Annotated in this window: 109 protein-coding genes, 4 tRNA genes, 2 rRNA genes and 1 other RNA gene; 65 read left to right on the plus strand and 51 right to left on the minus strand. The window is 55.2% G+C overall.

Annotated features, from left to right (window positions below):
- Positions 1-4 precede the first annotated feature (4 nt).
- From rrf (ACFQW4_RS16180) to rrf (ACFQW4_RS16190), 3 genes are all read left to right on the plus strand, one after another.
- Positions 5-120, plus strand: a 5S ribosomal RNA gene (gene rrf / locus ACFQW4_RS16180).
- 15 nt (positions 121-135) lie between these two features.
- Positions 136-211: transfer RNA gene (locus ACFQW4_RS16185), tRNA-Thr, on the plus strand.
- Positions 212-247: 36 nt separating this feature from the next.
- Positions 248-363: ribosomal RNA gene (rrf, locus tag ACFQW4_RS16190) — 5S ribosomal RNA — on the plus strand.
- 156 nt (positions 364-519) lie between these two features.
- On the opposite strand, the gene ACFQW4_RS16195 is transcribed toward rrf (ACFQW4_RS16190), so the two are convergent.
- From ACFQW4_RS16195 to msrP, 15 genes are all read right to left on the minus strand, one after another.
- Entirely contained in the window at positions 520-1281 is a 762-nt protein-coding gene (locus ACFQW4_RS16195) for an amino acid ABC transporter ATP-binding protein (RefSeq protein WP_061720213.1), read from the minus strand.
- A gap of 8 nt (positions 1282-1289) precedes the next feature.
- On the minus strand, positions 1290-2390 hold the full coding sequence (locus ACFQW4_RS16200; protein ID WP_377726205.1) for an amino acid ABC transporter permease: 1101 nt from the start codon (positions 2388-2390) through the stop codon (positions 1290-1292).
- A gap of 15 nt (positions 2391-2405) precedes the next feature.
- Entirely contained in the window at positions 2406-3584 is a 1179-nt protein-coding gene (locus ACFQW4_RS16205; RefSeq protein ID WP_101762827.1) for an amino acid ABC transporter permease, read from the minus strand.
- 66 nt (positions 3585-3650) lie between these two features.
- Positions 3651-4676 (minus strand): amino acid ABC transporter substrate-binding protein, encoded by a 1026-nt coding sequence (locus ACFQW4_RS16210; protein WP_101762828.1) that lies wholly within the window; start codon positions 4674-4676, stop codon positions 3651-3653.
- A gap of 542 nt (positions 4677-5218) precedes the next feature.
- Positions 5219-5515, minus strand: coding sequence for a DNA-binding transcriptional regulator Fis (gene fis, locus ACFQW4_RS16215; RefSeq protein WP_007891954.1), 297 nt, complete (start codon positions 5513-5515; stop codon positions 5219-5221).
- 24 nt (positions 5516-5539) lie between these two features.
- Positions 5540-6505 carry a tRNA dihydrouridine synthase DusB gene (gene dusB, locus ACFQW4_RS16220; protein ID WP_101762829.1) on the minus strand — a complete coding sequence of 322 codons (966 nt, stop codon included), beginning with the start codon at positions 6503-6505 and terminating at the stop codon, positions 5540-5542.
- A gap of 364 nt (positions 6506-6869) precedes the next feature.
- A complete protein-coding gene (locus ACFQW4_RS16225) occupies positions 6870-7559 on the minus strand; it encodes a carbonic anhydrase (RefSeq protein ID WP_377726208.1) in 690 nt (229 codons plus the stop codon).
- A 241-nt stretch (positions 7560-7800) separates the two neighbouring features.
- Positions 7801-8682, minus strand: coding sequence for a 50S ribosomal protein L11 methyltransferase (gene prmA / locus ACFQW4_RS16230; protein ID WP_110867451.1), 882 nt, complete (start codon positions 8680-8682; stop codon positions 7801-7803).
- Between the two features lie 11 nt (positions 8683-8693).
- Positions 8694-10139, minus strand: a complete 1446-nt coding sequence (gene panF, locus ACFQW4_RS16235; protein ID WP_101762832.1) for a sodium/pantothenate symporter — start codon at positions 10137-10139, stop codon at positions 8694-8696.
- Positions 10129-10371: a YhdT family protein gene (locus ACFQW4_RS16240; protein ID WP_101762833.1), complete on the minus strand. Its 243-nt coding sequence runs from the start codon at positions 10369-10371 to the stop codon at positions 10129-10131. Before ACFQW4_RS16240 ends, panF begins: the two co-directional genes overlap by 11 nt.
- Positions 10372-10443: 72 nt before the next feature.
- Positions 10444-11793 (minus strand): acetyl-CoA carboxylase biotin carboxylase subunit, encoded by a 1350-nt coding sequence (accC, locus tag ACFQW4_RS16245; RefSeq protein WP_271461329.1) that lies wholly within the window; start codon positions 11791-11793, stop codon positions 10444-10446.
- 11 nt (positions 11794-11804) lie between these two features.
- Positions 11805-12275, minus strand: coding sequence for an acetyl-CoA carboxylase biotin carboxyl carrier protein (gene accB / locus ACFQW4_RS16250; protein WP_101762834.1), 471 nt, complete (start codon positions 12273-12275; stop codon positions 11805-11807).
- 21 nt (positions 12276-12296) lie between these two features.
- Complete coding sequence (gene aroQ, locus ACFQW4_RS16255) at positions 12297-12749, minus strand: type II 3-dehydroquinate dehydratase (RefSeq protein ID WP_377726212.1); 453 nt, start codon at positions 12747-12749, stop codon at positions 12297-12299.
- 232 nt (positions 12750-12981) lie between these two features.
- A complete protein-coding gene (msrQ, locus tag ACFQW4_RS16260) occupies positions 12982-13584 on the minus strand; it encodes a protein-methionine-sulfoxide reductase heme-binding subunit MsrQ (RefSeq protein WP_101762836.1) in 603 nt (200 codons plus the stop codon).
- Complete coding sequence (gene msrP, locus ACFQW4_RS16265) at positions 13585-14589, minus strand: protein-methionine-sulfoxide reductase catalytic subunit MsrP (protein ID WP_377726214.1); 1005 nt, start codon at positions 14587-14589, stop codon at positions 13585-13587.
- A gap of 324 nt (positions 14590-14913) precedes the next feature.
- Between msrP and csrD the strand changes: the two genes are divergently transcribed.
- The 8 genes from csrD (at position 14914) to tldD (ending at position 27326) form a co-directional block, all read left to right on the plus strand.
- Positions 14914-16860, plus strand: a complete 1947-nt coding sequence (gene csrD / locus ACFQW4_RS16270; protein ID WP_377726216.1) for an RNase E specificity factor CsrD — start codon at positions 14914-14916, stop codon at positions 16858-16860.
- A gap of 310 nt (positions 16861-17170) precedes the next feature.
- Positions 17171-18214, plus strand: a complete 1044-nt coding sequence (gene mreB, locus ACFQW4_RS16275) for a rod shape-determining protein MreB (RefSeq protein ID WP_007891976.1) — start codon at positions 17171-17173, stop codon at positions 18212-18214.
- A 156-nt stretch (positions 18215-18370) separates the two neighbouring features.
- Positions 18371-19405, plus strand: coding sequence for a rod shape-determining protein MreC (mreC, locus tag ACFQW4_RS16280; RefSeq protein ID WP_008101989.1), 1035 nt, complete (start codon positions 18371-18373; stop codon positions 19403-19405).
- Positions 19402-19890, plus strand: coding sequence for a rod shape-determining protein MreD (mreD, locus tag ACFQW4_RS16285; protein ID WP_101762839.1), 489 nt, complete (start codon positions 19402-19404; stop codon positions 19888-19890). Before mreC ends, mreD begins: the two co-directional genes overlap by 4 nt.
- 8 nt (positions 19891-19898) lie before the next feature.
- Entirely contained in the window at positions 19899-20492 is a 594-nt protein-coding gene (locus tag ACFQW4_RS16290) for a nucleoside triphosphate pyrophosphatase (RefSeq protein ID WP_101762840.1), read from the plus strand.
- Positions 20482-21951, plus strand: a complete 1470-nt coding sequence (gene rng, locus ACFQW4_RS16295; RefSeq protein ID WP_101762841.1) for a ribonuclease G — start codon at positions 20482-20484, stop codon at positions 21949-21951. The genes ACFQW4_RS16290 and rng overlap by 11 nt, the downstream gene beginning before the upstream one ends.
- Positions 21952-21997: 46 nt before the next feature.
- Positions 21998-25816 carry an AsmA2 domain-containing protein YhdP gene (gene yhdP, locus ACFQW4_RS16300; RefSeq protein ID WP_377726220.1) on the plus strand — a complete coding sequence of 1273 codons (3819 nt, stop codon included), beginning with the start codon at positions 21998-22000 and terminating at the stop codon, positions 25814-25816.
- A 64-nt stretch (positions 25817-25880) separates the two neighbouring features.
- Entirely contained in the window at positions 25881-27326 is a 1446-nt protein-coding gene (tldD, locus tag ACFQW4_RS16305; RefSeq protein ID WP_110867445.1) for a metalloprotease TldD, read from the plus strand.
- A gap of 41 nt (positions 27327-27367) precedes the next feature.
- On the opposite strand, the gene aaeR is transcribed toward tldD, so the two are convergent.
- Positions 27368-28285, minus strand: coding sequence for an HTH-type transcriptional activator AaeR (gene aaeR, locus ACFQW4_RS16310; protein WP_101762846.1), 918 nt, complete (start codon positions 28283-28285; stop codon positions 27368-27370).
- A 258-nt stretch (positions 28286-28543) separates the two neighbouring features.
- On the opposite strand from aaeR, the gene aaeX reads away from it, so the two are divergent.
- The 5 genes from aaeX to ACFQW4_RS16335 all read left to right on the plus strand — a co-directional run bounded on the left by aaeX (position 28544) and on the right by ACFQW4_RS16335 (position 33512).
- Positions 28544-28747: a p-hydroxybenzoic acid efflux pump operon protein AaeX gene (gene aaeX / locus ACFQW4_RS16315; protein ID WP_021508145.1), complete on the plus strand. Its 204-nt coding sequence runs from the start codon at positions 28544-28546 to the stop codon at positions 28745-28747.
- Between the two features lie 10 nt (positions 28748-28757).
- On the plus strand, positions 28758-29687 hold the full coding sequence (gene aaeA / locus ACFQW4_RS16320) for a p-hydroxybenzoic acid efflux pump subunit AaeA (RefSeq protein ID WP_101762847.1): 930 nt from the start codon (positions 28758-28760) through the stop codon (positions 29685-29687).
- An 11-nt stretch (positions 29688-29698) separates the two neighbouring features.
- The gene (gene aaeB / locus ACFQW4_RS16325; protein ID WP_377726224.1) at positions 29699-31651 is read left to right on the plus strand and encodes a p-hydroxybenzoic acid efflux pump subunit AaeB; all 1953 of its coding nucleotides are present in this window, start codon (positions 29699-29701) and stop codon (positions 31649-31651) included.
- 111 nt (positions 31652-31762) lie between these two features.
- Positions 31763-33217: an NAD-dependent succinate-semialdehyde dehydrogenase gene (locus ACFQW4_RS16330; RefSeq protein WP_377726226.1), complete on the plus strand. Its 1455-nt coding sequence runs from the start codon at positions 31763-31765 to the stop codon at positions 33215-33217.
- A 25-nt stretch (positions 33218-33242) separates the two neighbouring features.
- Positions 33243-33512: a hypothetical protein gene (locus ACFQW4_RS16335; RefSeq protein ID WP_217549797.1), complete on the plus strand. Its 270-nt coding sequence runs from the start codon at positions 33243-33245 to the stop codon at positions 33510-33512.
- Between the two features lie 50 nt (positions 33513-33562).
- On the opposite strand, the gene yhcN (ACFQW4_RS16340) is transcribed toward ACFQW4_RS16335, so the two are convergent.
- The 4 genes from yhcN (ACFQW4_RS16340) to argR form a co-directional block, all read right to left on the minus strand.
- Complete coding sequence (gene yhcN, locus ACFQW4_RS16340; protein WP_008101968.1) at positions 33563-33829, minus strand: peroxide/acid stress response protein YhcN; 267 nt, start codon at positions 33827-33829, stop codon at positions 33563-33565.
- Between the two features lie 101 nt (positions 33830-33930).
- Positions 33931-34197, minus strand: coding sequence for a YdgH/BhsA/McbA-like domain containing protein (locus tag ACFQW4_RS16345; protein ID WP_007891990.1), 267 nt, complete (start codon positions 34195-34197; stop codon positions 33931-33933).
- A gap of 90 nt (positions 34198-34287) precedes the next feature.
- Positions 34288-34551, minus strand: coding sequence for a peroxide/acid stress response protein YhcN (gene yhcN / locus ACFQW4_RS16350; RefSeq protein WP_101762851.1), 264 nt, complete (start codon positions 34549-34551; stop codon positions 34288-34290).
- 490 nt (positions 34552-35041) lie between these two features.
- Positions 35042-35512: a transcriptional regulator ArgR gene (argR, locus tag ACFQW4_RS16355; protein ID WP_008101964.1), complete on the minus strand. Its 471-nt coding sequence runs from the start codon at positions 35510-35512 to the stop codon at positions 35042-35044.
- Positions 35513-35936: 424 nt separating this feature from the next.
- Here argR and mdh point away from each other — a divergent pair, with 424 nt between their 5' ends.
- Positions 35937-36872, plus strand: a complete 936-nt coding sequence (gene mdh / locus ACFQW4_RS16360; RefSeq protein WP_101762852.1) for a malate dehydrogenase — start codon at positions 35937-35939, stop codon at positions 36870-36872.
- A gap of 52 nt (positions 36873-36924) precedes the next feature.
- Here the strand turns inward: mdh and mscM are convergent, their stop codons facing one another.
- The 3 genes from mscM to rsgA form a co-directional block, all read right to left on the minus strand.
- Positions 36925-40260 (minus strand): miniconductance mechanosensitive channel MscM, encoded by a 3336-nt coding sequence (gene mscM, locus ACFQW4_RS16365; protein ID WP_377726228.1) that lies wholly within the window; start codon positions 40258-40260, stop codon positions 36925-36927.
- Positions 40261-40275: 15 nt separating this feature from the next.
- Positions 40276-41172, minus strand: coding sequence for an archaetidylserine decarboxylase (gene asd, locus ACFQW4_RS16370; RefSeq protein ID WP_377726230.1), 897 nt, complete (start codon positions 41170-41172; stop codon positions 40276-40278).
- A gap of 93 nt (positions 41173-41265) precedes the next feature.
- On the minus strand, positions 41266-42309 hold the full coding sequence (gene rsgA / locus ACFQW4_RS16375) for a small ribosomal subunit biogenesis GTPase RsgA (RefSeq protein WP_101762855.1): 1044 nt from the start codon (positions 42307-42309) through the stop codon (positions 41266-41268).
- Positions 42310-42412: 103 nt separating this feature from the next.
- Here rsgA and orn point away from each other — a divergent pair, with 103 nt between their 5' ends.
- The 4 genes from orn to ACFQW4_RS16395 all read left to right on the plus strand — a co-directional run bounded on the left by orn (position 42413) and on the right by ACFQW4_RS16395 (position 43713).
- On the plus strand, positions 42413-42961 hold the full coding sequence (gene orn / locus ACFQW4_RS16380; protein WP_101762856.1) for an oligoribonuclease: 549 nt from the start codon (positions 42413-42415) through the stop codon (positions 42959-42961).
- 299 nt (positions 42962-43260) lie between these two features.
- A tRNA-Gly gene (locus tag ACFQW4_RS16385) sits at positions 43261-43336 on the plus strand.
- 28 nt (positions 43337-43364) lie between these two features.
- A tRNA-Gly gene (locus ACFQW4_RS16390) sits at positions 43365-43440 on the plus strand.
- Between the two features lie 197 nt (positions 43441-43637).
- A tRNA-Gly gene (locus ACFQW4_RS16395) sits at positions 43638-43713 on the plus strand.
- 477 nt (positions 43714-44190) lie between these two features.
- Here ACFQW4_RS16395 and queG read toward each other — a convergent pair.
- Entirely contained in the window at positions 44191-45330 is a 1140-nt protein-coding gene (gene queG / locus ACFQW4_RS16400) for a tRNA epoxyqueuosine(34) reductase QueG (protein WP_377726233.1), read from the minus strand.
- On the opposite strand from queG, the gene nnr reads away from it, so the two are divergent.
- The 15 genes from nnr to ACFQW4_RS16475 all read left to right on the plus strand — a co-directional run bounded on the left by nnr (position 45329) and on the right by ACFQW4_RS16475 (position 63463).
- Complete coding sequence (gene nnr, locus ACFQW4_RS16405; RefSeq protein WP_377726235.1) at positions 45329-46846, plus strand: bifunctional ADP-dependent NAD(P)H-hydrate dehydratase/NAD(P)H-hydrate epimerase; 1518 nt, start codon at positions 45329-45331, stop codon at positions 46844-46846. The genes queG and nnr overlap by 2 nt on opposite strands.
- A 3-nt stretch (positions 46847-46849) precedes the next feature.
- Positions 46850-47326, plus strand: a complete 477-nt coding sequence (gene tsaE, locus ACFQW4_RS16410) for a tRNA (adenosine(37)-N6)-threonylcarbamoyltransferase complex ATPase subunit type 1 TsaE (protein WP_377726237.1) — start codon at positions 46850-46852, stop codon at positions 47324-47326.
- The gene (gene amiB, locus ACFQW4_RS16415) at positions 47323-48981 is read left to right on the plus strand and encodes an N-acetylmuramoyl-L-alanine amidase AmiB (RefSeq protein WP_137386609.1); all 1659 of its coding nucleotides are present in this window, start codon (positions 47323-47325) and stop codon (positions 48979-48981) included. Before tsaE ends, amiB begins: the two co-directional genes overlap by 4 nt.
- A gap of 43 nt (positions 48982-49024) precedes the next feature.
- Positions 49025-50878 (plus strand): DNA mismatch repair endonuclease MutL, encoded by a 1854-nt coding sequence (gene mutL, locus ACFQW4_RS16420; RefSeq protein ID WP_377726239.1) that lies wholly within the window; start codon positions 49025-49027, stop codon positions 50876-50878.
- Positions 50871-51812: a tRNA (adenosine(37)-N6)-dimethylallyltransferase MiaA gene (miaA, locus tag ACFQW4_RS16425; RefSeq protein WP_350261191.1), complete on the plus strand. Its 942-nt coding sequence runs from the start codon at positions 50871-50873 to the stop codon at positions 51810-51812. Before mutL ends, miaA begins: the two co-directional genes overlap by 8 nt.
- A 110-nt stretch (positions 51813-51922) precedes the next feature.
- Entirely contained in the window at positions 51923-52240 is a 318-nt protein-coding gene (gene hfq / locus ACFQW4_RS16430; RefSeq protein ID WP_101762863.1) for an RNA chaperone Hfq, read from the plus strand.
- Between the two features lie 80 nt (positions 52241-52320).
- Positions 52321-53601 (plus strand): ribosome rescue GTPase HflX, encoded by a 1281-nt coding sequence (gene hflX, locus ACFQW4_RS16435; RefSeq protein ID WP_007892011.1) that lies wholly within the window; start codon positions 52321-52323, stop codon positions 53599-53601.
- Positions 53602-53828: 227 nt separating this feature from the next.
- Positions 53829-55064, plus strand: a complete 1236-nt coding sequence (hflK, locus tag ACFQW4_RS16440) for an FtsH protease activity modulator HflK (protein WP_101762864.1) — start codon at positions 53829-53831, stop codon at positions 55062-55064.
- 3 nt (positions 55065-55067) lie between these two features.
- The gene (gene hflC / locus ACFQW4_RS16445; protein ID WP_101762865.1) at positions 55068-56072 is read left to right on the plus strand and encodes a protease modulator HflC; all 1005 of its coding nucleotides are present in this window, start codon (positions 55068-55070) and stop codon (positions 56070-56072) included.
- Positions 56073-56129: 57 nt separating this feature from the next.
- Complete coding sequence (locus tag ACFQW4_RS16450) at positions 56130-56327, plus strand: DUF2065 family protein (RefSeq protein ID WP_101762866.1); 198 nt, start codon at positions 56130-56132, stop codon at positions 56325-56327.
- Positions 56328-56507: 180 nt separating this feature from the next.
- Positions 56508-57806: an adenylosuccinate synthase gene (locus ACFQW4_RS16455; protein WP_008103611.1), complete on the plus strand. Its 1299-nt coding sequence runs from the start codon at positions 56508-56510 to the stop codon at positions 57804-57806.
- Positions 57807-57997: 191 nt separating this feature from the next.
- Entirely contained in the window at positions 57998-58441 is a 444-nt protein-coding gene (gene nsrR / locus ACFQW4_RS16460) for a nitric oxide-sensing transcriptional repressor NsrR (RefSeq protein ID WP_008103609.1), read from the plus strand.
- 16 nt (positions 58442-58457) lie between these two features.
- Positions 58458-60908, plus strand: a complete 2451-nt coding sequence (gene rnr, locus ACFQW4_RS16465; protein ID WP_377726244.1) for a ribonuclease R — start codon at positions 58458-58460, stop codon at positions 60906-60908.
- A 108-nt stretch (positions 60909-61016) separates the two neighbouring features.
- Positions 61017-61751, plus strand: a complete 735-nt coding sequence (gene rlmB, locus ACFQW4_RS16470) for a 23S rRNA (guanosine(2251)-2'-O)-methyltransferase RlmB (RefSeq protein ID WP_350261190.1) — start codon at positions 61017-61019, stop codon at positions 61749-61751.
- Between the two features lie 83 nt (positions 61752-61834).
- Positions 61835-63463 (plus strand): isovaleryl-CoA dehydrogenase, encoded by a 1629-nt coding sequence (locus ACFQW4_RS16475; protein WP_377726247.1) that lies wholly within the window; start codon positions 61835-61837, stop codon positions 63461-63463.
- Here ACFQW4_RS16475 and bsmA read toward each other — a convergent pair.
- Both bsmA and ACFQW4_RS16485 read right to left on the minus strand, forming a co-directional pair.
- Complete coding sequence (gene bsmA / locus ACFQW4_RS16480; protein ID WP_101762870.1) at positions 63437-63763, minus strand: biofilm peroxide resistance protein BsmA; 327 nt, start codon at positions 63761-63763, stop codon at positions 63437-63439. The two genes, ACFQW4_RS16475 and bsmA, sit on opposite strands and share 27 nt — an antisense overlap.
- 54 nt (positions 63764-63817) lie before the next feature.
- On the minus strand, positions 63818-65749 hold the full coding sequence (locus tag ACFQW4_RS16485; RefSeq protein WP_377726249.1) for a methyl-accepting chemotaxis protein: 1932 nt from the start codon (positions 65747-65749) through the stop codon (positions 63818-63820).
- 158 nt (positions 65750-65907) lie between these two features.
- On the opposite strand from ACFQW4_RS16485, the gene yjfP reads away from it, so the two are divergent.
- Positions 65908-66657 carry an esterase gene (yjfP, locus tag ACFQW4_RS16490; RefSeq protein WP_110867431.1) on the plus strand — a complete coding sequence of 250 codons (750 nt, stop codon included), beginning with the start codon at positions 65908-65910 and terminating at the stop codon, positions 66655-66657.
- Between the two features lie 46 nt (positions 66658-66703).
- On the opposite strand, the gene ACFQW4_RS16495 is transcribed toward yjfP, so the two are convergent.
- Positions 66704-66913, minus strand: a complete 210-nt coding sequence (locus tag ACFQW4_RS16495) for a hypothetical protein (RefSeq protein WP_192412255.1) — start codon at positions 66911-66913, stop codon at positions 66704-66706.
- 386 nt (positions 66914-67299) lie between these two features.
- Here ACFQW4_RS16495 and rpsF point away from each other — a divergent pair, with 386 nt between their 5' ends.
- From rpsF to rplI, 4 genes are read left to right on the plus strand one after another with little or no spacing between them, the layout of a single operon-like run.
- The gene (rpsF, locus tag ACFQW4_RS16500) at positions 67300-67695 is read left to right on the plus strand and encodes a 30S ribosomal protein S6 (protein WP_101762874.1); all 396 of its coding nucleotides are present in this window, start codon (positions 67300-67302) and stop codon (positions 67693-67695) included.
- A gap of 6 nt (positions 67696-67701) precedes the next feature.
- Positions 67702-68019, plus strand: coding sequence for a primosomal replication protein N (priB, locus tag ACFQW4_RS16505; RefSeq protein ID WP_007892027.1), 318 nt, complete (start codon positions 67702-67704; stop codon positions 68017-68019).
- 4 nt (positions 68020-68023) lie between these two features.
- Entirely contained in the window at positions 68024-68251 is a 228-nt protein-coding gene (gene rpsR, locus ACFQW4_RS16510) for a 30S ribosomal protein S18 (RefSeq protein WP_002210155.1), read from the plus strand.
- Positions 68252-68290: 39 nt separating this feature from the next.
- Positions 68291-68740, plus strand: a complete 450-nt coding sequence (gene rplI / locus ACFQW4_RS16515; protein WP_377726253.1) for a 50S ribosomal protein L9 — start codon at positions 68291-68293, stop codon at positions 68738-68740.
- Positions 68741-68796: 56 nt separating this feature from the next.
- Here rplI and ACFQW4_RS16520 read toward each other — a convergent pair whose 3' ends face one another.
- Positions 68797-69450, minus strand: coding sequence for a LysM-like peptidoglycan-binding domain-containing protein (locus tag ACFQW4_RS16520; protein ID WP_158238609.1), 654 nt, complete (start codon positions 69448-69450; stop codon positions 68797-68799).
- Positions 69451-69666: 216 nt separating this feature from the next.
- Between ACFQW4_RS16520 and fklB the strand changes: the two genes are divergently transcribed.
- Positions 69667-70287, plus strand: a complete 621-nt coding sequence (fklB, locus tag ACFQW4_RS16525; RefSeq protein WP_008103590.1) for an FKBP-type peptidyl-prolyl cis-trans isomerase — start codon at positions 69667-69669, stop codon at positions 70285-70287.
- A gap of 34 nt (positions 70288-70321) precedes the next feature.
- Here fklB and ACFQW4_RS16530 read toward each other — a convergent pair whose 3' ends face one another.
- The gene (locus ACFQW4_RS16530) at positions 70322-72268 is read right to left on the minus strand and encodes a bifunctional 2',3'-cyclic-nucleotide 2'-phosphodiesterase/3'-nucleotidase (RefSeq protein ID WP_377726256.1); all 1947 of its coding nucleotides are present in this window, start codon (positions 72266-72268) and stop codon (positions 70322-70324) included.
- Positions 72269-72561: 293 nt separating this feature from the next.
- Here ACFQW4_RS16530 and cysQ point away from each other — a divergent pair, with 293 nt between their 5' ends.
- Positions 72562-73308: a 3'(2'),5'-bisphosphate nucleotidase CysQ gene (gene cysQ / locus ACFQW4_RS16535; protein ID WP_377726258.1), complete on the plus strand. Its 747-nt coding sequence runs from the start codon at positions 72562-72564 to the stop codon at positions 73306-73308.
- Positions 73309-73344: 36 nt separating this feature from the next.
- Here the strand turns inward: cysQ and ACFQW4_RS16540 are convergent, their stop codons facing one another.
- Entirely contained in the window at positions 73345-73908 is a 564-nt protein-coding gene (locus ACFQW4_RS16540; RefSeq protein ID WP_377726260.1) for a YtfJ family protein, read from the minus strand.
- A 313-nt stretch (positions 73909-74221) separates the two neighbouring features.
- Here ACFQW4_RS16540 and ACFQW4_RS16545 point away from each other — a divergent pair, with 313 nt between their 5' ends.
- A complete protein-coding gene (locus tag ACFQW4_RS16545) occupies positions 74222-74428 on the plus strand; it encodes a DUF1107 domain-containing protein (protein WP_007892150.1) in 207 nt (68 codons plus the stop codon).
- Positions 74429-74492: 64 nt separating this feature from the next.
- On the opposite strand, the gene ACFQW4_RS16550 is transcribed toward ACFQW4_RS16545, so the two are convergent.
- On the minus strand, positions 74493-75842 hold the full coding sequence (locus ACFQW4_RS16550) for a hemolysin family protein (protein WP_110867426.1): 1350 nt from the start codon (positions 75840-75842) through the stop codon (positions 74493-74495).
- A gap of 451 nt (positions 75843-76293) precedes the next feature.
- On the opposite strand from ACFQW4_RS16550, the gene ACFQW4_RS16555 reads away from it, so the two are divergent.
- From ACFQW4_RS16555 to ACFQW4_RS16565, 3 genes are read left to right on the plus strand one after another with little or no spacing between them, the layout of a single operon-like run.
- Complete coding sequence (locus tag ACFQW4_RS16555) at positions 76294-78033, plus strand: autotransporter assembly complex family protein (RefSeq protein WP_101762881.1); 1740 nt, start codon at positions 76294-76296, stop codon at positions 78031-78033.
- The gene (locus ACFQW4_RS16560; RefSeq protein WP_377726263.1) at positions 78030-81800 is read left to right on the plus strand and encodes a translocation/assembly module TamB domain-containing protein; all 3771 of its coding nucleotides are present in this window, start codon (positions 78030-78032) and stop codon (positions 81798-81800) included. The genes ACFQW4_RS16555 and ACFQW4_RS16560 overlap by 4 nt, the downstream gene beginning before the upstream one ends.
- A 2-nt stretch (positions 81801-81802) precedes the next feature.
- Entirely contained in the window at positions 81803-82156 is a 354-nt protein-coding gene (locus tag ACFQW4_RS16565) for a gamma-glutamylcyclotransferase (RefSeq protein WP_101762883.1), read from the plus strand.
- 53 nt (positions 82157-82209) lie between these two features.
- Here ACFQW4_RS16565 and ppa read toward each other — a convergent pair whose 3' ends face one another.
- The 3 genes from ppa to ACFQW4_RS16580 all read right to left on the minus strand — a co-directional run bounded on the left by ppa (position 82210) and on the right by ACFQW4_RS16580 (position 83774).
- Positions 82210-82740: an inorganic diphosphatase gene (ppa, locus tag ACFQW4_RS16570; protein ID WP_007892166.1), complete on the minus strand. Its 531-nt coding sequence runs from the start codon at positions 82738-82740 to the stop codon at positions 82210-82212.
- Between the two features lie 100 nt (positions 82741-82840).
- Positions 82841-83290 carry a DUF441 domain-containing protein gene (locus tag ACFQW4_RS16575; protein ID WP_008103576.1) on the minus strand — a complete coding sequence of 150 codons (450 nt, stop codon included), beginning with the start codon at positions 83288-83290 and terminating at the stop codon, positions 82841-82843.
- A 70-nt stretch (positions 83291-83360) separates the two neighbouring features.
- Positions 83361-83774 (minus strand): lysozyme inhibitor LprI family protein, encoded by a 414-nt coding sequence (locus tag ACFQW4_RS16580; protein WP_101762885.1) that lies wholly within the window; start codon positions 83772-83774, stop codon positions 83361-83363.
- Positions 83775-83943: 169 nt separating this feature from the next.
- On the opposite strand from ACFQW4_RS16580, the gene ACFQW4_RS16585 reads away from it, so the two are divergent.
- A complete protein-coding gene (locus tag ACFQW4_RS16585; RefSeq protein ID WP_377726266.1) occupies positions 83944-85515 on the plus strand; it encodes a methyl-accepting chemotaxis protein in 1572 nt (523 codons plus the stop codon).
- Between the two features lie 51 nt (positions 85516-85566).
- On the opposite strand, the gene fbp is transcribed toward ACFQW4_RS16585, so the two are convergent.
- Positions 85567-86574: a class 1 fructose-bisphosphatase gene (gene fbp / locus ACFQW4_RS16590; protein WP_008103565.1), complete on the minus strand. Its 1008-nt coding sequence runs from the start codon at positions 86572-86574 to the stop codon at positions 85567-85569.
- Positions 86575-86740: 166 nt separating this feature from the next.
- Between fbp and mpl the strand changes: the two genes are divergently transcribed.
- Positions 86741-88096 carry a UDP-N-acetylmuramate:L-alanyl-gamma-D-glutamyl-meso-diaminopimelate ligase gene (gene mpl / locus ACFQW4_RS16595; RefSeq protein WP_101762887.1) on the plus strand — a complete coding sequence of 452 codons (1356 nt, stop codon included), beginning with the start codon at positions 86741-86743 and terminating at the stop codon, positions 88094-88096.
- Between the two features lie 128 nt (positions 88097-88224).
- Here the strand turns inward: mpl and yjgA are convergent, their stop codons facing one another.
- A complete protein-coding gene (yjgA, locus tag ACFQW4_RS16600) occupies positions 88225-88767 on the minus strand; it encodes a ribosome biogenesis factor YjgA (protein WP_101762888.1) in 543 nt (180 codons plus the stop codon).
- A gap of 115 nt (positions 88768-88882) precedes the next feature.
- On the opposite strand from yjgA, the gene pmbA reads away from it, so the two are divergent.
- The 11 genes from pmbA (at position 88883) to ACFQW4_RS16655 (ending at position 98425) form a co-directional block, all read left to right on the plus strand.
- Positions 88883-90223, plus strand: a complete 1341-nt coding sequence (gene pmbA, locus ACFQW4_RS16605) for a metalloprotease PmbA (protein WP_110867418.1) — start codon at positions 88883-88885, stop codon at positions 90221-90223.
- Between the two features lie 72 nt (positions 90224-90295).
- A complete protein-coding gene (cybC, locus tag ACFQW4_RS16610) occupies positions 90296-90685 on the plus strand; it encodes a cytochrome b562 (RefSeq protein WP_110867416.1) in 390 nt (129 codons plus the stop codon).
- Positions 90686-90938: 253 nt separating this feature from the next.
- A complete protein-coding gene (locus ACFQW4_RS16615; RefSeq protein ID WP_007892186.1) occupies positions 90939-91277 on the plus strand; it encodes a glycine dehydrogenase in 339 nt (112 codons plus the stop codon).
- Between the two features lie 17 nt (positions 91278-91294).
- On the plus strand, positions 91295-91651 hold the full coding sequence (locus ACFQW4_RS16620; RefSeq protein ID WP_008103553.1) for an SFCGS family glycine-rich protein: 357 nt from the start codon (positions 91295-91297) through the stop codon (positions 91649-91651).
- 2 nt (positions 91652-91653) lie between these two features.
- Positions 91654-91950, plus strand: a complete 297-nt coding sequence (locus tag ACFQW4_RS16625) for a DUF4312 family protein (RefSeq protein ID WP_137386587.1) — start codon at positions 91654-91656, stop codon at positions 91948-91950.
- 27 nt (positions 91951-91977) lie between these two features.
- The gene (locus ACFQW4_RS16630) at positions 91978-92754 is read left to right on the plus strand and encodes a DUF4311 domain-containing protein (RefSeq protein ID WP_101762892.1); all 777 of its coding nucleotides are present in this window, start codon (positions 91978-91980) and stop codon (positions 92752-92754) included.
- Positions 92755-92766: 12 nt separating this feature from the next.
- Positions 92767-93414 (plus strand): DUF4310 family protein, encoded by a 648-nt coding sequence (locus tag ACFQW4_RS16635; RefSeq protein WP_064738408.1) that lies wholly within the window; start codon positions 92767-92769, stop codon positions 93412-93414.
- A gap of 103 nt (positions 93415-93517) precedes the next feature.
- Positions 93518-94651 carry an amidohydrolase/deacetylase family metallohydrolase gene (locus tag ACFQW4_RS16640; protein WP_137386586.1) on the plus strand — a complete coding sequence of 378 codons (1134 nt, stop codon included), beginning with the start codon at positions 93518-93520 and terminating at the stop codon, positions 94649-94651.
- On the plus strand, positions 94635-95756 hold the full coding sequence (locus ACFQW4_RS16645) for a DgaE family pyridoxal phosphate-dependent ammonia lyase (RefSeq protein WP_101762894.1): 1122 nt from the start codon (positions 94635-94637) through the stop codon (positions 95754-95756). Before ACFQW4_RS16640 ends, ACFQW4_RS16645 begins: the two co-directional genes overlap by 17 nt.
- The gene (locus ACFQW4_RS16650; protein ID WP_377726272.1) at positions 95753-96490 is read left to right on the plus strand and encodes a KDGP aldolase family protein; all 738 of its coding nucleotides are present in this window, start codon (positions 95753-95755) and stop codon (positions 96488-96490) included. The genes ACFQW4_RS16645 and ACFQW4_RS16650 overlap by 4 nt, the downstream gene beginning before the upstream one ends.
- Positions 96491-96514: 24 nt before the next feature.
- A complete protein-coding gene (locus tag ACFQW4_RS16655; protein WP_377726274.1) occupies positions 96515-98425 on the plus strand; it encodes a BglG family transcription antiterminator in 1911 nt (636 codons plus the stop codon).
- Positions 98426-98562: 137 nt separating this feature from the next.
- On the opposite strand, the gene ACFQW4_RS16660 is transcribed toward ACFQW4_RS16655, so the two are convergent.
- Positions 98563-99462 carry a LysR family transcriptional regulator gene (locus ACFQW4_RS16660; protein WP_101762897.1) on the minus strand — a complete coding sequence of 300 codons (900 nt, stop codon included), beginning with the start codon at positions 99460-99462 and terminating at the stop codon, positions 98563-98565.
- Positions 99463-99591: 129 nt separating this feature from the next.
- Between ACFQW4_RS16660 and ACFQW4_RS16665 the strand changes: the two genes are divergently transcribed.
- Positions 99592-100293: a pirin family protein gene (locus ACFQW4_RS16665; RefSeq protein ID WP_110867406.1), complete on the plus strand. Its 702-nt coding sequence runs from the start codon at positions 99592-99594 to the stop codon at positions 100291-100293.
- Between the two features lie 54 nt (positions 100294-100347).
- Here the strand turns inward: ACFQW4_RS16665 and dolP are convergent, their stop codons facing one another.
- Genes dolP through ACFQW4_RS16685 form a run of 4 tightly spaced genes read right to left on the minus strand, consistent with a single transcriptional unit; the run spans position 100348 to position 103908 of the window.
- Positions 100348-100920, minus strand: coding sequence for a division/outer membrane stress-associated lipid-binding lipoprotein (gene dolP / locus ACFQW4_RS16670; protein ID WP_101762899.1), 573 nt, complete (start codon positions 100918-100920; stop codon positions 100348-100350).
- A 14-nt stretch (positions 100921-100934) separates the two neighbouring features.
- On the minus strand, positions 100935-101522 hold the full coding sequence (gene diaA, locus ACFQW4_RS16675; RefSeq protein WP_007890352.1) for a DnaA initiator-associating protein DiaA: 588 nt from the start codon (positions 101520-101522) through the stop codon (positions 100935-100937).
- A gap of 14 nt (positions 101523-101536) precedes the next feature.
- Positions 101537-101932, minus strand: coding sequence for a YraN family protein (locus ACFQW4_RS16680; protein ID WP_377726277.1), 396 nt, complete (start codon positions 101930-101932; stop codon positions 101537-101539).
- Entirely contained in the window at positions 101890-103908 is a 2019-nt protein-coding gene (locus ACFQW4_RS16685) for a penicillin-binding protein activator (protein WP_377726279.1), read from the minus strand. Before ACFQW4_RS16685 ends, ACFQW4_RS16680 begins: the two co-directional genes overlap by 43 nt.
- A 62-nt stretch (positions 103909-103970) precedes the next feature.
- Here ACFQW4_RS16685 and rsmI point away from each other — a divergent pair, with 62 nt between their 5' ends.
- The 4 genes from rsmI (at position 103971) to mdtI (ending at position 106431) form a co-directional block, all read left to right on the plus strand.
- Positions 103971-104834 (plus strand): 16S rRNA (cytidine(1402)-2'-O)-methyltransferase, encoded by an 864-nt coding sequence (gene rsmI, locus ACFQW4_RS16690; RefSeq protein WP_101762901.1) that lies wholly within the window; start codon positions 103971-103973, stop codon positions 104832-104834.
- Positions 104835-104867: 33 nt separating this feature from the next.
- Positions 104868-105246: RNase P RNA component class A (gene rnpB, locus ACFQW4_RS16695), an RNA gene on the plus strand.
- A 518-nt stretch (positions 105247-105764) separates the two neighbouring features.
- Positions 105765-106115, plus strand: a complete 351-nt coding sequence (mdtJ, locus tag ACFQW4_RS16700; protein ID WP_377726281.1) for a multidrug/spermidine efflux SMR transporter subunit MdtJ — start codon at positions 105765-105767, stop codon at positions 106113-106115.
- Positions 106102-106431, plus strand: coding sequence for a multidrug/spermidine efflux SMR transporter subunit MdtI (gene mdtI, locus ACFQW4_RS16705; protein WP_222185357.1), 330 nt, complete (start codon positions 106102-106104; stop codon positions 106429-106431). Before mdtJ ends, mdtI begins: the two co-directional genes overlap by 14 nt.
- Positions 106432-106465: 34 nt before the next feature.
- Here the strand turns inward: mdtI and ACFQW4_RS16710 are convergent, their stop codons facing one another.
- The 10 genes from ACFQW4_RS16710 to ACFQW4_RS16755 all read right to left on the minus strand — a co-directional run bounded on the left by ACFQW4_RS16710 (position 106466) and on the right by ACFQW4_RS16755 (position 113248).
- A complete protein-coding gene (locus tag ACFQW4_RS16710) occupies positions 106466-107440 on the minus strand; it encodes a glutathione S-transferase family protein (RefSeq protein WP_137386581.1) in 975 nt (324 codons plus the stop codon).
- Between the two features lie 80 nt (positions 107441-107520).
- Positions 107521-107931: a DoxX family protein gene (locus tag ACFQW4_RS16715; RefSeq protein WP_008103518.1), complete on the minus strand. Its 411-nt coding sequence runs from the start codon at positions 107929-107931 to the stop codon at positions 107521-107523.
- A 207-nt stretch (positions 107932-108138) separates the two neighbouring features.
- A complete protein-coding gene (locus ACFQW4_RS16720; protein WP_008103516.1) occupies positions 108139-108423 on the minus strand; it encodes a YqjK-like family protein in 285 nt (94 codons plus the stop codon).
- Positions 108420-108818 (minus strand): phage holin family protein, encoded by a 399-nt coding sequence (locus ACFQW4_RS16725; protein ID WP_192236531.1) that lies wholly within the window; start codon positions 108816-108818, stop codon positions 108420-108422. Before ACFQW4_RS16725 ends, ACFQW4_RS16720 begins: the two co-directional genes overlap by 4 nt.
- Before the next feature lie 2 nt (positions 108819-108820).
- Positions 108821-109126: a YqjD family protein gene (locus ACFQW4_RS16730; RefSeq protein ID WP_007890363.1), complete on the minus strand. Its 306-nt coding sequence runs from the start codon at positions 109124-109126 to the stop codon at positions 108821-108823.
- Positions 109127-109161: 35 nt separating this feature from the next.
- Positions 109162-109533 (minus strand): DUF1090 domain-containing protein, encoded by a 372-nt coding sequence (locus ACFQW4_RS16735; protein ID WP_146001298.1) that lies wholly within the window; start codon positions 109531-109533, stop codon positions 109162-109164.
- A 174-nt stretch (positions 109534-109707) separates the two neighbouring features.
- Positions 109708-110076, minus strand: a complete 369-nt coding sequence (gene mzrA, locus ACFQW4_RS16740) for an EnvZ/OmpR regulon moderator MzrA (RefSeq protein WP_377726284.1) — start codon at positions 110074-110076, stop codon at positions 109708-109710.
- On the minus strand, positions 110073-110750 hold the full coding sequence (locus tag ACFQW4_RS16745) for a DedA family protein (RefSeq protein ID WP_137386579.1): 678 nt from the start codon (positions 110748-110750) through the stop codon (positions 110073-110075). Before ACFQW4_RS16745 ends, mzrA begins: the two co-directional genes overlap by 4 nt.
- Before the next feature lie 334 nt (positions 110751-111084).
- Positions 111085-111858 (minus strand): transcriptional regulator ExuR, encoded by a 774-nt coding sequence (gene exuR, locus ACFQW4_RS16750; protein WP_008103503.1) that lies wholly within the window; start codon positions 111856-111858, stop codon positions 111085-111087.
- Between the two features lie 88 nt (positions 111859-111946).
- Entirely contained in the window at positions 111947-113248 is a 1302-nt protein-coding gene (locus ACFQW4_RS16755; RefSeq protein WP_101762910.1) for an MFS transporter, read from the minus strand.
- Positions 113249-113561: the final 313 nt, after the last annotated feature.

Here is a 113561-nt window from a genome sequence, read left to right on the forward strand (position 1 = left end):
TTTGCCTGGCGGCTTTAGCGCGGTGGTCCCACCTGACCCCATGCCGAACTCAGAAGTGAAACGCCGTAGCGCCGATGGTAGTGTGGGGCCTCCCCATGCGAGAGTAGGGAACTGCCAGGCATCAAATTAAAGTGTGCTGATATGGCTCAGTTGGTAGAGCGCACCCTTGGTAAGGGTGAGGTCCCCAGTTCGACTCTGGGTATCAGCACCAGTTTTAAAGCGTGAGTTCGGTAAATTACAGAATTTGCCTGGCGGCTTTAGCGCGGTGGTCCCACCTGACCCCATGCCGAACTCAGAAGTGAAACGCCGTAGCGCCGATGGTAGTGTGGGGTCTCCCCATGCGAGAGTAGGGAACTGCCAGGCATCAAACACAGAAGCCCTGAACGAAAGTTCAGGGCTTTTTTGTATGCATCAGAAACCTTCCGCTGTCACTCACAAACCTAACCCAATTCAAATTGCAGTTATAAAAAAAGCCCCTGCTTTTCAGCAGAGGCGTTTCTTAATCTTACTCACTGGATATCAATGAATAACCTGTGACAGAAACGCACGTGTACGTTCTGATTTCGGATTGGCAAAGAACTCCTGAGGCGGAGCTTCTTCGACAATTTCACCCCGATCCATGAAGATCACACGATCCGCCACCGTACGCGCAAATCCCATCTCATGGGTAACGCACAACATGGTCATGCCATCTTCTGCCAGGCCAATCATCGTATCGAGTACTTCTTTAACCATCTCGGGATCGAGCGCGGAGGTTGGCTCATCAAACAGCATAATTTTCGGCTTCATACAGAGTGAACGGGCGATCGCCACACGCTGTTGCTGACCACCTGAAAGCTGGCCAGGAAATTTATGCGCATGCTCAGCAATGCGTACACGCTGAAGGTAATGCATGGCCAGCTCTTCTGCTTCTTTCTTCGGCATTTTGCGTACCCAAATCGGTGCCAGCGTACAGTTTTGCAAAACGGTAAGATGCGGGAAAAGATTAAAGTGCTGGAAAACCATGCCTACTTCGGTTCGAACTCGTTCAATATTACGCACATCGTGATTGAGATGGATGCCATCCACCACGATGCGTCCTTGCTGATGTTCTTCGAGGTGATTGATACAACGAATAGTGGTCGATTTACCCGAACCGGACGGTCCGCACAGTACGATACGCTCGCGTGGTTTTACTTTTAAATTGATGTCTTTCAATACATGGAACTGACCGTACCATTTGTTAACGTTTTCGAGTGTAATCATCATGGCATCAGCCGCATTAGTCATAGTTTGTGTCATGTTAAACCTCAGTGCGATGCACGCCCGGTGTGAAAACGCTTCTCCAGATACTGGCTATAGCGCGACATGCTAAAACAGAAAATCCAGTAAACCATGGCAGCAAATACATAGCCTTCCGTCGACATACCCAACCAGGTTGGATCAACGGTGGCTTGCTGCACGCTACTGAAGAGATCGAATAAGCCGATGATGATCACCAGGCTGGTATCTTTAAACAGCGCAATGATGGTATTCACCAGGCCGGGAATGGTCATCTTGAGCGCCTGCGGTAAAATCACCAGCATCTGGGTTTTCCAGTAGCCCAGCGACAGAGATTCAGCGGCTTCATATTGGCCTTTTGGTAGCGCCTGCAAACCGCCGCGCACCACTTCCGCGACATACGCAGACTGGAACAAAATCACGCCAACCAACGCACGCACCAGTTTGTCGATGGTGGTACCTTCCGCCATAAACAGCGGCAGCATCACCGACGACATAAACAGTACGGTGATCAGCGGTACACCACGCCAGAACTCAATGAAGATGATCGAAAGTGTACGCACCACCGGCATTTCAGAGCGGCGTCCCAGCGCCAGTAAAATCCCCAACGGCAGCGCGCCGGCAATCCCCACTGAAGCGATGATCAGCGTTAATGTCAGGCCGCCCCACTGGCGAGTCTCTACGCGCTCTAAACCGAAATAGCCACCGTACATCAGGAACCAAACCACAACCGGATAGACTACCGCCCAACAAGCGATGTAGCGACCGCGACGCGGCATTGATTTGATGAACATCGGAATAATCGAGAGCAAGCCGATGAGCAGCGACAGGTTGATGCGCCAGCGCAGTTCATGCGGATAGAGTCCATACATAAACTGGCCAAAGCGTGCATGGATAAACACCCAACATGCACCTTCTTTGGTACAGTCTGCGCGTATCTCACCAATCCAGTTAGCCTGAAATACCAGCCAGTTCAGTGCCGGAGGAATCACGTTCCAGATAAGCCAGATGCTGAACAACGTCAGCAATGTATTCAGCCAGCTGGAGAACAGATTTTTGCGTGCCCAGAGCCAAGCCTTGCTAAGTGGATTGGTCGGAATCGGCGGTGTTTCATGTGTAGTAACAGACATAATGATCCCGTTCTCTTAACGCTCAACCAGCGCAATTTTGCGATTGTAGAGGTTCATCAGCAGTGAAATGATCAGGCTGATAATCAGGTAAACCGCCATGGTAATCGCGATGGTTTCTATCGCCTGACCGGTTTGGTTCAGCACGGTACCGGCAAACAGCGAAACCATATCTGGATAGCCGATAGCGGCCGCCAGCGATGAGTTTTTCACGATGTTGAGGTACTGGCTGGTGAGTGGCGGGATAATCACACGCATTGCCTGCGGAATGATCACCTGTCGCATGGTCACTGGATTAGGTAAACCGAGCGAACGTGCGGCTTCACTTTGACCATGTGGCACCGACTGAATACCGGAACGAATCACTTCGGCGATGAACGACGAGGTATAAACCGACAGCGCGAGAGTCAACGCGGCGAGCTCAGGGATCATCACGAAACCGCCGCGGAAGTTAAATCCACGCAGTTCCGGCACATCCCAATGCATGGCAACGCCAAACAAGGTATGAGCAATCAGCGGCAGCAGAATCAGTAACCCAACCGCAGCCGGCCAGGTGCGACGCAGTTGGCCGGTTTTTAACTGATGCTTACGGTTGTAGCGGAACAGCGCCACGCAACCCAGCACCGCTAACGCCAGCGCGATCAGGAATGGCCATGTGCCAGGTGCGTACTCTGGCCACGGAATATACAAACCGCGATTGCTGACGAATGCCAAATCAAAAGCGTTGAGTGCCTGACGTGGGCCGGGCAGGTTACGCAGTACCGCGAAGTACCAGAAAAAGATCTGCAGCAGCGGCGGGATATTACGGAAGGTCTCGATATAAATGGTTGAAAGCTTGCGCAGCAGCCAGTTCTCAGACAAGCGAGCCAGGCCCACGGCAAAGCCAAGGATCGAAGCGAAAACAATACAGAGCGCAGAAACCAGCAGGGTGTTGGTCAACCCCACCATAAACACGCGCGCGTAAGTGTCGCCTTCGGTGTAATCGATCAGGTGCTGGACAATGCCGAAGCCGGCACTGCGATCCAGAAACCCGAATCCGGAAGTGATGCCACGATTTGCCAGATTGATTACGGTGTTGTGGATTAAATATCCCACCACAGCAAGCACGGCAACAATCGCGACGATCTGGTAAAGCCAGGCGCGAACCGTAGGATTACCGAACGAAAAATCCCTTTTTACGGTTGGGCGTTGCGACATGTTAAAACCTCAGTGAAGATTACGCGTGGGCACCGCAGGATGCGGTGCCCGACTGGCAGAATGGAATTAACGAACTGGCGGAGCGTACTGGATGCCGCCCGCATTCCACAGCGCATTCTGGCCGCGCTTAATTTTCAGTGCGCTGTCTTTACCGACGTTACGGTCGAACACTTCCTGATAGTTACCCACTTGTTTGATGATGTTGTAAGCCCACTTGTTATCGAGCTTCAGGTCTTTACCGAAGTCACCTTCCGCGCCCAGCAGATGTGCCATATCCGGCGTAGTCGGTTTCGCTACCATGTCATCGACATTTTTAGAGCTGATACCCATCTCTTCCGCGTTCAGCATGGCATACAGCGACCATTTGACGATGGTGAACCAATCGTCATCACCGCGACGTACCACGGGCCCCAGCGGCTCTTTCGAGATCACTTCTGGCAGTACAATGAACTCGTCTGGCTTGCCAAGTTTGATACGCAGCGCATACAGCTGAGATTGGTCAGACGCGAGGGTGTCGCAACGGCCGCTGTCGAGCGCTTTAGCGGATTCGTCAGAGCGGTCGAAGGTCACTGGGGTGTACTGCATTTTATGGGTTTTGAAGTAGTCAGCCACGTTCAGCTCGGTATCAGTACCGGCCTGGATACACACGGTGGCGCCATCCAACTCTTTAGCACTTTTCAGACCGGCTTTCTGGTGCGTCAGGAAGCCGATACCGTCGTAATAGTTCACGCCTGCAAACAGGAAGCCCATGCCGCCATCGCGTGATGAGGTCCATGTGGTGTTACGAGATAAGATGTCTACTTCGCCAGACTGCAGCGCGGTGAAGCGTTCTTTTGCGGTCAGCGGGGTGTATTTCACTTTAGTTGCGTCGCCAAATACTGCGGCAGCGGCTGCACGGCATACATCCACGTCAATACCGGTGAATTTGCCGTTAGAGTCAGCATAAGAGAAGCCTGGCAGGCCGTCACTGATGCCGCACTGTATAAAACCTTTCTTCTTAATGGCATCCAGCGTGGTGCCAGCGTGCGCTTGTTGAGCAACAGCTAACAGCGAGGCTGCAGCGACCAGAGTGGAAAGCATCATCTTTTTCATAAAGCATCCTGTGTGGCGATATCGTGTGTTGTTATGTTTGCGCGCACTTTAATGTGCGCTGTTTTCTGTCTGTGGTGGTTAGCCATCCACAACTCTGCAAACCTGATGCCAGGTTTGCAGAATCCTGAATTCTCTGGAAAGATCTTTTAATAAACTGAAGCACTCAGAAGATTCTGGCTAATATGGCGCACCAAAAGGCAGCATGACGAGACGACACGATCACAAATAGTGCAAAAAGTTTCACTATATGGAAGCAGTGTGAGCTAACGCTCAGGAGTGGATGTATGAGTTTGCACACTTACGGCCGAAGCGGTTGAGGATCACAGAGAAAGCGGGCTGAAGGGTGATGAAAGGATAAATGAGCGCGTAATAAAGTGAGGGTAAATGCGTTGCTAAGAAGGATGGGATATCACTGCTGCAATTGCAACTATCGTTACCATTATCGCGCCAATTGTTTCATGCGTTTTTAACCTCAGGAAATTACCGGCAGCAGAAACAAAAACGCCAGCCGCAAGGCTGGCGTTATCGCAGCAACGAACAGATTAGTTCATGCCGTATTTTTTCAGCTTCTTACGCAGGGTACCGCGGTTGATACCCATCATCAGAGCTGCACGGGTCTGGTTGCCACGGGTGTACTGCATCACCATGTCCAACAGAGGCTGCTCGACTTCTGCCAATACCAGCTCATACAGATCACTCACATCCTGACCGTTCAGTTGAGCAAAATAGTTCTTCAGTGACTGTTTAACCGAATCACGCAGTGGCTTTTGGGTCACCTGATCCTGAGAGTTAACGGTAGAAACGGTGAGTACGTCAGAATTTACGCGTTGTTCGAACATAGTTCTTTCAGCTCTTTATTTCGTTTACGCAAGATTTTCGAAGTATGCCTCCAACGCCTCCAGCTGTTCGCTGGCATCCTCTATGGCGTTGAATGTGCGCCGAAACTGGTCATCAGGAGCACTTTCCTGCAAATACCAGGAAACGTGTTTTCGGGCAATACGGTATCCTTTGCGCTGACCGTAAAAGTCGTGCAGCTCCCGTATATGTCCAATCAGCATTTGCTTCACTTCAGCCAGCGGCTTCGGTGCCAGCAGCTCCCCTGTGTCCAGATAATGCTGGATTTCCCGGAAGATCCACGGTCTTCCCTGAGCGGCACGGCCAACCATAAGAGCATCGGCTCCGGTATAGTCGAGCACCGCTCTGGCTTTATGCGGGTCAGTAATGTCGCCATTCGCAATAATCGGAATGGAAACGCTCTGCTTAACTGTCCGAATGCTGTCGTATTCAGCAAATCCCTCAAACAAACAGGCGCGCGTGCGGCCATGAATGGTGAGAGCCTGAATGCCACAGCGTTCAGCCAATTGGGCAATCTCTACACAATTACGATTTTCTTTGTCCCAGCCGGTACGAATTTTCAGCGTAACCGGTACATCCACTGCATTAACCACCGCGGTGAGAATCGACTCCACCAGTTGCGGATGTTGCAGCAGCGCTGAACCTGCCATCTTACGATTCACTTTTTTGGCCGGGCAGCCCATGTTGATATCGATAATCTGCGCGCCAGACGCCACATTAATGCGCGCGGCAGCAGCCATCTCATCAGGATCGCAACCGGCAATTTGCACGGCGCGGATACCAGGCTCGTCACTATGCACCATACGCAAACGGGATTTGTCACTGGCCCAAACTTCCGGGTTCGACGACAGCATCTCGGAGACAGTCATACCGGCGCCGTTCTCGTAACACAGGGTGCGAAATGGCTTATCGGATACTCCGGCCATAGGCGCAGCAATGAGTCGATTACGTAGCTGATGTTGTCCAATGCGCATGAAAAAAGAAGTGACCCTAACTGTTCGCAAGGCGGCGTATATTACGCATTTTTTAAAGAAGATGAAAGGCCAAACTTTGAACAATTCGCTCTCACAGAGCACGGAAATAGCGTTATCCAGTAAGGGATGAGTTATTAATCTTTATAATTCATGAGATTAAAAAAATATGCTGAAATTGTGTACAAAAATTTTTCTCAAAACATCACCTAAATCACAACATAAAAACCGCTTCTTCCGGTAATTAGCGAAAGAAATGACGCCATTATGATTATTAATTGAACTACTTAGTCACGTAGGGTTAGCGTCACTCCCCAAAAACCTACGTCGTGGAGGAGTGACAGATATAACCTCAGACATCAGGCAACTATTCAATAACCACGCGACCATTCAGCGGCTGTATTGGGCGACTGTTGCCATGCTCACCTAACCGTTTGGCGAACGTTTTAAGCTGTTCAGTTGATGCCGAAACAGTTTGCTTCATCACTAACCAGCGCACACCTTCAGTACAAGGTGGCGTCGTCAACGAACCGCTAAAGCGATAGTAGTTCTTTTGACCCGGAATCAAAGCGCTGAGATTAAGTGGCTGTTGCAGCGCCGCCTCTTTGTTAACTTCAGGTGGCAGCTCACGCAGGATCTCTGCCAGCGCAGGGTTTTCTGCCCCGGCTTCAAACATCACGCCAACCACCGCCAGATGTCCCTCTTCGCTGGCATGGACGAAATGCGCGGCCAGCGGAAAGCGTTTGCCATCAATCAGATTTTCGCTCGGCGTATGGAAGTGGAACTGACGCAGCGTATAAGCTTCGCCATCCAGCGCGAGCGCATCGCCATCTTTGACGTTGATCTGGATGGTGTGACCGTTATTGATGATGGATTTTTGTTTGGCTTGATAGCTCAACGTTAGCGGCGGCAATTGTCCATTCACCACCTTGCGGATATCGACAGGCGACTGGTTCACACCGCTTTTACAGGTGTAATAATCGGCGTGCAGATTGCCCCATTCATCCGGCGCTTCATAAGACCAGTTTGAGCTGTGTGCGTGCGCATACGATGCCATGCTTGTCAGCAGAGCGAATAAACAAAGTTTCTTTTTCATCATCCATTACTTTCAGCGATTTATCGAAGTGAAATGCCATCAAAGGCATTGCCAGCAGGGATAGCGCTATCGCCTGGAGCAGGATTGTAATGACTGAAATGTAAAGAAACGGCAAGGGTTGAGAAGGGCTGGCGCTTTGAGACGGGTCTCAGAAAAATAGTACGGCTTGCCAGTCAGTTAGCCCGACTGGCAAGCGGGCAGGTTAGCGGCGTACGCCGGTGATGCGGCACCACTCTTCTTTCTCTGCAACCGCGTCGAGCTCAAAACGCTCGGCGTAGGCTTCACACACGCTTTCAGCCTGGCTCGCTAACACGCCGGACAATCCAAGATGACCGCCGGCTTTCGGCAGCACGCTAATCAGCGGTGCCAGCTCACGCAGCGGACCCGCGAGGATGTTGGCGACCACCACGTCAGCCTGCAAGTTTTCCGGCTGCTGGTGGGGCAGATAGAGCGCCAGACGCTCAGAGACGCCATTACGCTCGGCGTTATCACGGCTGGCCTGAATCGCCTGCGGATCGATATCAATGCCGATCGCCTGCGCCGCGCCCAATTTTAGTGCAGCGATAGCGAGAATGCCGGAGCCACAGCCAAAGTCGATCACCGTTTTGCCCTGCAGATCCAGGCCATCAAGCCAGGTCAAACACATCGATGTGGTAGGATGCGTGCCGGTACCAAAGGCGAGGCCCGGATCCAGCATCACATTGACGGCATTTGGATCCGGCACATCGCGCCAGCTTGGGCAGATCCACAGACGCTCACCGAAACGCATCGGGTGGAAGTTATCCATCCATTCGCGCTCCCAGTCTTTATCTTCGATCTGCTCGATCTTATGGCGAAACGCGGATCCCAGCAGCGGATGCTGGCTTAACTCGGCCACCACATCGCTCATCTCGGTTTCAGCGTCGAACAGGCCGATGACATCGGTATCGCCCCACAGCAGCGTTTCGCCCGGCAGCGGCTCGTACACTGGATTGTCGTGCGTGTCCTGGAAAGTGACCGACACCGCGCCAACCTCCATCAGCGCATCGCTCAGGGTTTCGGCGTTTTCGCCGGTGCTGTTAATTTTGATTTGAATCCAAGGCATAGCGTTTCTCTTTATTCCAGTGCCGCGGCATGCGTTGCAGGCGTGCGGCCAAACAGATTGCCCACCAGGAAGGCCAGCAGGCTTAAGGTCAATGACGGAACGATGGGGTGGAAGCCCCACCACTCAATATTCAGGCTGGCAAGCAGCGTATAGCATCCCGCGCCGACCAGCATGCCGCTGATCGCACCGGTGGAGTTGGCGCGCTCCCAGTACAAACCCAGCACCAGCGGCCATAGAAATACCGCTTCAAGGCCACCAAATGCCAGCAGATTCAGCCAGATAATCATATCGGGCGGATTCCACGCTGCCAGCAATAGCAGCACACCGAGCACAAAAGTGATGGTGCCTGACAGCATGCGCAGGCGCGCTTCATTTTCACTGTGCTGCGGGGCAATACGCAGGTAGAGATCTTTGATCAGCGTAGCGGAGGATTGCAGCAGCTGCGCGTTGATGGTCGACATAATGGCCGCCATCGGCGCCGCAAGAAATACGCCCGCCGCCATGGGCGGTAATACGGTAATCATCAGCGTGGGAATCACGCGATCGGGGATGGTGAGATCGGGCAAAATCACGCGTCCCAGCGCACCGGCCAGATGCATACCAAGCATCAGGATCACCACTACAATGGTGCCGAGCACAATGCCACGATGCATGGCTTTGCTGTCTTTATAGGAAATACAGCGCACCGCGGTGTGGGGCAGGCCAATCACCCCGAAACACACCAGCACGGCAAACGAGCTGAGGAAGGTTGGGTTGATGACATTGCCCACGCCTTCCGGTGAGGTCAGCTGCGGATCGATATCATGCAGTTTGGTCACTGCGGAGGCTAATCCGCCAGCGTGGTGAATCACTGCAAACAGCAGCAGGAAGGTGCCGATCAGCATTACCAAACCTTGCATCGCATCGTTCAGCACGCTGGCGCGGAAGCCACCGAAAGCGGTGTAGAGCGCGATGGTGCCGCCGAAGATCAGCAGGCCGGTGTCATAAGGAATGCCGGCCGCTGTTTCCAGCAGGCGCGCACCGCCGATGAACTGCACGGTCATCGCGCCGATAAATGCCACCAACAAACTGATGCTGGAGAGCCAAATCAGCAGCGTGCTGCCGTAGCGGCCATACAACATGTCGTTGAGCGTCACGGCGTTGTAGCGACGCGCCAGAATGGCGAATTTCTTGCCTAACACGCCAAGCGAAAGCCAGACGGCAGGCACCTGAATCATCGCCAGCAGCACCCAGCCAAGGCCATATTTATAGGCTGCGCCGGGGCCGCCAATGAACGAGCTGGCGCTGATATATGTGGTGGTGATGGTCATGGCCAGCACAAAGCCGCCCATCGAACGGCTGCCGAGGAAGTATTCGCTCAGGAAGTTGCCCTGACGCTGCTTGCGCATGGCAAACACCGACAGCGCGGCGATCAGCACCAGATAGGCCAGCAGCGGAAGAATGATTTCAGAGTCCATCGTTATCCTCCAGCGACATGTCGCGGAACAGCACGCGCACCATCAGCCAGCACAACACAATAAACAGCAGCGGAGCGAACAGACACGAAAGCTCGAACCACCTTGGTAAGCCAAACAAGCCGATCTCATTGCCGCCCAGCCAGGCAGAAAGTCCCCAAACGGCAAGGTAGGCCAGCGTCAGATAAAGTGACCAGCGCGCCTCTTTGTTTGCTTGTAAAAAACGCCAATCCATTATGTAACCTCAAAGGCGACAAAAATGAAAAAGGCCGGAGTTAACCGGCCTCTGCTTTGCTCTGCGCTGCAATTACTTCTCTTGCAGGCCGAGTTTTTTCTCCAGATAGTGGATGTTGGTGCCACCCTGCTGGAAGTTTTCGTCGGACATGATTTTCATCTGCAGCTCAATGTTGGTCTTGATGCCGTCGATGATCAGTTCCGCCAGCGCATTCTTCATGCGCGAGATTGCCACGTCACGGTTTTCACCGTAGGTAATCAGCTTACCAATCATGGAATCGTAGTACGGTGGCACGCTGTAACCGGCATAGATATGCGATTCCCAACGTACACCAAAGCCGCCCGGCGCGTGGAAACGGGCGATCTTGCCTGGGCTTGGCAGGAAGGTGTTGGGATCTTCGGCGTTGATACGGCATTCAACCGCATGACCGCGAATCACCACGTCTTCCTGTTTGATCGACAGCGGCTGACCAGCAGCAATACGCAGCTGCTCTTTGATCAGATCGACGCCGGTGATCATCTCAGTCACCGGATGCTCCACCTGAATACGGGTGTTCATCTCGATGAAGTAGAACTCACCGTTTTCGTACAGGAACTCGAAGGTACCTGCACCGCGATAGCCGATATCGATACAGGCTTTAGAGCAGCGCTCACCGATGTAGCGACGCAGTTCCGGCGTGATGCCTGGCGCTGGCGCTTCTTCGACGACTTTCTGGTGACGACGCTGCATTGAGCAGTCACGTTCCGCCAGATAGATAGCGTTACCCTGGCCATCGGCCAGCACCTGAATCTCAATGTGGCGTGGATTCTCGAGGTACTTCTCCATGTACACCATGTCGTTGTTGAAAGCCGCTTTGGCTTCCGCTTTCGTCATGTTGATGGATTGCTCAAGATCCTTGTCGCTGCGCACTACGCGCATACCGCGACCGCCGCCGCCGCCGGAGGCTTTGATGATCACCGGATAACCGATGCGCTTAGCGAAGGCACGGTTTTTTTCCATGTCGTCGGTCAGCGAGCCATCAGAACCTGGCACGGTGGGCACGCCCGCTTTCTTCATGGCGGTGATGGCAGACACTTTGTCGCCCATCAGGCGAATGGTGTCGGCTTTCGGGCCAATGAAGATAAAGCCTGAACGCTCAACCTGCTCGGCGAAATCGGCGTTCTCAGAGAGGAAGCCGTAACCCGGGTGGATCGCGACCGCGCCGGTAATTTCAGCGGCGGAGATCAGTGCCGGGATGTTCAGGTAGCTTTTGACTGAAGGTGGCGGGCCGATGCAGACGGTTTCGTCTGCCAGCAGCACGTGCTTCAGGTCACGGTCCGCGGTGGAGTGCACGGCAACGGTCTTAATGCCCAGCTCTTTGCAGGCACGCAGAATGCGCAGCGCGATCTCACCACGGTTAGCAATGACAATTTTATCCAGCATGCTTCGCCTCGTTATTCGATGATGACCAGCGGCTCGTCAAATTCAACCGGTTGGCCGCTTTCGACCAGAATCGCCTTCACAACGCCGGATTTGTCGGCTTCGATCTGGTTCATCATTTTCATCGCTTCAACGATGCACAGGGTGTCGCCGGCATTCACTTTCTGGCCAACTTCAACGAAAGCTTTCGCGTCTGGGCTTGGCGTGCGATAGAAAGTGCCGACCATTGGTGAACGCACGATGTGGCCACTGATTTCTGGTTTAGCGGCTTCTGCTGCAACCGGTGCGGCAGGCGCCACCGCGGTAGACAACGCAGGCTGCTGCTGCATCATTGGCGCAGCATAAGCCTGCTGCATCATTGGGTAGCCGGCATTTGCAGGTGAACGGCTGATACGAACGGACTCTTCGCCCTCGGAGATTTCCAGCTCGGAGATGCCAGACTCTTCAACCAGTTCGATCAGTTTCTTAATTTTACGAATATCCATGAGTGTGGTTCCGTACTCTGTTTAATTGGAATGTGACAGGCGTTTTACTGCCGTTTGTAAAGCCCACGCGTATCCATCAGCGCCAAGTCCACAGATGACGCCGGCAGATACATCGGAAAGATAGGAGTGATGTCGGAACGGTTCGCGTGCATGCACGTTCGAGAGATGCACCTCAATAAAAGGAATGCTAACCGCCAACAGGGCATCACGCAGTGCAACGCTGGTATGCGTGAACGCAGCAGGATTGATGATGATGTAGTCCACGTTGCCGCGGGCTTCGTGAATACGGTCAATCAACTGAAACTCTGCGTTCGATTGCAAATGACTCAATTTCACATGGTGCTGATCGGCCTGTTGCGTCAGATCGCCGACGATTTGCGCCAACGTAGTGCGACCATACTTATCAGGCTCGCGGGTTCCCAATAAATTCAGGTTGGGACCGTTCAAAAGCAGTATGTGAAATTTGTGCGCCATCTTGCTGCTATCTCCTGCAATCAGTAAGGCATCGCGTAAAATACCGCGACATCTCGCGTTTGTCACCCTTGCGGATGAAAAACCAGACTTCGCTTGCAATAAAGCCGGGCATTATATCCGTTTCGTCGACATTCGCAGCAAAATACTGGTCTTATCTGCGAAGTTGATCGAATGCGGCCCGAAGGCCACACTTTTTAACAGATCTCGCGGGAGGAACACAACCGTGCGGGGATTATCTGGGGAGAAGTTTACGCAACTTATTGTAACGCCACGCTAACAGCGCAATGGCCAGCACGGCGTAGATCACCGGCTGCGGGGAGAGCACTTTCACTGACCAGATATAGTGAATCGGCACGAGGATCGCGACCAGATAGACGCCGTTATGCAGCGTTTGCCAGCGACGACCCAGTTTGCGCTGCATGCGCTGGAATGAGGTGATGGCGAGGGCGAAGAGAATAATCCAGCTGATCATCCCCAGTAACAAATAAGGACGCGAAACCAGCTCGCTGCCGAGTAAACGCAGATGATCGTAGCCAAGTTCCAGCAAGTAGTAGCTGGTAAGGTGCAAACTGGCCCAGGCGAAACACCACACGCCGAGCAGGCGGCGAGTGCGAATCAGCAGCGGCTGTTTCAGGTAGCGTGTCAGCGGGCTAACCAGCAGCGTGGCGAGCAGCAACTTAAGCGCCATTCTGCCAGTAAAATGCTGGATATCTTTGGCCGGATCAGCGCTCAGCCAGCCCTGACTCGCTGCCATAAACAGATACACAAACGGCAGAAAAGCCGCCAGATGCAGCACGACTTTCAACGCAGTGATGTGACGTAAAGAGAGGCGCACTCAATAGTTCTCCCGTAAATCCAGGCCGCGATACAGCGACGCCACCTCTTTCGCGTAGCCGTTGAACAGCAGCGTAGGTTGGCGATCAACCTTCAGAATGCCGCCCGCACCGATAAAGCGCTCGGTTGCCTGCGACCAGCGCGGATGATTCACATGCGGGTTCACATTGGCGTAGAAACCATACTCATTGGCGGCGATCTGGCTCCAGGTCGTTGGCGGGCGATCGTGCGTCAGCGTAATCTTCACAATCGATTTAATCCCTTTAAAGCCATATTTCCACGGCACCGTCAGGCGAATCGGTGCGCCATTCTGCGGCGGCAGCGCTTTGCCATACACGCCGGTACTCAGCAGCGTCAGCGGATGCATCGCTTCATCAAGACGCAAGCCTTCCACATAGGGATAATCCAGCCCGCCGCCGATAAAGCGATCTTTCTGACCCGGCATTTGGTCAGGTGCGTACAGCGTTTCAAACGCCACAAAGCGCGCATTGCTGGTGGGTTCAGCCAGTTTGAGCAGCTTGTTGAGTTCAAAACCGACCCACGGAATTACCATCGACCAGGCTTCGACACAGCGCATGCGGTAGATGCGCTGCTCCATGGCAAAACGCTTGAAGATGCCATCCATATCCAGCGTGATCGGTTTGGCAACTTCGCCTTCGATACGCAGCTTCCACGGATCGGTTTTCAGCGTGCCAGCGTTGGCAGCAGGATCGGCTTTATCAAGGCCAAATTCATAGAAGTTGTTATAACCTGACACCTTATCAAACGGCGTGAGCGGCAAATCGGCTTGCCATTCAGCCGGTTTAGTAAAATCTAAATCACGGCCAGCGGGCGCGGGCGGACGATCATTGCCTTTAAACCAGCTCAGCACATCGGCTTGCGCGGTGCCGGGTAAACTGGCTGCTGCTGCGCCTAATCCCAACGCTTTCAGCACCTGACGGCGGCGCATATTAAAGACGCTTTCTGGCGTGACGTCGGCTTCTGTGAGCAAGTGCTTCAGGTTCATGACGCTCTCCTGTGAATAGTAAATTATGACCAGCATGCTCAACTTCAGTGTCGGGCGCGAACTTGCGGGGAAAAATGTGAAATTTCCTGGCGCATCGCCCTCTTTGAGAATAGGACGAAAAAGCCCGTAGCAAAGTCAGGCCATCACGGTTTAACGCTATACTCGCGCCGTAGCGCTTATCATGCTGTGTTATGTGCGATTTTGATGCCAGTCTGGCGCTGAATCACACCTTGATTTGTGCTATTTTGCACAGGTTTGCGCCAGGGGTAAGCGTGGCGCCGACGGATTAACACCGTTCATAACCGCAGTGATGCAGGCACAGGGATGCGATTAACAACTAAATTTTCTGCGTTTATCACCTTATTAAGTTTACTGGCGATGATATTGATGCTGGTGGGCTGCGCTTTTAGTTTTATCTGGCTATCGCAGCAGCGCGTGGAAACGCGGATGCAAACGCTGGCGACTGAAGTGGATAAAGCACTGGCTTCACAATCGCCGCAGGAAATCACGCAGTGGCTGACGCGCATGATGCCGGTGGTCAATGCCGAACAGGTGCAACTGCTGAACGGCGATACGTTAGTGTTCAGTTTAGCCCGCCATGAAAATCCGATGTTAGAAGATGAGCCTAATCGCTTTGTGCAGTTCGATTTGCCCCTGACGCATTCGCCGGGCCTCGAACTGCGCGTGGTGGTGCTGGACCCGGCCAAAACCCTGTTTCGCTCCTTTACCGGCACTTATACGCTGGTGGTCCTGTTTACGGTCGTCGCCATCATGTGCGTGCTGCTGGTCATGACCAACCGCTGGCTCAAGCGGCGCTGGCGGGATATGGAACAGTTAGAAGCGCGCGCCGATCGCATTCTGACCGGTGAACGTCATTCGCAGGGTGACCATGCGGCGGAATGGCCGCCGAAAGCCAGTCGCGCCATCGATGCGCTGCTGGGCGATTTGCAGGAAGCGGGCGAGCAGCGTTTACGCATCGATACCTTAATTCGCACCTTTGCGGCGCAAGATCCGCGTACCGGCCTGAACAATCGTTTGTTCTTTGATAACCAATTGGCGACGTTGCTGGAAGATCAGGAAGATGTCGGCACGCACGGCGTGGTGATGATGGTGCGTCTGCCGGACCTCGATATGCTGCACGAAACCCTCGGCCCAACGCTGGTGGAAGAGTATCTGTTTGATTTGATTAATATGCTGTCGACCTTTGTGCTGCGCTATCCGGGCGCGCTGCTGGCGCGATATTTCCGCAGTGATTTCGCCGTCTTGCTGCCGCATCGCACTTTAAAAGAAGCCAACAGCATTGCCGATCAACTGATTAATGCCGTCGATTCACTGCCGCCGATGCGCATGGTCGATCGTGATGATTTGATCCACATCGGCATCAGCGCGTGGCGCAGCGGTCAGAGCGTGTCGCAGGTGATGGAAAATGTGGAGATGGCTACGCGGCGTGCGGCATTGCAGGGCGGTAATAGCTGGTCGGTTGGCGAAGGCAATACGCTGGATATGGGGCGCGGCAGTGTGCGCTGGCGGACCTTGCTGGAGAACACGCTCAATCGTGGTGGTCCGCGACTGTACCAAAAGCCGGCGGTGTTGCTGGATGGAAAAGTCCATCATCGTGAATTACTGACGCGTGTGTTTGATGGCGACAAAGAAGTGGTGTCGGCTGAGTTTATGCCGCTGGTATTGCAGCTGGGTATGACTGACAGCTGGGATCGTCAACTGGTGACGCGCATCGCGGCGCTTTCGGAAGTGTGGCCGGACGAAACTCTGGCACTTCCCGTGAATATTGATTCGCTGTTGCAGCGGCCTTTTCAGCGCTGGCTGCAAAAACTGCTGCTACAGTGCAGCAAATCGCAAAGAAAACGTTTTTTATTTGAACTTGCTGAGGCCGACGTTTGTCAACACATCAGCCGTTTAGTGCCGGTTTTTCACATGTTAACCGCATTTGGCTGTCGCATTGCGGTGGATCAGGCTGGTTTGACGGTGGTGAGCAGCGCTTATATCAAACAATTCCCGATAGAAGTGATTAAACTTGCGCCGGGTTTGGTACGCAATATTGAACGACGCACCGAGAACCAGCTGTTTGTGCAGAGCTTGCTGGAAGTGTGTAAGTCATCGCCAACTCAAGTTTTCGCCGCGGGTGTGCGAACACGCGCGGAGTGGCAAACGCTGTCGGGATTAGGTGTTTCGGGCGGGCAGGGCGATTTCTTTGCGCCTTCGTTGCCGGTCAACAGTAATGTAAAGAAACACTCGCAACGTTATCGAATTTAGACCTTCAGCGCGCGAAGTGCAGGCTGATGGCTGTTTTTATCGCTTATTAGTGCCGGAGCGCGCGATGCTGACGGCTGGAAATGTTAGATTTTATGTCGAAATTCGCCGGCTAGCGCCGGGGCAATTTAGGTTAAAACGGCGAGTTAACGCCATTTAACTGCGGCAAAAGACCCTACGATCAGGCCAAAAAAGTATTCAGCGTATTTTTTCACCGAAGCCGAACGTTTTTGCGCCTTGTAGCGGCTTCGCGTGGTTGGTAAAGTAGGCGGATTTTATTTTCCGCCCCCAGCTTGCAGGATTATCCCTTAGTATGTTTAAAAAATTTCGTGGCATGTTTTCCAATGACTTGTCCATTGACCTGGGTACCGCGAATACCCTGATTTACGTGAAAGGACAAGGCATCGTGTTAAACGAGCCTTCTGTGGTTGCCATTCGTCAGGATCGTGCCGGCTCCCCAAAGAGCGTAGCGGCTGTCGGTCATGACGCTAAGCAGATGCTGGGCCGTACGCCGGGCAACATCGCTGCTATCCGTCCTATGAAAGATGGCGTGATCGCCGACTTCTTCGTTACCGAAAAAATGCTGCAGCACTTCATTAAGCAAGTGCATAGCAATAGCTTTATGCGTCCAAGCCCGCGTGTGCTGGTCTGCGTACCGGTGGGTGCGACCCAGGTTGAGCGTCGCGCCATCCGTGAATCTGCACAGGGTGCAGGCGCACGCGAAGTGTTCCTGATTGAAGAGCCAATGGCGGCGGCGATTGGTGCAGGTCTGCCGGTTTCTGAAGCAACCGGTTCTATGGTAGTGGATATCGGTGGTGGTACCACTGAAGTAGCAGTGATCTCGCTGAACGGCGTGGTTTACTCCTCTTCAGTGCGTATTGGTGGTGACCGCTTCGATGAAGCTATCATTAATTATGTTCGCCGCAACTACGGTTCACTGATTGGTGAAGCGACTGCAGAGCGTATCAAGCATGGTATCGGTTCTGCTTATCCGGGCGATGAAGTACACGAGATTGAAGTTCGCGGCCGTAACCTGGCAGAAGGTGTGCCACGTGGCTTTACCCTGAACTCGAACGAGATTCTTGAAGCGCTGCAGGAACCGCTGACCGGCATCGTGAGCGCGGTGATGGTTGCGCTGGAACAGTGCCCGCCAGAGCTGGCTTCTGACATCTCCGAGCGCGGTATGGTGCTGACCGGTGGTGGCGCATTGCTGCGTAACCTCGATCGCCTGCTGATGGAAGAGACCGGTATTCCGGTGGTCGTGGCAGAAGATCCGCTGACCTGCGTAGCACGCGGCGGTGGTAAAGCGTTGGAAATGATCGACATGCATGGCGGCGATTTGTTCAGCGAGGAGTAATTCCTCAACGGCTGAGGCCCTGGTCAAATTGCGCAGGGAATAGCGCCTATGCTGACGCTGCTGCTGCAACGCACGACGGCGAAATGCGTCCAGCCCTGAGGCGTTGGTGATTTAGGCTAACGCTTCTTCCCTGATGTCGAGGAACACGCAGAATTTATGAAGCCGATTTTTAGCAGGGGACCTTCCCTGCAGTTGCGCCTCTTTCTGGCAGTCATTGTGGCTATCGCGATTATTATCGCCGATAGCCGCGTGAGCTCCTTTTCCCAGATCCGCAACTACCTGGACACATCGGTCAGTCCATTTTATTTTTTGGCCAACGGGCCAAGACAACTTCTTGATGGCGTTTCCGAAACCCTGGCGTCACGTCAGCAATTGGAACTGGAAAATAAAGCACTGCGCCGTGAGCTCTTCCTGAAAAACAGTGACTTGCTGATGCTGGGGCAATATAAGCAGGAAAACGCGCGTCTGCGCGAACTGCTTGGCTCGCCGCTGCGCCAGGATGAGCACAAGATGGTGACGCAGGTGATCTCCACCGGCACCGACCCTTATACCGATCAGGTGGTTATCGACAAAGGCAGCGTAAACGGCGTTTACGAAGGCCAGCCGGTGATCAGTGATAAAGGTGTAGTCGGTCAGGTGGTCGCGGTCGGTCAGGTGACCAGTCGCGTACTGCTGATTTGCGACGCGTCGCATGCGTTGCCGATTCAGGTGCTGCGTAATGATATTCGTGTTATAGCCGCCGGTAATGGCTGCAGCGAAGATCTGCAGCTGGAGCATCTACCGGGCAACACCGATATTCGCGTGGGCGATGTGTTAGTCACGTCTGGCCTGGGCGGCCGCTTCCCGGAAGGTTATCCGGTTGGCGTGGTCTCTTCGGTGAAAGTCGATACACAGCGCGCTTACACGGTGATTCAAGCGCGTCCAGCCGCTGGCTTGCAGCGTTTGCGCTATCTGCTGCTGCTGTGGGGCGCGGATCGCAACGGCGTCGCACCGATGGCACCGGACGAAGTGCACCGCGTGGCCAACGAACGTTTAATGCAGATGATGCCGCAGGTGCTGCCGCCAGCAGGCGAAATGGGCCCACCGGCACCGGATACTTTGCAGTCTTCGCAGCAAATGGGGCCACCGCAACCCGCTAACAGCAGTCGTTCGCAAGGGAATTCTGCGAACACACGCGGAGGCCAGCCTTGAGTCGATATCGCAGCCAGGGCCGATGGGTTATCTGGCTGTCCTTTCTGATTGCCCTTATCCTGCAAATCATGCCGTGGCCGGAACAGATCTATATGTTCCGGCCATCATGGCTATTGCTGATCCTCATTTATTGGGTGCTGGCGCTGCCGCATCGGGTGAATGTTGGTACCGGTTTTTGTCTTGGTGCCATTATGGATCTGGTGGCGGGTTCAACGCTGGGCGTGCGCGCATTAGCCTTTAGCATCATCGCGTATCTGGTGGCCTTTAAATTTCAGTTATTCCGAAACTTAGCGTTGTGGCAGCAGGCATTAATGGTTATGGTGCTGTCCCTTGCGGTGGATGTGATTGTTTTCTGGGCAGAATTCCTGGTGATCAACGTCTCTTTCCGCCCGGAAATCTTCTGGAGTAGCGTGGTCGACGGCGTCCTGTGGCCCTGGCTATTCTTATTAATGAGAAAGATTCGCCGTCAATTCGCTGTTCAGTAAGGAATACTATGATAAGCCTGTACCTCGCATCCGGTTCACCGCGTCGACGTGAGCTGTTAACGCAGCTTGGTCTGCAATTTGAACGCCTGATTACCCACGTAGAAGAGCAGCGTCAGCCTGAAGAAGCGGCTGACGCTTACGTGCGTCGTCTGGCGTCAGATAAGGCGCGCGCGGGCGTCGCGGTGGCACCGCAGGATCTGCCGGTGCTGGGTGCTGATACTATCGTGGTGTTGAACGGTGAAGTACTGGAAAAACCGCAGGATGCCGCGCACGCCGCCGCGATGCTGAGCAAGCTGTCGGGACAAACTCATCAGGTGATGACCGCGGTGGCGCTGGCCGATACGCAGCGTGAGCTGGATTGTCTGGTGACCACGGACGTGACCTTCCGCACGATGACGGCGGAGGAAATTTCGCACTATATTGCCAGTGGCGAGCCGATGGATAAAGCCGGCGCGTACGGAATTCAGGGCCTTGGCGGCAATTTTGTCCGCAAGATTAATGGAAGTTATCACGCCGTGGTGGGATTGCCGCTGGTTGAGACCGGTGAGCTGCTGAGTCATTTTCAGTCACTGCGGGCGTTAAGGGGACAAGATGACGGCTGAACTGCTGGTAAATGTGACACCTTCGGAAACCCGTGTTGCCTACATTGATGGCGGCATTCTGCAGGAAATCCACATTGAGCGTGAAGCACGACGTGGCATCGTGGGCAACATCTATAAAGGACGCGTCAGTCGCGTCTTACCTGGCATGCAAGCGGCCTTTGTCGATATCGGCATGGAAAAAGCCGCCTTTCTGCACGCTTCCGACATCATGCCGCACACCGAATGCGTGGCGGGTGATGAGAAGAAAAATTTTGTAGTGCGCGACATTGGCGAGCTGGTGCGTCCCGGCCAGGATCTGATGGTGCAGGTGGTGAAAGATCCGCTGGGCACCAAAGGTGCGCGCCTCACCACCGACATTACGTTGCCTTCACGCTATCTGGTATTTATGCCCGGCGCGTCACACGTTGGCGTCTCGCAGCGTATTGAGAGCGAGGCCGAGCGCGAACGACTGAAAACGGTGGTTGCAGCGCACTGTGACGATCTCGGCGGCTTTATTATTCGTACCGCTGCGGAAGGCATTGGTTCGGAAGAGTTGTCGCAGGATGCCGCTTTCCTGAAACGTTTGTGGACCAAAGTCAGCGAGCGTAAAAAGCGTAATCAGACGCGCTGTCTGCTGTACGGTGAGCTGGCGTTAGCGCAGCGCGTACTGCGAGATTTCGCCGGTGCCGCGCTGGATCGCATTCGCGTGGACTCACGTTTGACCTGCGATTTGCTGGTGGAATTCACCAGCGAATATATTCCGGAAATGGCTAGCAAGCTGGAGCTTTACAGCGGCAAACAGCCGATTTTTGATCTGTTCGACGTTGAGAACGAAATCCAGCGTTCGCTGGAGCGTAAGGTCGAGCTAAAATCCGGCGGCTATCTGATTATCGATCAAACCGAAGCCATGACCACGGTGGATATCAACACCGGCGCGTTTGTCGGACACCGTAATCTCGACGAGACCATCTTCAACACCAACATTGAAGCGACGCAAGCGATCGCGCGTCAGCTGCGACTGCGCAACCTCGGCGGCATCATCATTATCGATTTCATCGACATGAGTAACGACGAGCATCGCCGCCGCGTGCTGCATTCGCTGGAGAGCGCGCTGAGCAAAGATCGGGTGAAAACCGGCATCAATGGTTTCTCGGCGCTCGGTTTGGTGGAGATGACGCGTAAACGCACGCGTGAAAGTATTGAACATGTGCTGTGCGCCGATTGCCCGGTGTGTAAAGGGCGCGGCACCTTGAAAACGGTGGAAACCGTCTGCTATGAGATCATGCGTGAAATTGTGCGCGTGCATCACGCCTACGATTCCGACCGTTTCCTGGTGTACGTTTCCCCGGCGGTGGGCGACGCGCTGAAGGGCGAAGAGTCACACGCGCTGGCGGAAGTGGAGATCTTCGTCGGTAAACAGGTCAAAGTTCATGTTGAACCGCTCTATACCCAAGAGCAGTTTGATGTCGTCATGATGTGATTTTGAGGTTGAGTTCCGCAAGCCAACGGATAGCAAGGAGAGGTGTGTGAGGCGGTTGCCGAGGATTTTGTTACTGCTGCTCGCCGCAATCATCGTAATTGTGGCGCTGCTGGTCAGCGGGTTGCGCCTCGTGATGCCGCACCTCAACAGTTATCGCAGCGATATTCTGCAGACGATCTCACGCGTCAGCGGCGTCACGGTGACGGCCAGCGAACTGCTGGGCAAATGGGAGAATTTTGGCCCGACGCTGCAGATGCGCAATCTCAACGTCGCGATGCAGGAAGATGGGCAACTGACCATCGGCCGCGTCAATCTGGCGCTCAATGTGTGGCAATCGCTGCTGCACTGGCGCTGGCAATTCCGCGATCTCACCTTCTGGCAGCTGCATCTCGAAACCAACCATCCGCTGTTCACCAGCGACGAACAGAAGAACAGCTTCAAACCGGCGCAAATCAACGATCTGTTTTTGCGTCAGTTCGACCACTTCGATCTGCGCGACAGCAGCATCCGTTTTCTGACGCCGTCCGGCCAGCATGCTGAACTGGCGATTCCGCGCCTTACCTGGCTGAACGAAAATACCCGTCACCGCGCCGAGGGCGAAGTGAGCCTCTCCAGTTTTACCGGCCAGCATGGCGTGGTGCAGGTGCGACTTGATCTCAACGACAGCAACGGTTTACTCAGCGATGGCCGCATCTGGATGCAGGCCGATGATGTTGATGTGCGACCGTGGATTGGTCCGTGGCTGCGTGATAACACCAGCCTTGAAAGCGCGCGCTTCAGTCTGGCCGCGTGGGCGAATTTGCGCGATGGCGATCTCTACGCCGGTGATTTGCTGTTGAGCAAAGGTGGCGCGCGCTGGCGCGGCGAGCAGGGCGATCATCAATTAGAGGTTGATGGCTTAACCGCGCACTTGTCGCGGTACCAGAATGGCTGGAGCCTTTCGGTACCGCAAACCCGCTTGAGAACGGATGGCATCGCATGGGCGCCAGGACATTTTTCCCTGCTGTGGAAGCCGGAAGATAAGCAGATGCTCGGCGCCAACAGTGCGCCGGAGATGCGCGTGCGTGCCACGCAGCTGGATTTAGAACGTCTGGCGCCCGTCGTTCCGCTGTTTGCACCGCTTTCTCCAACCTTGCTGGATAACTGGCGTGCGCTACAGCCGCGCGGCCACATTGATGCGCTGGCGCTGGATATCCCGCTGCAGCAGCCTGAGCAAACGCGTTTGCAGGTGAAATGGCGCGATCTCGCCTGGCAACAGTGGGAATTACTGCCGGGTATCAGCAATCTCAGCGGGAGCGCCAGCGGTAGCTTAAACAACGGCTTGCTGGATGTGGCGATGGGCCAGGCGGAAGTACCGTACGGCGATATGTTCCAGGCTCCGCTGCAGATTAAACAGATCACTGGCCAGCTCAACTGGCTGCGCGATGCTAACGGCTTAACGCTGGATGGACATCAGCTGGATGTGCAGGCCCGTTCGCTGTGGGCACGCGGCGATTTCCGCTACCAGCAGAATTTGGGTAGCGCGCCGCGACTCGATATTCTCGCCGGAATTCGCGTTACCGATGCTGGCGATGCGTGGCGTTATTTCCCGCAGCAGCTGATGGGCCACGATCTTACTCACTATCTCAGTGACGCGATTAAAGGCGGGCAGGTGGATAACGCCACGCTGCTGTTTGCTGGCGATCCCTCGCTGTTCCCGTTCAAACACAATGACGGCATGTTTGAGGTTTGGGTTCCGCTGCGCAATGCCACCTTCCAGTTCCAGCCCGGCTGGCCAGCGCTGGAAAACCTCGACATCAATCTCGACTTCCTCAACAACGGTTTGTGGATGAAAGCCGATAAAACCAGGCTCGGCGAGGTTGATGCGCGCAATGTCAGCGCGGTGATTCCGGATTACCTGAAAGAGAAGTTGATCATCGATGGTGACATCAGCGGCGAAGGCAAAAAAATCGCTGACTATTTCGAGCAAACGCCGCTGAAACCGACGCTCGGCGCGGCGCTGCAGGAGCTACAGATTGGCGGCAATGTGCGCGGCACGTTGAATCTTGATATTCCACTGGATGGCGAGCAGGTGCACGCCAGCGGCAATGTGGTGCTGAACAACAACAGCCTGCATATCAAGCCGTTAAATACCACGCTAAACAATCTCACCGGCCGCTTCCGTTACAACAACGGCAATCTGGAGAGTGAAGAGCTGCAGGCCAACTGGTTCGGGCAGCCAACCGGCGTGAGTTTCAGCACGAAAGAGAATCCCAACGATTTTGGCGTGAACGTCAAACTGCTGGGCGATTGGCAGCCAGGTAAACTCAAGGTGCTGCCGGATGCCATCACGCGTCAGTTAGACGGTTCTTTACCGTGGCAGGGCAATGTGGATATCACGCTGCCGCATAAAGGCGGCGCAACCTACAAAGTGGCACTGCAAGGCGAGGGCAAAGCAGTAAGCAGTCACTTACCAGCACCGCTGGATAAAGCGGCTGGTGAAGCGATGCCGATTACCATCAACGCGGATGGCGATCTGAAAGGCTTTACCTTGAGCGGCAGCGTGCGCGAGCGCCATCGTTTCAATAGCCGCTGGATTCTGGAGCCGCAGCTGCGCGTTGATCGCGGGATCTGGCTGAATGATGCGAAAAGCACACCGAAGCTGCCCGAGAAGCGCGGCATGGAGCTGAATCTCCCGCCGCTGAACGGCGAAGCCTGGATGGGGATGATGGCTGGCGCGGGCAGTGCGCGTAACGCTCAGGGCGAGCCGGAAGTGGGCGGCGCGGCGCTGCCGGGCGACTTTATTCTGCGCACACCGGCGCTGACGCTTGGTGGTCAGCAATGGCACGACGTTAACGCTACCGTTACGCAGGGGCCAGCCGGCAATACCCACTTGCAGCTGGAGAGCCGTGAAGCACGTGGCAGTTTGCAGACGGCGCAGCGCTCTCCGTGGCAGATCAACCTGAGCTATCTTTACTACAATCCTGAATGGGCTGAGAAAAGCGATGGAAAATCATCGCCGTTTGGCGGCAACAGCAGCAACATCAACTTCAGCAGCTGGCCAGCGTTGCAGCTCAACTGTGATGAGTGCTGGATTCGCGGACAGAAGTTTGGCCATATGCAGGCGAAGCTACAGCCGCAAGGCGATACGTTAGCACTTACTAACGCCTCGATTGATTCTGGCAGCTCAAAATTGAACGTGACGGGTGAATGGGTGAATAAACCCGGCGATCAGCGCACTTCGCTGAAGGGCAGCCTGAGCGGCGACAACATCAATGACGCGGCTAACTGGTTTGGCATGAATACGCCGCTGCGCGATGCACCGTTTAAACTCGATTACGATCTGCACTGGCGTTCTGCGCCGTGGCAGCCATCGGAAGAGACGCTAAGCGGTACGCTGAAAACCCACTTTGGTAAAGGCCAGATCGCCGATGTGAACACCGGCCGCGCCGGGCAGTTACTGCGCCTGTTTAGCTTTGATGCCTTGCTACGCAAGATGCGCTTCGATTTCAGCGACACCTTTAGTGACGGTTTCTATTTCGATTCGATCAACGGCACCGCGTGGATTGAAAACGGTGTGATGCGTACCGATAACCTGCTGGTGGATGGCCTGGAAGCGGATATCGCCATGAAGGGCAACATCGATTTGGTGAAGCGTCAGATCGACATGGAAGCGGTGGTCGCCCCGGAAATCTCCGCGTCGGTCGGCGTTGCCACTGCATTCGTCATCAATCCGGTGGTCGGTGCTGCGGTCTTCGCCGCCAGCAAAGTGCTGGGACCGCTGTGGAATAAGATTTCACTGTTGCGCTACCACATCAGCGGACCGCTGGATAAGCCGGAAATCAATGAAGTACTGCGCAAACCGCGCGAAGACGAGAAGAAGTGAATTTGACGCCGTCGGGTAATTGCCGCAGGCTATGACTATCCGAGCACATAATGAGTGAGAAACGATGACTCTGAATCTGGTAAGTGAGCAGTTGCTAACTGCGAACAGCATTAATCAGCAGGACCTTTATTCCCTGTTAGGGCAGCTTTCAGAACGTCGTCTGGATTATGCCGATCTCTATTTCCAGTCCAGTTTCCACGAATCCTGGGTGCTGGAAGACAAAATTATTAAAGATGGTTCTTACCATATCGATCAGGGCGTGGGCGTCCGCGCCGTGAGCGGTGAGAAAACCGGTTTCGCCTACGCTGACCAGATTTCCCTGAATGCACTGCGTCAGTCGTCTGAAGCGGCGCGCAGCATCGTGCGTGAACAAGGCAACGGCAAAGCGCATACCTTATCGGCGGTGCTGAACCGTTCGCTGTATGCGCCCGTTAATCCGCTGGATAGCCTGACGCGCGAAGACAAAATTGCCCTGCTGCACCGTGTTGATAAAGTGGCGCGTGCTGCCGATCCACGTGTGCAGGAAGTGAATGCCAGTCTGAGCGGTGTTTACGAACAAGTGCTGGTCGCCGCAACTGACGGCACGCTGGCCGCAGATATTCGTCCGCTGGTGCGTCTTTCCATCAGCGTGCAGGTGGAAGATCAGGGTAAACGCGAACGTGGCTCAAGCGGCGGCGGCGCGCGTACCGGTTATGAATTCTTCCTCGCCGATGAGAGCGGTGATGTGCGTGCCGATGCCTGGGCGCGCGAAGCGGTGCGCATGGCGCTGGTCAATCTCTCCGCCGTGGCGGCACCCGCTGGCATGTTGCCGGTGGTGCTGGGCGCAGGTTGGCCGGGTGTGCTGCTGCACGAAGCCGTTGGACATGGTCTGGAAGGTGACTTCAACCGTCGTGCGACATCGGTATTCAGCGGCAAAATGGGCCAGCTGGTGGCTTCAGAGCTGTGTACCGTGGTTGACGATGGCACCATTGAAGGTCTGCGCGGTTCGCTGGCGGTCGATGATGAAGGCGTGCCGGGCCAGTACAACATGCTGATCGAAAATGGCGTGCTGAAAGGCTACATGCAGGACAAGTTGAATGCGCGCCTGATGGGCGTCAATCCAACTGGCAATGGTCGCCGTGAATCTTACGCGCACCTGCCAATGCCGCGCATGACCAACACTTACATGCTGGCGGGCAAATCGACGCCACAAGATATCATCGAAAGCGTGGAGTACGGCATTTACGCGCCAAACTTCGGCGGCGGCCAGGTTGATATTACGTCCGGTAAGTTCGTGTTCTCCACCTCAGAAGCTTATCTGATTGAGAACGGTAAAGTGACGACGCCCGTAAAAGGCGCCACGCTGATTGGCTCCGGCATCGAAGCGATGCAGCAGATCTCGATGGTCGGCAACGATCTGGCGCTGGATAAAGGCGTCGGCGTATGCGGTAAAGAGGGACAAAGCGTGCCGGTTGGCGTGGGTCAGCCAACGCTGAAGCTGGATAAAATCACCGTAGGTGGTACCGCCTAACGCTGTCAGGTCGCCATGTATGGCGACCTGAACATCTGCCCTCAACCTTTCCGATGCTGCTGATACTGCTGCGCTACCTGCCTGAAATACTCGGTCAGATAATCAATGCACACCTGCACTTTCAGCGGCAGCTTGTCTTTCTCGGTATAGAGCGCATAGACCGGGCGCGGCTCCGAGTGATATTGCGGGAACAGAATATCGATCTCCCCCGCATTGATCTCATCAATCACCCACATCAACGGCACATAGGCGATACCGCAACCTGCTTTCAGCCAGCGAATCAGCGTCTGCGAATCGTTGGTGACGAAACGGCCCTGCGGCGTAAGGCGGGTAACCAATCCTTCCGGCGCAACCAGTTCAAAAGTGTTATCCGGCCGCACGCTATATTCCAGCCACGAAAAATTATCGATCTCGCTGGGTTTTTCCGGCGTGCCATGCTGCGCCAGATAGCTCTTCGCCGCGCACACCACCATCGGCATTGCACCCAGCCGACGCGAGAACAAGTTCGAATCCTGCAGCGCGCCCACGCGCACCACCAAATCCAACCCGTTGGCGATCAAATCGGGAGCAGGAATGCCCGTCACCAGATTGACGCCCAAACCCGGATATTCGCGTAACATTTCGCTGGTCATCGCCGATAACACATTCTGCGCCATCGTCGATGAGCAGCCGATCCGTAGAATTCCGATCGGCGTGTTGTTAAAGGCGTACAGCTGCTCGTGTACCTGCGACGCCTCCGCTAGCATGCGGCGACAGCCCTGAAAATAGATCTTTCCGGCCTCAGTCAGGCCAATGCTGCGCGTGCTGCGATTAAGCAATTTAACCTGTAACTCATCTTCCAGTTTGGCGACTATCTGGCTGATAGACGAAACGCTAAGCTGTAGCTGGCGCGCCGCGGCGGTAAATGAACCTAATTCAACCACTTTGGCGAAAATGGACATGCTCTTAAGTCGATCCATTGTTTACTCTGGCTAAAAAGTGATTTAGCTCACAATATGTAGAAAACGTATAGTCAAGCGCGTTACTATACGCGCGCTGGGTCTCTTCACTGCACCTGAACACGGCTGTGTTAGCCCGATGATACGCTATGATTAGCTCAACGCGGCCTGAATGTTGCCATCAGTTTATCCGTTATCCCCTGATCGTAAACCCAACGTGCTACATGGCATGTGGGCAGGTATCGGTGCAATCCGGCAAGGTCGAACTAAGGATCCGAAATGAGTGTGCTTCCGGTATTTGTCGTATTCGGGCTGAGTTTTCCGCCCATCTTCATTGAACTACTGGTTTCACTGGCGCTGTTCTGGCTGGTGAAACGCGTGCTAACGCCTAGCGGGATCTACGATCTGGTTTGGCATCCGGCACTGTTTAACACTGCGCTGTATTGCTGCGTGTTTTACCTTGTATCCCGTTTATTCGTCTGAGGTTTTTTAAGTGAAAGCGCTAATAAGAAAAATCGCGCGATACGCGATTACACTCCTGCTGGTTGTCATCGCCATCGTGATCATCTTCCGCGCCTGGGTGTTCTACACCGAATCACCGTGGACGCGTGATGCCAAATTCTCTGCCGATGTGGTGGCGATCTCGCCTGACGTCACCGGCATCATCACTGACGTGCCGGTGCACGACAACCAGCTGGTAAAAAAAGGCGACACGCTGTTTGTGGTTGACCGTCCGCGCTACCAAAAAGCGCTGGACGAAGCCCAGGCGGATGTCGAGTATTACCAGGCGTTAGTGAGTGAAAAACGCCGTGAAGCCAGTCGCCGCAATCAGTTGGGGACCAGCGCGATGTCGCGTGAAGCGATTGAGCAATCCAACAACGATCTGCAAACCAGCGAGCATCAGCTGGCGAAGTCTGTGGCCACGCGCGACCTGGCGGTGATCGACCTCGATCGCACCACTATCAAAGCGCCATCTGACGGCTGGGTCACCAACCTCAATGTCTATCAGGGCGAATTCATCACGCGCGGCTCGGTAGCCGTGGCGTTGGTGCAACAGCACTCCTTCTATGTGCTGGCCTACATGGAAGAGACCAAGCTGGATGGCGTGCGTCCGGGCTTCCGCGCGCAAATCACGCCGTTGGGGAGCAACGCGGTACTGCGCGGCACCGTTGACAGCATCGCGGCGGGCGTAACCAACAGCAGCAGCACCAGCGACAGCAAAGGCATGGCGACCATCGACTCGAATCTGGAGTGGGTGCGTCTGGCGCAGCGTGTGCCGGTGCGTATTCGTCTCGACGAGCAACCGGGCAACCGCTTCCCGGCGGGGACCACGGCGACGGTGGTGATTACCGGTGCGCAGGATCGCGAAACCAAAGTCTCGCCGCTGGCACAGTTGTTCAATCGCCTGCGTGAGTTTGGTTAAGCGAGGGCGATATGATTGAGTTTTTGCGTTTCCCGGTGAAGCTCACCTTCGCGCTGGTTGCGGCGTTGATGATTGGCTTTCACTTCCATCTGGAAACGCCGCGTTGGGCGGTGATGACCGCCGGCATCGTGGCCGGTGGTACCGCCTTTGCTGCGGGGGGCGATCCCTATTCTGGCGCGCTGCGCTATCGCGGCATTCTGCGCATCATCGGTACTTTTATTGGCTGTATCGCCGCGCTCACCATTATGATTGCCACGGTGCGCGCGCCGGTGGTGATGCTGCTGCTGTGCTGTATGTGGGCCGGCATGTGCGTGTGGCTCTCTTCGCTGATCAAAGTCGAAAACTCCTATGCGTTGGGCCTTGCCGGTTACACCGCGCTGATCATCGTGGTGACGGCGGATGCCAGCGGCGGCTTAACGCTGGCTCCGCAGTACGCGGTTGAGCGCTGCAGTGAAATCGTCATCGGTATTCTGTGTGCCATCCTCGCCGACATGCTGTTCTCGCCGCGTTCGATCAAAAAAGTGATTGAGCAGGAAGTGGATGCGCTGCTGGTGGCGCACTACAAATTGCTGCAGCTGTGCGTCGCGCATGAAGACAAAGAGGAAGTGGATAAAGCCTGGAGCGCGTTAGTGCGTCGCACCACGGCACTCAACGGCATGCGCGGCCAGCTGATGATGGAATCCTCACGCTGGAAAAACTCCAGCCGCCGCCTGCAAATGCTTAACACCTTATCGCTGACGCTGATCACGCAGGCCGCCGAAACTTTCCTGATTCAAAACTCGCGCCCGGAATACATTCCACCGCACTATCGTTTGCTGATCGAAAAAGAGGTCAACAGCGTCAACGATGTGCATAAGCGCATGAAGGTGATGCGTCGCCTGATTGGCGTGAGCAGCAAAACCGTGCCGGTGACGCTGGCGAGTTGGGTCGGCGCGGCCACTGAATATCTGCTGCTGATTAACGGCATTAAAAGTAATAGCCGCATCACCCCGCTGGAAGAGAGCATTCTGCAGCGCGAGGTAGTGATTCAGGCGCGTTCTGCGGAAACCCATCACGCGATGATCAACGGTATACGTACCTTCGTCGCCACCGCGCTGGGATCGCTGTTCTGGCTGTATACCGGCTGGACATCAGGCAGCGGCTGCATGGTGATGCTGGCGGTGATTACCGCGCTGGCGATGCGTATGCCGAATCCGCTGATGATGGCGAAAGACTTCCTTTACGGCATGACGGTTGCGGTGCCGCTCGGCGCGCTCTACTTCATTTTTATTCTGCCCGCGACCCAGCAAAGTGCGCTGCTGTTGTGTATCGCCATCGGCGCGCTGGGTTTTATCGGCGGCATCTTCGTGCAGCGTCGTCAGTTGGGTACGCTGGGTGCGTTGATTGGTACCATCAACGTGCTGGTGCTGGATAACCCGATGAAGTTCGAGTTCAACGTATTCCTCGATAACGTGTTGGGCCAGGTGATTGGCTGCTTTGTAGCGATGATGGTGATTCTGCTGATTCGCGATAAATCCAAGGAGCGTACCGGACGTAAACTGCTGAATCGCTTTATGTATGCCGCAGTTGCTGCGCTGACCACTAATCAGGCGCGTCGTCGTGAAAACCACTTGCCGGCGCTGTATCAGCAATTGTTTTTGTTGCTCAACCTGTTCCCCGGCGATATCGATAAATACCGTATCGCGCTGACGCTGATTATCGGCCATCAACGCCTGCGCAATGCCGAAGTGCCGGTGAATGCAGATCTCTCGGCCTATCACCGCCAGCTGCGCTACACCGCCGACCGCATTATCTCCGCGACCAGCGATGATAAGCGGCGCTATTACTTCGAGCGGCTGCTCAAGGAGCTGGATGTGTATCAGGAAAAGCTGCAGCACTATGCTGCGCCTGATAACGTCACCGAGCCGGTGAAACGGCTGGCGCTGATGCTGGATAAGTATCAGAACACCTTAATACAAATCTGAAACTGGCCGCTGCAACCTGCAGCGGCCTTTTAGATCCCACGCTGACACAAAAACCTCTGATATTGGCATCTATACTTTCCTGACAGGACGTAAACTGACAGGAGAAAACCGATGTCCACTTCCCTCCAACAACACGAATTTTTCAAGACCGGCTATTTCGCTGATGGTCAGTGGCATAACGCCAGCGCCACCTTTGAGGTGACCAATCCTGCCACTGGCGAAATTATCGCTAACGTGGCGAAAGCCGGCCAGCAAGAAACCCAACAGGCGATTGCCGCCGCGCAGCGTGCGTTTCCCGCCTGGCGCGATAAAACCGCCAAGGCGCGTGCCGAAATCCTCTATCGCTGGTATCAGCTGATCATCGAGAATAAAAGCTGGCTCGGCCAGTTGATGACCGCCGAGCAGGGTAAACCGCTTAAAGAAGCCGAAGGTGAAGTGGAATACGCCGCCAGCTTTATTCAGTGGTTTGCCGAGCAGGCGAAACGCGCCAACGGTGAAATCATCCCGCCGGCTAAACCAGGCTCGCGCATTCTGGCGACGCGGGAACCAATTGGTGTGGTCGCGGCGATCACGCCGTGGAATTTCCCAATGGCGATGCTGACGCGCAAACTTGGCCCCGCATTGGCCGCGGGCTGTACCGGCATCATCAAACCCGCTAACAACACACCGCTGAGCGCCTTCGCGTTGCTGGCGCTGGCGCAGAAAGCCGGTGTGCCTGATGGCGTACTTAATGCGGTGGCGGGCGATACGCATGCCATCAGCGACGCGATCATGGCCAGCAAGGCGGTGCGCAAAATCTCCTTTACCGGTTCCACCGCGGTGGGCAAAACGCTGATGCGTAATGCGGCTGAAACCATGAAAAAGGTCTCGATGGAGTTAGGCGGCAACGCGCCTTACATCGTGTTTGATGATGCCGATATTGATGCGGCGGTGCAGGGCGCGATTGCCAACAAATTCCGCAACGCCGGACAGGTGTGCGTCAGCGTCAACCGTTTCTATGTGCATAACGCGGTGTACGATCGCTTCGTTAATCAACTGGCCGATGCGGTGGGCAAACTAAAAGTCGGAAATGGCGTGGAAGAAGGCGTGATCGTTGGCCCGCTGATTGAGCCCTCCGCGCTGGAGAAAGTGGAAGAGCACGTCAAAGATGCATTGAGTAAAGGCGGCAAATTGCTGGTCGGCGGCGAACGTCATCCTCTTGGCGGCAACTTCTGGCAACCAACGGTGATTGGCGAAGCGCATGAAGAGATGAAGCTGGCGCAGGAAGAGACGTTTGGTCCGGTTGCGGCTTGCTTCCGCTTTGACGATGAAGCCGAGGTGATTGCGCGCGCCAACAACACCGAATTTGGCCTGGCGGCTTACTTCTACACGCAGAATCTGCAACGGGTGTTCCGCGTCTCAGCGGCGCTGGAAGCGGGCATGATCGGCATTAACGAATGCGCGGTATCCACTGAGCTGGCACCGTTTGGCGGCGTGAAAGAGTCTGGACTGGGACGCGAAGGATCGGTGTTGGGGATGGAAGAGTATCTGGAAGTTAAAGCGTTGCACCTCGGCGGACTCAGCTAGCCGCAACAACCAAGAGGGCGTCATGATGAGAACCGAGCGTTTCGATTTCGACGAGATTGTCGATCAAGCCCATTTTTATCGACAGTTTAGCGATCGTTTTGCGTTAGCCGATCTCGCCATCAACGATCTTGACGATCTTTGGGATGCGATTATAGGTGAGCAACTGCCGTTGCCGCTGGAGATTGAATTTGTAAATCTGGGGAAAGGGCAGAAACGCCGGTATGGCGCATTGATCCTGCTATTTGATGAAGCAGAAGAGGAGCTGGAAGGCCAGCTCCGCTTCAATATAAAGTAAAAAGGGCCCCGGCGAGCGGGGCCAAAGGGTTCGTCTTAATTGACGAGGAATTACTTATACAGCTCAGCTGTCACGTGGTAGCTGTCGCCGGTTTTCGCTTCAATCACTTTGTAAGCGCTGGCACCTTGCTCATCCGCTTTCTGAGAAAGCTCGGCACGATAGTCCATTGGCGAACCGCCGGTTCCGCTGATTGAAATGGTGCTGCCGGTAGGTTGCAGATTCTGCGCCTGTTGTTCGGTGACCAGTTGTGCTGCAGAAGCACCAAAGGCGAACAGGGAAAGCAGGGTAGCAGTTGCGATGGTTGTTTTGATTTTCATAATTTTCTCCTCGTTTAATCAACAACCTGCGGCAGAAAAGGGGTGGCGGGTCGTCGATCTATTGCCTGGCGCCATCAAGGCACCGGACGTTCAATTAGTGATTATTTGTACAGTTCAGCAGTTACGTGGAAAGTATCGCCACGGTTGCTTTCGATGATGCGGTAATGGCTGGCACCCTGCGCATCGGCTTTCTGTGACAGTTCCTGACGAACGTTGGTCTGGTCGCCGTCAACACCGCTCACGCTGATGGTTTGGTTCAGAGATTGCAGCTGTTCAGCTTGTTGGTTTGAAACCAGGCTGGCGGCACTCGCGCCAAAAGAAAGAACAGAAGCCAGGCCCAATACTGCGATAGCTAATTTGGTTTTCATGATTCACTCTCCTGAAATGGGGGCCGGCAACCTGAGAGGCAAGAGCGTCTCAAACGGGTCGCCGTTCACATTGCTTTTTAAGTCAATAACTTATTTGTACAGCTCAGCGGTTGCGTGGTAGCTGTCACCGGTATTCGCCTCAACCACGCGATAGGCTTTCGCACCTTGCTGGTCGGCTTTATCGTTTAACTGCTGACGGATATCCATTGGAGAACCGCCCACGCCGCTGACGCTGATGGTGCCCGCAGGTTGCAGATTCGCAGCCTGTTCAGCATTAATAGAATCTGCTGCAAAAGCACCAAATGACAGGGCAGAGAGAACACTTAAAGTCGCGATAGTAGTTTTAACGTTCATGGTATTTTTCCTCGTCGTCTATTTTTATCTTTTTCTTTCGTGTGATTTGCATCACGAAAACAAGTATAGATCTAATCACCCATGAAATTAATACCGAGCTAATAATGTTTGGTTGTAATTCTTTATCCTTATGGCACTTTTTTAGAACCTGAAGTTATAAAAAACGCCTGGATCTTAACCATAGGTGGTTATTTCACCGTAAAAACAATGATCTACATCAAATTATCTTTTAGTGCGAAAGATCGTGGTTGATCTCGCTGGCTGATACAGATAGAGAAGGGAAAGACACTGAGCACAATGTGTAAAGCAGCGTAAAATAGCGCATAAGGTTAAAAAGGCATAAAGGTCGTACCAATGATAGTGGCTGAAAAGAACCGCTGAGCATATGGATAACTTATTATTTATAAAAGGGATTTGTAACAGAATGGTTACGAATGAAGCGTAAAGGGCAAGATAACCGGCAGATGAACTGCCGGAATGCAGCAGGGTTTTATAGCTCTTGTTCGAATAAAACCAGGATCGCGTCGTACAGCTGTTTTACCGAGAAGGTGCGCGCGGGAGTAATAAAGATGGTGTCATCACCGGCAATGGTGCCGAGAATGCCTTCCGCTTTGCCCAGCGAATCCAGCAGGCGCGCAATCAGCTGCGCCGCGCCCGGACTGGTGTGAATCACCACTAACGCATCGTTGTAATCGATATCCAGCACCAGATTCTTCAGCGGGCTGGTGGTGGTGGGCACGCCGAGTTCAGCAGGCAGGCAGTAAACCATCTCCATCTTGGCGTTGCGCGTGCGCACCGCGCCAAACTTGGTCAGCATGCGAGAAACTTTGGACTGATTAATATTCTCGAAGCCGTCTTCCTGCAGCGCCTGCACGATTTCGCCCTGGGAGCTGAATTTCTCTTCCTTCAATAAGGCTTTAAACGCCTTAATCAAGTCGTCTTGTTTCGATGGGTTTCGCATAAGCTACCAATTAAAAAGGGGTTGCAGAGGGCAACAGGCCCACGGCAGATAAATTATTATGCATTTAGATGAATTTTTATGCAATAAGTCTGGTAAGAGAATCGCGGTAGTGACCTGCGGGGCGGGCATCATAACAGAATATGATGTTGCACCAAAATCGCGGGTGGACGCGCAAAGCGAAGGTTGCAAAGTTGTTATATTATTGAAGTGGTAACAACAATATCGATGATCATTGCCGTCCATTGTCTTCTGGCTGCGAATGAATCATTCAGGCGACTTCTGAAGTGGAGATGTCTCGGGAGCCGATTGCGGCGTAGTGTTTAGTGCGCGACAGGTTTAGTCGCTATCGCCTGAGAAGTTGATTAAACTCGTAACCTGATGGATTTTCGGCATATCTCTGCCCCACCTTAATAAGGAGTTCAGGATGAAAGTTGCCGTTCTCGGTGCCGCTGGTGGTATTGGCCAGGCGCTCGCACTGCTGCTCAAAACGCAATTACCCGCAGGCTCAGCTCTCTCACTTTACGATATCGCCCCGGTAACGCCCGGTGTGGCGGTCGATCTCAGTCATATCCCAACGGCAGTCACCGTGGAAGGGTTTAGCGGTGAAGATGCTACGCCTGCGCTGCATGGTGCTGATGTGGTGCTGATTTCCGCGGGTGTGGCACGTAAGCCGGGCATGGATCGCGCCGACCTGTTTAACGTCAACGCTGGTATCGTGCGTAACCTGATCGAACAGGTTGCCAGTACCGCGCCAAAAGCGCTGATTGGCGTCATCACCAATCCGGTGAATACGACGGTGGCGATTGCGGCCGAAGTGCTAAAAAAAGCCGGCGTGTATGACAAGAATCGCCTGTTTGGCGTTTCCACCCTCGATATCATCCGTGCCAATACCTTTGTCGCGGCGTTAAAAGGCAAGCAGCCCAACGAGATTGAAGTGCCGGTGGTGGGCGGGCATTCCGGCGTAACGATTCTGCCGCTGCTGTCGCAGGTGAAAGGCGTGAGCTTCAGCGAGCAGGAAGTGGCGGATCTTACCAAACGTATTCAGAACGCGGGCACCGAAGTGGTGGAAGCCAAAGCCGGTGGCGGATCGGCGACGCTGTCGATGGGACAGGCAGCGGCCCGTTTCGGCCTGTCATTGATTCGTGCCCTGCAAGGCGAAGCCAACGTGGTGGAGTGCGCGTATGTGGAAGGCGATGGCGAATATGCCCGCTTCTTCTCGCAGCCGCTGCTGCTGGGCAAAAACGGTATCGTTGAACGCCGTCCGCTGGGCACGCTGAGTGCCTTTGAACAGCAGGCGCTAAACGGCATGCTGGAAACGCTGAAGAAAGATATCTCGCAGGGCGAAGAGTTTGTGAAGTGATAAACTCCGAGCGGCAATAAAAAACGCCCGGCATCTGCCGGGCGTTTTGTTTTTATAATCCGCCAGATTTGAAGGTCTTATTGGCGGGCGCACCGTTAGTCGCGGGGTTTTGCTTTCCTAACGTCTCCATGCGCACCTGGAATGGTGGGAACGGCATCTCAATGCCGTGCTCCTCAAAGCCGCGCAGAATCAGCTGATGCAGTTCATGGCGTAGCGGCATGCGATGCCCCATCTCCGCCGCATGCACGCGCAGTTCAAACAGCTGAATACCTTGCTGCAGGTCGACCAGGAACACATCCGGCGCCGGCATATCGAGCACGTAGGTGCAGCGATCGGCTGCCTGCTTAAGAATGTTGGTCACTTCATCACTGTTGACTCTGGCGGGCGCTGGAATCGTCAACACCACACGCGTCACTGAATCCGACAGCGACCAGTTCACGAACTGCTCAGTAATGAAAGCCTTATTCGGCACGATGATCTCTTTGCGGTCCCAATCGGTGATGGTGGTGGCACGCGTGTTGATGCGCGTAATGCTGCCAGTCAGGTCGCGAATGGTCACGGTATCGCCAATACGGATCGGTTTCTCAAACAGGATAATCAGGCCGGAGATAAAGTTAGCGAAAATCTCCTGCATCCCGAAGCCCAAACCCAGACCCAACGCAGCAACCAGCCACTGCAGCTTCGACCACTCAATGCCCATCATTGAGAAGCCAATCAAGCCGCCAATCAGCATCAAAGCATACTTGGTCAAAGTGGTAATGGCGTAACCGGTGCCCGGCGCCAAACTGAGATGCTGCAACAGCGCCAGCTCCAGCAGCGCCGGCATGTTACGCACCAGCTGCGTGGTGATGATCAGCACCAGAATCGCAATCAACACCGCACCCAGCGTAATCGCCTGCACGCTGTCCACACCCTGAATGGTGGTGCTGGCATTCCACAGCGGAATGTTATCAAGGAAGCTAAACGCCGAGTGGATTTCTGACCACAGCACAATCACCGAAACCAGCGCAATCAGCGTCAGGATTGAACGCACCAGACGCAGCGACTGTGCGCTGATCTCATCGAGATCAATGCTTGGCTCATCGATTTCAATGGTGTCAGCATTCGCTGGCGTTGATTGCTCTTTCTCTTCTTCGCTGCGCGCGCGGTTGGCCAGCATATCGGCACGACGCTGACGTGCACGGTCAAAGGCGATGCGGCGGCGCTGAATCAGCATCCAGCGGCGGATGATGTGATACACCACCAGCAGGAAGAACCAGATGCCCACCGAGGTTTCCAGACGCGCCAGCAGCGCCTGCGCGGTGGCGAGATAACCGATGCAGGAGGCGAGGGCAGCCACCAGCGGCAGGGCAATCATCAGGTTCCACAAAATGCGGTTTACGAAGTTATCGCCGTTGCCCTCTTTATCCAGATAGAGCGGAATACCGGCGCGTTTCAGGCTAACGGTAACGATACTCAGCGCGCCACAAATCAGGATGAAGCACACGCGTCCCAGCGTGCCGGAGAATTGCGGATCGTCGAGATTGGCAAAGGCGATCAGCAGCATGATCAGCGGCACAATCAGCCCCACCGACAGCGAGTAATAGCGCATGGCACGCGCCACGCGCGCTTGCGGCCAACGGAAATGCACCACAAACAAGCCATCGGGACGTGCAAACGCGGCGCTGATCATAAAGGCCCACAGCAGCGGCAGCGTGGCGGTGATGCCATCGCCAATCGCCACGGCGAATGGATAAGGCCAGGCATGCTGTAAACCGTAACCGAGCGCGGCCCACAATACCGGCAGCGGCACCGCCACCAGAATCGACCAAAATACCGTGCGCAGCGTCAGGCTGAAGCGATCCTGCGTCACTTTGCCTACGCGGCTGGCGGAGCGCTCCATAAAGGCGTTGTAGTGACGACGTGAGCTGATGCTGAAGCCAACCAGCAGAATCGCACCAATTATCGGCAACACGGTTTCGCGATTGGTAAACATCATCGCCAGCGCTTTGCCGAGCTGGCCGGCGGTATCCAGCGACAACAGACGCTTGAGATCCTGCGCCATCTCCACCGGGAAATTCAGGCCGATGGTATTAACGTCAGCGGTCCAAAACAGATAACGATGCGTCGCATCTTTAACTTCGGCTAAGGCATCCTGCAGCTGCGTATTGGAAACTTTGAGCTTAGTGATTTCCAGAATCAGCGTATCGCAACCGGAAATCAGTGAGTTCAGCAGTTCGCGCTGGGTTTTAAGTTGCGCTTCGAGGATACGTACCTGATCGCTGCTGAACGGCGTGCCGTCATCCTGCTTGGCTTTGCGCAGTTCCTGCTGGCGCTCCAGCAGAGCCTCATAATGCAGACGCTGTACGCGCAGCTGGCCCATTTCGCTGTCAATCTGCTGAGATTTCGGCATCTCTGGCAGACGGGCAACCTGCGCACGCAAGGCTTCGCCCAACAGATTGGATGCCCCCAGCCATTGCGACTGCTCACGCAACGTGCTCAGCGCCTGACGCACCTGCAAGGTCTGATTGGTGGCCAGACGCTGCTGCGAAGCGACTAAATCCATGCGCTGCGCTTGTTGATTAAGGTCTGCGGAGAGTTCGCGGTTAACGCGGAACTGATCGCTGATCGAACTCGGCAGATCGCCGCTGTTTTCCGCCAGCTGCTCGGTGCGCTCAAGCGCCAGTTCAGCTTCGCGCTGGCGCTGATTGTTGAGCTGATTGCGCAGCGCCTGCAGATAGTTATCCAGTTGAGTCGCTTTGCGCTGATGTACTTCGGCGCGCATGCGCGCCAGTTCCTGACGGTTATTCGCCGAGAGCTGCGCCAGCTCTAACTCGTCCACGCGCGCTTTATTGGCGGCGTTTTCCGCCTGACGCGCGTAAATCTGCGCCTGCGCCAGCGGCGTAGTCGCCGTCGAAGCGCTCTGCGCGCGACGATCGCTTTCGGTCATCGCCCGGCGTGCATCGGTTTGCTGCTGCGGCAGCTGCGACAGTGAATCGCTGATCTCGCGCGCGCGATCCTGCTCCTGCTGCGCCTGACGGCCTTCCTCCAGCAGTTGGCTGCTAACCTGCAACAGCTCCTGATCCAGCTCGGCGCTGCTCATATTGCTGCGCACCGCCTTGCTGCTGTCCGTCAGCGTGCCGATCTGCTGACGTAATTCGCGCGCCAGCCGCGGGAAATCATCAATCACCTGCTGATACTGCTTCGCGCGCTCCAGCGACTCATCGCGCTCGTTGAGGAAATTGATCGCCGATTCGAGCGCCTGCACCTGCTCGGTTTGCGCGGGTGAGGTTTTCGCCGATTTAGCCGCATCCAGTTCCTGCTTTAGCTGGCTGGATTGCGGAACGGTGGCTGCAAATACAGAACTGCTGAGCACAAGGCTCAGCAGCAAGGAGAGGAAAACACGCACGGGAGAGATTCCGGGTTATTTGCTAAGTGAGACGCTGTCGCCAGGCTGAGGCAGGGCGATGGCCAGCGGCTGACCGAGGCGGGTTTTGCTTTCGGCTTCAAGGCTTTCTGCCAGCTTCACGCGATTCGGCGCGAACAGGTTGATCACCGTTGAACCCAACTTGAAGCGACCCATTTCCTGGCCTTTCAGCAGCACCACCGCACCATCATGATCGGCAGACGGATAGCGCCAGCGTTTAATCACACCTTCGCGCGGTGGCGTAACGGTGCCCGCCCACACGGTTTCGATGCTACCCACAATGGTGGCACCGACAAGGATCTGCACCATCGGGCCATGATCGGTATCAAATACGCAGATCACGCGCTCGTTACGCGCAAACAGGTTCGGAATGTTACGTGCGGTCAGCGGGTTGACGGAGTAGAGATCGCCCGGCACATAGATCATTTCGCGCAGGATGCCGTTACACGGCATATGCACGCGGTGATAATCGCGCGGGGCGAGATAAGTGGTAACAAACTCGCCGTCATGAAACTGATCCGCCAGATCGTCGTTACCGGCCAGCAGCGCCTGCAGGCTGTAAGTGTGGCCTTTGGCCTGGAAGATCTGATCGCCGGCAATGCGGCCCAGCTGGCTGATCGCGCCATCGGCGGGCAGCGCCAGTAAAGAGGCATCAGTATCGATCGGACGCGCGCCCTCTTTTAACGGACGCACGAAGAAATCATTGAAGGTGCGGTAGCTGCCGGTATGTGGCTTGCTGGCTTCCGCCATATCCACTTTGTAGTACCAGACAAATAGGTCGATGACCGCTTTAGTGAGCCAGCCACCACGGCGGCTGGCACCCCAACCGGCGAGCTCGGTGAGCCCTTTTTTAGGCAAAATATGATTCAGGCCGAGTTTAAAACGATCAAACACCGTTGCCTCCTGGCTTAATTACGTGTCGTTAACAAAAAAGGGGGCGGATTGTAGCAGCGCCCCAGCGCGTTGGCGAATGTGCCGTTGTACTGCTTAATCTGCGTCGGAGGAAAAGTTTTTACGCGTCTTTACCTGCGCCATACTTTCCAGAATTCGGTGGTAGTTATCGAAGCGGGAGATATCAATCTTGCCCTCTTCTACCGCTTCGCGAATGGCACAGCCAGGATCGGTATCGTGCTTACAGTCGCGGAAACGGCAACCGCCAAGGAATTCACGGAATTCGACAAAGCCGCGCGTCACTTGTTCTGGCTCCAGATGCCATAAACCAAACTCACGCACGCCCGGTGAATCGATCACATCGCCGCCCGCCGGGAAGTGGTAAAGGCGTGACGCGGTAGTGGTGTGCTGGCCTAATCCAGAAACGTTCGACACATCGTTGGTCAGAATTTCAGCCGCTACCTCCAGACCAAGCAGGTTATTCAGCAGGCTCGATTTACCCACGCCAGATTGGCCGGCAAAGATGCTGACGCGGCCGGTTAAGGCGCTTTCCAGTTCAACCAGGCCATCTTTGGCGTGGCTGGAAACCATCAAAACGCGATAACCAATGTTGCGATAGATCTCCATCTGCTCATCAACAAACGCGCGGCCTTCGGCATCTAAAAGGTCGGTTTTGTTGAGCACCAGCAGCGGTTCCACGCCAAGAGTTTCGCTGGCGACCAGGTAACGATCAATGATGTTGAGTGACAGCTCTGGCAGGATCGCCGAAACGATAATGATCTGATCGATGTTGGCGGCGATCGGTTTCACGCCGTCATAGAAGTCTGGGCGCGTAAGCACCGTCTTACGTTCGTGTACCGCTTCGACGATCCCTTTGCCGCCGCCAATGGCAGCGCGCCATAAAACGCGATCGCCAGTGACCAGCGAGCGAATGGTGCGGCGGATGTTACAGCGATGCACAACGCCTTCGCTATCTTCCACGTCTGCGTGCATGCCGAAACGGCTGATCACCACGCCATCAGCCGCTTCTCCAAACAGACTATCATCCGGCTCCGGCTTATCGCTCCGTTGCTGCAGACGACGCTGATGGTTGGCGCTTACGCGACGTTGTTGACCTTTCGACAGTTTGTTTTTACTCACGCATCCTCTCACGGCTTTCGCCAGGTTTCGCCCTGCTGGGCAAAACGTCTATGATACACCTGAAATGAGTTTAATGACGACTTTGGCAACAGGCGGGAAACGCATGACAGCTGGAAATGAAAACAACCTGATTTGGATCGACCTCGAAATGACCGGATTGGATCCGGAACGCGATCGCATTATTGAGATCGCTACCATCGTGACCGATGCCAACCTTAACATCCTGGCAGAAGGCCCGGTGTTCGCGGTGCATCAATCTGACGATCAGTTGGCGTTGATGGATGACTGGAACGTGCGCACGCACACCAATAGCGGATTGGTGGCGCGCGTCAAAGCCAGCGAGCACGATGACCGTGCGGCGGAACTGGCCACCATCGAGTTCCTGAAACAGTGGGTGCCGGCGAACACCTCGCCGATTTGCGGCAACAGTATTGGTCAGGATCGTCGCTTCCTGTTTAAGTACATGCCTGAACTGGAAGCCTATTTCCACTATCGCTATCTTGATGTCAGCACGCTGAAAGAGCTGGCGCGCCGCTGGAAACCAGATATCTTGCCAGGTTTTAAAAAGTCCGGTAGCCATCAGGCGCTGGATGATATTCGCGAGTCCGTCGCCGAGTTGGCGTACTATCGCGAGCACTTCCTGCAGCTTTAACCGCCGCGGGTGCGCAGGAAATCATCAGGTTGTCGATAAAAGCAGCGAACGCGCGGAAAGCGCAAAATTTTGCTTTTAGACTCTTGCGACTGAAAGGATTTCTCGTATAATGCGCACCCCGTACCGGTGAAGAATTTCATGCGGAACGGAGAAGTAAAGTAGTACGGCGAAGTTCAGAATCGAGTAGTTGAGTTGGGTACAAGGCGGCAACTGAGCGAATATCTGGGAGCTTACTTCAGTAAGTGACCTGATTGAGTGAAGGCAGCCAACGCAGTAACCAACACAAATACGAAGATTATGCGGGAATAGCTCAGTTGGTAGAGCACGACCTTGCCAAGGTCGGGGTCGCGAGTTCGAGTCTCGTTTCCCGCTCCAAACTTTCGTTGAGTAGTAAACCTCTAATGCGGGAATAGCTCAGTTGGTAGAGCACGACCTTGCCAAGGTCGGGGTCGCGAGTTCGAGTCTCGTTTCCCGCTCCAGAGTTTGTAGTAAACCATCCAAATCACGGATTTAGTCGTTAGCGTGATTGTTGTGACAAAAATACGAAGAGTCAGAATCGAGTATTTTAGTTTGCAACAAGGCGGCAACTGAACGAATCCCTGGGAGCTTACATGAGTAAGTGACCTGGGTGAGTGAAGGCAGCCAACGCAGTAGCAGACTAAAATACGAAGATTATGCGGGAATAGCTCAGTTGGTAGAGCACGACCTTGCCAAGGTCGGGGTCGCGAGTTCGAGTCTCGTTTCCCGCTCCAGATTTTCATATTCACTAATGTTATTTGCCCTTAGGCGCAATCAGAATTAAAACTGCTGCAGATCTTTTTTGATCGCATGCGACACCGTTTTTTTCTGGAAATTTTGCACGCCTCGCTAGCAGCGATAATGCTTGTTGTCTGATGCAGTTATCTTACAGGTTATCCACAATGTGCCTGCAAGCTTCTGACGGCGTTTTCCCCGTTGTTTAAAACTGTTTTGAACAGAGTTATCCACAAGCTCTGGACAAACCCCTGCGCGCTAAATACGACGTGAATATTTACAATAATCGCTTAATTGATTGATTTTTAAGTGGTTATAACTATTTCAGACTGTGATCTTACCCTTTAGACGAAATTACGATCTCCGTCACTATTCAGTTGAATAATTTTATTCACAGCATGTGGAAAAGCGTTTTATCCTGTGCGACTGCTCAATCACGCATCACGCATCACGCATCACGCATCACGCATCACGCATCACGCATCACGCGGCAGGCCTTTTTCGACCGCGCGCACCAGTCGCTGTTTCTTCGCTGGCTGCACATCTACCGCTTGCGCCGCGCGTTTCTGCAACTGCTGTGCAATCGCCCATTCAATATGCTCATCAAGCAGGGGATGTTCGCCGCTGCGCAATGCTAATGCCGCCATATTTTCTTCAGCCCAGGGCGCATTGCCCAATGCCACCGCAATATTTCGCAACCAGCGCAAATGCCCAATACGCCGAATCGCTGAACCTTCGGTGATACGCAGAAATTTGGCTTCATCCCATTTGAACAGATCGGTGAGCGGCGGCGCATGCAGCACCGCGCGCGGCGAGAAATCATCTTCATCGGTTAACTGGCCGTAACGATTCCACGGGCAGATCAGCTGGCAATCATCGCAGCCATAAATTCGATTACCAATCAGCGGACGGAACTCTTCAGGAATTGCGCCTTCCAACTCGATGGTGAGATAGGAGATGCAGCGACGCGCATCGACCACGTAAGGTTCGACGATAGCGGAAGTGGGGCAGATAGTGATACAGGCGACACAGCGTCCACACTGCTCTTCCTGGGGCTGATCGACCGGTAACGGCAGATCAATCAGCAGTTCGCCAAGGAAGAACCACGAACCCGCTTCACGGTTGAGGATCAGCGAATGTTTGCCGGTCCAGCCTAAACCGGCTTTAGCGGCAATCGGGCGTTCCAGAATCGGTGCGGAATCGACGAATGGACGAAAATTGCGTTCGCCACAGTGTGCCTGAATCATTTCTCCGAGCTTTTTCAGTCGATTGCGCAATACTTTGTGATAGTCGCGGCCCAGCGCATAGCGGCTTACATAGCCCAGCTGCGGATTTTTTAAGGTGCTGGCAAAGGCGGCTTTAGCTGGAAGGTAATTCATGCGTACGCTAATCACGCGCAGCGTGCCAGGCAGCAGCTCATGCGGCCGCGCACGCATCATGCCGTGGCGCGCCATCCAATCCATCTCGCCATGATATTGCTTATCCAGCCACGCCTGCAGTTTGGGCTCTTCGGCGCTCAGATCGGTATCGCAAATACCGACCTGTTGGAAGCCGAGGTCGCGTCCCCACTGTTTAATTTGTTCAGCGAGCTGATGAAGATCGAGAGGATATGACATGAGAAACCAGGCAATTGAAGCAAACGCGCGCAGTTTAACACACTCTGTCTGGCCTGCGCAGGCGATGGCGCAACTGGAACGCGATGCCGCCGATAGCCTGGGCTTAACGCTGTTTGAGCTGATGCAACGTGCTGGCCAAGCCAGCTATGAATTAGGCTGCCAGCTGTGGCCGCAGGCGCAGCATTGGTTGATCCTGTGCGGGCACGGCAACAATGGCGGCGATGGTTATGTGGTGGCGCGACTGGCGCAGGCAGCAGGATTGAACGTGACGCTGCTGGCGTGCGCAGGCAGCAAAGCCTTGCCAGAAGAGGCGCAGCAGGCGCAAGACGCATGGCTGGCGGCGGGCGGTGTGATTCATGCGGCGGATGCGCCCTGGCCGGAGCAGGTTGAGGTGATCGTCGATGCGCTGCTCGGCACCGGCCTGAATCGCGCGCCCGCCGATCCTTACGATCGCCTGATCACACTCATCAACGCGCATGCCGCACCGGTGCTGGCGATCGATATTCCCTCTGGTTTGCTGGCGGCTAATGGCACGGCGCCGGGCAAAACGGTCATCGCCGATCACACGTTGAGCATGATTACGCTGAAACCCGGCCAACTGACCGGCAAGGCGCGCGATTACGTTGGCGTTCTGCACAACCATGAGTTGGGCTTGTCGGCATATCTTGCCGCTGAGCAGGCACCGATTTCACGCTATGACGCCGGGGATTTAATGCGCTGGCTGAAACCACGTCGCGCTACTTCACATAAAGGTGATCAGGGGCGGCTATTGGTGGTCGGCGGCGACAGCGGCACGGCGGGCGCGATTCGCATGACCGGTGAAGCCGCCCTGCGAACCGGCGCCGGACTTGTGCGCGTGCTGACACATGAAGATAATATTGGCCCGATTCTCACCGCGCGACCGGAGTTAATGGTTGATGCGCTGAGCGATGAACGGCTGGATCAGGCGCTGGAGTGGGCGGATGTGATCGCCGTTGGACCGGGGCTCGGCCAGCGCGATTGGGCTCAGAAGGCACTGAAAAAGATTGCGGCCAGTGAAAAGCCGATGCTTTGGGATGCGGATGCGCTTAACCTGCTGGCAATCAAGCAGGATAACCGTCAGAATCGCATCATTACGCCGCATCCCGGCGAAGCTGCGCGCTTGCTGGGGGTGAAAACCAGCGAGATTGAGAGTGACCGCTTACACGCTGCGCGCGCCCTGGCGAAACGCTACGGCGGCGTGGTGGTTCTGAAAGGCGCGGGCACGGTGATTGCCAGCGCGGCGGGTGACATCGCCATTGCCGATGTGGGCAACGCGGGCATGGCGTCTGGCGGCATGGGCGATGTGCTGAGCGGGATTATTGCCGCTCTGCTCGGCCAGAAACTGACATTACTTGATGCAGCCTGCGCAGGCTGTGTCGCGCATGGGGCAACAGCCGATGCCGTCGCGCGTCAGCGCGGTACTCGCGGCATGTTAGCCACTGATTTGTTCGAGCTGCTGTGGCAGTTTGTTAATCCAGAGATGATCCAACAATAAAGCATGAAGACCTGTGTTATCCCTTTGCCCGATGAGGCGGCAACCCTGAATCTGGGTGCGCAATTGGCGCGCGTCTGCAACAGCGCGCTGGTGATCTATCTTTATGGCGATTTAGGTGCCGGTAAGACCACCTTTAGCCGTGGTTTTCTGCAGGCGCTCGGCCATCAAGGCAATGTAAAAAGCCCAACGTATACGCTGGTCGAGCCCTACGAGCTCGGCTCTCGCACGCTGTACCATTTCGATCTCTATCGTCTTGCCGATCCCGAAGAGCTAGAGTTCATGGGCATCCGCGACTATTTCACCGGCGATGCGCTCTGTCTGGTGGAGTGGCCGCAGCAGGGCACCGGCGTGCTGCCTGAGGCCGATTTAGCGCTGACGTTGCGCTACGTGGATGCGGCGCGTGAAGCCGAAATAAGCGCGATTTCCGCCACGGGCGAAGCGCTGTTAACCCAATTCCAGCAAGGCAGGGATCCGGCATGATGTCACGGATGAAAATCATTGTACTGGGCTTGCTGTGCCTGTTTTCTGCCTCGGCGTTGTCTGCCACGTTATCAGATATCAAAGTCGAGAATGGCGATAGCCAGGCCACCGTTACTCTGAGCTTTAACGGTCAGCCCGTGTATGGCTTTTTTCCGCTGCACAATCCCAATCGTGTAGTGCTGGATATTCGTCAAAGCGGCGCAATTAAAGGATTGCCGCTCAATTTTAGCGGCGAAAATATTGTGCAGCGCATTCGCCATAGCCAGCCGAAGGATAAGCAAAGCCTGCGTTTAGTGTTCGAACTGACGCAGCCCGCGCAGACGCGCGCCAGCACGCAGCGCGATGGCAGTAATTATCGCGTGGTGTTCACCATTCGTGGGACGCAGCCAGCGAAGCGCCCGGCCGCTGCCGCGCCTGTTACCACCGCGCGTGAAAGCCAGCCGAGCAGCAGCAGCCAGGGCAATCCGTTCAACGCCAATCAGGTGACAGCGGTGACCAGCAGCAATACCACCGTGCGTCCCGGCAACTCGGTTAGTCGCAACGATGTGGTAATTGTGGCGATTGATGCCGGGCACGGCGGTCAGGATCCCGGCGCATCCGGCCAGCACGGTTTGCACGAGAAAAATGTCACCATCTCAATTGCGCGTAAGTTGAAAGCGCTGATGGATCAGGATCCGATGTTCAAACCGGTGCTGACGCGTAACGGCGACTATTTCATCTCGGTAATGGGCCGCTCAGAAGTGGCGCGTAAAGAGAACGCGAATCTGCTGGTATCCATTCACGCCGACGCCGCGCCAAATCACTCAGCCACTGGCGCATCGGTTTGGGTGCTGTCCAACCGCCGCGCCAATAACGAAATGGCGAACTGGCTGGAACAGAAAGAAAAACAATCTGAGCTGCTGGGCGGCGCAGGGGATCTGCTGGCGAACAGCCAGGCCGATCCCTATCTTAGCCAGGCAGTGCTGGATTTGCAGTTTGGTCATTCACAGCGTGTAGGTTATGACGTCGCCGTCAAAGTCCTGCAGCAGTTGCGCGGTATTACGCCGCTGCATAAGCGTCTGCCGGAACATGCCAGCCTTGGCGTTTTACGTTCCCCGGATATTCCCTCTTTACTGGTCGAAACCGGCTTTATTAGTAATGCCGCGGAGGAGCGGCTGCTTGGCAGCAGCGCGTATCAGGAGAAGATTGCTCAGTCGATTTATAAAGGCCTGCGCAATTATTTCCTTACGCATCCGCTGCAATCGATCCCAAAGGAGGAAAACCGGCCGCTGGACAGCGCACCAGCGGTTAGCGTCGCCAGCAACCCGGCGACCGGTACGGTGCAATATACCGGCGCGACGCAGCGCCATACCGTCACGCGTGGCGAAACGCTGTCGGGCATCGCGGCAAAATATGGCGTGAGCATGGCGACGTTACGTGAGATGAATAGCCTGAAGCGCGATGTGGTTTGGGTGGGACAGCGCCTGAAGGTGCCCGCGAAATCAAGCGTAAGCGTGGCGGCGAGTCGTCCAACCCGGCATAAAGTGGTGCGCGGTGATTCCCTCACGGCGATTGCCGCGCACTATGGCGTGAGCTCAAAAGCCATCATGCAGGCGAATAATATGAAGTCGAGCAATGTGATGCTGGGGCAAAACTTAAAAATTCCGCAATCCTGATTGTTGGCTCCCCGTGAGCCAACCAGCCAGAAGGATCACCACCATGCCAATACAGATTTTACCGCCGCAGCTGGCGAACCAGATTGCCGCAGGCGAAGTGGTTGAGCGCCCGGCGTCGGTCGTAAAAGAGCTGGTGGAAAACAGCCTTGATGCCGGCGCCACGCGCATTGACGTCGATATTGAGAAAGGTGGCGCGAAGCTCATCCGCATTCGCGACAACGGCTGCGGTATCGCCAAAGCCGAGCTTGCAATGGCATTGGCGCGGCATGCGACCAGCAAAATTGCTTCGCTTGATGACCTTGAGGCGATCATGAGCCTCGGCTTTCGTGGCGAAGCGCTCGCTAGTATCAGTTCCGTTTCTCGTTTAACGCTGACTTCACGCACCGCCGACCAAAGCGAAGCCTGGCAAGCCTACGCGGAAGGGCGCGACATGGATGTGACGGTGAAACCGGCTGCGCATCCAGTAGGTACCTCGCTGGAAGTGCTCGACCTGTTCTATAACACGCCCGCTCGCCGCAAATTCATGCGCACTGAAAAGACCGAGTTTACCCATATCGATGAGGTGATTCGTCGTATTGCGCTGGCACGCTTTGACGTCGCTATTTCGCTTAGCCACAACGGTAAGTTAATGCGTCAGTATCGCGCGGTCAGTGAAGATGCGCAGCGGGAGCGGCGTTTAGGGGCCATTTGCGGCACCACGTTTATGCAGCACGCTTTACGCATTGAGTGGCAGCACGATGATTTAGCGCTGCGCGGTTGGGTCGCCGATCCTCACGGTTCGCGCCAGGTTACCGATCTGCAATATTGCTACGTCAACGGACGCATGATGCGCGACAAGCTCATCAATCACGCGATTCGTCAGGCTTATCAAACGCAGCTTGGTGACGATCAGCAGCCAGCTTACGTGCTCTATCTGGAGATCGACCCGCATCAGGTGGATGTCAACGTCCATCCGGCTAAACACGAGGTGCGTTTTCATCAGTCGCGTCTGGTACATGATTTTATCTGGCAAGGCGTGATGAGTGCGCTGCAAGCCAGCCGCGCGCCGGAATTGCCCATCGCCCACGCCGAAGAACCTGCGCCGAAGTGGCAGCCAGAAAACCGTCAGGCGGCAGGCGCGAACCACTTTGCACAACCCAGCAACACGCCACGCAGCGGCGGCGCTTCTGCGGCCGCGAATGCGAATTGGCAGAACAAAGAGCCGGTTTACAGTGCGCGTGAGGGTAATGCCTATAAGCAGTTGATGAAAACGCCGATGGTAGAAACGCCGCGCGCGGCGCCAGTTCCTGCCGCGGCTCCGGTACGTCTGCCGGAAAAGCGTGAAGCGCCGCTGGCCGCCCATGCGCAAAGCTTCGGCCGCGTGTTAAGCGTTTTGCAGGATCGTTATGCGCTGCTGGAACGTGGTAGCGCATTGCAATTGTTATCGCTGGCCGTGGCGGCGCGCTGGCTAAAACAGGCCCAGCTTGAACCAGGGGAAGAGGGTTTAAAACCGCAGCCGCTCCTGATCCCGGTGCGCCTGAAAATTGCTGCGCCCGAGCTGGCCGCCATCGCCGATCATGCCGCGCTACTGAGCCAGATGGGCATTGATTTACAACGAGAAGGGCAACACGTGACGTTGCGCGCGGTGCCTTTACCGTTACGAACACAAAATTTACAAATCTTGATTCCAGAACTGTTAGGCTACCTGGCCCGGCAGCAAGAGGTTTCTGCATCCACGTTGGCCCCATGGCTGGCGCGTCGAGATGATGCAGAAGACGCTCACTGGAATCACTCGCAGGCAATTGCACTGCTGGCAGAGCTGGAAAGGCTTTGTCCGCAACTGCTGAAGTCGCCGCCTTCAGGTCTGTTACAGACCATTGAGATTGAGAGCGCGCTAAACGCGTTGAAGCATGAGTGAACTAAACCAGGCTAGCCGGCCAAAGGCAATTTTTTTGATGGGGCCTACCGCCTCCGGTAAGACGGCATTAGCGATTTCGCTGCGCCAGCAACTTCCGGTGGAACTTATTAGCGTTGACTCTGCCTTAATCTATCGCGGGATGGATATTGGCACGGCGAAACCGTCGGCAGAAGAGTTAGCACTGGCGCCCCATCGTTTGCTGGACATTCGCGATCCGTCGGAAGCGTATTCCGCCGCAGAATTTCGTCGCGATGCGTTGGCAGAAATGGCGGATATCACCCGGAAGGGGAAGATTCCGTTGCTTGTTGGTGGAACCATGCTCTACTTCAAGGCGTTACTTGAAGGATTGTCGCCGTTGCCCTCGGCCGATCCCGAGGTGCGTCAGCGAATAGAGCAAATGGCGGCGGAGAAAGGGTGGGAAGCCCTGCACCGTCAGCTGTGTGAAATCGATCCGGTCGCCGGTAGTCGTATTCATCCGAATGATCCGCAGAGACTTTCGCGAGCACTGGAAGTTTTTTTTATTTCGGGTAAAACTTTAACGGAACTGACAAAAACCTCCGGCGAAGCGTTACCCTACGACGTGTACCAGTTTGCTATCGCACCTGCGAGTCGTGAACTGATACATCAACGCATTGCGTTGCGTTACGACCAGATGCTAGCGTCAGGATTTGAAGCGGAGGCTCGTGCACTGTTTGCGCGAGGTGATTTGCATACGGACATGCCTTCCATTCGTTGTGTCGGTTATCGCCAGATGTGGTCTTATTTGTCAGGTGAAATCGATTACGACGAAATGGTTTATCGGGGAATTTGCGCCACTCGGCAGCTCGCTAAACGCCAGATGACCTGGTTACGTGGCTGGCCTGAAGTACACTGGTTAAACAGTGATGAGCCAGAGTTAGCGCGTAATGCGGTGCTTAAGGTAGTTAGTGCGTAGCAGGGATGATTGTGTACAATTGGTCCGTTATCGTGCGCAAATTTTTACGCAGTTTTTCTGAACCACGGTTCTTAAAGCAACAAACAACAAGCATATAAGGAAAAGATAGAATGGCTAAGGGGCAATCTTTACAAGACCCGTTTTTGAACGCATTGCGTCGTGAACGTGTACCGGTTTCGATCTATTTGGTGAATGGTATTAAGCTGCAAGGGCAAATTGAATCCTTTGATCAGTTCGTCATTCTGTTAAAAAACACGGTCAGCCAGATGGTGTATAAACACGCCATCTCTACAGTGGTTCCTTCTCGTCCAGTGTCGCACCATAGCAATAACGCGGGCGGCAGCGGTGGTAGCAGCAACTATCATCACAGCGGAAGCAATCAAAGCGCTCAGTCGCAGCCACAACAAGACGGCGATAACGCAGAATAATTTTGCGCTGCCGTAAAGCCAGGGCTGGAGAACGAGCACGTTTTCCTGTCCTGGTTATTTTATTTTAGCGAGGTTATAGCTTGTTTGACCGTTATGATGCCGGTGAGCAGGCCGTACTGGTACACATCTGGTTCTCCCAAGACAAAGAGCTGGAAGATTTGCAGGAGTTTGAAACTCTTGTCTCTTCTGCGGGCGTTGAAGCGCTGCAAGTCATTACGGGCAGCCGTAAAGCGCCACATCCCAAATATTTTGTCGGTGAAGGAAAGGCAGTTGAAATTGCCGATGCGGTAAAAGCGAGTGGAGCATCGGTCGTTTTATTCGATCATGCCTTAACTCCTGCTCAGGAACGTAATCTTGAACGGCTGTGCGAATGTCGCGTAATCGATCGCACCGGCTTAATTCTCGATATATTCGCCCAGCGCGCCCGCACCCATGAGGGTAAATTGCAGGTCGAGCTGGCACAACTACGCCATTTAGCAACCCGTTTGGTTCGCGGATGGACACACCTTGAACGCCAGAAAGGCGGTATCGGTTTACGTGGTCCGGGTGAAACTCAGCTGGAAACGGACCGACGCTTGCTGCGTGGCCGTATCAGTCAGATTCTCTCCCGTCTTGAACGCGTCGAAAAACAGCGCGATCAGGGCAGACAAGCGCGTGCCAAAGCTGACGTGCCAACCGTTTCGCTGGTGGGTTACACCAACGCCGGTAAATCAACTCTGTTCAACGCGATTACCTCTGCGGATGTGTACGTAGCGGATCAACTGTTCGCGACACTTGATCCGACATTGCGTCGTCTGAATGTGGCGGATGTGGGTGAAGTGGTTTTAGCAGACACCGTTGGTTTTATCCGTCATTTGCCGCACGACTTAGTCGCGGCGTTTAAAGCCACGCTGCAGGAAACGCGTCAGGCGACATTGCTGCTGCATGTGATTGACGCCGCCGATTTGCGTGTGAATGACAACATTGATGCAGTAAATGAAGTTCTGGAAGAGATTGAAGCTGACGAAATTCCGGCGCTGTTGATCATGAACAAAATCGATATGCTTGAGGACTTTGTGCCGCGTATCGATCGCAACGAAGAGAACCAGCCGATTCGTGTGTGGTTATCTGCACAGAGCGGCGTGGGTCTGCCGTTGCTGTGGCAGGCGCTCTCTGAGCGTTTAGCCGGTGAAATCGCGCAGTACGATTTACGTCTGCCGCCGGAAGCGGGCCGTTTGCGCAGTCGTTTTTATCAGTTGCATGCTATAGAAAAAGAATGGAATGAAGATGATGGCTGTGTGAGTTTGCACGTGCGTATGCCGATAGTTGATTGGCGTCGTCTGTGTAAACAAGAGCCGTCGCTAGCCAGTTATATTGTTTGAAATTGCCCAAACGCCTTTACTCAATATCTTTTAGATTGTCGTCATTATCGTTGCAGGCCGTATGTGCAGGATTTACCCGAATATTTCGGATTCCAGCAAGGCGGCAACTGAGTGAATCCCCAGGAGCTTACATCAGTAAGTGACTGGGGTGAACGAAGGCAGCCAACGAAGCTGCAATCCGAAAGATGAAGGGTAAAAAACGTAAATACAATAAATGGAGTAGAAACATGGCGTGGAATCAGCCCGGAAATAACGGACAGGACCGCGACCCGTGGGGAAGCAGCAATAATCAAGGCGGCAACTCTGGGGGAAATAAAGGAGGTCGCGATCAGGGACCACCTGATCTGGATGATATCTTCCGAAAGTTGAGTAAAAAACTCGGCGGACTGGGCGGTGGCAAACAGAATGACAATGGCCAGCGCAGCGGCGGTAGCGGTGGCAAAGTGGTTGGCATTGTTGCCGTAGCGGCAGTCGTTATCTGGGCGGCTAGCGGTTTCTACACCATCAAAGAAGCGGAACGTGGCGTCGTCACACGCTTTGGCAAATTTAGCCATCTGGTTGAGCCAGGCCTCAACTGGAAACCGACTTTCGTCGATCAGGTTCGCGCCGTAAACGTAGAAGCCGTACGTGAACTGGCCGCGTCTGGCGTGATGTTGACGTCGGATGAAAACGTAGTGCGCGTTGAGATGAACGTGCAGTATCGCGTGACGGATCCTGAGCGTTATCTGTATGCCGTGACCAGCGCCGACGACAGCCTGCGTCAGGCCACCGACAGCGCCTTGCGTGGCGTGATTGGTCGCTCAACCATGGACCGCATCCTGACGGAAGGTCGTACCGTGGTACGTAGCGAAACTCAGCGTGAGCTTGACGAAACTATCCGTCCGTACAATATGGGTATTACCCTGCTGGACGTAAACTTCCAGGCGGCGCGTCCACCAGAAGAAGTAAAAGCCGCGTTTGATGATGCGATTGCCGCGCGTGAAAACCGTGAACAGTATGTTCGTGAAGCTGAAGCTTATTCGAACGAAGTTCAGCCGCGTGCTAATGGTCAGGCGCAACGTATCCTCGAAGAGGGTCGTGCTTACAAAGAACGTACGGTGTTAGAAGCGCAGGGTGAAGTGGCGCGTTTTGCTCGCTTGCTGCCTGAATATAAAGCTGCACCAGAAATCACGAAAGAGCGTCTCTATATTGAAACCATGGAACGTGTGCTGAGTCATACCCGCAAGGTATTGATCAGCGATCGTGGTAATAATTTGACGGTCCTGCCATTGGATCAACTGATGCGCGGTGGTCAGGCATCTGGCCAGGGCGGTCAGAAAATGACGAATCTAATGAAGTCTCCTTCGTCGTCCGATAGTAATGCGAGCCGTGGAGATTCTTCATCTTACAGTCCAGACAGCATCATGGATCAGCGTCGCGCCAATGCGCTGCGCAACGATACCCAGCGCCAGGGGAGGGAGTAATCGATGCGTAAGCCAATCATCGCCGTAATTATTGTAGTGCTGGTGGTGCTTTACGCGTCACTGTTCGTGGTGCAGGAAGGCCAACGCGGCATCGTGCTGCGCTTTGGTAAGGTTCTGCGTGATGACGAAAACAAACCGCTGGTGTACGCACCGGGTCTGCATTTCAAAATTCCGTTTATCGAAACCATGAAATCACTTGATGCGCGCATTCAGACCATGGATAACCAGGCTGACCGCTTTGTTACCAAAGAGAAGAAAGACCTGATCGTTGATTCTTACATCAAGTGGCGCATCAGTGACTTCAGCCGTTACTACCTGGCAACCGGTGGTGGCGACGTTTCTCAGGCAGAAGTGCTGCTGAAACGTAAGTTCAGTGACCGTCTGCGTTCTGAAATGGGTCGTCTGGATGTGAAAGACATCGTGACTGATTCACGTGGCCGTTTAACCACCGACGTGCGTGATGCCCTGAACACCGGCAGCGCTGGCAATGATGATGACGTTCAGACGCCAGCCGCGGATGATGCGATTGCGAGTGCGGCAGCACGTGTAGAACGTGAAACCAACAGCAGTGAGCCGGCACCAAACCCGAACAGCATGGCTGCGTTAGGTATTGAAGTTGTCGACGTGCGCATCAAGCAGATCAACCTGCCGACTGAAGTGTCTGACGCGATCTACAACCGTATGCGCGCCGAGCGTGAAGCGGTAGCGCGTAGTCAGCGTTCACAAGGTCAGGAAGAGGCAGAGAAACTGCGTGCACAGGCCGATTATCAGGTTACGCGCACGCTGGCAGAAGCACAGCGTGAAGCGCTGATTTCGCGCGGTGAAGGTGATGGTGAAGCGGCAAAACTGTTTGCTGATGCCTTCAGCCAGGATCCGGATTTCTATGCCTTTATCCGCAGCCTGCGCGCCTATGAGAATAGCTTCTCAGACAACCAGGATGTGCTGGTGCTGAGCCCGGATAGCGATTTCTTCCGCTATATGAAAGCGCCCTCTAACGCCACGCGTTAAGAACTGATATAAAGTCCAGGCCGACAATGTTGTCGGCCTTTTTTTTGGGAAAAAATCATGAATTCAACCATCTGGATGGCGCTGGCTTTGGTTTTGGTGCTGGAAGGACTTGGACCGATGTTAATGCCACGCGTGTGGCGGCGGATGATTCTGGCGATGACGCAGTTGCCCGATCGTCTCTTGCATCGTTTTGGTGGCGGTTTAGTGGTGGCCGGCGTGGTGATTTACGCCATGATCAGCATGCATGCGCGTTAATCAGCCTGAAATTATGTGAGGCCGCCCGACTCAATTGTGTCTGTTGGCCGCTGTTCCCCCAACATGTTGTGAGCTGAGCAAAACTCAGGCAAAAAACAGCGCAATCGTATGCTAAAAGTGCTGAAAGAGTAAAAGTCAGGTGGTAGAATCCATTTTTAAGCAATCGGTGATTTTGAAAAAATGGGTAAGAACGTCGTCGTACTGGGCACCCAATGGGGTGACGAAGGTAAAGGTAAGATCGTAGACCTTCTGACAGAGCGCGCGAATTACGTCGTGCGTTACCAAGGTGGCCATAATGCAGGCCATACACTTGTCATCAACGGTGAAAAAACCGTCCTCCACTTAATTCCATCTGGCATCCTGCGTGAAAACGTCACCAGCATCATTGGTAACGGCGTTGTCCTGTCGCCTGAAGCGCTGATGAAAGAGATGAAAGGTCTGGAAGAGCGCGGTGTGCCGGTACGTGAACGTCTGTTGATCTCTGAAGCCTGCCCATTGATTCTGCAGTACCACGTAGCAATGGATGTGGCGCGCGAAAAAGCGCGTGGCGCTAAAGCTATCGGCACCACCGGTCGCGGTATCGGTCCTGCCTATGAAGATAAAGTGGCACGTCGCGGTCTGCGCGTGAGCGATCTCTTCAACAAAGAAACCTTTGCGGTGAAGCTGAAAGAGATCGTCGATTTCTACAACTTCCAACTGGTTAACTATTACAAAACCGACGCAGTTGACTACGAAAAAGTGCTGAGTGATACGCTGGCGGTGGCCGATATCATTACCAGCATGGTGGTTGATGTGTCTGATCTGCTGGACGGCGCGCGCAAGCGTGGCGACCTGATCATGTTTGAAGGTGCGCAGGGTACGCTGCTGGATATCGACCACGGTACCTATCCATACGTGACCTCCTCAAACACCACCGCAGGTGGCGTAGCGACGGGTTCAGGTATTGGTCCACGCTATGTTGATTACGTGCTGGGTATCGTGAAAGCCTACTCAACGCGCGTGGGTGCCGGTCCATTCCCGACCGAACTGTTCGATGAAACCGGCGAGTTCCTGTGTGCTCAAGGTAACGAGTTCGGCGCGACCACCGGTCGTCGTCGTCGTACCGGCTGGCTGGATGCGGTTGCCGTTCGCCGTGCCGTACAGATCAACTCCCTGTCAGGTTTCTGCATGACCAAACTGGACGTGCTGGATGGCCTGAAAGAAGTGAAAATCTGTGTGGCTTATCGCATGCCAGATGGCCGCGAAATGACCACCACGCCGCTGGCAGCTGAAGGCTGGGAAGGCATTGAGCCGATTTACGAAACCATGCCAGGCTGGAGCGAGACCACATTCGGCGTCAAGACGCTGGAAGGTCTGCCGCAAGCTGCACGTGACTACATCAAACGTGTAGAAGAAGTGACCGGTGTGCCGATTGATATTATTTCTACCGGCCCAGACCGCAGTGAGACCATGATTCTGCGCGACCCGTTCGACGCATAATCTCCTCAGGCCGGACTCTGTCCGGCCTTTGTATTTCTAATCTTTGACTCCACTCACTCTATTTTTTCTTGCAAATATCGATACTTGCCGGAAAAAAACGCACCGGCCACCACGCTCTGGTTTATCATCATATTTAAACATCACGCCGACCGGCGCATAACCATAACGTTCGATGATTCACTGAGGTATATGTGCAGCTAACAAGTTTTACCGATTATGGTCTGCGTGCCCTGATTTACATGGCGACGTTACCGGAAGGTAAGCAGACCAACATTACCGAAGTCACCGATACCTACGGGGTGTCGCGTAACCATATGGTTAAAATCATCAATCAACTTAGCCGGGCTGGCTTTGTCGCCGCAACACGCGGTAAAAACGGCGGAATTCGTTTAGGCATGGACCCGGAAAAAATCGTCATTGGCGATGTGGTGCGAAGAATGGAGCCATTGCAGCTCGTGAACTGCGACGAGTGTGTGATCACGCCAGCCTGTCGTTTGCGTAAAGCATTGCACGATGCGGTCCAGCTATTCCTCAAGGAACTGGACAAGTATACGCTGGCCGATTTGGTCAAAGATAACGATTCACTGTACCAACTTTTATTGTCCGAACCGCCGGTGGCAATCCAAATTAAATGACATCGGAGGAACCGTAATGTCAAAAGATCCTTATCAGGATAGAGAAGCTGAAAAATACGAAAACCCAATTCCAAGCCGCGAATTTATTCTGGCACTGCTGGAAAAACGCGAAAAGCCGACCAGCCGCGATGACATTGCGCAGGAATTGAATATCACCAGTGAAGAGCAGCTGGAAGCGCTGCGTCGTCGTCTGCGCGCCATGGAGCGCGATGGCCAGCTGGTGTTTACTCGCCGTCAATGTTACGCCCTGCCAGAACGTCTTGATCTGCTTCGCGGTAAAGTGATTGGCCATCGCGATGGCTATGGCTTCCTGCGCGTAGAAGGTCAGAAAGATGATTTCTATCTCTCTGCTGAGCAGATGAAATTCTGCCTGCACGGCGACGTGATTCTGGCGCAGCCAGGCAGCGCCGATCGTAAAGGTCGTCGTGAAGCGCGCGTGGTGCGCGTGCTTGAGCCACGTAACAGCCAGATCGTCGGCCGCTACTTTACCGATGCAGGTACCGGTTTTGTGGTGCCGGATGACAGCCGCCTGAGTTTCGACATCCTGATCCCGCAAGAAGAAACGCTTAACGCGCGTATGGGTTCAGTGGTGGTGGTTGAAATCACCCAACGTGCGACGCGTCGCACCAAAGCGATCGGCAAAGTGACCGAGCTGCTGGGTGACGATATGGGCACCAGCCTTGCGGTCGATATGGCGGTGCGCACCCATGAAATCCCGCACACATGGCCGGAAGAAGTTGAGAAGCAGATCGCTAAGCTGAAAGAAGAAGTACCGGAAGAAGCGAAGCTGGGACGTGTTGATTTACGTAAGTTGCCGCTGGTCACCATTGATGGTGAAGATGCGCGTGACTTTGATGATGCGGTTTTCTGCGAGAAGAAACGCGGCGGTGGCTGGCGTTTATGGGTGGCCATTGCCGACGTCAGCTATTACGTACGTCCGGGCACGCCGCTGGACGATGAAGCGCATCAGCGCGGCACCTCGGTCTATTTCCCGTCGCAGGTTATCCCGATGCTGCCGGAGATTCTCTCCAACGGCTTGTGCTCGCTGAATCCGCAGGTTGATCGTTTGTGCATGGTGTGTGAGATGACCATCTCCTCCAGCGGCAAACTTACCGGTTTCAAACACTATGAAGCGGTGATGAATTCCCATGCGCGACTGACCTACAACAAAGTGTGGAACATTCTGCAAGGTGATGCCGATCTGCGTGAACAATACGCGACTCAGGTTCCTCATCTGCACGAGTTGCACAACATGTATCAGGTGCTGGAAACCGCGCGCGAGCAGCGTGGCGGCATTTCGTTTGAGACCGATGAACCCAAGTTCATCTTCAACGCCGAGCGTCGCATTGAGCGCGTTGAGCGCACGTCACGCAATGATGCGCATAAGCTGATTGAAGAGTGTATGATTCTCGCCAATATCGCCTCAGCGCGTTTTGTTGAGAAAAATGAAGAGCCTGCGCTGTTCCGCGATCACGATCGTCCAAGCGAAGACAGCATCAAAAGCTTCCGTACCGTATTGAACGAGCTGGGCTTAAGCCTGCCGGGTGGCACTAAGCCACACCCGACCGATTATGCCGCCTTGCTGAAGCAAGTGGCCGATCGGCCAGACGCAGAAATGCTGCAAACCATGCTGCTGCGTTCGATGAAACAGGCGGTTTACGATCCTGAAAACCGGGGTCACTTCGGCCTGGCGCTGGCGTCGTACGCGCACTTCACCTCGCCGATTCGCCGCTACCCGGATTTGCTGCTGCATCGCGCCATCAAATATCTGCTGGCAAAAGAGCGCGGCGAAGTGGATGGCATCACCACGCCGACCGGCGGCTATCACTACGACATGCAGCAGATGCTGCAGCTGGGCCAGCACTGTTCACTGACCGAGCGCCGTGCTGATGAAGCCACGCGCGATGTTGCCGATTGGCTGAAGTGTGACTTCATGCAGGATCAGGTCGGCAACGTGTTCAACGGCGTGATCTCCAGTGTGACCGGCTTTGGTTTCTTCGTGCGTCTTAACGAACTGTTTATCGATGGTTTGGTGCACGTTTCCTCGCTGGATAACGACTATTATCGCTTCGATGCGGTGGGTCAGCGTCTGATTGGTGAATCCGGCGGCCGTACTTATCGTCTGGGCGATGCGGTGGAAGTGCGCGTTGAAGCCGTGCATATGGACGAGCGTAAAATCGACTTCGCGCTGATTTCCAGCAAGCGTGTACCGCGCGGCGAAGGCAAAACCGAACGTGAGCGTGAGAAACGCGGTGGCAAACCGCCAGCCAAGCGTCGTCGTGATGCCGGCAAGAAGGGCACTTTCGAACCTGATTCAGCGTTCCGCAGCGAGAAGAAAAAGCCTGCGGTTGCTGAAAAACCGGCTAAAACCGAGAAAAAAGGCAAAAAAGTCTCCGAGAAAACCCGTAAAATCGCCGCCGCCACCAAGTCTAAGCGCGCGTCGAAGAAGCAGCCTGACGAAGCCTGATAGTTTGGTCGCCTTGCAGGGCGACCTGACGAAACCGTTGTAGGGTGCGCGTTCCTGCGCACCTGAATCTCCGAATTCAACGATCTAAATCCAACCTTGAGCAAAGTAATGAGTGAAATAATTTTTGGTATTCATAGCGTGCAGGCGCTGCTGGAGCGTGATCCTCAGCGTTTTCAGGAAGTCTTTATCCTTAAAGGCCGCGACGATCGTCGCCTGCAGCCGCTGATCCTCGCACTGGAAGCTCAGGGAATCCCGGTGCAGGTGGCGAACCGTCAATGGCTCGATAGCCAGGTTGAAGGCGGCGTGCATCAGGGCATCTTGGCGCGCGTGAAGCCAGGCAAGCAGTATCAGGAAGGTGATTTACCGGATCTGCTGCAGAGCCTTGAGAAGCCGTTCCTGCTGGTGCTGGATGGCGTTACCGATCCGCATAATCTCGGTGCTTGCCTGCGCAGCGCGGATGCTGCGGGCGTGCATGCGGTCATCGTGCCAAAAGACCGCGCAGCACCGTTGAATGCCACCGCGAAGAAAGTGGCCAGCGGCGCAGCGGAAAACGTGCCGTTGATTCGCGTCACCAACCTGGCGCGTACCTTGCGCTTGCTGCAGGAATACAACATCTGGGTGGTGGGCACCGCAGGCGAAGCCGATCACACCGTTTACCAAAGCAAAATGACCGGCCCAATGGCGCTGGTGATGGGCGCGGAAGGTGAAGGCATGCGTCGTTTAACGCGTGAGCATTGCGATGAGCTGATCAGCATCCCAATGGCAGGCAGCGTCTCGTCACTCAACGTGTCAGTTGCCACCGGCGTGTGCTTGTTCGAAGCCGTTCGTCAGCGTCAGGCGTGATCCCCGCCGCAAAAAATTTTCCAGGCCAGGCATAACTGCACATCCTCTTCATACTTGAAAAATGAGTATGAGGAGGACGTTATATGATTTGGACCACTCACACCGTATTTAATCAGCCCCATCCACTCAGTAACAGCAATCTGTTCACGCGCGATATCGCCCTGTGCGAGGCCGTTGCACGCGAAGGTGCCAGCTGGGATCGCGAATGGCTGGCTTCCGTCGGCTTGCAACTTGGCAGCGCCGAATCCCTTGAACTAGGCCGCTTAGCTAACGTCGAAGCGCCTGAACTGCTGCGCTACAACGCGCGCGGTGAACGCCTCGACGAAGTGCGTTTTCATCCCGCCTGGCATCTGCTGATGCAGGGATTATGCGCCAGTCGGCTTCACAATCTCAGCTGGCAGCCCGACGTTCAGCCACAGGCGATGGTGGCGCGCGCCGCACGATTTATCCTGCATGCCCAAGTGGAAGCCGGCTCGCTCTGTCCGGTGACGATGACGCACGCCGCCATTCCGCTGCTGCAGAATCATCTGCCTGAACCCTACGCGGACTGGCGCGAAGCGCTGCTCAGCGATCGTTACGATGCGCATCATCTGCCTGGCAACAAGAAACGCGGTCTGTTGATTGGCATGGGCATGACGGAAAAACAGGGCGGCACCGATGTGTTGAGCAACACCACACGCGCCGAACCGCTCGGCGTGCGCGGGCCGGGCGAAGCGTATCGCATCACCGGCCATAAATGGTTTTTCTCGGTCCCGCAAAGCGATGCGCATCTGATTCTGGCGCAAACGTCACAGGGATTGAGTTGCTTCTTCCTGCCACGCTTGCTGCCGGACGGCACGCGCAACGCTATTCGCATCGAACGCCTTAAAGACAAGCTCGGCAATCGCTCCAACGCCAGCGCTGAAGTGGAATTTCAGGATGCTATCGGCTGGCTGATGGGCGAAGAGGGCGAAGGGGTGCGGCTGATCCTCAAAATGGGCGGTATGACGCGCTTCGACTGCGCGCTGGGCAGTCACGGACAGATGCGCCGTGCGCTGTCGATTGCCGTGCATCATGCGCAGCAGCGTCAGGTGATGGGCAAGAACCTTATCGATCAACCGTTGATGCGCGCGGTGCTGGCGCAACAGGCACTACAGCTGGAAGGGCAAACCGCACTGCTGCTGCGGCTGGCGCGCGCCTGGTCAACACCGGCCAGCGAACATGAGCGCTTATACTCACGCCTATTCACACCCGCCGCCAAATATGTGATCTGCCAGGCGGGCATGCCTTTTGTGGCAGAAGCGATGGAAGTGTTGGGCGGCATTGGCTATTGCGAAGAGAGCGAGCTGCCGCGTCTTTATCGTGAGATGCCGGTTAATAGCATCTGGGAAGGCGCCGGCAATGTGATGTGCCTGGATGTCATGCGGGTACTCGGTCGTCACGCCGAGGTGATGACCATGCTGCACGATGAGTTTGAGGCGGTGAAGGGCAGTAATCGTCACTTTGATCGCCGCTGGCGGCAATTACGCTTGCAGCTCGCGAACCCGCGTGAAGGGCAGGCGCGAGAAATCACGCGCGAGTTACTGCAGCTGGCAAGTGCCGCGATTCTGCTGAAAGTGGCAGAGCCGCCGCTGGCCGATGGCTGGTGTCAGCAGCAGCTTGATCTGCGCGGCACACGGGCATTAAGCGACGATCTCTGCGCGCGCTTACTGTTGCGCTGCAGCGCCGGTTGAAGGCGCGCCATACAGAATGGCAGTGGCGTACCAGAAGCTGGGAAGGGTGGTTTCATCCAGCATCAGAATTTGATAGTAAACCGCACCCGCCTGATTGGCTTTAGCGGCAATAGCGCGCTGCGCATCATCCGGCGATCCGCGTGTGGTGGCGGTGATAGTGCCGAGCTTTGGCAGACCAACACTTTGCGCGCGTGAAATCTCCTGCGCGTGCTGCGTGGGCGGCGGCGGAGCTTGTGGCGTGGTGGTGAAAGCGGCGCAGCCGCTGAGCAGCAGCATTAAGGCCAAATAGAGAGTACGCATAGCAACTCCTGAAGCAGGAAGATGGCTCAAGTGTAAGCCATCTTCCTGTGGCTTTTAGTCCTTCAGATGAAAAATGCTCACCAGCTGCGTCAGATGATGCCCTTTCTTACTCAGATGATTGGCGGTGGTTTCTGACTGGTTAATCATATCGCTGCTTTGATGCGTGGCCTGGCTGATGTGATTCATCGCCAGGTTCACCTGACCAATGCCCGCCGCCTGTTCCTGCGCGGCAATATTGATCTCACCCATCAGCGTTTTAACCTGCTCGATGTGATTGACGATATGGCTCATTGCATCGCGCGTCTGCTCAGATAACGTATGGCCGGCCGCCACTTTATCGATGGAGCTGGCAATCAACCCATCAATCTCTTTGGCTGCCGTAGCACTGCGCTGTGCCAGCGCGCGCACTTCCGCCGCGACCACCGCAAAGCCTTTACCGTGTTCACCGGCGCGAGCGGCTTCAACCGCGGCATTAAGCGCCAGAATGTTGGTCTGGAAGGCGATCGACTCAATCACATGGGTGATATCGGCGATGCTCTGCGACGCCACGCGAATCTCCGACATGGTTTCCACCGAACGTGCCACGGTGCTGCCGCCGTGATTCACGGTATTAGCCGCTTCACCGACCAGCGCCATCGCCTGCCGCACGTTGGCAGCGGTTTGTGCCACGGTGGCGCCAAACTGCTCCATGCTGGCCGAGGTTTCCTCCACGCTGCTGGCCTGACGGCCAATCTGCTCGCTGATGCTGGAGCTGCTGGCGGCGATGGTATCGGTGCCGCTGCTGATTTCCCGCGCCGCCGAACGTACCTGACTGACGACTTTCTCCAGTCCATCGCCAATGCCGTTGATCGCGCTGACCAACTGACCAATCTCATCACGACGTGAAGAGTCGAGATGTGCCTGCAGATTACCAGCGGCGTACTGTTCTGCCAGATGGATCACCTGCTGCAGCGGACGCGTGATGGCGCGGCGGCTGTACCACATAAAGCCAATGGCAAACGCGATCACCAACGCCAGGCCAATCGCCATAAACAGGTTACGGCTGTGCGTGATTGGCGCCAGCAGGCTGGCACGGCTCACTTCACCGGCGATAATCCAGTTCCAGCCTGGCAACTGCTGCCATGCCAGCAGTTTGGTTTCGCCATCCAGCTCAACCGTCACCAATCCCTTCGGCTGGCTAAGCAGTTGCTGCTGCGTGGCGTTATCCCAGCGCGGCAGTTTGCCTTCAGCGTGACGATCAAACAGATATTGGCCCTGGCTGCTGCCCGGCGTCCCATTCAACACCGAGAAGGTGCCGCTGTCACCAAGATGGCGCGCCAGCACTTTGTCACGCATCAGCGCGTACTGCGCGTCGATCTGTACCCCGACGAACAGAATAGCGATCACCGCGCCGCTGCTATCCTGCACCGGCTGATATTGCGTAATGTAACGATGGCCGAACAGCGTCGCCAGGCCGCGATAGACCGTGCCCTGATTGACGCTGCGCCAGGCGGCGCTGCTGCGATCCAGTTTGGTGCCCACCGCGCGGCTGCCATCCTCTTTTTTCAGCGAGGTGGCGATGCGGATGTAATCTTCGCCGTCACGCACGAAGATGGTGGATACCGCACCAGTACGATCGAGAAAATCATCTACCGCGATCTGATCGAGGTTGAGGGTTTTCAATCCCGCTCGCAGCGTTGGCGTGCTGAATTCACCTACCTGCACACGTTCGCTGTCGTCACGACTAAAACGTTTTGGCAGGAAGCTTTGGAACAGTTTGGTGTAATTTGCCACCTCTTCCGACAGCGTGGCGTTGAACATGGTGGCCATTTCATTAATGCCTTGCACCTGATTCTGCATATCATCGGTTGCCAACTGCTCCAGCTGACGTGCCGCGTTATGGCTCAGGGTCAAGGTCAGCGTAAATAGCACAATTGCCACGCTCAAAGACGTCAATACAGACAGCTTGATTCCGAAACCCATGGCGCTGAGAGAAAGACGCTTCATAAAGTACCTTTTGAGATTATTGAAGGGGTACAAGATCAACGGCAAAGTGGGCTAAATGTTTAGGGCAGAAATTATTCAAACTTAATGTGAAGTGGCTCGCGTTTTGTCAGGCAGCGCTTACACTGAGTCCAGTGATAATCATTCTCAATGGAGGCGGTATGATTGAGTTGGCAACGGAGAATCTGGCAGGCATTGAATGTATCCACGCATCACCGGCAGGGCAGCGCCAGGCGCGCTTGCCGACGGTGTTGTTCTATCACGGTTTTACCTCATCGAAAGAGGTTTACAGCTACTTTGCCGTGGCGCTGGCGCAGGCCGGTTTCCGCGTGATCATGCCCGATGCGGACATGCACGGCGCACGTTACAACGGCGATACCGACGCGCGGATGACCCACTTCTGGGAGATCCTTAAACAGAACATCGATGAAGTGCCGTTGCTGGAAAAGGCGCTGCGCGATAACGACTGGATTGCGGATGAGCGTTTTGCCGTGGCAGGCGCCTCAATGGGCGGCATGACCGCGCTGGGCGCGATGGCACGCTATCCACAGATTCACAGCGTGGCGTGTTTGATGGGTTCCGGCTATTTCATGCAGCTGAGTCATACGCTGTTTCCGCCGCTGGTGGCGCGCACGCCAGAGCAGAAAGAGGCTTTTGCCGCGCGTTTAGCACCGCTGGCGCCTTACGATCCCAGCGAACAGCTGGAGAAACTGGCGAATCGACCTTTGCTGTTGTGGCACGGCGAAGCGGATGAAGTGGTGCCCTTTGCTGAAACGGCGCGTTTACAGAAAGCCTTAGGCGAGGCAGAACTCGATCACCATGTGACCACGCTATCTGAAAAAAACATCGGCCATAAAATCACGCCTGCGGCCCTGACGGCGCTGGTCAGTTTCTTTAAACATCATTTATAAAAATGCGGGTTGGCGTGATTGGCGCCAGCCCGTTTAGGTTGCCGAATCAGAGTTGTGATGACAACCGTTCGGCGGCGCTGGTATTGGCACTGACTGGGTTACTGCTTGCAGGCGCATCCAGCCGATTGACGTAGACATAGCCTGATGCCGCGTTGCTGCTGTGACTTCTCATCTGCTGCGCGAAGTCAGCGGAGCTGGCAAGAGCGGGTGTAGACAGGAAGAGACCCAGTAAAGTGGCGAAAATGATCTTTTTCATTATCGACTCCTCACTCCAGGGATTGCACTCTCAGACGCGGCGAAAAGCGGAATTCGTTGCGCCTGTAAACAGTGTAGTTCTTAACCAATTTGCCGCCAGATCGTCCCTTTGAACGCCTTCTTCAGAGAATTTGATAAAACCTTCTCTAACTCACTGATGCATTTCACTTAGCACGAAAAGCCGCATCAGCTGGCACGATAGTCGCCATTTGATGAATTGTGCGCTTGAGTTTCCGCAAGGACGCCAGTATGATTACGCGTCAATTTTTCAGCTGCATTCAGAGGTGTGTTTCATTTTTTAAATGATTCGCAACCTATAACGTTCCTTGCTTCCGTGGGCCGCAGCTGACCCTGACAGGAGGCTGAATAATCCGTAAGGAGCTATCGATGCGTCATTACGAAATCGTATTTATGGTCCACCCTGACCAGAGCGAACAGGTTCCAGGTATGATCGAGCGTTACACTGGTGCTATCACCGGTGCACAGGGCACGATTCACCGTCTGGAAGACTGGGGCCGCCGTCAGCTGGCTTACCCAATCAACAAACTGCACAAAGCTCACTATGTTCTGATGAACGTAGAAGCGCCGCAGGAAGTGATTGACGAGCTGGAAACTAACTTCCGCTTCAACGACGCCGTTATCCGCAGCATGGTTATGCGCGTTAAGCACGCGGTAACTGAAGCATCTCCGATGGTTAAAGCTAAAGACGAGCGTCGTGATCGCCGCGAAGACTTTGCTAACGAATCGGCTGATGACTCAGATGCTGGGGATTCTGAAGAGTAATCCGACATGACGGCAAATCGACTGCGCCTGTCTGGCACTGTGTGCAAGACGCCGGTTCGAAAAGTCAGTCCGTCAGGGATTCCTCATTGCCAGTTCGTGCTTGAGCATCGTTCTGTGCAAGAGGAAGCCGGTTTCCACCGGCAAGCCTGGTGTCAAATGCCGGTGATTATCAGCGGCAGCACCCATCAGGTGATTACTCAACATATAACGGTCGGCACGCAACTCACTCTCGAAGGCTTTATTAGCTGCCATCAGGCACGCAATGGTCAGAGCAGAATGGTGTTACATGCCGAGCAGATTGATTTGATAGATTCTGGAGACTAGCCAAATGGCACGTTATTTCCGTCGTCGCAAGTTCTGCCGTTTCACCGCGGAAGGCGTTGTAGAGATTGATTACAAAGATATCGCTACACTGAAAAACTACATTACCGAAAGCGGTAAAATTGTCCCGAGCCGTATTACCGGTACTCGTGCAAAATACCAGCGCCAGCTCGCTCGTTGCATCAAGCGCGCTCGCTACCTGTCCCTGCTTCCGTACACTGATCGTCATCAGTAATCGGCAGTTGTCCATTAACGACTTTAAGAGGATAAGGTAATGCAAGTTATTCTGCTTGATAAAGTAGCAAACCTGGGCAGCCTGGGTGATCAGGTTAACGTTAAAGCGGGCTACGCTCGTAACTTCCTGGTTCCACAGGGTAAAGCTGTTCCTGCTACCAAGAAAAACGTTGAGTTCTTCGAAACACGTCGCGCTGAACTGGAAGCCAAACTGGCTGACGTTCTGGCTGCTGCTAACGCACGTGCAGAGAAAATCAACGCACTGGGCAACGTAACCATCGCGTCTAAATCAGGCGACGCTGGTAAGCTGTTCGGTTCCATCGGTACCCGTGACATCGCTGATGCAGTAACTGCAGCTGGCGTTGAAGTGGCTAAAAGCGAAGTTCGTCTTCCAGAAGGCGTACTGCGCAACACCGGTGAGCACGAAGTTGACTTCCAGATCCATAGCGAAGTCTTCGCTAAACTGGTTGTGAATGTAGTTGCTGAGTAAGTTCACTCAGTAATGCGAAAACGCCGGCCATGTGCCGGCGTTTTTGTTTCTGCGATTTACTGAGCGCGGATAAAGCTGCCATCTGGCTGGCGCGTAAACAGCACCGGACCGTTACTGCCATCCACCGTCAAACCGGTTACTACGCCTTGCGCGTTCTGACGAATCTTCACCTGCTGACCATTTTGTAACGCACTCAGCGGCTGCCCATCACCTTCGACTCGCGCCATGGCAAACACATCATTCACCGGTAAATTATTGTCGCGGAACAGCTGTGCCAGTGTCTGGCCTGATGCCACATTATAGGTGCGCCACTCGCCCTGCGAATCGGTTTTCGCTGGCGTGTTCTGCTGTTGATTATTATCGTAAATCTCCGCCTGCATCGGCACTTCTTTAGCGCCAGTGTCCGCCGGACGCTCAACCGGATATTGCGGCGTGCTGCTCGGCCAGAGAAACGCCAGCAGCAGCACCAGCAGGGCAATGACGATGCCGCGACGATGCAAAGCGGGTAGCGGATCCATCCAGCGCACATCATCCAGCAAATGCCAGACGCGCTGTAGTGCGGCGGGAACGCGGGAAGGGTGATCGGAAGCCATTCGTGAATCCTCCTCGCTGGCGGCCTGGCGCGGAATGCGCGGCAGCCAACGTTGCAACCAAGGTAATAAAGTACGCGGTGCGCGCGTCCTGCGACGTCGTGGGGCGATCTGGCCCATGTATTCTCTCTTGTTCCGACGGTGGCGGGTGAAAACCTCGCCACAGCTATAGTATGAGCAATGCTGACAGGAAGTGCCTGGCAGCATTGAAAAATTTGACCGCTGTATTGTTTCCGTTTCGTCGGGAAATGTCATCTGCGGCGCGTGAGATTTTACGCCAGCCGCCCGCGCTGGTATGCTGCCGGTTCTATTTTTCTCCGGGATTAAGGAATCAAGATGACGACCCCTTCATTCGACAGCGTCGAATCACAAGCAAGTTACGGTATCGGTTTACAGGTAGGCCAGCAGCTGCAAGAGTCTGGACTGCAGGGTCTGCAGCCAGAAGCACTGCTCGCCGGCCTGCGCGACGCGCTGGAAGGGAACTCACCGGCCGTCCCGGTTGACGTGGTACATCGCGCACTGCGTGAAGTGCACGAGCGCGCTGAAGGCGTGCGTCGTGAGCGTGTAGAAGCGATGGCGGCAGAAGGTCAGACTTTCCTTGAGCAGAACGCACAGCGCGAAGGCGTTAGCAGCACCGAAACCGGTCTGCAGTTCAGTGTCATCACGCAGGGCGAAGGTCCAATTCCTTCACGTCAGGATCGTGTGCGCGTGCATTACACCGGCAAACTGATCGATGGCACGGTATTCGACAGCTCAGTCGCGCGTGGCGAACCCGCAGAATTCCCGGTTAGCGGCGTAATCGCCGGTTGGATCGAAGCGCTGACGCTGATGCCGGTCGGTTCGAAGTGGGAACTGGCGATTCCACACAACCTCGCTTACGGCGAACGCGGTGCTGGCGCCTCCATCCCGCCATTCAGCACCCTGATCTTCGAAGTTGAGCTGCTGGAAATTCTGTAAGTCGCAAAAGGGCGGCCATCGCCGCCCTTATTCATCATTTCTTCTGCAAATCCACCTGCCACAACGCAAAACCTATCTCATCGCTGCCCACCGCTTTCATCGGGTAATCGGCGTGCTGCTCGATAAACTTCGTTGCTTTCGCGCCAGGCGCGGTCTCAAAACGGATATCCAGCGGCGTGCTGCTGTTAATCGGCGCTAAACGCCAGTTGTGATCGGCCTGCGGTTTCACTTCGCCATGCGCTTTGGTTTCGCTGCTGATATAAGCGGCAACCACCGAGCGGTTCTCATCCGGCGACGCGAAGGCGACATACTTATCGCCGGTGCCGGCAAACTTGCCGCCATAAGCGCGATAGTTATTGGTGGCGACCAGGAAACTGGCCTGAGGATCAATAGGTTTGCCTTGCCATGTGAGATCCTTAATGCGCGAAGCCCCCTTGTTAATCAGCGAGCACTCTGCGTCATAGCGCGCCGGCTGCGTGACATCGATTTGATACTGCACGCCATCGATCACATCGAAGTTATAGGTACGGAAATCCCAGTTAATCAGCGCTTGCGGTTTGCTGCTGTGCGGATCGATTTGATTAAACTGCGCGGCTGAACACTCCAGCCACTCTTTCACCTGTGCACCGCTGACTTTCATCACCACCAGCGTATTGGGGTAGAGATAGAGATCGGCGGCGTTACGGAAAGTGAGGTTACCTTTCTCCACTTCGACATAGCTGGCGGGATCATTTTTGCGGCCGCCAGCTTTAAACGGCGCGGCGGCGGAGAGCACCGGCAAGCGGCCAAGATCAGGATCGCCCTGAATAAAGTGCTCGACGTAAGCGCGCTGCGCGTTGTTAACGATCTGCACCGTGGGATCGTCCTGCACCAGCGACAAGTAGCTGTACATCACGTCGGCGGATTTACCGATCGGTTTGGCAACAAAATCGCGCGTGGCGCGGTGATCTTGCTCCAGCACTTTCACCAGATCGGCATCTTCGGCAGCCAGCGATTTTTTCGCCGCGCTGTCATAAATTGCACGTGCCTCGGCTTTGCCCTGCGCAACCTGCCATTTGCCGCCCTCGTTATTCAGCACCAGGTCGACCACACCCAGATGATCGCCCCACATACCGGGCATCACCGCCGGAATACCGTTAAGTGTGCCCTGGGCGATATCAGCGCCTTTAATTGCCGCAAACTCTTTGCTCGGGAACACCGCGTGAGCGTGACCGAACATGATGGCGTTGATGCCAGCAACCTGGCTGAGGTAATAGACCGAATTTTCGGCCATGGCATGATAGGGTTCACTGCTCAAACCGGAGTGCGGAATAGCGATGATTATTTCAGCACCTTTTGCGCGCATTTCCGGCACATAGCGCTTCGCTGTTTCAGTGATGTCATCAACCCGCACTTTTCCCTGCAGATTGTTGCGATCCCAAACCATAATCTGCGGGGGAACGAAGCCGATGTAACCAATTTTCAGCGTATGCGGCTTACCGTCACGGTCTGTAACGGTGGTTTCCTTGATTAAGTAGGGCGTAAACAGCGGTTTTCCGCTCTTTTCATCGATAATGTTGGCGTTGACGTAAGGGAAACGCGCGCCGGCCAGCGCTTTTTGCAGATAAGGTAAACCGTAATTGAACTCATGATTACCGAGATTTCCGACCGCGTAATCCAGCGTATTCATCACCTTATATACCGGATGAACTTCGCCCGGTTTTAGCCCTCTCGCCGCCATGTAATCGCCCAGCGGACTGCCCTGAATGATATCGCCGTTATCGACCAGCACGCTGTTCTTCGCTTGCGCGCGGGCCTGCTGAATTAAGGTGGCGGTGCGTACCAGGCCAAATTTCTCCGTCGGCGTATCTTTGTAATAATCGAAATCCATCATATTGCTGTGCAGATCGGTGGTTTCCAGAATGCGCAGATCCACCGTAGCAGCCTGTACCGTGGCGGCAGTTATACAGAGTGCCAATAACGACATGCTCGCTTTGAACATCGCTTGCTCCTTGTTCGGTCCAATGGGCCTCTCAAAATAATGTAAAACCATGACGAATTATCATTTCAATTTGTGATGAAGCTCGGACTTTCATCCAATATCTCCCGCCGGGCCGCGCTAAAAGCGCATTCAGCATCCCGCCATAGCCGCCGATGATGAACTATGGTATTGATATTCAAATAGATTGCCGTAGCAGACAGCACAGTCGCAGGCTGTTGAATGACAACTGCTAGAATAAGGACATATTGGCGGTTGGTGTCTGACAGGCAGAATCAGCGGAAAAGAGGTAAAGAATGTTAGATAAAATTTGTCAGCTGGCGCGTGATGCGGGCGATGCCATTATGCAGGTATATAACGGCGCAGAGCCGGTTGACGTGACCCGTAAGTCGGATGATTCTCCGGTCACCGCGGCCGATCTCGCGGCGCATCGCGTGATTGTGCAAGGTCTGACGGCGCTTTCGCCGGGGGTGCCGGTGCTATCTGAAGAGGATCCCCCGAGCTGGGACGTGCGTCAGCAGTGGCAGAAATACTGGCTGGTCGATCCGCTCGATGGCACCAAAGAGTTCATCAAGCGCAATGGCGAGTTCACGGTCAACATTGCGCTGATCGAAAATGGCAAACCGGTATTGGGCGTGGTGTATGCGCCCGTGCTGGGCGTGATGTACTCGGCGGCTGAGGGTAAAGCCTGGAAAGAAGAGAACGGCCAGCAGACGCAGATTCATGCGCGTGAAGCGCGTCCACCGTTAGTGGTGGTTAGCCGTTCGCATTTTGAGAGCGATACCGAGTTGCAGGAGTATTTGCACCAGCTCGGCGAGCATCAAACCACCGCGATTGGTTCATCGCTGAAGTTCTGTCTGGTAGCTGAAGGCAGCGCGCAACTCTATCCGCGCTTCGGGCCCACTAACATCTGGGATACCGGCGCAGGCCATGCGGTGGCGATTGCCGCCGGTGCGCATGTCCACGATTGGCAGGGCAAAACCCTCGATTACACCCCACGCGAATCGTTCCTCAATCCCGGTTTCCGCGTTTCGCTGTTTTAAAGATTTCATCGGGTCGCCATTAACGGCGACCTCCACTTACTTCTGCAACAACTCGTGAATTAACTTCAACGCCTGCTGCACTTCGTCCTGCGTCAGCGGACCATCTTTGACGTAGCGCACATGTGCGGTGTTATCCAGCACCACAATCGCGGATCCGCCTTTCTCCAACTGCCAGGCCTGACGCGCGCTGCCGTTGCTATCGACGATGAACTGCGACCATGGGAACTGCTGCTTATTGCTCTCAAGGCTGCTGCGCACGAACATGCCGGTGCCCGGAATCGCATCGTCGGTATTGACGACAGTGGTGGTTTGATAACGATCGTGTGGCAGATGCGCAGCTTTGATGGCTTCAATTAACGCCGCATTCTGCTCTTTAGCAGAAGATCGCCCGGCAATATGCAGGATAACGCGAACTTTTCCGCTTAGCTGCGCGCTATTCCAGGATTTGTAGCTAAACTTATCTTCATCTTGTTGATAAACCAGCTCTCCTTTGTCGTTAACGCCAACGGCTGGCACGCGTTCACCCAGTTTGAAGGCATGTGCCGCAGCCAGGCCCGGCAGCAAGAGTGCCAGTGCTATCACAGTGTGTCTCAAACGCATTTATTACTCTCCTTGGTGATCCGACCAGTTGTTCATGTTCCTGCAATATTAGGCGTGGATGATGCGTCTGTCGCAATGAGTTAACAGGTTTGCAACCTATGCCACAATTCCATAATGAGTGAAGGTTTATACTGGGTTTAGTGAGGCTGATAACAGAGTATTCTGTAATGATGTGTCAATTCAGTAAATAATTCACCTTTTCGGAACACGGCTAAGAAAGGATGCTCTATAGTTATGCCTCATTTGCGCTTCACGGGTTCGTACCAAATTTGGTGACGACGGAGCGTATTAAACATTTTAGGAGTTAAACAGCATGAAGATCTTCCAGCGCTATAATCCGCTGCAAATTGCGAAATATGTCAAAACGCTATTTAGAGGAAGGTTGTACATCAAGGACGTGGGCGCGTTCGAGTTTGATAAGGGCAAAGTGATGTTGCCGCGTGTCAAAGATAAACAGCATCTCAGCGTGATGTCAGAAATCAATCGCCAGGTGCTGCGGCTGCAAGCCGAGTACAACTAAGTAAGCATAAGAAAGGGCGCCGATGGCGCCCTCAGTTTTTAGTGCGGTTGTTGGCTTGTCGCCATCAATCGCGATCCTGCGACGACTCAGATTCATCCACCGTATTTTTGTTCACATTCAGCACCGGCGGGCGTTCATCGATACGCGTGACCAGCAGCTGGTCGATACGGTAGCTATCAATATCCACCACTTCAAACTTGTAGCCGGAAAACTTCACAAAGTCGGTACGCTTCGGAATCTTGCGCAGCATATACATCATGAAGCCGCCGATGGTTTCATAATTGCCAGACTGCGGGAAATCATCGATATCCAGCACGCGCATCACGTCATCAATTGGCGTGCCGCCTTCGACCAGCCATGAGTTCTCATCGCGCGCGACAATCTGCTCTTCCTGACCTTGACCCACCAAATCGCCCATCAACGTGGTCATTACATCATTCAACGTAATGATGCCCACCACCAGCGCGTATTCGTTCATGATCACCGCGAAGTCTTCACCAGCGGTTTTGAAGCTTTCCAACGCTTCAGAAAGCGTCAGCGTATCCGGCACAATCAGCGCTGAACGAATCTGTACGCCGCTGTTCAGCGTCAGGCTTTGATTGCCGAGTACACGCAGCAGCAGCTCTTTGGAATCGACATAGCCGACGATGTGGTCGATATCGCCATCGCAGACGATGAATTTCGAATGCGGATGCTGGGCGATTTTGGTTTTCAGCGTGGTTTCATCTTCGTGTAAATCGAACCACACCACGTTCTCGCGCGAGGTCATTGATGACGGCACGGTACGTGATTCCAGCTCAAACACGTTCTCAATCAGCTCATGTTCCTGCTTACGCAGCACACCCGCCAGCGCACCGGCTTCCACCACCGCATAGATATCGTCGGAGGTGATGTCGTCTTTACGCACCATCGGCAGTTTGAACAGACGGAAGAAGACGTTCGCCAGGCCGTTGAACAGCCACACCAGCGGACGCAGCACCACCAGACAGAAGCGCATCGGGTTGATGATGCGCAGCGCTACGGCTTCTGGTGCAATCATGCCGACGCGTTTTGGCGTCAGGTCAGCAAACAGAATGAACAGGCTGGTCACGATGGTGAAGGAGCAGATAAAACTGAGCTGTTCAGCCAATTCGGGTGCCATGATGCGGCTGAATAAGCTATTAAAGGCGGGCGAAAACGCCGCATCGCCGACGATACCGCCGAGGATCGCCACGGCATTCAGGCCAATCTGCACTACGGTGAAGAACATGCCAGGTTGTTCCTGCATCTTCAGCACGCGCTGGGCATTGATATTGCCTTCGTCAGCCAGCAGCTTCAGTTTGATCTTACGGGCGGCGGCCAGCGAGATCTCCGAAAGGGAGAAAAATGAACTGATGACTATCAGTAAAAGAATGACAAGCAAGCTATCGAGCATAAAAGGTCCGTTGGGTTAATCACTTGTCATTTTTGGCCTGGGCAGCGCGGGAATGGGCGTACGTCCGGTACTTGCCAGTCAAACAGGCTATCCGTGCCAAAAATGTCTGCGCCATTTCGACAAGATAAGGTTAACGTCGGGGCAGAAAGGGTGCAGGCGAGGCCTGCTGGTCGCTGATTATAGCAGCAGCGCTTATCATGCCGCTATAGGCGCGCATCAGGGGGTCGGATTAATCTGAGTGAGCGTCATTCGCGAGCTCAAGAATCGCCTTGGTTGTTGTATCGTTTAGCACATTTACCCACAATAGGTCACAATTTGGCTTAGTCGCTGAATTTGCGCCAGTGGGGGGAAAAGAGCGGCTATGCTGATGGGTAAACGCGCGCTGGTGATACCCTTCCAGAGAATAAACGCCCCTGCGGAATAGGGGCCGGCATTATTAACAGGAGTACGTGTGCCACGATTTCATATTTATTGGTTGGCCAGCCTGTTGCTTGCTGCACCTGCCGTTGAGGCAGCCAAAGTGCGCTTGCAGCTGGACGGTCTTAGCGGGGATTTGCAAAAGAACGTCAGGGCACGCTTGTCCACCATCGGCAGTGACGAGGTGTCGAACGACGGCCGTTTCCGCGCGCGCGTTGCGGAAGCGATCAAAGAAGGCCTGCGGGCGCTGGGTTATTACGAACCGGAGATCGATTTTGAATCGCGCCCGGCACCGCCGCAAGGTGGTCGTCCGGTATTGATCGCACACGTTAAGCCCGGCGAACCGGTCAAGATCGGCGGCAGCACCATTGTGATCGAAGGTGAAGCCCGCACCGACAAGGATTACCAAGCCTGGGTCAAACAGGGCACGCCGAAAGTCGGTACACAGCTGAATCACGGCGCCTATGACAAATTTAAAAACGGCTTCTCCAGCCTGGCATTGCGTAATGGTTACTTCGACGGTGACTTTAAGCAAAGCCAGCTTGGCGTTTCGGTTGAACGGCGCGAAGCCTTCTGGGACATCAATTACGATAGCGGCCCGCGCTACCGTTTCGGTGATGTCGGTTTCCAGGGCTCGCAAATCGACGAAGCCTATCTGCAAAATCTGGTGCCGTTCAAAAAGGGCGATTACTACAGCTCGCGCGATCTGGCCGAACTTAACCGCCGCTTGTCGGCGACCGGCTGGTTCAACTCGGTGGTGGTCGCGCCTGAGTTTGATAAAGGTCGTCAAAGCAAAGTGCTGCCGCTGAATGCGGTGGTATCGCCACGCGTGGAAAACACCATTGAAACCGGCGTCGGTTACTCCACCGATGTCGGGCCGCGCATTAAAGGCACGTGGAAAAAACCGTGGATTAACAGCAGCGGCCACAGCCTGGCCGCCAGCGCCTACGTTTCTGCGCCGGAGCAACAGCTCGATCTCAGCTACAAAGTCCCGCTGCTGAAAAGTCCGCTGGAGCAGTATTACACCTTCTCCGGCGGCGTGAAGCGTACCGATCTCAACGACACCAAAGCCGATACCACCACGCTGGCGATGTCGCGAAACTGGGACAGCAGCAGCGGCTGGCAGAAGGCAATCAACCTGCGCTGGAGCCTCGATCACTTTACCCAGGCCAGCGTGACCAACACCACTATGCTGCTCTATCCGGGCGTTAGCCTGAACCGCACCCGTTCGCGCGGCGGTCTGATGCCGACGTGGGGCGATTCGCAGCGCTACTCGGTGGACGTGTCGGATACCACATGGGGTTCGGACGTTGATTTCGTCATCATGCAGGCGCAAAACGTCTGGATTCGCACGCTCGCCGATAAGCATCGCTTTGTGGCGCGCGGCAATGTGGGCTGGATCGAAACCAACGACTTCGACAAAGTGCCGCCGGATCTGCGCTTCTTCGCCGGTGGCGATCGCAGTATTCGTGGTTACAAATACAAAGACGTATCGCCACGTGATGATAACGGCAAGCTGACCGGCGCCTCGAAAATGGCCACCGGCTCGCTTGAATATCAATACAACGTGACCGGCAAATGGTGGGGCGCGGTGTTCGTCGATTCCGGCGAAGCGGTCAACGACATCAAGCAGAGCAACCTGAAAACCGGCGCCGGCTTCGGCGTGCGCTGGTCTTCTCCGGTCGGGCCGATCAAGTTTGATATCGCGCGGCCGATTGGCGACGACAAGGAGCATGGATTGCAATTTTATGTAGGATTGGGGCCTGAACTATGAAGCTGTGGAAAAAGGTCCTGATTGGCATCGGTATTTTTCTGGTGCTGCTGTTGGGCAGCATCGCGTTTCTGGTGGGCACCACGCCGGGTTTGCATCTGCTGCTGAAAGGCGCCGATCGCTGGGTGCCAGGTTTGTCGATCAAACAGGTGGAAGGTGGCTGGCGCGATCTAACGCTAAGCGGCGTGAAGTATGAGATGCCGGGCGTCAGTGTGGATGCCGGACGTTTCCACCTGGCGCTGAATCTCAACTGCCTGCTGCATTCGTCGGTGTGTGTCAATGACATCGCGCTGCAGGATGTCAGCGTGGTGGTCGATAGCAAAAAAATGGCACCGGCCAGCGCCCCACCGCCGGAAGAGGAGAGCGGCAGCACCAATCTCAGCACGCCGTATCCCATCACGCTCAGCAAAGTCGGGCTGCATAACATCAACGTTAAAGTGGATGACACCGCAATTTCCCTGCTCGACTTTACCAGCGGCCTGCAGTGGCAGGATCGTGCACTGACGCTGACGCCAACCCATATCCAAAGCCTGCTGATTGCGCTGCCGAAAGCGGCCAAAGTGGTGGATGAGCAGGTGGTGCAGCCAAAAGTGCAGCAGCCGCAGCCGGATGAACAGCCGCTGGGCGAAACGCTGCAGGCGATGTTCGCTAAGCCGCTATTACCAGAGATGCCGGACTTCCAGCTGCCGCTGAACATCACCGTGCAGGAACTGTTGGGCGAACAGCTGCGCATCACCGGCGATACCGACATCTCAATCACGCGTCTGCTGTTAAAAGCCAAAACCGCCGATCGTCATCTCCAACTGGAAACCTTTGATGTCGATTCGCCGCAAGGGCAGGTGAACGCCAGCGGTGAAGCAACGTTGGCCGATAACTGGCCGGTGAATTTTGCGCTGAACGGCACGCTCAATCTCGACCCGATCAAGGGCGAGAAGATCAAAATGAACCTTGCAGGCGCGATGCGTGACGAGCTGAAGCTCGGGCTGAATCTTTCCGGTCCGGTGCGTGCGCAGCTGGATGCGACCACGCAACCTGCGGTCGCTGGTTTGCCGCTGGCGCTAAAACTCACCAGCCCGCAGCTGCGCTGGCCGCTCACCGGCGCAGTGCAGTATCAGGCGGATAATCTCGATTATCAGTTCAAAGGCAAAGCCACCGATTACGTGATGTCGCTGCGCACTGCGGTGAAAGGCGAAGGCGTGCCGCCTGCCAGCATTGCGCTGGACGGCAAAGGCAACGAGCAGCAGTTCAATCTTGATAAGCTGCGCGTGGCGGCGCTGCAGGGCAATATCGATCTGACGGCGCTGGTGGACTGGAGCAAAGCCATCAGCTGGCGCAGCGAATTGACGCTGTCCGGCATCAACACTGCCAAACAGTATCCGGATTGGCCAGCGAAGCTGGAGGGCAAAATTGCCACGCGCGGCAGCTTGTACGGCGGAACCTGGCAGCTCAGCGTGCCGCAGCTGGAGCTGAAAGGAAACGTTAAGCAGAACGCGGTGAGCGCCAAAGGTACGCTGACCGGCAACAGCTACAACCAGTGGAAAGTGCCCGGCCTTAACATTGCGCTGGGTCGCAACCATCTGGACGTGAAGGGCGAGCTGGGCGACACGCTCAATCTCGACGCTAACATCGATGCGCCAAAGCTGGATAACGCGCTGCCGGGCCTGGGCGGCGTCGCCAAAGGCACCATCAAAGCACGCGGCACCTTACAAGCGCCGCAGCTGCTGGCCGATCTCACGGCTACTGGTTTGCGCTGGCAGCAGCTGCAGATCCGTCGTGTGGCGTTGCAGGGCGATGTGAAATCCAGCGATCAGATCGCCGGTAAGCTGCAACTGCGCGTGGAACAGCTTCAACAGGACGCGCTGAAAGTGAACCTGTTAACGCTGAACGCCGACGGCAACGAAAAGCAGCATCAGCTTAAGCTCGAGGTACAGGGCGAACCGGTTTCCGGTCAGCTGGCGCTGAACGGCAGCTTTGATCGCAAAACCGACCGCTGGCAGGGCAATCTCAACAACACGCGTTTCGACACGCCGGTAGGCGAATGGCGACTGACGCGGGCGATGGCGATTGATTACCTCAACAGCAAGCAGACCGCCACCATTGGGCCGCACTGCTGGCAGAACCCGAACGCGCAGCTGTGCGTACCGGAACCGATTGAAGCCGGTGCCAGCGGACATGCGCATGTGGTGCTCAATCGCTTCGATTTGGCGATGATCAAACCGTTCCTCACCGATGCCACCAAACTGAACGGCGTGTTCAGTGGTGATGCGCGCGTTAACTGGACCGCCGACGGCGCGCTGCCAACCGGCACCTTAGCGCTGAAAGGCAGCGGCGTGAAAGTGGAGCAAGACGTGCAGGGCAACAGTTTGCCTATCGCCTTCGACACGCTGAACCTGAATGCGGCGCTGCGTAACGGTCGCGCACAGCTTGATTGGTTGATCCATATCGTCAACAACGGCCAGCTGAGCGGCAATGTGCAGATCGCCGATCCTGAGAATCGGCGTCAGCTGTCGGGCAACATCGGCATCAGCAATATTTCGCTGGCGATGCTGAATCCGGCGCTGATGCAGGGCGAGAAGATCAAAGGCAACCTGAACAGCAACCTGCGCCTTGGCGGCACGCTGCAGCAGCCGCAGGTGTTTGGTCAGTTGGGGCTGAGCGATGTGGATGTCGACGGCAGCTTTATGCCGGTTGATCTCACCGCTGCCAACCTCAACATGGTGTTCAACGGCATGAGCTCAACGCTCAACGGCATGATTCAGACGGCGCAGGGCAATCTTAACCTGAGCGGTAACGCCGACTGGAGCCAGCTGGATAACTGGCGCGCGCGCGTGGCGGCGCAAGGTAGCCGCATCCGCGTTACCGTGCCGCCAATGGTGCGCATGGATGTCTCGCCGGATCTGGTGTTTGAAGCCACGCCGGCCGCGTTCAGCCTCGACGGCAAAGTGGATATTCCGTGGGCGCGCATTACCGTGCAGGAAGTGCCGGAAAGCGCCACCGGCGTCTCCTCTGATGAAGTGATGCTGGATCAAAATCTTAAGCCGATTCAGCCGAAAACAGCGGCAATCCCGATCAACAGCAATCTGGTGATCCACGTCGGTAATGATGTGCGGCTCTCGGCGTTTGGCCTAAAAGCCAGGCTGAATGGCGATCTCAAACTGGTGCAGGATAAAAACGGCCTCGGCTTGAATGGCCAGATCAACATCCCATCCGGCCGCTTCCACGCTTATGGTCAGGATCTGCTGGTGCGTAAAGGTGAGCTGCAATTCGCCGGACCGCCGGACCAGCCTTACGTCAATCTCGAGGCGATCCGTAATCCTGAGGCCACTGAAGATGATGTCACCGCCGGATTACGGGTAACCGGGCTGGCGGATGAGCCGAAAGTGGAAGTGTTCTCCGATCCGGCGATGTCACAGCAAGAGGCGCTTTCTTACCTGTTACGTGGTCAGGGACTCAACAGCGATGGCGACAGCAACGCATTAACTTCCGCGCTGGTGGGATTGGGGGTTGCGCAAAGTGGTCAGGTTGTGGGTAAAATCGGCGAGACCTTCGGTGTCAGTAATCTCGCGGTTGATACCGCTGGCGTAGGCGATAGCCAGCAGGTGCAGGTGAGTGGTTACGTGTTGCCGGGTCTACAAGTAAAATACGGTGTTGGCATATTTGATTCACTGGCGACCTTAACCTTGCGTTATCGCCTGATGCCCAAACTCTATTTAGAAGCCGTGTCGGGTCTCGATCAGGCACTGGATCTGCTCTATCAGTTTGAGTTTTAGCAATGCGAATAATTGTCTATGGCAGTTTACGGCGCAAACAGGGAAACAGTCATTGGATGACGAATGCGCAGTGGCTCGGCGACCATCAGATTGTGGGGTTTGATCTCTACAATCTGGGTCACTATCCGGGCGTGGTGGAAGGAGAAGGCAGCGTTTATTGCGAGGTGTATCGCATTGACGCCAGCACGCTCGGCGAACTTGATGCCTTGCGCACCAAAAATGGCGAATACAAACGCCAGCTTATTCAGACGCCTTACGGCAGTGCCTGGCTGTATGTCTATCAGCGTTCAGTTGCGGGTCGCACGCACATCGCGAGCGGTGACTGGTTAAGGCGAGATGGCGAAACAGAGGCATAAATAAAAACACCGTCCATTGGACGGTGTTTTTTTATGCGTGGCAGAAAAGAATCTTATTTCTTCTGCGCACGCTCGTAAGAGGCGATGATTTCAGCTTTGGCCGCTTCTGCGTTGTCCCAGCCGTCAACCTTCACCCATTTGCCTTTTTCCAGATCTTTGTAGTGCTCGAAGAAGTGGGTGATCTGCGCTTTCAGCAGTTCTGGCAGGTCGTTCACATCTTTGATGTGATCGTACTCTTTGCTCAGCTTGGTGTGCGGCACCGCAACCAGTTTGGCATCTTCGCCAGACTCGTCGGTCATTTTCAGCACGCCAACGGGACGGCAGCGGATCACTGAGCCCGGTACCAGCGGATAAGGGGTTGGCACCAGCACGTCAACCGGGTCACCATCCAGAGACAGGGTGTGGTTGATGTAGCCGTAGTTGCACGGATAGAACATGGCGGTAGACATGAAACGGTCTACAAACAGGGCGCCAGACTCTTTGTCGACTTCATATTTGATCGGATCGGCGTTAGCCGGGATCTCAATGACAACGTAGATATCTTCTGGCAACTCTTTACCTGCAGGCACCTGGTTCAAACTCATCTGGCTTTCCTTCATTAGTCATATGTTGAGTGACGGCTATTATAGCCAACTGACTCTGAAAGTATGCCCCCTTTTTGGCGTTTCGGAATGCTCCAACCCGCTACTTCGCCGTGACAAACAGCGAGACGATCCCCGCCGCAATCAGTGGTCCAACCGGCACACCACGGAAGAAGGCCACGCCAATCACCGTACCAATCAACAGCCCACCAATCACCGACGGCTGCACGCTCATAAAGTTCACGCCGCGTCCGCCCAGCCAGGCAACGAAAACCCCCACCACAATCGCGATAATTGATTGCCAGTTGGCGAACGATTTCAACAGCGAAGAAGCCGGCAGCGTACCGCTGGCCAGCGGCGCCATCACCGCAACGGTGAGGATGATGATGCCAATCTGAATGCCCTGTTTTTCCACATAGGGAAAGAATTGCGACAGCGGGGTGAGCTTGATCGCCAGCAGGATCAGAATCGAGATGGTAACGGCGCTGTTATGAACGAAATAGCTGAGGACGGCGAGGCAAACAAGAATGATGGTGGAGGCATAAGCAGCCATGGTTTCTCCCTGCAGATCAATGGGCGCGCTGGCCGATGCCAGCGCTATGCGTATTAAACGCTTACATTAATCAACAATCGTCGGGGTTGGCGCAACTGCCTTTGTTAATTGATTGCAACATCAGCGCCTGATTACGCACCAGACTGACGCCCTGCGCACCAACTGACAGCGCGGCCATCGTGCCCTGGCTGCTAACAAAATAGCTGCGGCTGGCATCCAGCCAACTGTCTCGATAGGTCAGCCACGCGCGCTGGGCGCTGCGCAATTTGTCTTTAGGCGCGCCGGTTAATTTTTTCATTGCTTGGGTGTACTGCGCGTTCATCTCTTTATCCCAGGCTTTATTAGCGGTGCCGTAGCATTGAGACATGCCGGCGGTGCTGGATTCCTTATTCAGACACTGATCGAGCTGCTGATCGATAGGGTTTTGTTGCGCTGCCGCAAAACCACTGACCAACAAACACGCCATCGGGAGCCATTTTTTCATCGTTTCATTCCTTAAATTTTGCGGGGGCAGAGTTCAGTAAAAGTGAAGTCTGGATGATCGTCAGCCAGTTGACCATCAACAATGGATAAAGTTTCCGCGATCAACTGCCGATAATCTTTCCGTTTTAGGGCCAGCGGATTTCTGCCTTTTCTTGCAAACGGGGATAATCATGTTCAAACAGCTATCAATTCGTACTGCATTACTCACGCTTTTGGCTTTTATGACGCTGCTGCTGCTGGCAGTCAGCGCGATGGGCATCTCTGCCATCAACGCAGGCAATCAATCACTGGATGCTATTAACCGCATTCAGGGAATCGAACTGAACAGTTTGTACCAAAGCAACGCCGATCTCATGCGCGCGCGTGGCAGCGCCGCATTGGCCGTGCGCAAAATCGAAATCGGATTACTGGAGGATGGCGCCAGCGTCACCAAACAAGCTGAGGAGGATGTCACCAGCTCCCAGCGTCATCTGAAAGCCTTTATTGATGCCGGAACGGTAACGGCTCAGGGTAAAATCCTCGCCGATGCCGTGGCTACTTCGTTCGCTGCCTATCATAAGGGCGCTATCGTGCCGATGATGGATGCGTTACAAAAGCAGTATACCGACGAATATTACCAGGTTTTGGAAGGCAACCTCTCAACGCTGGCAAGCAACTACGCGAAAGCCGTGCATGATTTTGCCGTTTATGCTGATGAAGTCTCAGCTACACGTCTGGCGCAAGCTGCACACAATGAGTGGCAGATGAAAATCATGATTGGCGTGGCGATGGCGTTGACGCTATTGCTGATCGTCATTGCCTGGCAACTGCTGCGTCGTCTGCTGCTGCGTCCACTTGATGGCGCGATTGTGCATCTGGAGCAAATTGCGGCCGGCGATTTATCCCAGCCGCTGCCCGCAGCCGGAAAGAGTGAATTAGGCCGTCTCAATCAGGCGCTGGCGAATATGCAGCTGGCGCTCAGCAGTTCGGTCAGTCAGGTGCGCGAAGCCAGCTTGCAGATTGACGTGGGAAGCCGCGAGTTAGCGGCGGGCACCGTGCATCTCTCGCAGCGTACCGAAGAGTCCGCCGCTTCGCTGGAGCAAACCGCGGCCAGCATGGAACAGCTCACCGCCACCGTGCGTCTCAATGCCAGCAACGCCAAAGAGGCCAATCAGCTCGCCAGCAATGTCTCCGACAGTGCCGATCGCGGTGCCGAAGTGGTTGGCTACGTGATGGAGAAGATGCAGGAGATCACCCAAAGCGCCAATCGCATTGGCGACATCCTCAGCGTGATTGATGGCATTGCCTTCCAGACCAACATCCTGGCACTGAACGCTGCGGTTGAAGCCGCGCGTGCCGGTGAACAAGGGCGCGGTTTTGCCGTGGTCGCTAATGAAGTGCGCACGTTGGCTGGTCGTAGCGCCACCGCCGCCAAAGAGATCCGCGAGCTCATCGCAGAATCGCAGACGCGGGTGCAAGAAGGCAGCGATATGGCCACGCGCGCCGGTGAAACCATGGATGAGATCTCCAGCGAAGTGATGCGCGTGACTACGCTGATGAAAGAGATCTCCATTGCTTCGGAAGAGCAGAGTCGCGGTATCGAGCAGGTGAATCAGGCGGTGACGCAGATGGATGAAGCCGCGCAGCAGAACGCCGCGTTAGTCGAAGAAGCCAGCGCTGCCACCCAATCGCTGGAAGCGCAGTCGCAGCAGTTGCAGGATTCGATGGCGCAATTCCGTGTAGTCGTGTCTCTGCCTTCGTAGGCAGCAACAAAAAGCCCGCACGGAGGCGGGCTTTGCACAGCGGGAAAAGACTTAGGCTGAATGGTCGTCCGGATATTCACGGATAAAGCGTTCAACGTCGCCCACCATTGCGTCGTTGCCGCAGAAGAACGGGCAGCGCTGGTGCAGCGTTTCTGGCTGGATGTCGAGGATGCGATTGGCACCATCGCTGGCTTTACCGCCCGCTTGCTCCGCCAGGAAGGCCATTGGGTTGCATTCGTACAGCAGACGCAGCTTGCCTTTCGGGTGGCTGGCGGTGCTTGGATAGAGATAGATGCCGCCTTTCAGCAGGTTACGGTGGAAATCGGCCACCAGTGAACCAATGTAGCGCGAGGTATACGGGCGCTTGGTGGCGATATCTTCTTCCTGACAGAACTTTAGGTATTTCTTCACACCCTGCGGGAAGCGAATGTAGTTACCTTCGTTGATCGAGTAGGTGTAACCCTTCTCCGGGAAGGTCATGCGCTCGTGGCTCAGGCAGAATACGCCGAGCGACGGATCGTAAGTAAACGCATGCACGCCCACGCCGGTGGTGTAAACCATCATGGTCGAAGAACCGTAAACCACGTAACCCGCGGCAACCTGCTTGTTGCCCGGCTGCATGAAGTCGGCTTCGGTGATTGGCGTGCCCGGCTCGCTGATGCGATGGTAGATAGAGAAAATGGTGCCGACGGAAACGTTAACGTCGATGTTTGAAGAACCGTCCAGCGGATCCATTAATACAACGTATTTGCCATTCTCAGAGCCTTCAAAGATGACGAACTCGTCTTCTTCTTCCGACGCGATACCGGCCACCACGCCGCGTGCTTTCAGGGCGGCTTTCAGCTTTTCGTTGGCAAACAGATCAAGCTTCATCTGCTGCTCACCCTGCACGTTTTCCACGCCGCTGGCACCCAGAATATCCACCAGACCCGCTTTGTTGATGTCGCGGTGGATAATTTTAGCGCCAAGCTTAATGGAAGAAATCAGCGCCGTCAGTTCACCTGTGGCGTGTGGAAAGTCGTGTTGCTTCTCGACGATGAATTCGCCTAACGTTTTCATAACACATTCCCTGCATCTACGATGGAGTGGCAGCAGCTGTAACAAGCTACCAACGTATGAGCGCAGTTTAGCCGATTGAACTTTAAAAACCATAGTCCTAATCCGTTTCTTCCCTCTCAACTCGGCGTTACACTGTGCGCCGAACTTTTGAGTAATGGATCTCTTTATGCGTATTCACATCCTCGGGATTTGTGGCACTTTCATGGGCGGACTGGCGATGCTGGCGCGCTCGCTGGGGCACGAAGTGACCGGCTCAGACGCCAATGTCTATCCGCCGATGAGCACGTTGCTGGAACAGCAAGGCATTGAATTGACTGAAGGTTACGATGCCAGCCAGCTCGATCCGCAACCGGATCTGGTGATCATTGGTAACGCGATGACGCGCGGCAATCCTTGTGTCGAAGCGGTACTGGAACGCAACATTCCTTACCTCTCCGGCCCGCAATGGCTGCACGATTTCGTCCTGCGCGATCGTTGGGTGCTGGCGGTGGCGGGAACCCACGGCAAAACCACCACAGCCGGCATGGCAGCGTGGATTCTCGAGGCCTGCGGCCTGGAACCGGGCTTTATCATCGGTGGTGTGCCAGGAAACTTCGAGGTTTCGGCAAAATTAGGAAAAAGTCCATTCTTCGTCATCGAAGCGGATGAGTACGACAGCGCGTTCTTCGACAAGCGTTCCAAGTTTGTGCATTACTGCCCGCGCACGCTGATCCTCAACAACCTCGAATTCGATCACGCGGATATCTTTGACGATCTGCGCGCCATCCAGAAGCAGTTCCATCATTTGATCCGTATCGTGCCGGGCCAGGGCAAGATCCTGCTGCCGGAGCACGACAACAACATCAAGCAAGTGATGGCGATGGGCTGCTGGAGCGAGCAGGAAACGGTGGGCGATAACGGTCACTGGCAGGCGAAAAAGTTGACGCCCGACTCTTCACATTGGGAGATCTGGCTCGACGGCGAGAAAGTCGGCGAAGTGAACTGGGCGCTGGTGGGCGAGCACAACATGCACAATGGCCTGATGGCGATTGCAGCGGCGCGTCATGTTGGGGTGAAACCGGGGGATGCCGGTGAAGCGCTGAGCAGCTTCATTAATGCGCGTCGTCGTCTCGAACTGCGCGGTGAAGTGAACGCCATCAAGGTGTACGACGATTTCGCTCACCATCCTACCGCGATTCTCGCCACGCTGGCGGCGCTGCGCAGCAAAGTGGGCGGCACCGCACGCATTCTGGCGGTGCTGGAGCCGCGCTCAAATACCATGAAGATGGGGGTGAGCAAGAACGAGTTAGCGCCATCGCTGGGCCGCGCAGACGAAGTGTTCCTGTTCCAGCCGCACCATATTCCGTGGCAGGTTTCCGATGTCGCTGAGGCGTGCATTCAACCAGCGCAGTGGAGCGCGGATATCGATACGTTGGTGGAAATGGTGGCGAAGAAAGCCCAGCCAGGCGATTCGATCCTGGTGATGAGTAACGGCGGATTTGGTGGTATTCACCAGAAACTGCTGGAGCGGTTAGGGCGGTGATGGTGCGGGTTTTCCCCTCACCCTGGCCCTCTCCCGCAAGCGGGCGAGGGAATATTTAGGTGGAGCTCGGTCAGCCCCTTCTCCCGCTTGCGGGAGAAGGTTGGGATGAGGGGAAAACCGCAGAAAACTTACGCTTCTGCCAACTCACGTAGATACTGGAAAATCAGGCGGGCAGATTTTGGCGGCTTATTCGCGGCTTTCTCTTTCTGCGCGTTACGGATCATGCTGCGCAGTTGCTGACGATCGGCGTGCGGATAGAGGTTAAACACTTCAGCGACCGCGTCATCACCTTGCTCGATCAAACGATCGCGCAAAATCTCCAGCTTATGGAACAGCGCAACCTGCTGGTTGTGGCGGTTCTTCAGCTTATCCAGTGCCTGGCGAATCGGATCTTCATCGCGTGAACGCAACATCTTACCGATCAGCTGCAGCTGACGGCGACGGCCTTCTTTCTTGATGCGCTGCGCCAGTTCAATCGCGTCGCGCAATTGTTCGTCGAGTGGGATCTTGTCGAGGGAATTTTTCCCCAGCTCAACCAGCTCGGCACCAAGGCGTTTTAGCTCTTCGGCATCGCGTTTAATTTCGCTTTTGCTGACCCAGATAATCTCTTCATCTTCTTCGTCATTATTATCCGGCACATCGTCGAGCCAGTCTTCGGGCTGCTTGGTCATCTCATGGCTCCCAAAAAAAAGAGGCTAATCCTACCAGTTTATCGGGCGACTGCGAAATTGTTCTCTGAGTCTGATAGACTCAAACAATTCATACTTAAGATTAGACGGCAGGTCGATGAACGTATCTACTCAGGTTGCAGAACAACGTAAAGTGTTGGAACAGGCTGTCGCGCAGGCGTTGGAACTGGCAAAAGCCAGCACCGATGGCGCTGAAGTGGCGGTCACGAAAACCACCGGCATCGGCGTCAGTACCCGCTATGGCGAAGTGGAAAACGTCGAATTCAACAGCGATGGTGCGCTCGGCATCACCGTCTACCATCAAAACCGTAAAGGCAGCGCTTCCTCCACCGATCTCAGCCCGGATGCGATCAAACGCACCGTGCAGGCGGCGATCGACATTGCGCGCTACACCTCGGTGGATCCATTTGGCGCACCGGCCGATCCCGAGTTGCTGGCGTTTGACGCGCCGGATCTCGATCTCTACCATCCGTGGGAGATCGATGCCGATCGCGCTATCGAACTGGCCGCTCAGGCGGAACAAGCGTCGTTGCAGGCCGACAAGCGCATCACCAACACCGAAGGCGGCAGCTTCAACAGCCACGTTGGTATCAAAGTCTTTGGTAACAGCCACGGCATGTTGCAGAGCTACTGCTCCAGCCGCCATTCGCTCTCCAGCTGTGTGATTGCCGAGCAGGACGGCAATATGGAGCGCGATTACGCGTATACCATTGGCCGCGCTTTTGACGATCTGAAAAGCCCGGAATGGGTTGGCGCCGAGTGCGCCCGCCGCACGCTGTCGCGTCTGGCACCGCGCAAGCTTTCGACCATGAAAGCGCCGGTGATCTTCGCGCCAGAAGTGGCGACCGGTTTGTTTGGTCATCTGGTGGGCATGATCAGCGGCAGCAGCGTGTACCGCAAATCGACCTTCCTGCTTGATTCGCTCGGTAAGCAGATTCTGCCCGAGTGGCTGACCATTGAAGAGCATCCGCACCTGCTGAAAGGCCTGGCATCCACGCCGTTCGACAGCGAAGGCGTGCGCACCCAATCGCGTGACATCATTAAAGATGGCGTGCTGCAGAACTGGCTGTTGACCAGCTACTCGGCGCGCAAGCTCGGCTTGCAGAGCACCGGCCACGCAGGCGGCATCCATAACTGGCGTATTGCCGGTCAGGGCCACAGCTTTGACGACCTGCTGAAGCAGATGGGCACCGGTTTAGTGGTAACCGAGATGATGGGCTCCAGCATCAACGGCATGACCGGCGACTATTCACGCGGCGCATCCGGATTCTGGGTGGAAAACGGTGAGATTCAATATCCTGTGAGCGAGATCACAATCGCCGGCAACCTCAAGGAGATGTGGCTCAATATGGTAACCGTCGGTAACGACATTGAAACCCGCAGCAATATACAATGCGGTTCGGTGCTGCTGCCGGAGATGAAAATCGCCGGACAATAAGAGTCATCGCTTTCTGAAAGCAGCCCGCAAGGCTGCTTTTTTTTGGCCCGACAATAATAAAAGGACATACCAATGCGTAATAAGCATGTGATTGCAGTGTTGTCGTTATCGCTGTTGTTCTCCTCGGCTAGCGTGTTTGCAGCCGATTTAGAAAAAGATATGGATACGCTCAAGGATGGTCTGAGCGTAGTGAAGAAAACCTCTGACGCGCAGGAGATGCATACCGCGTTGGGTAAGATGCGCCAGGCGGCAACGGATGCTAAGCAATCCACGCCGGAAAAACTGGAAGGTCAGGCGGCCGATAGCGCGCAGATCAAGGATTATCACGCCGGTCTGGATTCGCTGATTGCCCAGATCGATGTGGTTGATCAGCTGGCGCAAGCCAACAAGCTGGACGAAGCCAAGGCCGAAGCGAAGAAACTGGAAGATATTCGCAACGCCAACCATAAGAAATTCCGTTGATAACCCGGCCAGCCCAGCGGCTGGCCTTATTCCTCTTTGCCTTATCTCCGCTTTAATCCGCATAACTCCATCACTTCTCGCATTTTGTGACCGCTTTCGCACACTTCGTGCGTCCTGAGATCTGGCGCACACTCGCCCGCGGGATTTCCACTTTGAGGTGGAAAAGTTGCGACTCAACAGCCTCAAGGCGAAAGCGTACTTTCTTATCAACGAGAAATATCTGTAATTGTCCGCTGTAAACAGGAGTAACAAGGTGAGGAGTGAAGCTGTCCCGCTGAAACAGAGCACGCCGGAAGCGATCCAGGCGCTGGCGGATAAGGTGTTAAGCCAAATTGCAGCGATCTACGCCGCACATCATATCGAAGCCAACGCCGTGCAGCAGCAGATGCTGGCTTCGCATGTCCGGGCGATGGCATCGCGCTCTTTAACGGGTGAAGCGCTACCGGAAGTAGAAGCTGAGCTGTTTGAAGATATCTCGCCGGAAACCATGGCGCTGGCGCAGCAGGTGGTGGATCTGTTTGGCAATCTGCCCAAAGAGGAAGCCTGGTTGTTGTCCGTCCATATCGAAGTGGCGAAATCGAACGAAGCATAAATTGCGAGGAATTGAACATGGTAACTGTAGTGATTGGCGATCGTCTGGGTAAAGGTCAGAAAGTAGCAGCGGGCATCGAGAAAGCCGGTGGTCGTGCGGTGGTGGTGCCAGGCGTGGCAGCCGACATGAAGCTGGGCGACGTGATGAAAGCGGAAAACGCCGACTTCGGTATCTCCTTCTGCGGCAGCGGCGGTGCCGGTGCGATTACCGCGCAGAACAAATATGGCTACAAAGCCAAACACGGGATGCGTTCGATTGACGAAGGCGTTACCGCCATCAATGAAGGTGCCACCGTGCTGGGCTTCGGCTTTATGGATAAAGAAGAGCTGGGTGAGCGTCTGGTGCAGGCCTGGACTAAAAAACACGGCAGCTAAGTATGAAACAGCAATACGAGACGCAGGTAACGGTGCAGGGCAAAGGCGACAGTAAAGCAAAAGCCTTTGCCGATGCGCTCAGCAAGGTGCAGCAGCAAGTGCTGCGCACCAGCCAAAAGATTCTGTTGCGCATTGAACCCATAGATGTGCGGGTGCTGCGCGCGCAGGAGAGCGTGCGCAAGGAAAAATTCTTGTTCTTCTTCCTCGCGCGTGAGCGACGGAATTACAGCGTTGAGCTGGACATTACCGTTAGCGTCACTGTGATCGACACCGACAAGGTGGATTTCATAGCGACTTAATAAAAACGACAACAAGGGTACGACGACATGTTTTTAATCATTTTGTTTAAGTCGTTAATCATTGGCGGATTGGTTGGCGTCGGGGTGGGAGCGGGCGCAGCGCGCATGTTCCACGCACCGACCACACAAGGTATGGGCGCGTTCCGTACCTTGGGAGAACTCAATTCCTGTGAAGGCGATCCGGCATCGCACTTCTCCTTTGGTCTCGGCTTCTTCTTTAACGCCTGGGCATCATCCGTGGCAGCGGGTTCCTTCACGCAGGACGTCGATCACCGCATTTTGCCGAACTGGGGCGCGGCGGCACTGATGGTGAAAAACCGCAACGTGGCGGAAACGCTGCACAACCCGAAACGCATGGCGATTGCCTGCGGCATCATCGGCATGATTGTGGTGGCCTTCCTTAACAGCACGGCGTCTGCGGTTCCGGCGGCGCTGCAGGTTACCGCAGTAAAAGTGCTGGTGCCGGCGGCTAACCTGCTGGTGAATACCGTGATGCCAGTGATCTTCTGGCTGGCAGCGATTGATGCCGGTAAGAAATCTGGCTTCTGGGCCACCATTTTTGGCGGTCTGGCGCAGCTGATCATGGGTAACGCCGTACCGGGTTTGGTGCTGGGCATCCTGATCGGTAAGGGTGTGGAAGAGAGCGGCTGGAACAAAGTCACCAAGGTGATGATGTTTGCCATCGTGCTGCTGTTTGCCTTGAGCGGCTTCTTCCGCGGTTTCGATCTGAAACTGCTGCAATCCTTCCAGCTGGGTATTCCGGGCTGGCTGGATATGATCCACAACAGCGTCAGCGGCAAATAAGGAGCCATCAGCATGAACGAGAACGAAAACAAAGGGTTCTGGTACGCCGACTGGTCTTTCCCGATTTTTGTTGGCCTGCTCTCCTCCGGCGTATTTGCCGGTACGCACATGTATTACCTGTACGGCATTGGTGCTTTTAACGAAGTGGCGTTTGTCTCGATGCTGCGCTCCGGTATGGAAACCGGCGTGTATGGCGCGGTGGCGGCGTTTGGTGCCAGCTTCCTGTTTGCACGCATTATCGAAGGTTCGCTAGTGGGGATTCTCGATATTGGCGGCGCGATCCAGACCGGCGTCGGCCTCGGCGTGCCTGCGCTGCTGCTCGGTGCCGGCATTGTGTTCCCGGTCGCCAACTTTGCCGCATCGCTGGCCACGGGTTTGGTGGTGGGCTTAGCGATAGGTTATCTGATCATCCTGGCGCGTAAGTTCACCATCAACCAGAGCGACTCAACCTACGGCGCAGACGTGATGATGGGCGCGGGTAACGCATCGGGCCGTTTCCTCGGGCCGCTGATTATCCTGTCGGCCATGGCGGCGTCGATTCCCATTGGTCTCGGTTCGCTGGTGGGGGCGCTGCTGTTCTACCTGTGGAATAAGCCTATTACCGGCGGCGCGATTTTGGGCGCGATGGTGTTGGGTGCGATGTTCCCAATCTCACTCTGATACTGATGTGCGGCCATATGGCTGCACATATCCGTAGCGGCGCCATTTATTGCGCGATAAATCGCGCCGCTACGAAATGAGCGTTTGTACGTGAGGAGTAAGCATGTTTGATCTGATTCTGCGCCGCGCACGTCTGTGCGACGAACAGCTGGTGGATATTGCCATCCAGCACGGCAAAATTGCCGCCGTCGGCGAGGTGAGTGGTCCGGCACAGCAGGAGCGCGATCTCGCCGGACGTTACTATGTCAGCGCTGGCTGGATTGATAGCCATGTGCACTGTTATCCCCAATCCCCGATTTATCACGACGATGCCGACACCATTGGTATGGCGCAAGGCGTCACCACGGTGGTGGATGCCGGCAGCACCGGCGCTGATGACATCGACGACTTTTATCAGCTCACGCGTTCGGCTACCACCGAAGTACGCGCGCTAATCAACATTTCACGCACCGGCATTGTGACGCAAAACGAGCTGGCCGATATGGCGCAGATTGATGGCGATGCGGTGGTGCAGGCGGTGAAACGCCGTCCCGACTTTATCGTTGGCCTGAAAGCGCGCATGAGCAGCAGCGTGGTGGGCGAGAACGGCATTCAGCCGCTGGTGCGGGCCAAGGCGATTCAGCAGGCAGCCGGAAACTTGCCGCTGATGGTGCACATTGGCAACAATCCGCCAGTGCTGGAAGAGATCGCCGATCTGCTGACCTCCGGCGACATCATTACCCACTGCTTTAACGGCAAGCCGAACCGTATCTTGTCACCGCAGGGCGAACTGAAAGCAGCGGTGAAAAATGCCATCGCGCGCGGCGTGAAGCTGGATATCGGCCACGGCGGCGCCAGCTTCAGTTTTGAGGTGGCGCGTCAGGCGATTGCGCAGGGCATTCTGCCCGACACCATCAGCTCCGACATTTACTGTCGTAACCGCATCAACGGCCCGGTGCATAGCCTGGCGCACGTGATGTCGAAATTCTTTAGCATTGGCATGACCCTGCCGCAAATCGTCGAGTGCGTCACCGTTAATGCCGCTGCTGGCTTGCGTCTGGCGGGCAAAGGGCGCTTGACCGCCGGTTATGACGCCGACCTGACCATTTTTACCGTCAAAGAGGAAGCCTGCCCGTTCGTTGATGCTGAAGGCGAACGGGTATTAGGTGAACAACATATTCTGCCGCTGGCCGTGGTTATCGCCGGTCACTGGCATCTGACTGATGAAGGGAAAGCGAATCATGTCTTCGATCTATGAAAAATATGACCTGAAACAGGTCATCAACGCCTCGGGACGCATGACCATTCTCGGCGTATCCACGCCGTCTGCGGATGTGGTGGATACCGTCAGCTACGGTCTGAATCACTACTTCGAGATGAAAGATCTGGTCAACAAGACCGGCGCTTACATCGCCAAACTGCTGGACGTGGAGAGCGCGGTGGTGGTGTCGTGCGCCTCAGCGGGCATTGCGCAGAGCGTGGCGGCGGTGATTGTTAAAGATAACGACTGGCTGCTGGAGAACCTGCACGCCGCACCGCTCAGCGTGCCGCACGATATCGTGGTGCCAAAAGGGCACAACGTGAACTTCGGCGCGCCGGTTGGCACAATGGTGGCGCTGGGCGGCGGGCGTTTGATCGAAGCCGGTTACAGCAATGAATGTTCGCCAGAGCAGTTGGCGGCGGCAATCACGCCGACCACGGCGGCGCTGATGTACATCAAATCGCACCACTGCGTGCAGAAAAGCCATCTTAGCGTGGAGCAGGCAGCGGTAGTGGCGCGCAAGCACGGCATTCCACTGATCGTTGATGCGGCAGCGGAAGAAGATTTGCAGTGCTACTACCAAATGGGCGCGGATCTGGTGATTTACAGCGGCGCCAAGGCGATTGAAGGGCCGACCAGCGGCTTAGTGATTGGTCGTACGCAATACGTTGAGTGGGTGAAGCGCCAGAGCAACGGCATTGGCCGCGCGATGAAAGTCGGCAAAGAGGGCATTCTCGGCCTGACGCAGGCGATTGAAAACTATCTGGTGCAGCCAAAAACCACCGGTGCCGAGATGGTGGCCAACATGACGCCGTTTATCGACAACCTCAACACGCTGAACGGCGTCACCGCCCGCGTGGTGTGGGATGCCGCCGGACGCGATATTGCGCGTGCCGAGATCAAGTTTGATGAAGCGGTCACCGGCTGGCCGACTGGCGAACTGGTGCAGGCGTTGAAAACTGGCGACATCGCCATCTATTTCCGTGGCTACAAAGCCAACGAAGGCATTATCGAAGCCGATGTGCGCAGCGTCAGCGCCGATCAGCTGCACATCATCTTTAGCGCTATTCAGGCGTTGATCAGCGGAGGAAAACGCGCATGAGTCTGAACCCGAATTTCTATCAGGATCGCCTGTGCCTTAACGTGCTGGCCGGTTCGAAGCAGAACGCCAAAGCGATCTGGCAGGCGGCTGAAGGCCATGTGCTGGTGGGCGTGCTGTCAAAAAACTACGCCAGCAATGAAGCGGCGATTGCCGATATGCGCGAGTATGCGGCGCTGATCGACAATGCGTTATCCGTGGGGTTGGGCGCGGGCGATCCAAACCAGTCGGCGATGGTGAGTGAGATCTCGGCGGTGCTGCAACCGCAGCACGTCAATCAGGTCTTCACCGGCGTGGCGACCAGCCGTGCGCTGCTCGGCCAGAACCAAACTGTGGTGAATGGTTTGATTTCACCGACCGGCACGCCGGGCATGGTAAAAATCTCCACCGGACCGCGCAGCTCGAAGAGCGCCGACGCGATTGTACCGATCGACAGCGCCATTGCCATGTTGCAGGACATGGGTGGTAGCTCGGTGAAATACTTCCCGATGGGCGGCCTGAAAGCGGTAAATGAGTATCGTGCGGTGGCGGAAGCCTGCGCGCGTCACGACTTCTGGCTGGAACCCACCGGCGGTATCGATCTCAATAACTTCGAAGAGATTGTGCGTATTGCGCTCGATGCGGGCGTCAGCAAAGTGATCCCGCACGTTTACAGTTCGATTATCGATAGCGCAAGCGGCGACACGCGCATTGACGATGTGCGTCAGCTTCTGGCAACGTGCAAGAAACTGCTGTAACAAATGAGTAACAGGTGAGGCTCCGTGAGATTTCCCAACCAGCGTCTGACTCAGCTTTTCGCTGCGCTGCAAAATGAAACGCTGCCGCAGGATGAGCTGGCACGTCGCTTTTCCGTTTCAACGCGCACGGTGCGCACCGATATCACCGCGCTGAATGCGCTGCTGGAACAGCATGGCGCGCAGTTTGTGCTGGCGCGCGGCGCGGGATATCAACTCAAAATTGACGATGCGGCGCGCTTTGGCCGCTTACAGCAAGAGAGCGCGACGCCACTGCGCGTGCCGCGTACCTCGCAGGAGCGCGTGCGCTATCTGCTGACGCGCTTTCTGACTGCGGCGTATTCGATCAAGCTGGAAGATCTGTCCGAAGAGTGGTTTGTCAGCCGCGCCACGCTGCAAAGCGATATGGCAGAAGTGCGCGAATGGCTGGGCCGCTATCACCTCAATATCGAAACCAAACCGCATTATGGCATGAAGCTGTTTGGCAGCGAGGCGGCGATCCGCACCTGCTTAACCGACCTGCTGTGGCAGATCGATCAGGAGACGCCGGACAGCCCGCTGCTGACGGTGGAAGCGCTGCACAGCGGCATTCTGGCGCAGCTCCAACCTTTGCTGCAACAGTGCTTCGCCCAGCACGCCATTCGCCTCAGCGATGAGGGCGATCGCTATCTGCAAATCTACTGCGCGGTGGCGGTGCGGCGCATCAGCGAAGGTTTCCCACTCAACGATCCGGGTGCGGAAGATGTGGGCGAGGAAGTGCGCGAGGCGGCGCACGATCTGATTAACCTGATGCGTCCGCTGGTCGGCAAACCGATTTCACAGGCGGAAGAGAACTGGCTGCGGGTCAACATCGCCGCACGCCAGATTCAGGCGCTGGCACCGAGCACCATTAACGCTGACGACGCCGATGCGCTGGTCGATTACCTGCTAAATTACATCAACACCCATTACAACTATCGGCTGCAGCATGATGAGCAGCTGCGCGCCGATCTGCTCACCCATATCAAAACCATGATCACGCGGGTGCGCTACCAAATCCACATCCCCAATCCGCTGCTGAGCAACATCAAACAGCACTATCCAATGGCCTACGATGTGACGCTGGCGGCGGTGACCAATTGGGGTAAATACACCCCTTACACTATCAGTGAGAACGAGATCGGTTTCCTGGTGCTGCACATTGGTGTTGGGCTGGAGAGGCATTACGACGTCGGCTATCAGCGCCATCCACAGGTGCTGCTGGTGTGCGACAGCGGCAACTCCACGCTGCGCATGATTGAGGCGCTGCTGCTGCGCAAATACCCGCAATTGGTGGTGACGGCGCGGCTGTCACAGCGCGACTATGAACTGCGCGAGCATATCGATGAAGACTTCGTGATCTCCACCGCGCGACTCAGCGAGAAGAATAAGCCGATTGCGGTGATGTCGCCATTCCCAACCGAGTTCCAGCTGGAGCAGCTCGGCAAGCTGGTGCTAGTGGATCGCACGCGCCCGTACATGCTGGAGAAGTACTTCGACGCGCAGCACTTTATGGTGCTGGATAAGCCGATGGCGCAGTCAGAGTTGTTCCGCCTGCTGTGCGATCAGCTGGAGAGCGAAGGTTTTGTCGATGCGGATTTCTATCCGTCGGTTGAGGAGCGCGAAGCGATTGTCAGCACCCTGCTCGGCGAAGGCATCGCGCTGCCGCATTCACTCGGCTTGCTGGCGCAGAAAACCGTGGTCTACACGGTGCTGGCGCCGCATGGCGTGAGCTGGGGCGAGGAGACGGCGTCGGTGATTTTCCTGCTGGCGATCAGCAAGAGTGAATACGAAGAGGCGATGGCGATTTACGATCTGTTCGTCACCTTCCTGCGCGAAAGGGCGATGACGCGGCTGCGTGATTGCGCGGATTTTGTCAGTTTTAAAGCGGTGGCGATCGATTGTTTGAGTCGGCTGTAAGGGTTGTGCGTGCTGTCCCCCATCCCGGCCTTCCCCCGCAAGCGGGGGAAGGAGATGCAGCTTCATCACTAACATGTGGCAGCATCTTCCTCCCCCATTTATGGGGGAGGACCGAGGAGGGGGAAACCCCGCACAATCTACCCGCGCTTCGCCAGCAACCTCGGAATCTCACGCAAACACCAGGCTTTGGCTTCGCCCATGCTGTCGCGGCGCCACGCCATAATAATGTCCACTTCGCGCGTATACTCGGCGCTCACCACGCGTAAACGACCTTCGGCGATATCCTGCTCCACCATCGGATACGGCATGGTCGCCACACCCAAACCGGCCAGCAGCGCGCGGCGTTTATCATCCATGCTGCTTACCGTCAGACGCTGCTGCTTATCCAGCAACTGCACCGTCAACACCGGGCGCTCGCGCGCGGTGTCCGCCACCGCGATACCGCGATACTTCACGCGCGTCACTTCTGACAGCGGCTCAGCTTCCTGATGAATTGGATGATCCGGGCTGGCAACGTAGACGCTCATCGTGCTGTACAGCTTGCGGGTGTTGATTTCGGTTGAGGCGCGGAAGTGCATATCCGGGGCAATCACGATATCGGCGCGGCCCTGTTCCAGCCTTTCCCAGGCACCGGCTAATACTTCCGTGATGAGAGAAATTTGCGTATTGGCTTTTTCTGACAGCTTCTCAACCAGCGGGAATAAACGCTCGGAAGGCACCAGCGCCTCGGCAACAATGGTGAGATGCGTTTCCCAACCGCGCGCCAGGGCTTCGGCATCGGTGGTGAGCTTGTCGGCGGCTTCCAGCAGCACGCGGCCCCGTTCCAGCAGCATGCGGCCCACGTTGGTGAACTTGGTGCGGTGGCCGGAACGGTCAAACAGCACCACATCCAGCTCCTCTTCCAGCTTCTGCATGGTGTAACTCAGCGCGGAAGGGACGCGACCCAGTTCATCGGCCGCAGCGGCAAAGCTGCCACGACGGTCAATAGCATCCATCACACGTAAAGCTTCAAGGGTTAACGCGCGGTCTTTTGCCATGCCGATTCTCTGTCAGTAAATTTGAACATGCCAGGCAGATTAACTGGCTTACAATCCGGCGTCCAGACTTTTACCATAATCCCATCAAGCCTGCGGTCGGTTCTCACCGCAGCGCGTCGGAGGATTATCATGATGACAACCCGCTGCGCGTCCGCATGTGGCCAGGCCGATTTCGGTTGGTTGCAGGCGCGCTACAGCTTCTCATTTGGCCACTATTTCGATCCAAAATTAATGGGCTATGCGTCGCTGCGCGTACTCAACCAGGAAATTCTGGCCCCGGGCGCCGCATTCCAGCCGCGCAGTTATCCGCAGGTCGATGTGCTGAATCTGGTGTTGCAGGGTGAAGCCGAGTATCGCGACAGCGAAGGCAATCATCTGGTGGCGCGTGAAGGCGAGGCGATGCTGCTTTCTGCGCGTCAGGGCGTGAATTACAGTGAAATTAACATCAGCAAAGATCGCCCGTTAACCCGCATGCAACTGTGGCTGGCGGCCTGTCCGGAACGTGAAAACCCGCTGTTGCAGAAGCTCGACCTGCCGCAACAAACCAGCGTACTGATCGCCTCGCCCGATGGCGCGCAGGGCAGCCTGCAGCTGCGCCAGCAGGTTTGGGTGCATCAGGTGACGCTAGCGCCGGGCGAGCAGTACACGGTGAAATTGCACGGACCGCGCGCTTACCTGCAATCGATCCATGGTTCGCTGGATGTGCAGGCCAGCAGCGCCAACCAGCAGCCGCTAGGCTGCGGCGACGGCGCGTTTCTCAGCGATGAGAACCAGATTAGCCTGCAGGCCAGAACGCCGCTGCGCGCGCTGGTGATTGACCTTCCCGCCTAACCCTCACGCACAAAAAAGGGCGACCGAAGTCGCCCTGATGCTTTGCTGTAACGCTTATTTGAGAATGGTGAAGGCCGTAGTCACGTGCTTCACGCCGCTCACCCGGCTGGCAACATCGGCCGCCGCCTTCGCTTCTTCTGCAGTAACCAGTCCCAACAGGAACACTTCACCGTTTTCGGTGGTCACTTTGACGTTGGAGGATTTCACCTGATCGCTGCCCAGCAACTGCGAGCGGATTTTGGTGGTGATCCAGGTATCCGATGACGAGGTGCCGAGGCTGACTTTCTGTCCATTACGGATTTCGTTATACACCTCGGTGGCCCCATCAACGCCCATGGCGATCTGTTTGGCACGGCTTGCCAGATCCGGGGTTGGCGACTGGCCGGTTAGCAGTACTTTGCCCTGATAAGCGGTGACAACCACGCGCGCCTGGTTTTTGATCTGTTCATCTTTTGCCAGTGCGTTCGAGACGCGCAGCTCCAGCGTACCGTCATCGACCTGCGTGCCCACGGTGCGCGGATCAGTGGCGGTTTTGGTGGCGACGGCAGCGCCGCCGGCAACCACGGCAACACAACCTTGCAGCAACATGGCGGTTAAGAGAATGGCGACAGCGTTCAATGCTTTCATTTGAGCTCCTTCAGTCATTCCTGGTGTGGGAATAAAGTGTTATCAATCAAATCGCACAGGCAGTTCAGCGTCAGCATATGCATTTCCTGAATGCGCGCACTGCGATGTGATGGAATGCGAATTTCCACATCATGCGGACCGAGCAGGCCCGCCAGCTCACCGCCGTCGTGGCCGGTTAACGCAACGATGGTCATATCGCGGGTAACCGCAGCTTCAACCGCTTTGACGATATCGCGGGTGTTGCCACGGGTAGAAATGGCCAGCAGCACATCACCAGCCTGACCAAGCGCTCGAACCTGCTTGGCGTAGATTTCATCGTGCAGACGATCGTTACCAATCGCCGTCAGCATCACATTATCAGCGCTCAGCGCCAGCGCAGGCAGGCTAGGGCGCTCTGTCTCGAAACGGTTAATCATGCTGGCGGCAAAATGCTGAGCATTCGCCGACGACGCACCGTTACCGCAGCTAAGGATTTTGTTACCGTTCAGCAGCGACTGCACCAGCGTCATCGCGGCGCGGGAAATCGCATCGGGCAGCGCTTCGGCTGCGGCGATTTGGGTCTGAATACTTTCGGTAAAACACGCTTTAATTCTGTCCTGCACAAGACCACCTGGTTCTATCCATCGGCATTAAAGGCATCGGGCAGCCACTCCAGCTCACGCCCGGTAATGGCAATGATGTCAAAACGGCAATTCACCGTATCAAAACTGCCGCCACGCGCCAGCAACCAGAGCGCGGCGGCACGCAGCAGCTTTTGTTGTTTCTGGCGCGTTACGCTGGCGGCGGCACCGCCGTAGCGCGCATCGCGTCGATAGCGCACTTCAACAAATACCCAGCAATCGGCGTCGCGCATAATCAGGTCAATTTCCCCGCTGCGACAGCGTACATTGCTGGCAAACCACTGCAGCCCGGCGCGCTCCAGATAGCGACGCGCCAGTTGTTCCTGCTTAGCGCCAATGCGCTGGCGGTTTACTGCACCGGAACGATCTGTCCCTGACGATACTGGTTCCATGCCAACTTCCTGTTGATCACGCAATCCGTGTCGGCGTTCAGCTTGCCGGTGTTGCCATCAATGGCAAAGCCAGGCACCTGACGCATCTGGTTAAAGTTATTCGCCAGCGTCCAGGCATCAATGCCCATAGCGTAGAGGCGAACCAGCGAATAATCGTTGTTGAACGACTTCGCCGCCTGCTGCATTAAGCCCGGATTGCTACCGGACAGCAGCGGAATATCGCTGAACTGCAGGCCATCCATCTCCAGACGGAAGTCCGGGCCTGCACCCGCCTGCGCACTGCGTGAGCTGGCGTACAGCGCGGTGTTGTTGCGGCTGCTGGTGCGCATCGCAATCATCGGCTTGATCAGCTGCAGCTCATCCTGGCTGGCGACGATGTACACCGCATCCACGCTACCGCTGCTGGCATCGGCCGTTGGCGCCGGTGCGCTGGTTTGCGGTGCAGGAATCGTCAGGCCAGCAATCGCCACGCTCTGCGATTGTGCAGGCTCAACGTTGAGCGGCGTGCCGCTTAACGCGATACCCGCACCGCTGTTGATGCCTTGCTTGAGTTCGCCGACGCCGCCAAAACGCTGCTGCAGCACGGTTGAGCCACCCAGCGTTTGCCACTCTTGCGCGAACGCTTTGCTGATACGGTCGCCATAACTGCTGCGCGGCACCAGCAATAATGGCTGGCGTTTGCCTTGCTCGTAGATATGGTGCGCGGCATCGCGTGCTTCGTCTTCAGGAGAAAGCGCAAAGTAACAAATATTCGGATGGTTCTGGATCTGTTCTGGCTCGTTCAGGGCCAACACGTTAAGCGGCGTGTTGCTATTGGCGACGGTTTCAACGTCATTTTTTAGAAGCGGGCCGACCACCAGCGTGGCGCCATCTTGCTGCGCCTGCTGCATCACCTGCGCAATCGGCTGGCTACTGGTGTCATACACTTTCACCTGCGCATTGCTGTTGCCCTGTGCGGCGGCGGGTTGTGCGGCTGGCTGTGACTGATCGGTTTGCGGCGGTGTGTTACCTGCAACGGCGGGGCTGACCACGCTATTGGCATCCGCTGGCGGCTGTGCGCTGGCATCGGCTGTATTAGCCTCAGGAGCGGCTTGCGGTGCCGGTGCATTGAGCACGCCATTGCGCGCATCGGTGAAGCCTTTCTGAATCGCATTGGCAAACACCTGCGCCTGGCCGTTAAGCGGCAGCAGCAGCGCGATGGTATTGGTCGACGCTTTGGTGAAGTTCTGCACCTGGCTGAGCTGGGTTGGCAGTGTCTTCGCGCCTGGGTTCTGCGGATAACGCGTCTGCCAGTCCTGAATCGCCGCTTTCAACATTTGTGGGTCCTGGCTGTTTGCGCGCCAGGTATTCAGCAGATCGAGCCAGCCCTGCAGGGTATTTTCATCAGCATTGATCACCAGGCTGTTGATCTGATCCTGGGTCATCTGCGTCAGCGCTTGCCAGGTTGCATCGATATTGCTTTGGTGATCGGCACCTTTCAGCAGCGGCTCCTGCGCTATATAGGCACGCAGCAGCGAGAGTGAAGGGCGATTCTGTGCCGCCGCGATTTGCAGCGCGTAGTAACGCACCTGCTGGTCCTGCGACAAGCCGCCGCTTTTCACCTGGCCCAGCAGCTGTTGCGCACCGGTGTAATCCTGCTGCCCAATCTGCATCTGCGCGCGCAGCAGCAGCAGTTCTTGCTGTTGCACTTCGCTTAACTGCTGCGGCAATTGATTGAGCTGATTCGCCGCCTGCGGATACTTTCCTTCCTTCAACAGGGCACGGATGGCAAGTAATTGCCAGTCGGTCTTGCTATCATCGCTGCTTTGCTGCACCTGCTGCAGATAATAGTCAGACCGGCCAGTCGCAGGACCCTGAATATTGACGTTAGAGGTTTGTTGCGGTCCCTGACCACTACAGGCGGCTAAAATCAGCCCAGCGAGAAGAACAGGTACTAAGCGTCCTGCTTTATGACGTACGACTTTTGAAGGAAGCATACTGTATCCAGTGATGTTTTTTTCAAGATGCTCAATATTAAATCGGCAATTCGGATGAAACAATGAAACAACTCGATCGGGCAGAGATTTCTGCCAGCACGCTCTATATCGTTCCTACCCCGATCGGTAACCTGGGTGATATCACTCAACGAGCGTTGACGGTGCTCTCAAGCGTCGATCTAGTCGCAGCGGAAGATACACGTCATACCGGGCTGTTGCTACAACATTTCGCCATCAATGCGCGACTCTTCGCACTTCACGACCACAACGAACAGCAGAAAGCTGAGGTGCTGTTAGCTAAGCTGCAAGAGGGCCAGAGCATCGCGCTGGTCTCCGATGCCGGCACGCCGTTAATCAACGATCCCGGCTACCATTTGGTGCGTCGCTGCCGTGAAGCTGGTGTGCGCGTGGTGCCGTTGCCAGGTGCTTGTGCGGCGATTACAGCATTAAGCGCGGCGGGGTTACCGTCCGATCGTTTCTGTTACGAAGGGTTTCTACCGGCCAAAAGCAAAGGACGTTGCGATGTGCTGCGCGCGCTGGGTGAAGAGCCGCGTACGCTGATTTTCTACGAATCGACCCATCGCCTGATCGATAGCCTGCAGGATATGGTCAGCGTGTGGGGCGGCGAGCGCTACGTGGTGCTGGCGCGTGAGATCACCAAAACGTGGGAATCTATTCAGGGCGCACCGGTCGGCGAGTTGCTGGCGTGGGTGCAGGAAGATGAAAATCGTCGTAAAGGCGAGATGGTGCTGATTGTTGAAGGCCATAAAGCGGATGAAGAAGCGCTGCCAGCGGAGGCGTTGCGCACGCTGGCGCTGCTGCAAAAAGAGCTGCCATTGAAGAAAGCCGCTGCGCTGACGGCGGAAATTCATGGTGTGAAGAAGAACGCGCTTTATAAGTACGCGCTGGAGCAGCAAGAGGCGTGACAAACGCTGGCAGATCGCCTATTATCCCGCGCCGAAGCTGACCAGACAGTCGCCGCTTTGTCGTCGTCCTCTTTCGGGGGGAGACGGGCAAAGGGGAGGAAAGTCCGGGCTCCATAGGGCAGGGTGCCAGGTAACGCCTGGGGGGCGCAAGCCTACGACCAGTGCAACAGAGAGCAAACCGCCGATGGCCCAGTAATGGGATCAGGTAAGGGTGAAAGGGTGCGGTAAGAGCGCACCGCGCGGCTGGCAACAGTTCGTGGCACGGTAAACTCCACCCGGAGCAAGGCCAAATAGGGGTTCACAAGGTACGGCCCGTACTGAACCCGGGTAGGCTGCTTGAGCCAGTGAGCGATTGCTGGCCTAGATGAATGACTGTCCACGACAGAACCCGGCTTATCGGTCAGTTTCGACTTTTTTAAACACAAAACCCGCTTCGGCGGGTTTTGTGTTTTCTGGGGCTGGGTGCGCGCTGTCCCTCATCCTAACCTTCTCCCGCAGGCGGGAGAAGGGACCGATCGAGCGATCTTTCAAACCGCAGCGGCTTATTCCCTCTCCTGTGGGAGAGGGCTAGGGTGAGGGCATCAGTCCAATAACATTAATTAAACGCCTCCACGTAAAGAAATGAAAATCCCTAAAAACATTACTGCCGCTATGCCAGAATAAGCGCGTGTTTAACTACTGAGGACAAATTTAATCCACACTGACGAGAAGCAACAACGTGGATAAGTTGTAATTTTATGGACAAAATGTTTGCGTCAAATAAGGCTTCACTCTCCTCCTCTCTCTCTGAATCAAACTGCTCAATCTGCGATCAGCACTGGCGCTTCGCGCTTTAGTTCCGTTCTCTCCTATTCTGACTTTTTAATTTAACTTTGCTAACACGCCTATTTTCGCGTGGGTGGCGTTTATTTCTCGTTCAGGAGAGAAATCATGCTGTATTGGATTTTATTAGCGCTGGCGATCGCCGCGGAAATTATTGGCACCGTCTCAATGAAATGGGCCAGCGTAAACGGTGGCAACGCCGGTTATATTTTTATGCTGATGATGATCGCACTTTCTTATATCTGTTTATCCTTCGCCATTAAACGTATTGCCCTTGGCGTGGCGTATGCCATGTGGGAAGGCATTGGCATTCTGTTTATTACGCTGTTTAGCGTGCTGTTGTTCGATGAAGCCTTATCCGCCATCAAAGTAGCCGGCCTGCTGACGCTGATCCTCGGCATCGTCCTGATCAAATCCGGCACGCTGAGCCGCAAGGAGCTGCGCCATGGCAACGTTTAACTGGCTGCATATCGCATGGCTGGCGCTGGCCATTGGCCTGGAGATCGTCGCCAATATCTTCCTGAAATACTCCAACGGTTTCCGCCGTCCACTGTTTGGCGTGTTATCGCTGGTGGCGGTGCTGGCGGCGTTCAGTGCGCTGGCGCAGGCGGTGAAAGGCATTGATTTGACGGTCGCCTACGCGTTATGGGGCGGGCTGGGATTGGTCGCCACCGTGGCGGCAGGCTGGATTCTGTTTGGCCAGCGTCTGAGTCGGGTTGGCTGGCTGGGTGTGGGATTGTTGTTGATCGGTATGGTGCTGATTAAGTTTGCCTAAAGTACCCTCTCCACGTTGGGAGAGGGTAAGAACATCAACCCCGGCCGTGTGGCTCATCCCAGTCAAAGGCTGGACCCAGCGAGATCACGCCGCTTGGGTTGATGGTTTTGTGGCTGCAGTAGTAGTGATGGCGAATGTGCGGCAAATTAACCGTGTCAGCGATGCCTGGCATCTGATAGATGTCGCGCAGGAAGCCGCTCAGATTACGGTAATCACTGATGCGGTGACGATCGCACTTAAAGTGGGTGACGTAGACCGGATCGAAGCGCACCAGTGTGGTCCACAAGCGCAAATCGGCTTCGGTGAGTTGGTTGCCAGTGAGATAGCGGTGTTGGCCAAGAATCTGTTCGAGACGCGCTAACGAATGGAACAGCGCCGTTACCGATTCATCGTACGCCGCCTGCGAAGTGGCAAAACCGCTTTTATACACGCCATTGTTGACCGTGTCGTAAACCCAGCTGTTCACTTCATCAATTTTGTCGCGCAGCTCCGCCGGATAATAGTCACCCGCGCGGGCACCTTGCGCATCAAAAGCGCTGTTGAGCATGCGCATGATGTCGGCGGATTCATTACTGACGATGGTTTGCTGGGTTTTATCCCACAGCACTGGCACGGTCACACGGCCGGAATAGTGCGCATCGGCGTGCAGATAGATCTGATAGAGAAACTCTTTTTGATACAACGCATCGCCGGTGGCATCAGGGAAACTGGCGTCAAAGGTCCAGCCGTTCTCCAGCATCAGCGGATGCACCACCGAAACCGAAATCATCTCCTCCAATCCCTTGAGTTTAAGCATTAATAGCGTGCGATGCGCCCACGGGCAGGCAAGCGAGACGTAAAGATGATAGCGATCACGCTCAGCGGCGAAGCCCGCTTTGCCGGTTGGACCGGCGCTGCCATCGGCGGTAACCCAGTTACGCCAGACGGCTTCTGTGCGCTTGAAGCGGCCACCAGTTGACTTCGTATCGTACCAGGTATCATGCCAGACACCGTCAATCAGCTGTCCCATAAGCCCTCCATAATAAAAAGGGGCGAGGAAAATCCCCGCCCCTGCAATTCAGTATATGTGTTCTCTAACGCTTGTGCTGCTTAGCGTGCGGTCGCTGGCTGAACGCGCTGACGAATCAGTCGGTCAATGCTGTAAGCGCCTGGACCTACCAGACCCAACACCAGGAAGCCACCGGCGATGGAGAGGTTTTTCATGAACATCAGCTGGTTAACACCTTCCGCGAAGTTGCTGTGGAACAGGAACGCGGTCAGCAGAGTAAAGCCAGCGGTGAACAGGGCGGTAAAGCGCGTCAGGAAACCGAACAGAATCGCCAGGCCGCCACCGAACTCCAGCAGAATAACCAGCGGCAGCAGGAAGCCTGGGACGCCCATTGCCTGCATGTATTGTGCGGTACCGGCGTAACCGGTGATTTTGCCCCAGCCTGCGGTGATAAACAGAATGGTCATTAATACGCGTGCTACCAGCAGGCCTGAGTCTTCGAATTTTTTCATCATCTACTCCAACAAGGTTTTTGTTGCAGGTTGTTGGCCTGCGGGTTTTGAATCCCCTTGAACCGGTTGTTTCAGTTCACTGGGCTGATGGAGGGAGATGATAATCGCAGGTTGAAAGAGTTGTAAGCGAGATAAACTGTCAATGTTGTTCAGTAAATTTGAGGAGAGTAAAACCGAATCAATTCGATCCGGTTTTAAAGAGAGAAGCTAGCGGGTATTTAAAGTCGATTTGATCATGCGCCAGGTGCTCCAGACGCCGAAACCGCGCTTGGCCCAGCGCAGCAGACGATTGGGGCTGCGAATCGACCAAATGGCCAATGCACTGCTGCCAATCGCCAGATAACGACGCATGCCAATGATGGTTAACCAGCCGCGATCGTACTGCGCGGTGCTGGTCAGCCAGTCGCGGCTGTCGGCGCTGAGGTCAAGCCGCTGCTGCTGCACCTGATTGAGCAGTTCGTGAATGCGTGCTTCACGTTCGCGGCGGCTCATGAGCGATGCTCCTCCAGCAGTTTGCGATCGGTATCCAGCTCTTTACGCGTATGGCGCAACAACGTTGACTGACGTGATTTGTATAACGTCCACAAACCGAAGATGAGCGCCAGAGCAAATAGCACCGCCGTAGTGATGGCAATCGCCATCAGGCGATATTGTGCGTCCACCGCCCAGATGATCAACACCATCAGGCTCATGAGACCGAAAGCGGTAAACAGCATAGTAAGGCCCACCATCATCAGCATCTGAATCAGGTTGGCCTTTTCCTCTTCCAGTTCCACAATTGCCAGTCTAACGCGCGTCTCGACCATGCTGACCAGCGTGGTAACTACCCGTTGACCGATGTTAAAGACCCCTTTGCCGGGGCCGTGGCTTTGCTGACTATCACTCATCATTAACGCCGTGAGATTAAAATGCCGATGAGAATACCTACCGCTGCACCGATACCCACGCCGTGCCACGGATTGTCGCGCACGTATTCGTCCGCTTTTTCCGCTGCTTCACGCGTGGTTTGTGCAATACGTTCGCCGGAATCGCCGAGACGTTCACGGGAGCTTTCAATAGCGCCGCGCGCTTTATGACGCAGTTTATCCAGCTCACCTTTGGATTTATCTGCTGAGCTGCTCAGCACTTCTTCCAGGGTATCAGCCAGATTTTTCAATTCAGCGCGCAGATGTTCAGATGTTGTTTCTTTAGCCATGGAAATCTCCTTTTACAGCATTGAGTTAAGTCCGATTAATAGGGTTCAGCTTCAAGCTTTTTCAGTTCGTGCTGCGCATCGAGCAGCTTACGTTCGCGCTTCTCAATTTTGTCCTTGTCGCCATCCTGACGCTCTTCTTTCAGCTCACGCTCACGTTCGGCGATTTTGTGCTTCTGCTCAGCGATGCGTTCGCTATGTGCAGATTTCAGCTTCTCATCGGTGCAGCCTGCGCGGACTTCGGTTAACGCGCGCTCCAGCCCGGTAACGCGGCGCTGGTTGTCGTGCTGTTTCGCCATATCGATCTCGCGTTGAATATCCTGCTCTTTTTGTTGGCAGAGCGATTCAGCCGCCAGCAGCGAACCCGAGAGTGAAAAAAGAATAGCACCTAGCAGTAATTGATGTTTCATCAGGTTGTGACCTTCCATTGTTGATGACCTGCCCGAGAGCAGACAGGAGAAGCTTCCCAGCATGTCTTAGGCTTACGCTATCTCTAAGGATAGACAGCAGACGAAAAAATTCAAAGAAGACGCGGGGATAGCGAGGATTAGCTCACCGCCTGGCTTAACGTCAGGCGGTGAAATTTAGCTAAAAATTGGGCGACTGGCGTCAGGATATTGCTGCGAAGCCTGCGGGCCAGCGGCGACGACAAAGCCTTGTGGCAACAGGCGCTTCAACACTTTTTGCGCCGCCAGGCTCTGTTCTTCATTCTCAAAATGAATCACCAGCGCATCGCCGGAGGGCGTAATACTTTTGATACGCACGCCCTGCGCAGAAAGTTGCTGATAAAGATAAAAACCATCGGGCAGATTGGTGCCGCTGTTGGCGACGCGGATCTGCACCACGGTTTCATGCTGCATCAAGGTCGGAACGAAACAGATCGCCAGCAGCACCAACGCGCCACCCAGCGCCCAAGGCAGGAAACGCCTTGGGAATCCACGGAATGTGATCATGACTGTGAATTCCCGCTACGCGCTGACTGACGTTTACGCCAAATCACCACTAAAGAACCGATCAGGCCAATCACCAGCAGCACCAGCGGCAGCAGCATCAGGCACAACATCAGCTCATCTTCGTAACGACGAAAAATCGGCGTTTTACCCAGAGCGAAACCCAGCACGGTAAGGATCAGCACCCACAGGAAGCCACTTACCCAGTTGAAGAACTGGAAGCGCGCATTACTCAGGCCAGAAAGCCCGGCGATGGTAGGGAGCAAGGTGCGGACGAAGGCAATAAAGCGACCCACCAGCAGTGCAGACAAGCCATGGCGATGGAACAGCCGATGGGCGCGTTGATGATATTGCGCGGGCAAGTGTGAAAGCCATTTTTGCACGGTAGGCGTATTACCGAGCCAGCGACCCTGAATGTAGCTCACCCAGCAGCCAAGGCTGGCGCCGGTGGTCAGAATCAGCAGCGTCAGCGGGAAACCCATGGTGCCTTTGGCAATCAAAACGCCGACCAAAATCAGTAAACTATCGCCCGGCAGAAAGGCGGCGGGCAGCAATCCATTTTCCAGAAACAGAATCATGAATAACACGCCATAAATGGCCCAAACCAACGTCGGGTCGGAGAGCATTTCGTAATCCTGCTGCCATAAGGCATGCAGCAATGCTTGCAAAATATCCATCAATCATTCCTGAACATCATTGTTAAACGTGCCCGTGAGGGGCTTAGGCGCAGACTGGCGTTGGTTATACATTTTAGATAAGCAGCCTGAGCAGGAGTTTCCGGATCCTTCCAGAATTGATTGTTAAATCAGCGACTTTTTAAAGCCCTGTCGCAAAGGGTAATAAAAGGGCGATAACTGTAACAAAAATAACGTTATCCAGACAGGGGAAAGTGCCTGCCGCACAGGAGTTTTACCTTTAGACGCAGGTGGTCAAAAGGAGCTTTACATGAGCTGACACTATTGCAGACTAACTGACTTTTTCAGCAACAAAACGCCTGAAAAATAAGCAGGATCAGCGTGGGTTTTCGCTACCTTCAGGCAGGATGACCGGATTTTCAGCAAACATGTAACGATCAACGTTAAATTCGAAATCGTCGGTGGTGGCGTTAAACAGCATCTGCTTAGTATTTTCCAGATGCTGCCACATTGCCAGCTTACTGGCGGCGGGATCTTTGCGGATCAGGGCTTTGAGGATCTGGTCGTGATCGTCACACCAGCTGGTGATATTTTTGGCATCAATATGTTCGTGCAGCTTTAACCAGTAAGGATTGTGCAGACGGTGCAGCCACATCTTCTCGACAATCGCTGCTAAGGCGCTGTTCTGCGTCGATTGCGCAATGCGCACGTGAAACTCCATATCCCACGCCGAATCGCGCGAATGATCTTCCTGACGTGCTTTCTCCTGAATTGCCATCAGTGCCACGATATCCTGGCGTGTCACCTGCGTGGCGGCAAACTCAGCCACGTTGCTTTCAATTAGCTGGCGCGCCTGCAATAACTCGAAGGGGCCAAAATTAGCGAACTCCAGCTGGCTGGACGTTACCACGCGGTTCTGCTGCTGGCTGCTGATGACGTGAATGCCGGAACCTTTCCGCACCTCCACGTAACCTTCCACTTCGAGCATGATGATCGCTTCACGCACCACGGTACGGCTCACCTGCATCTCTTCCGCAATCAGACGCTCGGCAGGCAGTTTGTCGCCGACCCGGTAGTCGGCAGCTTCAATGCGGCGTTTGAGTTCGCTGGCGAGTTGTTGATAGAGGCGTCGTGATTCGGTCAGGTCCATTGCGCGGTCCGCTGTGGGAGAAAGTTGAGTTGTTATACCACTTCAGCCGCACAGAGGAAATGGGCTGGCCGATGCCAGCCCGGAAAGGTTAGGTGCGCACTGCAGCGGACTGCACCGCAGGCTGATCGTCGAGTTCAGAAACCGGCTGGTTTTTCAGCACCGTCCAGATAACCACCGCGCCTAACAGATCAAACACCGCCAGCGCCGCAAACAGCGGGCTGAAGCCCAGCGTATCGGCTAGCGCACCGACCACCAACGCAAACAGGGTGCTCGCCGTCCAGGCCGCCATGCCGGTTAAGCCGTTGGCGGTAGCCACTTCGTTACGGCCAAATACATCCGAAGAGAGCGTGATCAGCGCGCCTGAAAGCGCCTGATGGGCAAAACCACCGACGCATAACAACCCAATCGCCACATACGGGCTGGTGAACAACCCGATGGTGCCTGGCGCAATCATTAACACCGCGCCCATGGTCACCACCAGTTTGCGTGAGACGATGAGATTGACGCCAAACCAGCGTTGAAACAGCGGCGGCAAGTAGCCACCGACGATGCAGCCGAGATCGGCGAACAACATCGGCATCCAGGCAAACATGGCGATCTCTTTCAAATTGAAGCCGTACACCTTAAACATAAATAACGGAATCCACGCGTTAAACGTTCCCCACGCGGGTTCGGCGAGGAAACGCGGCAGCGCAATGCCCCAGAACTGGCGATTGCGCAGGATCTGGCGTGCCGACATCTTCTTATTATTACCGGTTTGATGCTGCAACTCCTGGCCGGCAATGATGTAGTGACGCTCCTCATCGCTCAGCTTGGTTTGTTGTTTAGGATGCTTATAAAACACCAGCCAGCAGAGGGCCCACACCATGCTCAGCACGCCAGTAATAATGAACGCCATTTGCCAGCTGTGTGCCATGATCGCCCACACCACCAGCGGCGGCGCCAGCATTGCGCCAATTGACGAGCCCACGTTGAAATAGCCCACCGCCACCGAACGCTCTTTGGCAGGGAACCATTCGCTACTGGCTTTCAGGCCTGCGGGAATCATTGCTGCTTCGGCGGCACCCACCGCGCCGCGTGCTAGTGCAAAGCCGCCCCAACTGCCCGCCATCGCGGTTGCCGCACAGAAGATTGCCCACAGCACGGCAAACACCGCATAACCAATTTTGGTGCCGAGCATGTCCAGCACATAACCGGCTACCGGCTGCATGATGGTGTAGCACGCCGAATAGGCGGCGACGATATAAGAATATTGTTGCGTGGTGATACCCAACTGCGTTTCCAGCGTGGGCGCAGCGACGGCAATGGTATTGCGCGTCAGGTAACCGAGCACGGTGCCCAGCGTCACCAGCCCAATCATGTACCAGCGTAGCCCTTTGATCTTACGCATTATTAACCTCGTCCAGTCTGTCGTTGCGGTTTTACCGTTGTAGTTATCTGGAGCGGGAAGACGTGAACAGTGCTGTTCACTCCCGCAGTTCCTTGCCTGTGCCATTAATCCCGTTAGCAACGGAGCGAGAGGTTAACTTGTTATACCGCTTTAAAAGTTGAATGCCATCACATAAACCTTGCGGCCAGTGTGTGTTAGGGCTAAAGATCGTTAAAACAGCCATTTAACGCATTATCCGCAACATAATCGTCCATATACCCACAGTGAAACTGTCATTATTGTGAGTCGGATCGCAAACAATTTTGCCGCCCGT

This window comes from Pantoea sp. GCM10028869 (assembly GCF_042666835.1).
In the GTDB taxonomy this organism is placed as follows: Bacteria; Pseudomonadota; Gammaproteobacteria; order Enterobacterales; family Enterobacteriaceae; genus Pantoea; species Pantoea leporis.

Bases quoted from the DNA above. Each gene is read 5' to 3' on its own strand.
- fklB (WP_008103590.1), top strand. From the start codon at position 69,667: ATGACGACCCCTTCATTCGACAGCGTCGAATCACAAGCAAGTTACGGT.
- panF (WP_101762832.1), bottom strand. From the start codon at position 10,139: ATGGACTCTGAAATCATTCTTCCGCTGCTGGCCTATCTGGTGCTGATC.
- ACFQW4_RS16520 (WP_158238609.1), bottom strand. From the start codon at position 69,450: ATGGGCCAGATCGCCCCACGACGTCGCAGGACGCGCGCACCGCGTACT.
- ACFQW4_RS16545 (WP_007892150.1), top strand. From the start codon at position 74,222: ATGAAGATCTTCCAGCGCTATAATCCGCTGCAAATTGCGAAATATGTC.
- ACFQW4_RS16620 (WP_008103553.1), top strand. From the start codon at position 91,295: ATGGTAACTGTAGTGATTGGCGATCGTCTGGGTAAAGGTCAGAAAGTA.
- ACFQW4_RS16640 (WP_137386586.1), top strand. From the start codon at position 93,518: ATGTTTGATCTGATTCTGCGCCGCGCACGTCTGTGCGACGAACAGCTG.
- rpsR (WP_002210155.1), top strand. From the start codon at position 68,024: ATGGCACGTTATTTCCGTCGTCGCAAGTTCTGCCGTTTCACCGCGGAA.
- rnr (WP_377726244.1), top strand. From the start codon at position 58,458: ATGTCAAAAGATCCTTATCAGGATAGAGAAGCTGAAAAATACGAAAAC.
- yjfP (WP_110867431.1), top strand. From the start codon at position 65,908: ATGATTGAGTTGGCAACGGAGAATCTGGCAGGCATTGAATGTATCCAC.
- ACFQW4_RS16455 (WP_008103611.1), top strand. From the start codon at position 56,508: ATGGGTAAGAACGTCGTCGTACTGGGCACCCAATGGGGTGACGAAGGT.
- hflK (WP_101762864.1), top strand. From the start codon at position 53,829: ATGGCGTGGAATCAGCCCGGAAATAACGGACAGGACCGCGACCCGTGG.
- dolP (WP_101762899.1), bottom strand. From the start codon at position 100,920: ATGAAAGCATTGAACGCTGTCGCCATTCTCTTAACCGCCATGTTGCTG.
- msrP (WP_377726214.1), bottom strand. From the start codon at position 14,589: ATGAACCTGAAGCACTTGCTCACAGAAGCCGACGTCACGCCAGAAAGC.
- ACFQW4_RS16625 (WP_137386587.1), top strand. From the start codon at position 91,654: ATGAAACAGCAATACGAGACGCAGGTAACGGTGCAGGGCAAAGGCGAC.
- ACFQW4_RS16730 (WP_007890363.1), bottom strand. From the start codon at position 109,126: ATGGCTAAAGAAACAACATCTGAACATCTGCGCGCTGAATTGAAAAAT.
- ACFQW4_RS16635 (WP_064738408.1), top strand. From the start codon at position 92,767: ATGAACGAGAACGAAAACAAAGGGTTCTGGTACGCCGACTGGTCTTTC.
- mreB (WP_007891976.1), top strand. From the start codon at position 17,171: ATGTTTAAAAAATTTCGTGGCATGTTTTCCAATGACTTGTCCATTGAC.
- mreC (WP_008101989.1), top strand. From the start codon at position 18,371: ATGAAGCCGATTTTTAGCAGGGGACCTTCCCTGCAGTTGCGCCTCTTT.
- mpl (WP_101762887.1), top strand. From the start codon at position 86,741: ATGCGTATTCACATCCTCGGGATTTGTGGCACTTTCATGGGCGGACTG.
- aaeB (WP_377726224.1), top strand. From the start codon at position 29,699: ATGATTGAGTTTTTGCGTTTCCCGGTGAAGCTCACCTTCGCGCTGGTT.
- accC (WP_271461329.1), bottom strand. From the start codon at position 11,793: ATGCTGGATAAAATTGTCATTGCTAACCGTGGTGAGATCGCGCTGCGC.
- ppa (WP_007892166.1), bottom strand. From the start codon at position 82,740: ATGAGTTTGAACCAGGTGCCTGCAGGTAAAGAGTTGCCAGAAGATATC.
- ACFQW4_RS16585 (WP_377726266.1), top strand. From the start codon at position 83,944: ATGTTCAAACAGCTATCAATTCGTACTGCATTACTCACGCTTTTGGCT.
- priB (WP_007892027.1), top strand. From the start codon at position 67,702: ATGACGGCAAATCGACTGCGCCTGTCTGGCACTGTGTGCAAGACGCCG.
- fis (WP_007891954.1), bottom strand. From the start codon at position 5,515: ATGTTCGAACAACGCGTAAATTCTGACGTACTCACCGTTTCTACCGTT.
- queG (WP_377726233.1), bottom strand. From the start codon at position 45,330: ATGTCATATCCTCTCGATCTTCATCAGCTCGCTGAACAAATTAAACAG.
- ACFQW4_RS16630 (WP_101762892.1), top strand. From the start codon at position 91,978: ATGTTTTTAATCATTTTGTTTAAGTCGTTAATCATTGGCGGATTGGTT.
- exuR (WP_008103503.1), bottom strand. From the start codon at position 111,858: ATGGACCTGACCGAATCACGACGCCTCTATCAACAACTCGCCAGCGAA.
- pmbA (WP_110867418.1), top strand. From the start codon at position 88,883: ATGAACGTATCTACTCAGGTTGCAGAACAACGTAAAGTGTTGGAACAG.
- cybC (WP_110867416.1), top strand. From the start codon at position 90,296: ATGCGTAATAAGCATGTGATTGCAGTGTTGTCGTTATCGCTGTTGTTC.
- nnr (WP_377726235.1), top strand. From the start codon at position 45,329: ATGAGAAACCAGGCAATTGAAGCAAACGCGCGCAGTTTAACACACTCT.
- cysQ (WP_377726258.1), top strand. From the start codon at position 72,562: ATGTTAGATAAAATTTGTCAGCTGGCGCGTGATGCGGGCGATGCCATT.
- ACFQW4_RS16720 (WP_008103516.1), bottom strand. From the start codon at position 108,423: ATGAGCCGCCGCGAACGTGAAGCACGCATTCACGAACTGCTCAATCAG.
- ACFQW4_RS16200 (WP_377726205.1), bottom strand. From the start codon at position 2,390: ATGTCTGTTACTACACATGAAACACCGCCGATTCCGACCAATCCACTT.
- ACFQW4_RS16645 (WP_101762894.1), top strand. From the start codon at position 94,635: ATGTCTTCGATCTATGAAAAATATGACCTGAAACAGGTCATCAACGCC.
- ACFQW4_RS16330 (WP_377726226.1), top strand. From the start codon at position 31,763: ATGTCCACTTCCCTCCAACAACACGAATTTTTCAAGACCGGCTATTTC.
- ACFQW4_RS16725 (WP_192236531.1), bottom strand. From the start codon at position 108,818: ATGAGTGATAGTCAGCAAAGCCACGGCCCCGGCAAAGGGGTCTTTAAC.
- ACFQW4_RS16450 (WP_101762866.1), top strand. From the start codon at position 56,130: ATGAATTCAACCATCTGGATGGCGCTGGCTTTGGTTTTGGTGCTGGAA.
- yhcN (WP_101762851.1), bottom strand. From the start codon at position 34,551: ATGAACGTTAAAACTACTATCGCGACTTTAAGTGTTCTCTCTGCCCTG.
- ACFQW4_RS16665 (WP_110867406.1), top strand. From the start codon at position 99,592: ATGATGACAACCCGCTGCGCGTCCGCATGTGGCCAGGCCGATTTCGGT.
- ACFQW4_RS16345 (WP_007891990.1), bottom strand. From the start codon at position 34,197: ATGAAAACCAAATTAGCTATCGCAGTATTGGGCCTGGCTTCTGTTCTT.
- ACFQW4_RS16735 (WP_146001298.1), bottom strand. From the start codon at position 109,533: ATGAAACATCAATTACTGCTAGGTGCTATTCTTTTTTCACTCTCGGGT.
- mzrA (WP_377726284.1), bottom strand. From the start codon at position 110,076: ATGATCACATTCCGTGGATTCCCAAGGCGTTTCCTGCCTTGGGCGCTG.
- ACFQW4_RS16680 (WP_377726277.1), bottom strand. From the start codon at position 101,932: ATGGAACCAGTATCGTCAGGGACAGATCGTTCCGGTGCAGTAAACCGC.
- ACFQW4_RS16475 (WP_377726247.1), top strand. From the start codon at position 61,835: ATGATTTGGACCACTCACACCGTATTTAATCAGCCCCATCCACTCAGT.
- miaA (WP_350261191.1), top strand. From the start codon at position 50,871: ATGAGTGAACTAAACCAGGCTAGCCGGCCAAAGGCAATTTTTTTGATG.
- ACFQW4_RS16755 (WP_101762910.1), bottom strand. From the start codon at position 113,248: ATGCGTAAGATCAAAGGGCTACGCTGGTACATGATTGGGCTGGTGACG.
- ACFQW4_RS16565 (WP_101762883.1), top strand. From the start codon at position 81,803: ATGCGAATAATTGTCTATGGCAGTTTACGGCGCAAACAGGGAAACAGT.
- ACFQW4_RS16710 (WP_137386581.1), bottom strand. From the start codon at position 107,440: ATGGGACAGCTGATTGACGGTGTCTGGCATGATACCTGGTACGATACG.
- aroQ (WP_377726212.1), bottom strand. From the start codon at position 12,749: ATGGCGCACAAATTTCACATACTGCTTTTGAACGGTCCCAACCTGAAT.
- ACFQW4_RS16240 (WP_101762833.1), bottom strand. From the start codon at position 10,371: ATGGATTGGCGTTTTTTACAAGCAAACAAAGAGGCGCGCTGGTCACTT.
- rplI (WP_377726253.1), top strand. From the start codon at position 68,291: ATGCAAGTTATTCTGCTTGATAAAGTAGCAAACCTGGGCAGCCTGGGT.
- ACFQW4_RS16495 (WP_192412255.1), bottom strand. From the start codon at position 66,913: ATGAAAAAGATCATTTTCGCCACTTTACTGGGTCTCTTCCTGTCTACA.
- ACFQW4_RS16290 (WP_101762840.1), top strand. From the start codon at position 19,899: ATGATAAGCCTGTACCTCGCATCCGGTTCACCGCGTCGACGTGAGCTG.
- tldD (WP_110867445.1), top strand. From the start codon at position 25,881: ATGACTCTGAATCTGGTAAGTGAGCAGTTGCTAACTGCGAACAGCATT.
- csrD (WP_377726216.1), top strand. From the start codon at position 14,914: ATGCGATTAACAACTAAATTTTCTGCGTTTATCACCTTATTAAGTTTA.
- ACFQW4_RS16575 (WP_008103576.1), bottom strand. From the start codon at position 83,290: ATGGCTGCTTATGCCTCCACCATCATTCTTGTTTGCCTCGCCGTCCTC.
- ACFQW4_RS16685 (WP_377726279.1), bottom strand. From the start codon at position 103,908: ATGCTTCCTTCAAAAGTCGTACGTCATAAAGCAGGACGCTTAGTACCT.
- ACFQW4_RS16715 (WP_008103518.1), bottom strand. From the start codon at position 107,931: ATGAAAAAATTCGAAGACTCAGGCCTGCTGGTAGCACGCGTATTAATG.
- amiB (WP_137386609.1), top strand. From the start codon at position 47,323: ATGATGTCACGGATGAAAATCATTGTACTGGGCTTGCTGTGCCTGTTT.
- rsmI (WP_101762901.1), top strand. From the start codon at position 103,971: ATGAAACAACTCGATCGGGCAGAGATTTCTGCCAGCACGCTCTATATC.
- rng (WP_101762841.1), top strand. From the start codon at position 20,482: ATGACGGCTGAACTGCTGGTAAATGTGACACCTTCGGAAACCCGTGTT.
- accB (WP_101762834.1), bottom strand. From the start codon at position 12,275: ATGGATATTCGTAAAATTAAGAAACTGATCGAACTGGTTGAAGAGTCT.
- ACFQW4_RS16530 (WP_377726256.1), bottom strand. From the start codon at position 72,268: ATGTTCAAAGCGAGCATGTCGTTATTGGCACTCTGTATAACTGCCGCC.
- orn (WP_101762856.1), top strand. From the start codon at position 42,413: ATGACAGCTGGAAATGAAAACAACCTGATTTGGATCGACCTCGAAATG.
- fbp (WP_008103565.1), bottom strand. From the start codon at position 86,574: ATGAAAACGTTAGGCGAATTCATCGTCGAGAAGCAACACGACTTTCCA.
- ACFQW4_RS16540 (WP_377726260.1), bottom strand. From the start codon at position 73,908: ATGCGTTTGAGACACACTGTGATAGCACTGGCACTCTTGCTGCCGGGC.
- ACFQW4_RS16225 (WP_377726208.1), bottom strand. From the start codon at position 7,559: ATGGCATCGTATGCGCACGCACACAGCTCAAACTGGTCTTATGAAGCG.
- mdh (WP_101762852.1), top strand. From the start codon at position 35,937: ATGAAAGTTGCCGTTCTCGGTGCCGCTGGTGGTATTGGCCAGGCGCTC.
- yhcN (WP_008101968.1), bottom strand. From the start codon at position 33,829: ATGAAAATCAAAACAACCATCGCAACTGCTACCCTGCTTTCCCTGTTC.
- mdtJ (WP_377726281.1), top strand. From the start codon at position 105,765: ATGCTGTATTGGATTTTATTAGCGCTGGCGATCGCCGCGGAAATTATT.
- argR (WP_008101964.1), bottom strand. From the start codon at position 35,512: ATGCGAAACCCATCGAAACAAGACGACTTGATTAAGGCGTTTAAAGCC.
- ACFQW4_RS16205 (WP_101762827.1), bottom strand. From the start codon at position 3,584: ATGTCGCAACGCCCAACCGTAAAAAGGGATTTTTCGTTCGGTAATCCT.
- ACFQW4_RS16650 (WP_377726272.1), top strand. From the start codon at position 95,753: ATGAGTCTGAACCCGAATTTCTATCAGGATCGCCTGTGCCTTAACGTG.
- ACFQW4_RS16580 (WP_101762885.1), bottom strand. From the start codon at position 83,774: ATGAAAAAATGGCTCCCGATGGCGTGTTTGTTGGTCAGTGGTTTTGCG.
- aaeR (WP_101762846.1), bottom strand. From the start codon at position 28,285: ATGGATCGACTTAAGAGCATGTCCATTTTCGCCAAAGTGGTTGAATTA.
- hfq (WP_101762863.1), top strand. From the start codon at position 51,923: ATGGCTAAGGGGCAATCTTTACAAGACCCGTTTTTGAACGCATTGCGT.
- aaeX (WP_021508145.1), top strand. From the start codon at position 28,544: ATGAGTGTGCTTCCGGTATTTGTCGTATTCGGGCTGAGTTTTCCGCCC.
- ACFQW4_RS16550 (WP_110867426.1), bottom strand. From the start codon at position 75,842: ATGCTCGATAGCTTGCTTGTCATTCTTTTACTGATAGTCATCAGTTCA.
- ACFQW4_RS16335 (WP_217549797.1), top strand. From the start codon at position 33,243: ATGAGAACCGAGCGTTTCGATTTCGACGAGATTGTCGATCAAGCCCAT.
- rlmB (WP_350261190.1), top strand. From the start codon at position 61,017: ATGAGTGAAATAATTTTTGGTATTCATAGCGTGCAGGCGCTGCTGGAG.
- prmA (WP_110867451.1), bottom strand. From the start codon at position 8,682: ATGCCTTGGATTCAAATCAAAATTAACAGCACCGGCGAAAACGCCGAA.
- ACFQW4_RS16745 (WP_137386579.1), bottom strand. From the start codon at position 110,750: ATGGATATTTTGCAAGCATTGCTGCATGCCTTATGGCAGCAGGATTAC.
- hflC (WP_101762865.1), top strand. From the start codon at position 55,068: ATGCGTAAGCCAATCATCGCCGTAATTATTGTAGTGCTGGTGGTGCTT.
- ACFQW4_RS16210 (WP_101762828.1), bottom strand. From the start codon at position 4,676: ATGAAAAAGATGATGCTTTCCACTCTGGTCGCTGCAGCCTCGCTGTTA.
- ACFQW4_RS16660 (WP_101762897.1), bottom strand. From the start codon at position 99,462: ATGGCAAAAGACCGCGCGTTAACCCTTGAAGCTTTACGTGTGATGGAT.
- ACFQW4_RS16485 (WP_377726249.1), bottom strand. From the start codon at position 65,749: ATGAAGCGTCTTTCTCTCAGCGCCATGGGTTTCGGAATCAAGCTGTCT.
- ACFQW4_RS16560 (WP_377726263.1), top strand. From the start codon at position 78,030: ATGAAGCTGTGGAAAAAGGTCCTGATTGGCATCGGTATTTTTCTGGTG.
- yjgA (WP_101762888.1), bottom strand. From the start codon at position 88,767: ATGACCAAGCAGCCCGAAGACTGGCTCGACGATGTGCCGGATAATAAT.
- rpsF (WP_101762874.1), top strand. From the start codon at position 67,300: ATGCGTCATTACGAAATCGTATTTATGGTCCACCCTGACCAGAGCGAA.
- mutL (WP_377726239.1), top strand. From the start codon at position 49,025: ATGCCAATACAGATTTTACCGCCGCAGCTGGCGAACCAGATTGCCGCA.
- mdtI (WP_222185357.1), top strand. From the start codon at position 106,102: ATGGCAACGTTTAACTGGCTGCATATCGCATGGCTGGCGCTGGCCATT.
- tsaE (WP_377726237.1), top strand. From the start codon at position 46,850: ATGAAGACCTGTGTTATCCCTTTGCCCGATGAGGCGGCAACCCTGAAT.
- ACFQW4_RS16195 (WP_061720213.1), bottom strand. From the start codon at position 1,281: ATGACACAAACTATGACTAATGCGGCTGATGCCATGATGATTACACTC.
- bsmA (WP_101762870.1), bottom strand. From the start codon at position 63,763: ATGCGTACTCTCTATTTGGCCTTAATGCTGCTGCTCAGCGGCTGCGCC.
- dusB (WP_101762829.1), bottom strand. From the start codon at position 6,505: ATGCGCATTGGACAACATCAGCTACGTAATCGACTCATTGCTGCGCCT.